The 109597-nt window shown below is 68.2% G+C and carries 110 protein-coding genes, 2 tRNA genes and 2 pseudogenes; 71 read left to right on the forward strand and 43 right to left on the reverse strand.

The genetic code is table 11. From position 1 onward, the window contains the following. Window positions 1-135 precede the first annotated feature (135 nt). The 3 genes from K8940_RS09175 to K8940_RS09185 are packed head-to-tail and all read left to right on the forward strand — an operon-like array spanning window position 136 to window position 2511. Window positions 136-936: a VacJ family lipoprotein gene (locus K8940_RS09175; protein WP_223394916.1), complete on the forward strand. Its 801-nt coding sequence runs from the start codon at window positions 136-138 to the stop codon at window positions 934-936. 7 nt (window positions 937-943) lie between these two features. After that, window positions 944-1405: an ABC transporter substrate-binding protein gene (locus K8940_RS09180; RefSeq protein ID WP_223394918.1), complete on the forward strand. Its 462-nt coding sequence runs from the start codon at window positions 944-946 to the stop codon at window positions 1403-1405. Between the two features lie 5 nt (window positions 1406-1410). Beyond that, a complete protein-coding gene (locus K8940_RS09185; protein ID WP_223394920.1) occupies window positions 1411-2511 on the forward strand; it encodes an ATP-binding protein in 1101 nt (366 codons plus the stop codon). Here K8940_RS09185 and K8940_RS09190 read toward each other — a convergent pair. Both K8940_RS09190 and K8940_RS09195 read right to left on the reverse strand, forming a co-directional pair. After that, on the reverse strand, window positions 2472-3158 hold the full coding sequence (locus K8940_RS09190) for a response regulator transcription factor (RefSeq protein ID WP_223394922.1): 687 nt from the start codon (window positions 3156-3158) through the stop codon (window positions 2472-2474). The two genes, K8940_RS09185 and K8940_RS09190, sit on opposite strands and share 40 nt — an antisense overlap. A 5-nt stretch (window positions 3159-3163) precedes the next feature. Continuing rightward, window positions 3164-3955: a MipA/OmpV family protein gene (locus K8940_RS09195; RefSeq protein ID WP_223394924.1), complete on the reverse strand. Its 792-nt coding sequence runs from the start codon at window positions 3953-3955 to the stop codon at window positions 3164-3166. 446 nt (window positions 3956-4401) lie between these two features. Here K8940_RS09195 and K8940_RS09200 point away from each other — a divergent pair, with 446 nt between their 5' ends. The 3 genes from K8940_RS09200 to K8940_RS09210 all read left to right on the forward strand — a co-directional run bounded on the left by K8940_RS09200 (window position 4402) and on the right by K8940_RS09210 (window position 8143). Next, window positions 4402-5544: an Ig domain-containing protein gene (locus K8940_RS09200; protein ID WP_223394925.1), complete on the forward strand. Its 1143-nt coding sequence runs from the start codon at window positions 4402-4404 to the stop codon at window positions 5542-5544. Next, window positions 5426-6976 carry an Ig domain-containing protein gene (locus K8940_RS09205; RefSeq protein ID WP_223395806.1) on the forward strand — a complete coding sequence of 517 codons (1551 nt, stop codon included), beginning with the start codon at window positions 5426-5428 and terminating at the stop codon, window positions 6974-6976. The genes K8940_RS09200 and K8940_RS09205 overlap by 119 nt, the downstream gene beginning before the upstream one ends. Window positions 6977-7207: 231 nt before the next feature. Beyond that, window positions 7208-8143, forward strand: a complete 936-nt coding sequence (locus K8940_RS09210) for an autotransporter outer membrane beta-barrel domain-containing protein (protein WP_223394927.1) — start codon at window positions 7208-7210, stop codon at window positions 8141-8143. A gap of 123 nt (window positions 8144-8266) precedes the next feature. On the opposite strand, the gene K8940_RS09215 is transcribed toward K8940_RS09210, so the two are convergent. Continuing rightward, on the reverse strand, window positions 8267-9127 hold the full coding sequence (locus K8940_RS09215) for an MBL fold metallo-hydrolase (RefSeq protein WP_223394929.1): 861 nt from the start codon (window positions 9125-9127) through the stop codon (window positions 8267-8269). A gap of 74 nt (window positions 9128-9201) precedes the next feature. On the opposite strand from K8940_RS09215, the gene K8940_RS09220 reads away from it, so the two are divergent. Genes K8940_RS09220 through K8940_RS09230 form a run of 3 tightly spaced genes read left to right on the forward strand, consistent with a single transcriptional unit; the run spans window position 9202 to window position 10844 of the window. Beyond that, window positions 9202-9561 (forward strand): ArsR/SmtB family transcription factor, encoded by a 360-nt coding sequence (locus tag K8940_RS09220; protein ID WP_223394931.1) that lies wholly within the window; start codon window positions 9202-9204, stop codon window positions 9559-9561. After that, a complete protein-coding gene (locus K8940_RS09225; RefSeq protein WP_223394933.1) occupies window positions 9530-10063 on the forward strand; it encodes a rhodanese family protein in 534 nt (177 codons plus the stop codon). The genes K8940_RS09220 and K8940_RS09225 overlap by 32 nt, the downstream gene beginning before the upstream one ends. A gap of 4 nt (window positions 10064-10067) precedes the next feature. Beyond that, on the forward strand, window positions 10068-10844 hold the full coding sequence (locus K8940_RS09230; RefSeq protein ID WP_223394935.1) for a sulfite exporter TauE/SafE family protein: 777 nt from the start codon (window positions 10068-10070) through the stop codon (window positions 10842-10844). 72 nt (window positions 10845-10916) lie between these two features. Here K8940_RS09230 and K8940_RS09235 read toward each other — a convergent pair whose 3' ends face one another. Together K8940_RS09235 and K8940_RS09240 are read right to left on the reverse strand one after the other, a co-directional pair. After that, the gene (locus tag K8940_RS09235) at window positions 10917-11450 is read right to left on the reverse strand and encodes an arsenate reductase ArsC (protein ID WP_223394937.1); all 534 of its coding nucleotides are present in this window, start codon (window positions 11448-11450) and stop codon (window positions 10917-10919) included. Continuing rightward, entirely contained in the window at window positions 11447-11818 is a 372-nt protein-coding gene (locus tag K8940_RS09240; protein WP_223394939.1) for an ArsR/SmtB family transcription factor, read from the reverse strand. The genes K8940_RS09235 and K8940_RS09240 overlap by 4 nt, the downstream gene beginning before the upstream one ends. A 54-nt stretch (window positions 11819-11872) precedes the next feature. On the opposite strand from K8940_RS09240, the gene arsH reads away from it, so the two are divergent. Together arsH and K8940_RS09250 are read left to right on the forward strand one after the other, a co-directional pair. Then, complete coding sequence (gene arsH, locus K8940_RS09245) at window positions 11873-12607, forward strand: arsenical resistance protein ArsH (protein WP_223394941.1); 735 nt, start codon at window positions 11873-11875, stop codon at window positions 12605-12607. Next, entirely contained in the window at window positions 12604-13113 is a 510-nt protein-coding gene (locus K8940_RS09250; RefSeq protein ID WP_223394943.1) for an arsinothricin resistance N-acetyltransferase ArsN1 family A, read from the forward strand. The genes arsH and K8940_RS09250 overlap by 4 nt, the downstream gene beginning before the upstream one ends. Window positions 13114-13129: 16 nt before the next feature. Here the strand turns inward: K8940_RS09250 and K8940_RS09255 are convergent, their stop codons facing one another. Further along, a complete protein-coding gene (locus K8940_RS09255) occupies window positions 13130-14182 on the reverse strand; it encodes a flavin-containing monooxygenase (protein WP_223394945.1) in 1053 nt (350 codons plus the stop codon). A gap of 174 nt (window positions 14183-14356) precedes the next feature. Between K8940_RS09255 and K8940_RS09260 the strand changes: the two genes are divergently transcribed. From K8940_RS09260 to K8940_RS09285, 6 genes are all read left to right on the forward strand, one after another. After that, window positions 14357-15502, forward strand: a complete 1146-nt coding sequence (locus K8940_RS09260; RefSeq protein WP_223394947.1) for an inorganic phosphate transporter — start codon at window positions 14357-14359, stop codon at window positions 15500-15502. 16 nt (window positions 15503-15518) lie between these two features. Continuing rightward, on the forward strand, window positions 15519-16982 hold the full coding sequence (locus tag K8940_RS09265; RefSeq protein ID WP_223394949.1) for an FAD-dependent oxidoreductase: 1464 nt from the start codon (window positions 15519-15521) through the stop codon (window positions 16980-16982). A 175-nt stretch (window positions 16983-17157) separates the two neighbouring features. After that, complete coding sequence (locus tag K8940_RS09270) at window positions 17158-18273, forward strand: GTP-binding protein (protein ID WP_223394951.1); 1116 nt, start codon at window positions 17158-17160, stop codon at window positions 18271-18273. Then, window positions 18270-18683 (forward strand): rhodanese-like domain-containing protein, encoded by a 414-nt coding sequence (locus K8940_RS09275; protein WP_223394953.1) that lies wholly within the window; start codon window positions 18270-18272, stop codon window positions 18681-18683. Before K8940_RS09270 ends, K8940_RS09275 begins: the two co-directional genes overlap by 4 nt. Before the next feature lie 53 nt (window positions 18684-18736). After that, entirely contained in the window at window positions 18737-19006 is a 270-nt protein-coding gene (locus K8940_RS09280) for a hypothetical protein (protein WP_223394955.1), read from the forward strand. Window positions 19007-19074: 68 nt separating this feature from the next. Then, window positions 19075-19773 (forward strand): sterol desaturase family protein, encoded by a 699-nt coding sequence (locus K8940_RS09285; protein ID WP_223394957.1) that lies wholly within the window; start codon window positions 19075-19077, stop codon window positions 19771-19773. A 6-nt stretch (window positions 19774-19779) separates the two neighbouring features. On the opposite strand, the gene K8940_RS09290 is transcribed toward K8940_RS09285, so the two are convergent. The 3 genes from K8940_RS09290 to K8940_RS09300 form a co-directional block, all read right to left on the reverse strand. After that, a complete protein-coding gene (locus K8940_RS09290; RefSeq protein ID WP_223394959.1) occupies window positions 19780-20919 on the reverse strand; it encodes an SDR family oxidoreductase in 1140 nt (379 codons plus the stop codon). Continuing rightward, window positions 20916-21758, reverse strand: coding sequence for a ferritin-like fold-containing protein (locus K8940_RS09295; protein WP_223394962.1), 843 nt, complete (start codon window positions 21756-21758; stop codon window positions 20916-20918). Before K8940_RS09295 ends, K8940_RS09290 begins: the two co-directional genes overlap by 4 nt. A gap of 65 nt (window positions 21759-21823) precedes the next feature. Then, window positions 21824-22642 carry a ferritin-like fold-containing protein gene (locus tag K8940_RS09300; RefSeq protein WP_223394964.1) on the reverse strand — a complete coding sequence of 273 codons (819 nt, stop codon included), beginning with the start codon at window positions 22640-22642 and terminating at the stop codon, window positions 21824-21826. Window positions 22643-22844: 202 nt separating this feature from the next. On the opposite strand from K8940_RS09300, the gene K8940_RS09305 reads away from it, so the two are divergent. Further along, window positions 22845-23120, forward strand: coding sequence for a hypothetical protein (locus K8940_RS09305; protein ID WP_223394966.1), 276 nt, complete (start codon window positions 22845-22847; stop codon window positions 23118-23120). Here the strand turns inward: K8940_RS09305 and K8940_RS09310 are convergent. From K8940_RS09310 to K8940_RS09345, 8 genes are all read right to left on the reverse strand, one after another. Continuing rightward, the gene (locus K8940_RS09310; protein WP_223394968.1) at window positions 23095-24108 is read right to left on the reverse strand and encodes a hypothetical protein; all 1014 of its coding nucleotides are present in this window, start codon (window positions 24106-24108) and stop codon (window positions 23095-23097) included. The two genes, K8940_RS09305 and K8940_RS09310, sit on opposite strands and share 26 nt — an antisense overlap. Next, the gene (locus tag K8940_RS09315) at window positions 24105-25631 is read right to left on the reverse strand and encodes an ABC1 kinase family protein (RefSeq protein WP_223394970.1); all 1527 of its coding nucleotides are present in this window, start codon (window positions 25629-25631) and stop codon (window positions 24105-24107) included. The genes K8940_RS09310 and K8940_RS09315 overlap by 4 nt, the downstream gene beginning before the upstream one ends. Then, a complete protein-coding gene (locus tag K8940_RS09320; RefSeq protein ID WP_223394972.1) occupies window positions 25624-27294 on the reverse strand; it encodes an ABC1 kinase family protein in 1671 nt (556 codons plus the stop codon). Before K8940_RS09320 ends, K8940_RS09315 begins: the two co-directional genes overlap by 8 nt. 90 nt (window positions 27295-27384) lie before the next feature. Next, complete coding sequence (locus tag K8940_RS09325; RefSeq protein WP_223394974.1) at window positions 27385-28116, reverse strand: MIP/aquaporin family protein; 732 nt, start codon at window positions 28114-28116, stop codon at window positions 27385-27387. 76 nt (window positions 28117-28192) lie between these two features. After that, window positions 28193-29086, reverse strand: coding sequence for a fatty acid desaturase (locus K8940_RS09330; protein ID WP_223394976.1), 894 nt, complete (start codon window positions 29084-29086; stop codon window positions 28193-28195). A gap of 590 nt (window positions 29087-29676) precedes the next feature. Further along, the gene (locus K8940_RS09335; RefSeq protein ID WP_223394979.1) at window positions 29677-30345 is read right to left on the reverse strand and encodes an outer membrane protein; all 669 of its coding nucleotides are present in this window, start codon (window positions 30343-30345) and stop codon (window positions 29677-29679) included. 163 nt (window positions 30346-30508) lie between these two features. Continuing rightward, complete coding sequence (locus K8940_RS09340) at window positions 30509-31669, reverse strand: sensor histidine kinase (protein WP_223394981.1); 1161 nt, start codon at window positions 31667-31669, stop codon at window positions 30509-30511. After that, the gene (locus tag K8940_RS09345; RefSeq protein WP_223394983.1) at window positions 31666-32352 is read right to left on the reverse strand and encodes a response regulator; all 687 of its coding nucleotides are present in this window, start codon (window positions 32350-32352) and stop codon (window positions 31666-31668) included. The genes K8940_RS09340 and K8940_RS09345 overlap by 4 nt, the downstream gene beginning before the upstream one ends. 163 nt (window positions 32353-32515) lie before the next feature. Between K8940_RS09345 and K8940_RS09350 the strand changes: the two genes are divergently transcribed. Both K8940_RS09350 and dusA read left to right on the forward strand, forming a co-directional pair. Continuing rightward, entirely contained in the window at window positions 32516-33190 is a 675-nt protein-coding gene (locus K8940_RS09350; RefSeq protein ID WP_223394986.1) for a DUF3313 domain-containing protein, read from the forward strand. Window positions 33191-33444: 254 nt separating this feature from the next. After that, a complete protein-coding gene (dusA, locus tag K8940_RS09355; RefSeq protein WP_263285798.1) occupies window positions 33445-34497 on the forward strand; it encodes a tRNA dihydrouridine(20/20a) synthase DusA in 1053 nt (350 codons plus the stop codon). A gap of 60 nt (window positions 34498-34557) precedes the next feature. Here dusA and K8940_RS09360 read toward each other — a convergent pair whose 3' ends face one another. Beyond that, window positions 34558-35073 (reverse strand): TIGR02281 family clan AA aspartic protease, encoded by a 516-nt coding sequence (locus K8940_RS09360; RefSeq protein ID WP_223394990.1) that lies wholly within the window; start codon window positions 35071-35073, stop codon window positions 34558-34560. Window positions 35074-35353: 280 nt separating this feature from the next. On the opposite strand from K8940_RS09360, the gene K8940_RS09365 reads away from it, so the two are divergent. After that, a complete protein-coding gene (locus tag K8940_RS09365; RefSeq protein ID WP_223394992.1) occupies window positions 35354-35683 on the forward strand; it encodes a hypothetical protein in 330 nt (109 codons plus the stop codon). A gap of 3 nt (window positions 35684-35686) precedes the next feature. On the opposite strand, the gene K8940_RS09370 is transcribed toward K8940_RS09365, so the two are convergent. Then, window positions 35687-35905: a DUF1289 domain-containing protein gene (locus tag K8940_RS09370; RefSeq protein WP_223394994.1), complete on the reverse strand. Its 219-nt coding sequence runs from the start codon at window positions 35903-35905 to the stop codon at window positions 35687-35689. A gap of 93 nt (window positions 35906-35998) precedes the next feature. Here K8940_RS09370 and K8940_RS09375 point away from each other — a divergent pair, with 93 nt between their 5' ends. The 6 genes from K8940_RS09375 to K8940_RS09400 all read left to right on the forward strand — a co-directional run bounded on the left by K8940_RS09375 (window position 35999) and on the right by K8940_RS09400 (window position 40792). Next, on the forward strand, window positions 35999-36361 hold the full coding sequence (locus K8940_RS09375) for a hypothetical protein (RefSeq protein ID WP_223394996.1): 363 nt from the start codon (window positions 35999-36001) through the stop codon (window positions 36359-36361). A gap of 67 nt (window positions 36362-36428) precedes the next feature. Next, window positions 36429-37310: a nicotinate-nucleotide--dimethylbenzimidazole phosphoribosyltransferase gene (locus K8940_RS09380; protein ID WP_223394998.1), complete on the forward strand. Its 882-nt coding sequence runs from the start codon at window positions 36429-36431 to the stop codon at window positions 37308-37310. Between the two features lie 163 nt (window positions 37311-37473). Beyond that, window positions 37474-38688, forward strand: coding sequence for an acyl-CoA dehydrogenase family protein (locus K8940_RS09385; protein ID WP_125158041.1), 1215 nt, complete (start codon window positions 37474-37476; stop codon window positions 38686-38688). Between the two features lie 103 nt (window positions 38689-38791). Continuing rightward, entirely contained in the window at window positions 38792-39931 is a 1140-nt protein-coding gene (locus tag K8940_RS09390; protein ID WP_223395000.1) for an acyl-CoA dehydrogenase family protein, read from the forward strand. Between the two features lie 151 nt (window positions 39932-40082). Continuing rightward, on the forward strand, window positions 40083-40445 hold the full coding sequence (locus K8940_RS09395) for a hypothetical protein (protein WP_223395002.1): 363 nt from the start codon (window positions 40083-40085) through the stop codon (window positions 40443-40445). A 221-nt stretch (window positions 40446-40666) separates the two neighbouring features. Further along, window positions 40667-40792 carry a hypothetical protein gene (locus K8940_RS09400; RefSeq protein WP_411675589.1) on the forward strand — a complete coding sequence of 42 codons (126 nt, stop codon included), beginning with the start codon at window positions 40667-40669 and terminating at the stop codon, window positions 40790-40792. A 202-nt stretch (window positions 40793-40994) separates the two neighbouring features. On the opposite strand, the gene K8940_RS09405 is transcribed toward K8940_RS09400, so the two are convergent. Continuing rightward, complete coding sequence (locus K8940_RS09405) at window positions 40995-41321, reverse strand: CC_3452 family protein (RefSeq protein ID WP_223395004.1); 327 nt, start codon at window positions 41319-41321, stop codon at window positions 40995-40997. A 102-nt stretch (window positions 41322-41423) separates the two neighbouring features. After that, window positions 41424-42032: a TIGR00730 family Rossman fold protein gene (locus K8940_RS09410; protein WP_223395006.1), complete on the reverse strand. Its 609-nt coding sequence runs from the start codon at window positions 42030-42032 to the stop codon at window positions 41424-41426. A gap of 143 nt (window positions 42033-42175) precedes the next feature. On the opposite strand from K8940_RS09410, the gene K8940_RS09415 reads away from it, so the two are divergent. The 3 genes from K8940_RS09415 to K8940_RS09425 all read left to right on the forward strand — a co-directional run bounded on the left by K8940_RS09415 (window position 42176) and on the right by K8940_RS09425 (window position 45305). Next, window positions 42176-42940 (forward strand): hypothetical protein, encoded by a 765-nt coding sequence (locus K8940_RS09415; RefSeq protein WP_223395008.1) that lies wholly within the window; start codon window positions 42176-42178, stop codon window positions 42938-42940. Continuing rightward, a complete protein-coding gene (locus K8940_RS09420; RefSeq protein ID WP_223395809.1) occupies window positions 42868-44802 on the forward strand; it encodes an ABCB family ABC transporter ATP-binding protein/permease in 1935 nt (644 codons plus the stop codon). Before K8940_RS09415 ends, K8940_RS09420 begins: the two co-directional genes overlap by 73 nt. A 65-nt stretch (window positions 44803-44867) precedes the next feature. Next, the gene (locus K8940_RS09425; protein WP_223395010.1) at window positions 44868-45305 is read left to right on the forward strand and encodes a VOC family protein; all 438 of its coding nucleotides are present in this window, start codon (window positions 44868-44870) and stop codon (window positions 45303-45305) included. A gap of 3 nt (window positions 45306-45308) precedes the next feature. On the opposite strand, the gene K8940_RS09430 is transcribed toward K8940_RS09425, so the two are convergent. After that, on the reverse strand, window positions 45309-45725 hold the full coding sequence (locus K8940_RS09430) for a hypothetical protein (protein WP_223395012.1): 417 nt from the start codon (window positions 45723-45725) through the stop codon (window positions 45309-45311). Between the two features lie 162 nt (window positions 45726-45887). Between K8940_RS09430 and K8940_RS09435 the strand changes: the two genes are divergently transcribed. From K8940_RS09435 to K8940_RS09445, 3 genes are all read left to right on the forward strand, one after another. Further along, the gene (locus K8940_RS09435) at window positions 45888-46592 is read left to right on the forward strand and encodes a glutathione S-transferase N-terminal domain-containing protein (RefSeq protein ID WP_223395014.1); all 705 of its coding nucleotides are present in this window, start codon (window positions 45888-45890) and stop codon (window positions 46590-46592) included. 219 nt (window positions 46593-46811) lie between these two features. Beyond that, window positions 46812-46886: transfer RNA gene (locus K8940_RS09440), tRNA-Asn, on the forward strand. Between the two features lie 157 nt (window positions 46887-47043). Next, window positions 47044-47118 (forward strand) — tRNA-Asn (locus K8940_RS09445). Between the two features lie 83 nt (window positions 47119-47201). Here the strand turns inward: K8940_RS09445 and K8940_RS09450 are convergent. From K8940_RS09450 to K8940_RS09460, 3 genes are all read right to left on the reverse strand, one after another. After that, window positions 47202-49364, reverse strand: coding sequence for an amylo-alpha-1,6-glucosidase (locus K8940_RS09450; RefSeq protein WP_223395016.1), 2163 nt, complete (start codon window positions 49362-49364; stop codon window positions 47202-47204). Window positions 49365-49384: 20 nt separating this feature from the next. Continuing rightward, complete coding sequence (locus K8940_RS09455; RefSeq protein ID WP_223395018.1) at window positions 49385-50455, reverse strand: glycosyltransferase family 4 protein; 1071 nt, start codon at window positions 50453-50455, stop codon at window positions 49385-49387. A 97-nt stretch (window positions 50456-50552) separates the two neighbouring features. Next, window positions 50553-50732: a hypothetical protein gene (locus tag K8940_RS09460; RefSeq protein ID WP_223395020.1), complete on the reverse strand. Its 180-nt coding sequence runs from the start codon at window positions 50730-50732 to the stop codon at window positions 50553-50555. A 296-nt stretch (window positions 50733-51028) separates the two neighbouring features. Between K8940_RS09460 and K8940_RS09465 the strand changes: the two genes are divergently transcribed. The 4 genes from K8940_RS09465 (at window position 51029) to K8940_RS09480 (ending at window position 56705) form a co-directional block, all read left to right on the forward strand. Next, window positions 51029-51601: a protein-L-isoaspartate O-methyltransferase family protein gene (locus K8940_RS09465; RefSeq protein WP_223395022.1), complete on the forward strand. Its 573-nt coding sequence runs from the start codon at window positions 51029-51031 to the stop codon at window positions 51599-51601. A 116-nt stretch (window positions 51602-51717) separates the two neighbouring features. Further along, a complete protein-coding gene (locus K8940_RS09470; RefSeq protein ID WP_223395810.1) occupies window positions 51718-53184 on the forward strand; it encodes a TolC family outer membrane protein in 1467 nt (488 codons plus the stop codon). Between the two features lie 131 nt (window positions 53185-53315). After that, window positions 53316-53858 (forward strand): DUF2497 domain-containing protein, encoded by a 543-nt coding sequence (locus K8940_RS09475; protein ID WP_223395024.1) that lies wholly within the window; start codon window positions 53316-53318, stop codon window positions 53856-53858. A 126-nt stretch (window positions 53859-53984) separates the two neighbouring features. Beyond that, the gene (locus tag K8940_RS09480; protein ID WP_223395026.1) at window positions 53985-56705 is read left to right on the forward strand and encodes a valine--tRNA ligase; all 2721 of its coding nucleotides are present in this window, start codon (window positions 53985-53987) and stop codon (window positions 56703-56705) included. Between the two features lie 57 nt (window positions 56706-56762). On the opposite strand, the gene K8940_RS09485 is transcribed toward K8940_RS09480, so the two are convergent. Continuing rightward, the gene (locus tag K8940_RS09485; protein ID WP_223395028.1) at window positions 56763-57998 is read right to left on the reverse strand and encodes a serine hydrolase domain-containing protein; all 1236 of its coding nucleotides are present in this window, start codon (window positions 57996-57998) and stop codon (window positions 56763-56765) included. 138 nt (window positions 57999-58136) lie between these two features. On the opposite strand from K8940_RS09485, the gene K8940_RS09490 reads away from it, so the two are divergent. Both K8940_RS09490 and K8940_RS09495 read left to right on the forward strand, forming a co-directional pair. Then, window positions 58137-59531 carry a serine hydrolase gene (locus K8940_RS09490; protein WP_223395030.1) on the forward strand — a complete coding sequence of 465 codons (1395 nt, stop codon included), beginning with the start codon at window positions 58137-58139 and terminating at the stop codon, window positions 59529-59531. Between the two features lie 131 nt (window positions 59532-59662). Further along, complete coding sequence (locus K8940_RS09495; RefSeq protein WP_223395032.1) at window positions 59663-61414, forward strand: class I adenylate-forming enzyme family protein; 1752 nt, start codon at window positions 59663-59665, stop codon at window positions 61412-61414. A gap of 58 nt (window positions 61415-61472) precedes the next feature. On the opposite strand, the gene K8940_RS09500 is transcribed toward K8940_RS09495, so the two are convergent. Continuing rightward, window positions 61473-62873: an amidase gene (locus K8940_RS09500; RefSeq protein ID WP_317847032.1), complete on the reverse strand. Its 1401-nt coding sequence runs from the start codon at window positions 62871-62873 to the stop codon at window positions 61473-61475. Between the two features lie 118 nt (window positions 62874-62991). On the opposite strand from K8940_RS09500, the gene K8940_RS09505 reads away from it, so the two are divergent. Further along, entirely contained in the window at window positions 62992-63735 is a 744-nt protein-coding gene (locus tag K8940_RS09505; protein ID WP_223395034.1) for a TlyA family RNA methyltransferase, read from the forward strand. 36 nt (window positions 63736-63771) lie between these two features. Here the strand turns inward: K8940_RS09505 and K8940_RS09510 are convergent, their stop codons facing one another. Then, the gene (locus K8940_RS09510) at window positions 63772-64416 is read right to left on the reverse strand and encodes a hypothetical protein (protein ID WP_223395036.1); all 645 of its coding nucleotides are present in this window, start codon (window positions 64414-64416) and stop codon (window positions 63772-63774) included. Between the two features lie 159 nt (window positions 64417-64575). Between K8940_RS09510 and K8940_RS09515 the strand changes: the two genes are divergently transcribed. The 8 genes and pseudogenes from K8940_RS09515 to K8940_RS09550 all read left to right on the forward strand — a co-directional run bounded on the left by K8940_RS09515 (window position 64576) and on the right by K8940_RS09550 (window position 71953). Further along, window positions 64576-65823 (forward strand): class I SAM-dependent RNA methyltransferase, encoded by a 1248-nt coding sequence (locus K8940_RS09515; protein WP_223395038.1) that lies wholly within the window; start codon window positions 64576-64578, stop codon window positions 65821-65823. A 7-nt stretch (window positions 65824-65830) separates the two neighbouring features. Beyond that, window positions 65831-66888, forward strand: a pseudogene (locus K8940_RS09520) (class I SAM-dependent methyltransferase). A 12-nt stretch (window positions 66889-66900) separates the two neighbouring features. After that, window positions 66901-67917, forward strand: coding sequence for an acyltransferase family protein (locus tag K8940_RS09525; protein WP_223395811.1), 1017 nt, complete (start codon window positions 66901-66903; stop codon window positions 67915-67917). 69 nt (window positions 67918-67986) lie between these two features. Further along, entirely contained in the window at window positions 67987-68370 is a 384-nt protein-coding gene (locus K8940_RS09530) for a YciI family protein (RefSeq protein WP_223395040.1), read from the forward strand. Further along, window positions 68367-69626: an RNA polymerase sigma factor gene (locus K8940_RS09535; RefSeq protein WP_223395042.1), complete on the forward strand. Its 1260-nt coding sequence runs from the start codon at window positions 68367-68369 to the stop codon at window positions 69624-69626. The genes K8940_RS09530 and K8940_RS09535 overlap by 4 nt, the downstream gene beginning before the upstream one ends. A gap of 98 nt (window positions 69627-69724) precedes the next feature. Then, a complete protein-coding gene (locus K8940_RS09540; protein ID WP_223395044.1) occupies window positions 69725-70261 on the forward strand; it encodes an SRPBCC family protein in 537 nt (178 codons plus the stop codon). Between the two features lie 79 nt (window positions 70262-70340). Further along, entirely contained in the window at window positions 70341-71426 is a 1086-nt protein-coding gene (locus tag K8940_RS09545; protein WP_223395046.1) for a PA0069 family radical SAM protein, read from the forward strand. 50 nt (window positions 71427-71476) lie between these two features. Next, window positions 71477-71953, forward strand: coding sequence for a cell wall biosynthesis glycosyltransferase (locus K8940_RS09550; RefSeq protein ID WP_223395047.1), 477 nt, complete (start codon window positions 71477-71479; stop codon window positions 71951-71953). A gap of 11 nt (window positions 71954-71964) precedes the next feature. Here K8940_RS09550 and K8940_RS09555 read toward each other — a convergent pair whose 3' ends face one another. Further along, complete coding sequence (locus K8940_RS09555; protein ID WP_223395049.1) at window positions 71965-73611, reverse strand: lytic transglycosylase domain-containing protein; 1647 nt, start codon at window positions 73609-73611, stop codon at window positions 71965-71967. A 20-nt stretch (window positions 73612-73631) separates the two neighbouring features. Continuing rightward, window positions 73632-74447, reverse strand: a complete 816-nt coding sequence (locus K8940_RS09560; RefSeq protein WP_223395051.1) for a uracil-DNA glycosylase — start codon at window positions 74445-74447, stop codon at window positions 73632-73634. A gap of 152 nt (window positions 74448-74599) precedes the next feature. Between K8940_RS09560 and K8940_RS09565 the strand changes: the two genes are divergently transcribed. From K8940_RS09565 to K8940_RS09580, 4 genes are all read left to right on the forward strand, one after another. Next, window positions 74600-76273 carry an electron transfer flavoprotein-ubiquinone oxidoreductase gene (locus tag K8940_RS09565; protein ID WP_223395053.1) on the forward strand — a complete coding sequence of 558 codons (1674 nt, stop codon included), beginning with the start codon at window positions 74600-74602 and terminating at the stop codon, window positions 76271-76273. A gap of 75 nt (window positions 76274-76348) precedes the next feature. Further along, complete coding sequence (locus K8940_RS09570) at window positions 76349-78079, forward strand: tetratricopeptide repeat protein (RefSeq protein ID WP_223395055.1); 1731 nt, start codon at window positions 76349-76351, stop codon at window positions 78077-78079. 41 nt (window positions 78080-78120) lie between these two features. After that, window positions 78121-79008 (forward strand): 4-(cytidine 5'-diphospho)-2-C-methyl-D-erythritol kinase, encoded by an 888-nt coding sequence (locus K8940_RS09575; protein WP_223395057.1) that lies wholly within the window; start codon window positions 78121-78123, stop codon window positions 79006-79008. Between the two features lie 9 nt (window positions 79009-79017). Next, on the forward strand, window positions 79018-79665 hold the full coding sequence (locus K8940_RS09580) for a peptidylprolyl isomerase (protein ID WP_223395059.1): 648 nt from the start codon (window positions 79018-79020) through the stop codon (window positions 79663-79665). Here the strand turns inward: K8940_RS09580 and K8940_RS09585 are convergent. The 3 genes from K8940_RS09585 to K8940_RS09595 all read right to left on the reverse strand — a co-directional run bounded on the left by K8940_RS09585 (window position 79662) and on the right by K8940_RS09595 (window position 82475). Then, entirely contained in the window at window positions 79662-80465 is an 804-nt protein-coding gene (locus K8940_RS09585; protein WP_223395061.1) for a lipid II flippase Amj family protein, read from the reverse strand. The two genes, K8940_RS09580 and K8940_RS09585, sit on opposite strands and share 4 nt — an antisense overlap. Before the next feature lie 112 nt (window positions 80466-80577). Then, window positions 80578-82110, reverse strand: a complete 1533-nt coding sequence (locus K8940_RS09590) for an ammonium transporter (RefSeq protein ID WP_223395063.1) — start codon at window positions 82108-82110, stop codon at window positions 80578-80580. Between the two features lie 26 nt (window positions 82111-82136). Next, complete coding sequence (locus K8940_RS09595) at window positions 82137-82475, reverse strand: P-II family nitrogen regulator (protein WP_004623580.1); 339 nt, start codon at window positions 82473-82475, stop codon at window positions 82137-82139. 326 nt (window positions 82476-82801) lie between these two features. Here K8940_RS09595 and K8940_RS09600 point away from each other — a divergent pair, with 326 nt between their 5' ends. The 4 genes from K8940_RS09600 (at window position 82802) to glyS (ending at window position 87183) form a co-directional block, all read left to right on the forward strand. Further along, entirely contained in the window at window positions 82802-83152 is a 351-nt protein-coding gene (locus tag K8940_RS09600; protein WP_223395065.1) for a DMT family protein, read from the forward strand. A gap of 85 nt (window positions 83153-83237) precedes the next feature. Further along, on the forward strand, window positions 83238-84197 hold the full coding sequence (locus tag K8940_RS09605) for a fasciclin domain-containing protein (protein WP_223395067.1): 960 nt from the start codon (window positions 83238-83240) through the stop codon (window positions 84195-84197). Window positions 84198-84281: 84 nt separating this feature from the next. Continuing rightward, window positions 84282-85181, forward strand: a complete 900-nt coding sequence (locus tag K8940_RS09610; RefSeq protein ID WP_223395069.1) for a glycine--tRNA ligase subunit alpha — start codon at window positions 84282-84284, stop codon at window positions 85179-85181. A gap of 7 nt (window positions 85182-85188) precedes the next feature. Further along, window positions 85189-87183: a glycine--tRNA ligase subunit beta gene (gene glyS / locus K8940_RS09615; protein ID WP_223395071.1), complete on the forward strand. Its 1995-nt coding sequence runs from the start codon at window positions 85189-85191 to the stop codon at window positions 87181-87183. Between the two features lie 45 nt (window positions 87184-87228). Here glyS and K8940_RS09620 read toward each other — a convergent pair whose 3' ends face one another. After that, window positions 87229-88086, reverse strand: coding sequence for a metal-dependent hydrolase (locus K8940_RS09620; protein ID WP_223395073.1), 858 nt, complete (start codon window positions 88084-88086; stop codon window positions 87229-87231). Between the two features lie 73 nt (window positions 88087-88159). On the opposite strand from K8940_RS09620, the gene K8940_RS09625 reads away from it, so the two are divergent. Further along, the gene (locus K8940_RS09625) at window positions 88160-88765 is read left to right on the forward strand and encodes a TetR/AcrR family transcriptional regulator (protein WP_223395075.1); all 606 of its coding nucleotides are present in this window, start codon (window positions 88160-88162) and stop codon (window positions 88763-88765) included. Here K8940_RS09625 and K8940_RS09630 read toward each other — a convergent pair. From K8940_RS09630 to K8940_RS09655, 6 genes are all read right to left on the reverse strand, one after another. Next, on the reverse strand, window positions 88762-89157 hold the full coding sequence (locus tag K8940_RS09630; RefSeq protein ID WP_223395077.1) for an NUDIX hydrolase: 396 nt from the start codon (window positions 89155-89157) through the stop codon (window positions 88762-88764). The genes K8940_RS09625 and K8940_RS09630 overlap by 4 nt on opposite strands. Before the next feature lie 26 nt (window positions 89158-89183). Further along, the gene (locus tag K8940_RS09635; protein ID WP_223395079.1) at window positions 89184-90263 is read right to left on the reverse strand and encodes a serine hydrolase domain-containing protein; all 1080 of its coding nucleotides are present in this window, start codon (window positions 90261-90263) and stop codon (window positions 89184-89186) included. A 28-nt stretch (window positions 90264-90291) separates the two neighbouring features. Beyond that, entirely contained in the window at window positions 90292-91155 is an 864-nt protein-coding gene (locus tag K8940_RS09640; RefSeq protein ID WP_223395081.1) for a helix-turn-helix domain-containing protein, read from the reverse strand. 2 nt (window positions 91156-91157) lie between these two features. Next, on the reverse strand, window positions 91158-92159 hold the full coding sequence (gene hemB, locus K8940_RS09645) for a porphobilinogen synthase (RefSeq protein ID WP_223395083.1): 1002 nt from the start codon (window positions 92157-92159) through the stop codon (window positions 91158-91160). A 58-nt stretch (window positions 92160-92217) separates the two neighbouring features. After that, entirely contained in the window at window positions 92218-93714 is a 1497-nt protein-coding gene (locus K8940_RS09650) for a flavin-containing monooxygenase (RefSeq protein ID WP_223395085.1), read from the reverse strand. A gap of 136 nt (window positions 93715-93850) precedes the next feature. Beyond that, the gene (locus K8940_RS09655; protein WP_223395087.1) at window positions 93851-94315 is read right to left on the reverse strand and encodes a DUF2147 domain-containing protein; all 465 of its coding nucleotides are present in this window, start codon (window positions 94313-94315) and stop codon (window positions 93851-93853) included. 68 nt (window positions 94316-94383) lie between these two features. On the opposite strand from K8940_RS09655, the pseudogene K8940_RS09660 reads away from it, so the two are divergent. The 7 genes and pseudogenes from K8940_RS09660 to hemA form a co-directional block, all read left to right on the forward strand. Beyond that, window positions 94384-94449, forward strand: a pseudogene (locus tag K8940_RS09660) (hypothetical protein); the annotation flags it as partial. A gap of 130 nt (window positions 94450-94579) precedes the next feature. Beyond that, window positions 94580-95725 carry an isobutyryl-CoA dehydrogenase gene (locus K8940_RS09665; RefSeq protein ID WP_223395089.1) on the forward strand — a complete coding sequence of 382 codons (1146 nt, stop codon included), beginning with the start codon at window positions 94580-94582 and terminating at the stop codon, window positions 95723-95725. 7 nt (window positions 95726-95732) lie between these two features. Further along, window positions 95733-96344: a histidine phosphatase family protein gene (locus K8940_RS09670; protein ID WP_223395091.1), complete on the forward strand. Its 612-nt coding sequence runs from the start codon at window positions 95733-95735 to the stop codon at window positions 96342-96344. A 7-nt stretch (window positions 96345-96351) separates the two neighbouring features. Continuing rightward, a complete protein-coding gene (locus K8940_RS09675) occupies window positions 96352-97404 on the forward strand; it encodes an enoyl-CoA hydratase/isomerase family protein (RefSeq protein WP_223395093.1) in 1053 nt (350 codons plus the stop codon). A gap of 57 nt (window positions 97405-97461) precedes the next feature. Next, window positions 97462-98265 carry a class I SAM-dependent methyltransferase gene (locus tag K8940_RS09680; RefSeq protein ID WP_223395095.1) on the forward strand — a complete coding sequence of 268 codons (804 nt, stop codon included), beginning with the start codon at window positions 97462-97464 and terminating at the stop codon, window positions 98263-98265. Next, window positions 98262-99236: a 3-hydroxyisobutyrate dehydrogenase gene (gene mmsB, locus K8940_RS09685; RefSeq protein ID WP_223395812.1), complete on the forward strand. Its 975-nt coding sequence runs from the start codon at window positions 98262-98264 to the stop codon at window positions 99234-99236. The genes K8940_RS09680 and mmsB overlap by 4 nt, the downstream gene beginning before the upstream one ends. Before the next feature lie 178 nt (window positions 99237-99414). Next, window positions 99415-100641 (forward strand): 5-aminolevulinate synthase, encoded by a 1227-nt coding sequence (hemA, locus tag K8940_RS09690; RefSeq protein WP_223395097.1) that lies wholly within the window; start codon window positions 99415-99417, stop codon window positions 100639-100641. Window positions 100642-100831: 190 nt separating this feature from the next. Here the strand turns inward: hemA and K8940_RS09695 are convergent, their stop codons facing one another. Beyond that, window positions 100832-101275, reverse strand: a complete 444-nt coding sequence (locus K8940_RS09695) for a MucR family transcriptional regulator (RefSeq protein WP_223395099.1) — start codon at window positions 101273-101275, stop codon at window positions 100832-100834. Window positions 101276-101439: 164 nt separating this feature from the next. Between K8940_RS09695 and glyA the strand changes: the two genes are divergently transcribed. The 7 genes from glyA (at window position 101440) to K8940_RS09730 (ending at window position 108146) form a co-directional block, all read left to right on the forward strand. Beyond that, complete coding sequence (gene glyA / locus K8940_RS09700) at window positions 101440-102726, forward strand: serine hydroxymethyltransferase (protein WP_223395101.1); 1287 nt, start codon at window positions 101440-101442, stop codon at window positions 102724-102726. 32 nt (window positions 102727-102758) lie between these two features. After that, a complete protein-coding gene (gene nrdR / locus K8940_RS09705; RefSeq protein ID WP_223395103.1) occupies window positions 102759-103232 on the forward strand; it encodes a transcriptional regulator NrdR in 474 nt (157 codons plus the stop codon). A gap of 64 nt (window positions 103233-103296) precedes the next feature. Further along, window positions 103297-103761, forward strand: coding sequence for a 6,7-dimethyl-8-ribityllumazine synthase (gene ribH / locus K8940_RS09710; RefSeq protein ID WP_223395105.1), 465 nt, complete (start codon window positions 103297-103299; stop codon window positions 103759-103761). Next, window positions 103758-104207: a transcription antitermination factor NusB gene (gene nusB, locus K8940_RS09715; RefSeq protein ID WP_223395107.1), complete on the forward strand. Its 450-nt coding sequence runs from the start codon at window positions 103758-103760 to the stop codon at window positions 104205-104207. The genes ribH and nusB overlap by 4 nt, the downstream gene beginning before the upstream one ends. Then, complete coding sequence (gene thiL / locus K8940_RS09720) at window positions 104167-105225, forward strand: thiamine-phosphate kinase (RefSeq protein ID WP_223395109.1); 1059 nt, start codon at window positions 104167-104169, stop codon at window positions 105223-105225. Before nusB ends, thiL begins: the two co-directional genes overlap by 41 nt. A gap of 44 nt (window positions 105226-105269) precedes the next feature. After that, a complete protein-coding gene (locus K8940_RS09725) occupies window positions 105270-105761 on the forward strand; it encodes a hypothetical protein (protein ID WP_223395111.1) in 492 nt (163 codons plus the stop codon). Between the two features lie 246 nt (window positions 105762-106007). Further along, on the forward strand, window positions 106008-108146 hold the full coding sequence (locus K8940_RS09730) for a sodium-translocating pyrophosphatase (RefSeq protein WP_223395113.1): 2139 nt from the start codon (window positions 106008-106010) through the stop codon (window positions 108144-108146). Between the two features lie 90 nt (window positions 108147-108236). Here K8940_RS09730 and K8940_RS09735 read toward each other — a convergent pair whose 3' ends face one another. Both K8940_RS09735 and K8940_RS09740 read right to left on the reverse strand, forming a co-directional pair. Continuing rightward, complete coding sequence (locus tag K8940_RS09735; protein ID WP_223395115.1) at window positions 108237-108779, reverse strand: response regulator; 543 nt, start codon at window positions 108777-108779, stop codon at window positions 108237-108239. Between the two features lie 261 nt (window positions 108780-109040). Beyond that, complete coding sequence (locus K8940_RS09740) at window positions 109041-109526, reverse strand: outer membrane protein assembly factor BamE (RefSeq protein WP_223395117.1); 486 nt, start codon at window positions 109524-109526, stop codon at window positions 109041-109043. Window positions 109527-109597 lie beyond the last annotated feature (71 nt).

Consider the following 109597-nt stretch of genomic DNA (forward strand, 5'->3'; position numbering starts at 1 on the left):
GATTGCTGCTGATCGGCAACCCGATCTACCTGACGCCCGCGCGCTAGAGCGTGAGGCGCCTTCTCGAGCCGGCCGAAAGCTTCGCGCAAGCCGGGCCGCGCATAGGCGATAGGCGTTCTCGTGGAGCCCATCGCAATGCACCCGTCCTCAATCCCCGCCCGTCTCGGGCTGCTCGCCGGTCTGGCCCTCTTCTGCGCCCCGCCTCACGCCGCGCGAGCCCAGACGCTTCCGGATGTCGAAGCCTCCCCGTCGGAGACGCCGTCGCCCGATCTGGCCGCGCCAAACGACCCCTGGGAGGGCTTCAACCGCGGGGCCTTCAAGTTCAATCGCGGTTTCGACCGGTTCCTGATCGGACCGATGGCGCGCGGTTACATGAAGGTGACGCCGCGCGTCGTACGCGGTCGGGTCTCGTCGTTCGTGGCCAACCTCGCCGAGCCGCGCACGGCGATCAACGACCTGGCCCAGGGACGGCCCCGCGCGGCCGGCGTGACGGCGTCGCGCTTCGTGATCAACACCACGGCCGGCGGCCTTGGACTGTTCGACGTCGGCGGCAAGCTGGGCCTGGAAGGTCATAAGGGCGATTTCGGCCAGACCCTGGGCCGCTATGGCGCAAGGCCCGGGCGCTACATCGTGCTGCCGCTGATGGGCCCCGCCACCTTGCGGGACGGCGCCGGCCGGCTGGTGGACATGATGACCGATCCCGTCGCCATGGCGACCGCCGGGGGGGCGACGATGTTCGGCTCGATCCGCTCGACCGCCACGGTCCTGGACGGGCGCGCGAACGCCGACGGCTTCTTTCGCGCCCTCGACGACGCGGCCGATCCCTACGCCATGATGCAGTCGGCCTATCTGCAGAACCGCGCCGATCTGGTCCGCCAGGCCAGGGGCGGGGTCCAGGTCTTGCCCGACTTCGACGCGGCCACGATCGAGCCGTGATCGCGGCATGGCCTATCGCTTCAGTCCCTGGCGCGTCCTGATGGAGTGCGCGACCTCCTCGCCGGGGGCGGTCGTGGCCGGCCATCCTGGCGCCGAGGCGTTCGTCACCGACGCCGTGCGGGAGCTCCTGCGCATCGTGGGAGACGCGACCCTGACCACGTCCCGGCGAGCTGCGGCCTTCGCCTCGGCCGTCGGCCGCCTGACGGACGCGCCCATCGCGCGCGCCTATGACGGGCGCCTGTGGCCCGGACCCGTCGACGGCATGACGCTGCTGGGCTCAACCAGCCGACGCCCCGACGAGGTGATCGTCATGATCTCGATCCGGGACGACCGAGCCTTCGCGCCGATCCAGATGTCCTGGCGCGTCGCGAGATCGGCGGGCGAATGGCGGCTGATCGACGTAGAGTGTTGCGGAGTCTGGCTGTCCGGCGAACGGCGGTCGACGCTGGCGGGACGACGTCGCGAATGAAGGACATGACGAGGATCCGCGCGCTGCTGGCGCGGCTGACGCGCAGACGGGGCGGGCCGTCGCTGATGCGGATGCTGGTCCCCCTGGTGCTGTTCGCCGTGACCACGACCATCGTGTTCGCGGCCGTACACGGCGAGGATCCCGAGGAGCGCGCCGTGCCGATTCTAGTACGCCTGCGTCCGGCGTGGATCGCGGCTCAGTTCAGTGACGCGACGCCGGAGATCTTGCTGCTCCTGGTTCTGATGATGGGGGGCGTCTATGCGACCCTGCACATCGGCCTTCGGCCGCTGCGCCGTCTTTCCCATCTGGCGGGCGATATCGCGCCCGCCACGATCGAGGCCAGGCTGCCGGCCGAGGCCGCGCCGCGCGAGATCGCGCCGCTGGTCGAGGCGTTCAACGCCGCGCTGGATCGCCTGGAGATCGGCCTGCGCGCCCAGCGGGACTTCTCCGCCAACGCCGCCCACGAGCTGCGCACGCCGATCGCGACGCTGCGCGCCCAGGTCGAAAGCCTGCTGGAGCCCAGCGAGCGCCAGGCGGCCAGCGAGGAGTTCGAGCGCCTGGGGCGGCTGATCGCCCAACTGCTGTCCCTGGCCGAGGCCGAGGGCGGCGCCGGGGGCGTCAGCGCGCGCTTCGACCTCGTCGCCCTGTCGCGCGACGTGACCGGCGACATGGCCGGCTTCATCCTCTCCAGTGGGCGCGGCGTCGGCTTCGACAGCACGGTCGAGACGTTCACGGTCGACGGCCAGGCCGGACTGGTGGAGACGGCGCTGCGCAATCTGCTCGAGAACGCCGTCCGCCATACCTCGCCGGGCGCGGAGATCCTGGTCAGTGTCGACGCCGAGGGCGTGGTCCGCGTCAGCGACGATGGTCCCGGCGTCCCGACGACGATCCGGGACCGCGTGTTCGAGCGCTTCAGTCGCGGCGATCCACGCGGCTCGGGCGCGGGCCTGGGCCTGTCGATCGTGCGCCAGATCATGGAGCGGCACGGCGGTGTCGCCCGGCTGGCGCCCGCCGATCGCGGCGCGTGCTTCGAACTCGACTTCCAGCCGTCCGGGGCAAGGCGCGGTCAGTCGGGCGCGCCGCCGCCCAGCCTGACCGCCATGTAGCCCAGCCCGCGAAGCGCGCGGATCGTCACGTCCGCGCCCAACTCGGCCATTTTCCGGCGCACCCGATGGACGTGCACCTGGATGGAGTTGTCGGTGTAGTCCTGGTCCAGGCTGTGCAGGCTGTCGCCCAACTGGGTCTTGGTCACGACCCGGTCGGGATGGCGCAGGAAGCGCTCCAGCACGATGCTCTCGCCGCGCGACAGGGGCAGCCGCGCCTCGCGGACGCTGATCTCGCGCGCGTTTTGATCGTATTCGAGATCGCCGTAGCGCAGGACGTCGGCGGTCAGGGCCGGCCGACGTCCCAGCGCCCGCAGGCGCGCCACCAGTTCCTCGATGGCGAAGGGCTTGATCAGATAGTCGTCGGCGCCGCGCTCCAGGCCCTGCACGCGCTGGTCGACACTGCCCAGCGCGGTCAGCATGAGGACCGGCGTGCGCAGCGCGGCGGCGCGCGCCCGGGCCAGCAGGTCCAGGCCGCTTTCGCCACCCAGCATGATATCGAGGATCACCACGTCATAGGTCACGCTGCGCCAAGCGTGCCATCCGTCCTCGACGGTGTCGAAAAGGTCGACGGTGAAGCCGGCCTTGGCCAGCGACCGGGCGGTCGCCTCGCCAAGCCGCACATTGTCCTCGATCAGCAGGGCGCGCATGGCCGTCAGAAGCTGTAGAACAGGGCGAAGACGACCTGACCTTGGTTCGCGGAGCCTTCGCGCACGACTATGGAACTGTCGGCCGCGCTGTCAACGAGACGGCCGTAGCTCCCGTGCGCCAGGGCGCTCCAGCGATCGCTGATCCGGTAGCGCAGGCTGGCCCCGACCTCGACCTTCTCGATCCCCGCCTTGGCGACATAGGGCGAGAGGCCGCTGGCCAGGGCGCCGGCCCCCGAGACGCCGTAGTAGGTCTGCATGTACTTTCGGTCCGCCCAGGTGGTCGACAGATCGGCGCCCACGCTCCAACGGTCGTTCAGCGTGCGGTCATAGTCGAGGCCGACCGTGGCGAACACGCCCTTGTGGACCTTGCCGGTATCGGTCAGCGCCTCCGCTTGGATCCCCAGAGTCCCGCCGGCGACGCCGAAGCGCTTGCGCGCGAAGACCCCGGCGTTGACGGCGGCGTCGATCTCGCCCAGCCGCCGCACCGCGAGGTTCTTGATGTCATCCTTGCGGCCGCGCTCGTAGGCCAGCACGGGACCAAACTCCATGAAGCCGCCGGGCAGTACGTTGGCCCGCAGCGCGCCGCCCTCCAGGGCCACGTAATAGTCGCCTCGGCCGTAGCGCAGGCCCACGAAGGGCAGGGGTTTGAACTCGTAGTCCTTGGAGCCCTTGAACTCGGGGCGATAGACGCCGGCCGCGCCCAGCGACAAGCGCAGGCCGTCGCCGTCCTGGGCGCGCGCGGCGCCGCCGCCAACCACGGGAACGATCAAGCACAGGGTCAGGAGGGGGAACTTCATTTTACTCGGGTCCGGCAAAACCGCGTCAGCGCGGTGGCCGGCCTATGCGGGGCCAAGCTTGCGCGGACCTTTCGGGGATGTCGCCAAGCCCGCGCCAAAGGCCAGGTTTGCAGCCACGGGGCTGCATCAGCCGAGGTTTCTGAGCGACTGCTTTCCGGAGGCGAGCACGGTCAGCTTCTGGCGTGACATCGAAGGGTGCGACGGTATGCGCCAGTCTGCCCGCGAGCGCCGTAGATGCGTCGCAAACGCTTGGTTCTCGTCGACTTCTAGCTGAGTGCTCAAATCGAGGACTGCCTATGGTGGGGCGTTTGCCGCTCGCCGAACGCGGTTTTGGTAATGCCCAAATTAAAGGTCGAGGCCGATGGCTGCGCGCGCAGAGCGCACAGCCAGGCCCATCCATGACCATTCCGTTTTTCATCTCCCGCGTTTGCCGATCCGTCGCTCCGATGACCTGGCGACCGATCGCGCGCGCATGGGCCATGGTGGCCGTCATCGTCGCGACTTTGGTGGCGGGACCGGCCTTGGCGGTGACCAAGACGGTGAACGGCATCTCGCTGGACATCAACATGCCGCAGGCCCAACGAGGCGTGCAGTACTCTTATCAGCTGTCGCCCAGCGGCAGGACGGCGCCTTACACGTTCACGATCCTGTCCGGCGCGTTGCCCGCAGCCTTCACCATGTCCAGCTCCGGTTTGGTCACCGGGGTCAATTGCGTCAGCACCAACGGCAGCTACAACGTGGCGGTGCGGGTGACGAGCAATGACGGCAACTCCGCCGACTTCACCAGCAACCAGTCGGTTTCGATCAACATGACGGCGGGGCCGGCCAGCGGCTGCGCCTTGACCGGCGGCTCGATCAGCTCGGGCGGCTCGACCCCGCAAGTGGGGCAATACTATTCCGCCACGATCAGCGCTTCGGGCGGTTCAGCGCCCTACACCTATTCCGTGGCCACGGGATCTCTGCCGACCGGCCTCAGCCTGAGCTCGTCGGGCACGCTCAGCGGCACGCCCAGCGCGGCGGGCAGTTTCGACTTCCAGATCCAGTCGGCCGACTCGGCGGGCAACACGGGCTACACGCAGTACACCTTGGCGGTGGCGGCGGCGTCCTCGGTGGTGGTCAGCCCCAGCAGCCTCCCGACCCCGGTCCTCGGCGTCGCCTACAGCCAGACGATCTCCGGCAGCGGCGGGACCTCACCCTACACCTTCGCGGTGAGCGCGGGCTCGCTGCCGACGGGCCTGTCGCTGAACACCTCGACCGGCGCGATCAGCGGCACGCCGACCGCGGCGGGCGCCTGCAGCTTCACGATCCGCGCCACGGACTCCGGCAGCCAAAGCAACACGCGCGGCTACAGCGGCACGATCGCCGCGGCGCTGGCGGTCACGCCCACGACCCTGACGACGCCGGTGTTGAACCCAGGCCTACAGCCAGACGGTGGCGACCTCGGGCGGCGCGGCTCCGGTGACCTTCGCGATCTCGGCGGGCGGCCTGCCGGCAGGGTTGTCGCTGAACGCTTCGACGGGTGCGATCAACGGCACGCCCTCTGCGTCCGGCGCGTACAGCTTCACGATCCGCGCCACCGACGCCAATAGCATCACCGCCACCCAGGCCTATAGCGGCGCGATCGCCAGCGGCCTCTCGATCACGACGGCTGCCTTGCCGACGCCGGTGCTGAACGCCGCCTACAGCCAGACGATCTCGACTTCGGGCGGGGCGGCGCCGGTGAGCTTCGCCGTTTCGGCTGGAAGTCTGCCGACGGGGCTGTTGCTGAACACGTCCACGGGCGCGATCACGGGAACGCCGACGGTGGCCGGGGGCTACGGCTTCACGGTGCGGGCCACGGACAACAACGGCGTCACGGCGACCCAGGCCTACAGCGGTGCGATCGCGGCGGAGCTGGCGGCTGCGGCCGACCTCGGTCCGGCGATCATCGGCCAGTCCTATGCCGGGAGTCTCGGCGTGAACGGCGGCCGGGCGCCGTACAGCTTCTCGGCGAGCGGGCTGCCGCCCGGCCTGACGCTGAACGCCGGCGGCGCGGTGACGGGGACGCCGACGGCGGCAGGTTCGTACAGCGTCACGGTCCAGGTGACGGACGCCAACGGCGTCTCCGCGACCCAGACCCTGACCGTCGTGGTCACGGCGGCCATCACCGCCAGCGACCAGTCGGTCGACGTGCCCTACAATACCGCCACGACGATCACGCTGGCGACCCTGAGCGCGGGCGATGCGCTGGAGCTTCAATCCAGTCCGGCCAACGGCAAGCTCTCGCAGGTCGGACCGATCGTCGAATACACGCCCAACACCGGCTATATCGGCGCGGACGGCTTCGGCTTCGCGATCAAGGGCGCGTGGGGCCAGTCCCGCACGGCCTCGGTCAAGCTGAACGTGCTGCCGCCCCCGCCGCCGACGGCCGAACCCCCGCCGCCCACGACGCTGGACACCACCGGCCCGACCGGCGGCGGGACGGGTGCCGCCGGCGACGCCGCCGTGGTCGTGGACAAGGTCAATTTCAACCTGGCCAGCCTGGTCAAGGGCGTGGTCACCGACGTCCAGATCGCCACCCAGTCCAAGCACGGCAGGGTCGAGCTCATTCGCACCGGCGCCCTCGTCGCCGCGCGCGCGACCGCCGAGCGCCTGTGCGCCGCCGCCGCGCCGGCCGCTCCGGCGGTGACCGCCGTCTACACCGCCGACAAAGGCTATGTGGGCCGTGACAGCTTCACCTTCGTGGCCATCGGCCCCGGCGGCGTCTCCGCGCCCGCCACGGTCAATATCGAGGTGATCAAGTCGACTCCGACCGCGCCCGTCCTGAAGGTCAAGGCTCTGGGCGGCCGCAAGGTCACGGTGGATCTGACCGCTGCGGCCACCGACGGTCCGTTCCTGGGCGCGGCCCTGGTCTCGACGCCGGCGGCCTCGATCGGCGCGGCGCGCCTGATCGAAGCGGCTCGGCGACCGCTCGCACCTATGCGCTGGAGTTCACCTCGAAGGGCGCCTACACCGGCGAGGTCACCTTCACCTACACGCTGACCAACAGTTCGGGCGTCTCGGATCCGCTGACCGTCATCCTCACGATCGAGGCTCGCGAGGACCCGACCACGGACGCCACGGTGCGGGCGATCAACGACGCCCAGACCGAGACGGCCCGACGCTTCGCCGGCTCGCAGCTCGACAACTTCGGACGCCGCCTGGAAAGCCTGCATGGCGGCCGGACGGGGGACGGTTTCGGCCTGAACCTCACCTCCGGCGTTGGCCAGGCCGATGACTGCCGCCTGCGCGCGTACGCCGGAAGAGGAGCGGACCTGCCGCGAACAGACCGCGGCCGTCGCCGCCAAGCCTGGCGCGGCCCTCGCCCAACGTCCGATCGGCAAGGTCGAGCTTTGGACGGGCGGGGCGATCACGGTCGGTCGTCGCGACGCCGACACCCGCCTGGCCAAGCTGACCGTCCAGACCTCGGGCGTCAGCGGCGGCGCCGACGTACGCTTGTCCCAGGCGATCACGGTCGGCGCGGGTGGCGGCTACGCGTCCGACGTCACCAAGTTGGCGGACGGGAAGGGCCGCGTGGACGCCGACGGTTGGACGGCGGCGACCTATGCCAGCGTCCACCCGGCCTCTGGCGTCTTCGTCGACGCCGTGGCGGGCGTGGGCCGGCTGACCTTCGACACGCGTCGCACGACCGCGGCGAGCAGCGAGCTGGTCAGCGGCCAGCGCGACGCCTCACTGCGGTTCGGCTCGCTGACGGCCGGCTACGACGGCGCGGCGCGCCGTGCGACATGGTCTCTCTATCTGCGCGCCAAGGCGCTGGACGCCACGCTGGGCGCCTACGCCGAGCATGGTTCGGACACCTATGCCCTGGCCTACGACAAGCGCCGGCTGAACTCGCTGGTCGGCGTCATCGGCGGCCGCATCCAGTTCGACCGCGAGGCTGGCGAGGTGCGGGTAACGCCGCGCGTGCGGGTCGAGTATTCGCACGAGTTCGCCGCCGTAGACCCCCAGCGGATCCGCTACGCCGACTGGCTTGACGGAGCCTCCTACCAACTGGTGGGCGACGCCTGGGCCACGGATCGGGTGACCTTGGGCGTCGGTGGTGGCTTCGGCTTCCAGAACGGCTGGTCGCTGGATCTCGACCTGGGCGTGGAGCTGGCCAAGCGTCAGTCGTCGGCCACGGCGCGGGTAGGGGCGGCCAAGCGGTTCTGAGGATGCCGGCCCGGGATCGTTCGCGCGGTTCCGGGCCGGTCCTCTCACCGCAAGCCAGTGTCTGGTTCCGCGCAGCCCCCAATGTCGGCGCTTTGGCGCGACCGCGCCGGGTGTTTCCACTCGCTATGCCGCCCTGGACACCGGCAATCGTAGAAATACATGTCCCGCCGCCGTGGGTTCCGGCAAGGCTCCGGCCCGGATGTTCACCTGCAGCGACGGCAGAATCAGGGTCGGAGCGGAAAGGGTCGCGTCCCGCGCCGTCCGCATGGCGACAAAGGCGTCTTCGTCTTGGCCGTCTCGCACATGGATGTTGTGGGCTCGCTCGTCGGCGATGGTCGTCTCCCATCTGTGATCCGACCGGCCTTCGGGCAGGTAGTCGTGTCCGACGAAGACGCGGGTTTCCGGCGGCAGGGACAGCACCTTGCGGATCGAGCGATAGAGGGTCCGCGCGTCGCCGCCGGGAAAGTCGGCGCGGGCGGTGCCGTAGTCGGGCATGAAGATCGTGTCGCCCACGAAGGCCGCGTCGTCGATCCGGTAGGTCAGGCAGGCGGGCGTGTGTCCGGGCGTATGTATCGCGCCGATCGTCAAAGCGCCCAGCGCCAGGACGTCACCTTCGTTCATCAACACGTCGAAGACCGAGCCGTCGTCGGCGACGTCGGCCTCGAACACGGGGATGAAGGTCTTCTGCACCTCGACGATCCGGGCGCCGATAACCACCTTGGCGCCGGTCTCGCGGCGGATGTAGTCGGCGGCCGACAGGTGGTCGGCATGGGCGTGGGTCTCCAGCACATAGGCCAGTTTCAGTCCTCGCGCCCGAACGGCCTCCAGCATGGCGTCGGCGGAACGGGTCGAGAGCTTCCCGGCCTTGGGCTCGAAATCCAGCACCGGATCGATGATCGCGGCCGCGTGGGTGAGCGGATCGGCGACGATATAGCTGGCGGTGAAGGTGGCGGGATCGAAAAACGCTTGAACGTCGGGTCGCATGGCCGGAGCCTCCGATTGGCGAGATCATTTATATTAGATCTTGCTAAATTAGATCAAGCTAATATATGGCGTTCATGTTCGATCTTTCGCGTTTCGACGTCAGCCACTTCGAGGCCAGCGCCGCGCAGGCCGCCAAGCTCCTGCGCGCCCTGGCCAACGAACGCAGGCTGATGATCCTGTGCCAACTCGCCGATGGCGAACGGTCGGTGGGGCAGATCCAGCCCCTGGTCGGCCTTTCGCAATCGGCGCTCTCGCAGCATCTGGCGGTGCTGCGGGAGGAGGGCGTCGTGGCCTCGCGTCGCGAAGCCCAGACGGTCTGGTACCGGATCGCCGATCCCGCCGCCCTCAAGGTGGTCGGCACGCTCGCGGAGATCTTCTGCCCTCCAGTGGAGAACGCCGCCCATGACCACGATCCTGAAGCCTCTGAGGCCTGACGACGCCGCCAAGCGCCTCGCCGACGGCCGCGCCGTCCTGATCGACATCCGCGAGGTCGACGAGTTCGCCCGGCGTCGGGCGAAGGGCGCGCTGTCGCGGCCGCTCTCGACGCTGGACGCCAAGGGGCTGGGCCTTCCCGATGCGCGCGAGGTGATCTTCACCTGCCGGTCGGGCATGCGCACCAGCGCCAACGGCGAGCGGCTCGTGGCCGCCTGCGGGCGCCCGGCGTACGTGCTGGAAGGCGGCCTCGACGCCTGGGACAGCGCTGGCCTGCCGGTCGAGATCAACGACAAGGCGCCGCTGGAAATGATGCGCCAGGTCCAGATCGCCGCCGGATCGCTGGTGCTGGCCGGCGTTATCCTTGGACTGACGGTCTCGCCCTGGTTCCTGGGGCTGGCCGGGTTCGTCGGCGCGGGCCTGATGTTCGCGGGGGCGACCGGCTTCTGCGGCATGGCGCGACTGCTGGCTCTGGCGCCCTGGAACCGGTCGGCGGCGGCCTGACGCCATGGACGCCAGCCTTCTCGCGGCCGTCGTGAGCGGGGCGATCGTGGCGCTGCTGCTGACGCTGTTCGGCGGCGGCGGCTCGGTGCTGGCGACGCCCCTGCTGCTGTATGTCGTCGGGGGCCGGGACCCGCACGTGGCGATCGGGACCTCGGCGGCGGCCGTGGCGGTCAACGCCGCCGCCGGGCTCGTCGCCCAGGCGCGGGCCGGCCGCGTGAAATGGCCCTGCGCCCTGACCTTCGGCGCGCCGGGCCTGCTGGGCTCGCTCGTCGGCGCGCACCTGGCCAAGGCCATGGCCGGAAATCACCTGCTGGCCGGATTCGCCCTGGCCATGGCGGCGGTCGGCCTGTCGATGTTCCGCGCTCCGGGTTCGCCCGGCGACCCGGATGTCCGTATCGACCCGGACAAGGCCTTGCGGCTGGTTCCCGTCGGCGCCGCCACGGGCCTGGCGGCGGGCTTCTTCGGCATCGGCGGCGGTTTCCTGATCGCGCCGGGGCTGATGGCCGTCACGGGCATGACGCTGGCCAACGCGGCGGCCTCGTCCCTGGTGTCGGTCGCGCTGTTCGGCGCGGCGACCAGTGTCAGCTATGCGGCGTCGGGACTGGTGGACGGACCCGTGTTCCTGGCCCTGGTCCTGGGGGGCGGCGTTGGCGTGTTCGCGGGCGCGCGCCTGGCCCCGCGCCTGGCGTCGCGCGCCTTGCTGGCGCGCCGGCTGTTCGCCGCCATGATCGTCGCGACGGCGGCCTACGTGCTCTGGCGGGCGACGCTGAGCCAGGTGTGAAGCGCATCGCGAACACGGCTGTCCGCCCTCTGGTGCCATCTTCATCGCGGCCACCAGATGGCCGGGCTGTGATCAGGCCGCGGTGTCGTCGGCGGTCTCCACCTGGCCGATCTCGTCGAGGCGGCGCTGGAGCGACAGGCGGTCCAACGTGCTCATGGGCAAGGCGCAGAACAGGCTGATGCGGTTGTTGAGCTGGCGATAGGCGTCGGCGAAGGCCAGAGCGATCTCGGCCTCGGAGCCGGTGGCGGCGGACGGGTCGGGAATGCCCCAGTGGGCCGTCATCGGCTGGCCAGGCCAGATCGGACAAACCTCGCCGGCGGCGTTGTCGCAGACCGTGAACACGAAATCGAGGGGCGGGGCGGCGGGATTGTCCGACGCCGAGAACTCCTCCCAGCTCTTCGAGCGCAGGTCGCCGGTGTCGTAGTCCAGGTGCTTCAGCAGATTGATCGCGTGCGGATTGATCCTTCCGCTCGGCATCGAGCCGGCCGAATAGGCCTTGAAGCGCCCCGCGCCGACGCGGTTCATCAGGCATTCGGCCAAAACTGAACGCGCCGAATTATGGGTGCAAAGGAAGAGGACGTTCATCGGGCGATGCTCGGTGCTCATGCGAGTTCCTTCTCCATCAGGCAGGTTCCGTCGCAGGCCTCGGCCTTGGCGACGATCGCGCCCAGCGGGACGCAGATCTGGGGCGCGCCGTCGCAGCAGTCTTCCATCAGGAAACCGAGGAGGCCGCTCATGGCGGCGTAGTCCGCCGAGTAGATGATCGACCGGCCTTCGCGCCGGGACCCGATCAGGCCGGCGTGGGAAAGAACGTTGAGATTGGCCGACAGGCTGTTGGGCAGGACTTCCAGCGTCCGGGCGATGTCGCCGGCGGCCATCCCGACCGGGCCGGCCTTCACCAGCAGGCGGAAGATCGCCAGGCGGCCTTCGTGGCCGAGGGCCGAGAGCATGTTGACAGCGGGCTTCGATTCCATATTTCCAATATGATCGAATTATTCGACAGTTCAATGACGCCGTTGGAGTCGCCCGTGGCCGATCTTCCTGCTCTCGACCCGAAATTCCTCGCCAAGGTCGACCTGGGCCGGCTCGAGGTCGCGGAGCCCGCGCGTCATCCGCCGCGCATCCTGCTGCTCTACGGATCGCTGCGGGAGCGGTCCTTCAGCCGCCTTCTGGTCGAGGAGGCGGCCCGCATTCTCCAGGTCCTGGGGTGCGAGACGCGCATCTTCGATCCTCGAGACCTGCCGCTGCCGGACGCCACCGGCCCGGAGCATCCGAAGGTCCAGGAGTTGCGGGCGCTGTCGCAGTGGTCCGAGGGGCAGGTCTGGTGCAGTCCCGAGCGCCACGGCGCGATCAGCGGGATCATGAAGGCGCAGATCGACTGGATCCCGCTGGAGATCGGCAGCGTCCGCCCGACCCAGGGCAAGACCCTGGCCGTCATGCAGGTCAGCGGCGGATCGCAGTCGTTCAACGCGGTGAACACCTTGCGCCTGCTGGGGCGGTGGATGCGGATGATCACCATCCCGAACCAGTCGTCCGTGGCGATGGCCTACAGGGAATTCGACGAGCACGACCGCATGAAGCCGTCCAGCTACTACGACCGGGTGGTCGACGTGATGGAGGAACTGGTGAAGTTCACCCTGTTGACGCGGGATCGCGCGGACTACCTGGTCGACCGCTACAGCGAGCGGAAGGCCCATGGCCGTATCCCCGAACACGTCGCGCTCGCCGCCGAAGCCATGAAACACGAGGTCGCCCCCGCATGACCAACGCGACGCTCAGGGCTCGACCCGCCACGATCGCCGATGCTCCCGCCATGGCCGCGATCTACAACGAGGGCATGGAGGATCGGGTCGCCACCTTCGAGACGACCCCGCGCACGGCGCGGGATCTGGAGGGCTGGTTCGATGGGCGCCATCCGATCATCGCCGTGATCGACCAGGACGATCAGGTCGTCGGCTACGCGGCGACCTTCTCCTACGCCGATCGCTGCTGCTATGCGGGCATCGCCGAGTTTTCGGTCTATGTCCGGCGCTCCCACCGTGGGCGAGGCGTCGGCGCCGTGGCGATGACCGCGCTGATCGACGCCGCGATCAAGGCGGGCTTCTGGAAACTGCTGTCTCGGGTTTTCATCGAGAACAAGGCCAGTCTGACCCTGTTGCGATCGGTCGGCTTCAGGGAAGTCGGCATTCACGAAAAGCACGGCAAGCTCGACGGCGTCTGGCGTGACGTGGTGGCCGTGGAGAGGGTGCTGGAGGCCAATCTCGCCTAGGTGAGATTAGCCGGCGTCACTCAGCCGCTCGTCGGGCCAGCCACTGATCGACGGCCTGCTGGATGAACTTGGAGTCCCGCGCCGCGCCCCGGATCGTGGCCGAGGAGAGGTCTTTCTGCCAGGGGAGGCCGACGAAGAAGAGACCGGGGCAGGGCAGGGAAACGCCCCGACGGTGTATCGGCCAGCCTCGCGCGTCCAGCGCGCCAGTCCCTTGCAGGAAGTCCAGGGTCGGTGAGAAGCCGGTCGCGAAGATCACCGCGTCGACGGGCTCCTCGACGCCGTCCGTCCAGATGACGCCGCTGGTCGTGAAGCGGCTGAACATCGGCCGCTGGTCAGGCTGGCCCGAGCGCAGGGCGCGCCGGTAGCGGCCATCGTCGACGACCGGCGCGGTCGGGTCGCCAGGAAGGCTGACATTGTCCAGGCCCGTCCACTTCAGCCAGAAGTGGATATCCTTCCCCAGCAACCTTTGCGGGACCAGTTTTACCGGGCCGCGCGTGGCCAGCGACACCTTGGCGACCTTCGCCAGTTCCACGGCGATCTGGACCGCCGAATTGCCGGCCCCGACCACGACGACGCGCTGGCCGGCATAGGGCTCCGGCCGTCGATAGTCGCGCGAGTGCAGGCGCTGGCCTTGGAAGGCGTCCTCGCCGTCGATGCGTGGCGTCTTGGGCGTCCCGAACCCACCGCTGGCGACCAGCACCGCGCGGCCTTCACGCTGGCGCCCGTCCTTCGCCGTGACGGCGTAGCCGGAAGAACGAGCGAGGGCCTCCACCCGTGTCACCTGGAAGTCCACGAGGATCGGCAGGTCGAAATGTCGGGCGTAGTCGCGCATGTAGCCGACCACCTCGTCGCGCTTGGGGTATCGCTCCGGATCGCCGGGAAACTCCAGGTCCGGTAACCGCGAGTACCGGGCCGGGGAGAAGAGCGTGAGACTGTCGTAGTAGCAGGGCCAGGAGCCTCCCGCCTGGCTCGCCGCCTCGACGATTTCGAACTCAAGTCCTTTGGCCTTGGCGCGCCGACCGGCCGCCAGGCCCGCTTGCCCCGCGCCAATGATCACCAGGTCGAGCATCGCGCGTCTCCGAATTTATGCGGGTGGACGGATTTTTCGTCTCCTAGTAGTATCACGTCAAAATGCGACCAAGCGATGAAATCGCGTGGTCGGTGCGCGCCTCGTTCGTCCGCGCCTCAGCCTCGATCCGTTCAGTTCGCGTCCCATCAAGCGTTTCGCTCGGAGGGTCTGTCCATGGTCTTGGTGGCGTTTCTGCTCATTTCGACGCTGTTTCTGGCCTACGCCAACGGCGCCAACGACAACTTCAAGGGCGTGGCCACGCTCTATGGGAGTTACGCCGTCGACTATCGTACGGCGTTGATCCTCGGGACCACGGCCACCTTCCTCGGGGGGCTGGCCTCGCTGGCCTTGGCCTCGGGGCTGGTCAAGATGTTCTCGGGCGCCGGCGTCGTACCGGCCGAGATCGCCGCCACGCCCGGTTTCCTCGCCTCGGTTTCGGCGGCGGCGGCCGTGACGGTGATCCTGGCCACCCGGCTGGGCCTGCCCGTGTCGACCACCCACAGCCTTATCGGCGCGATCATCGGCGCGGGCCTCGTCTTCATCGGTCCGCACCTGAATCTCGCGGTCCTCGGCAAGGCCTTCGCCCTGCCGCTGATCGTCAGCCCCATCGCCGCGGTCTTGCTGACCACCGTCCTGTACGGCGTGCTGCACGCGATCTCGACGCGCTGGGGTCTGAAGCGCGAGACCTGCGTCTGCGTCGATGGCGTGCGCCTGACCGCCGTTGGCAGCCTGCAGCTGGTTCCAGCCGGCGCCGAGGGCTACGCCACGGCGGTCGCCCGCGACACCGGCGCGGTCATCGTCGTGACCTCGGCCCAGCAATGCGTCGAGAAGTACGGAGGCCGGGTGCTGGGCGCCAGCATTCAGCAGGTCGTGGACGCCGCCCACTACGTCAGCGCCGCCTCGGTCAGTTTCGCGCGCGGCCTCAATGACACGCCCAAGATCCTGGCCCTGGTCTTGGCCGCCCAGGCGCTGGACATCCGCTCGGGGGCGCTGGCCGTGGCCTTGGCGATGGCGGTCGGCGGTCTGCTCAGCGCACGCCGGGTGGCTCAGACCATGGGGCGGGGCATCTCGCAAATGAACGACGGCCAGGCCTTGTCGGCCAATCTGGTCACCGCGTTCCTGGTGATCGTCGCCAGTCGTCTGGGCCTGCCGGTCTCCACCACCCAGGTCAGCGTCGGCGCGATCGCCGGGGTGGGCCTGATCAACGGAAGCGTCAATCGCGCCACGCTGTCGGGCATCGTGGCCTCGTGGCTCCTGACCTTGCCAATCGCTGCGATCTGCGGGGCGCTGGCGGCGCTGGTTCTTCGCAATCTCCATTAAGGCGGGGAGATACGCGATGAACAAGGTCACGATCGTTGGTGGTGGTCTGGCCGGCATGATCGCGGCCCTGCGCCTAAGCCAGCGCGGCTGCGCGGTCACCCTGCTGGAGGCGGAGAACCAGCTGGGGGGGCAGGCGAGCGCCCAGACCCACGACGGCCACGCCACCGACCATTCCTATCATATCTTCCCGCCCTGGTACGCGAACGCCTGGGCGCTGATCGCGGAGCTGCGGATCGGCGACAATTTCACGCCAAGTCCCAACTTCTCGCAGTTGCGCAAGGGCCAGTTCCCGCGCTTCACCACCATGCGCAACATGACCTCGCCGTGGAACGCCATCGGCAACATCTTCTCCGGAGGCATGCCGCCGTCGCAGATGGTGCTGTTCTTCTACGCGATCCTTGATCTGATGAGTCAGCCCTATCACCGGCGAGCCGCTCTCGATCAGGTCAGCGTCACAGGCTTTCTGCGCTCGCGCTGGTATCGCACCGAGGCGGCCGCGGCGCAGATGCACGACCTGGTGCTCAAGGGACTCTCGACGCCGCTCTATGGTCTGTCGGCCATGACCATGCAGACGACCATGCGATACTGGGTCTGGCATGGACGTCCCAGCCTGCACCTGACCAGGACCAATCTTCAGGACGCTTGGATCAAGCCGATCGAGCGGGCGCTCCGCGCCAGCGGCTGCGAGATCCGTCTGGAGACGCGCCTGACGGGCGTGACGCCCCTGAACGGTCGGATCGACCGCATCACCCTCCAGGCCGCGTCCGGTCAGACCGTCGAGGAAACGGTCGAAACCTTGATCCTGGCCTTGCCCGTCGGTGTCGTCACCGAGCTGATCGATGATCGCCTGTACGAGGCCGCGCCCGAGCTCGGGCGGCTGCACATGCTCGACACCTTGCCGATGGCCGCGTTCGATCTCGTGCTGGACCGGAAGATCCAGGGCCTGCCGAGCGGCATCGTCTCGCTCTACGATTCCGGCCTCGCCCTGTCCTTCGTCGACCTGTCCCAGACCTGGGGCCTGGAGACGACGGCGCTCAGCTTCGTGGTCGGCGATATCCAGGCCCTGACCGGTCTGAGCGACGACCTGGTGAGCGCGCGGATCCTCGAGGAGCTGACGGCCTATCTTCCCGCCATCGCGGAGGCGCGCATCGTCTATCAGCGGCTCCAGACACATCGGGATCAGCCGCTGTTCATGAACTATGTCGGCGCCTGGGCCTTCCGGCCCGAGGCGGCCACCCAGTTGTCCAACCTGTTCCTGGCCGGCGACTATTGCCGATCCTTCGTGGATCTGGTGACGCAGGAGGCGGCGCTGGTGTCGGGTCTGGAGGCGGCCGAGGCGGTGCGCGCCCACCTGAAGCTGGCCAAGCCGGTGGAAATCCGACGACCGAGCACGCCGCCGCGCTGGGTTTGGACCGTCGTCAAGATCCTGCTGGCGCCGGTCGCGCTGATCGCCCGCGTCGCGGCCTGTTTTCATCGCTAGATCAGACGGGCCGACCGCGAGATTGGTTCTGGGCAAGGCGCGCGACTTGAGCTAAAGTTCGACCATGCGTTGCGTTTTCGACCTTCGCAACTAGCTCTGCCGTGGCGGAGCATGCGCCCTATATCGTCCAGTAGCGTCGTCTCCCTTCTCGGCTGAACCAGAGAGGTGCTCGACTATGGCTAAGGTGCTGATCGCCTGTGTTGGCGGTTTTCTCGGAGCTGGAAAGACCACGACCCTGCAGAGGGCCGCGGCGGAGTTCGCCAATCGCGGCCTGAAGGTCGGGGTGATCACCAATGACCAAGGCGCGGGCCTGGTCGATACGGAGGCCTTGCGCAGCAAGGGTTTCCTGACCGAGGAGATCACCGGTGGCTGCTTCTGCTGCCGGTTCGACGAACTGGTCGAGACCGCCGGCGCCCTGATCCGCCAGGAACGGCCGGACGTGATCCTGGCCGAAGCCGTGGGCAGTTGCACGGACCTGTCGGCCACGGTCTATCAGCCGCTGCGGCAATACTATCCGGAGACTTTCAGCCTCGCGCCCCTGACGATTGTCGTCGAGCCCGAGCGTATCCGCAGCCTGCGCGAAGGCGGCGAGACGACCTTCCCCGACAGCGTCCGCTACCTGTTCCGCAAGCAGCTGGCCGAGGCCGACCTGATCCTGCTCAACAAGCTCGACACGCTCGGGGCTGGCGAGGAGCGCGCCCTGACGCGCTGGCTGGCCGACGAGATCGGCGACGTCCCGATCCTGCCGATCAGCGCCTTGAGCGGCGTGGGCGTGCCCGAGTGGATCGACCGGATGCTGGCGGGCGGCCCGGCCGGCACGCGCTTGCTTGAAATCGACTATCAGACCTATGCCGACGCTGAGGCGGCCCTGGGCTGGCTGAACGCCACGGTCGCGATCTCCTCCGACCAGCCCTTCCAGCCTCGTGACATCGCCGAGACCTTCATGCGGCGGGCCCACGCCCACGCCAACGCGGTAGGCATGGGCGTGGCCCATCTCAAGGCGATGGTCGCCAGCGGCAAGGCCAGCGACCGCATCGCCCTGACCGACGGCGGCGGCGTCCCGCAATGGACCGGCACGGGGATCTTCCCGACCGCCCAGACGGCGTCGCTGATCATCAACGCGCGGATGGGCGCGCAGCCGCAGTCGCTGACCGAACTGGTCGAGACCGCCCTGGCCCAGAGCGCCGACGCGCTCGGCGTGAAGGCCACGGTCAGCCATATCGAGTGCTTCACGCCGTCGCCGCCGACCCCCGTGCATCGGTTCGACGTCCTGGCGGAGGCGGTGGCGTGAAGGTCGCCAGCGTTCTGCGCCTGGCCGGGGAATATGTCAGGCCCGACGACGAGCGCATCGACAGCCTGACCCCCGAGGAGGTCCGGGCGCTGCTGGGCCAGCCCGGCGTTCACATCTTCGACTGCAACCTCGAGCCCGACTGGGCCAAGAGCCATATCCCCGGTGCGGTCAATGTCGGCATCGACGACTATCCGATCGAGCGCCTGCCGGCCGATCGCGAGGCGCGGCTGATCTTCTACTGCTCGGCGACCTATTGCCTGGCTTGCCATATGGGCGCCCGCCGCGCCCTGGCCTTCGGCTATCGCCGCGTCTTCATCATGCCGGAGGGCCGCCGCGGCTGGTCGGCGCGGGGCTATCCGTTCGAGGCCGCGCCGACGGCGGTCGGTAATCTGGGGCGGGCCGCGCCCTGAGCTTTCCAGGCCGGACACGGTTCCGGCGAGACGAACCAAGGATGGAGCAAGACATGGCCAGAGAAGCAAGAGCCCGGACCGTCGAGCGTGCGACGGACGAAGATCGCGACCGCGACGCCCGCAACGTCCGCAACGATGTCCAGGACGTCTGGGAGTCGGGGCGGGACGTCTGGGATGGCGGCTGCCGTTTGTTGAGCAACCTGGTGATCGGGGTCGGCGAGGCCCTCGCGCCGCCGACCTACTATCGTCGTCGCGTCGAGCGCGACTATGACGACGCCGGCGGCGTCAAGACGACCACCACGGTCCGCAAGGACGTCGAATAAGCGCCCTTGGCCAGCGTCGCGCGGCCTCCCCGGGCCGCGCGACGTCCTGGCCGGCAGGATCCCGGCCGATGAGCGCTCCGATCCCCGAGGTGGCCGAAAGGCACGAGGCGTTCCGCGCGCGGGTGCTCTCGCGTTGGGGGCGCTGGTACTCGCCTTGGGCTCATCTGCTGGTGCCCGGCGCGGTCGGACTTGGCCTGATCGCCGCGGCCCTGGCGCTGGTTCACCGGCCCGGCGCGGTGGTGCTGAGCCTGGCGGCCGCGTGGACGTTGGCGCTGAACGGGCTGGAGTGGTTCATCCATCGCAACCTGCTGCATCGGGGGCGATGGGCCTTCTACGATCGCCACACACCCGAGCATCACGGGTTCTTCCAGACCGACACCATGGAGATCCGCTCCACCCGAGAGTTCGCGGTCGTGCTGATCCCGGGCTATGCACTGTTGACCATCTTCGTGGGCCTGGCGCCGATCGCCCTGGGCCTGGGCGTGATCAACCGCAACCTCGGCCTTCTGTTCTACGCGATCAGCATCGCCTACGTGCTGGCCTACGAATGGCTGCACCTGGTCTATCACTTGCGGCCGCCCACGGGCGGCTGGCCAAGCTGGCTGGAGGCCTTGCGACGCCACCATGCGGCCCATCACGATCCCAGCCTGATGAACGACTGGAACTTCAACACCACCGTGCCGCTGTGGGACTGGCTGGCCGGCACGGGGCGTCGGCGTGAGCCGTCGGGCGTCGCGACGCCGGCGGCGCCCGAGGCCAAGACCTAGGCGGGGCTATTGGGCGGCGACCAGCGCGCTGTCGCGCTTGGCGAAGAACTTCTGAATGGCCGCGGAGTTGTCGATCACCCGCTGCTGGCAGATCGCGACGCTCGCCAGGGTGGCTTGCGGGAAGACGAGGCCCGCCGCCTGTAGTTGCTGCAGGGCGCCCGTCTCGAAGCGCCAGCGTCGGCCGATGATCTGCAGGTTCACCGAGGCCAGGCCCAGAAGGGCGCGCTGGGCCGGGGGGATCTCCCGCGTCGGGATCGACTCCATGTCCTCGTAGTAGATCGTCTGGCGAGGCCGATTGCAGGCCGCCAGCCAGATCTCCCAGAGATCACGCACCGACGGCGTCTGGCGGTCGTCGGAGACGATGTTGACGATCGGCTGATCGAGCGGTCCCGCCCAGGCGGCCATGAACGCGGCCTGGAAGGCGTCCTGATGGACGAGGTTGGCCGGCTGCGAGGGGGCGTAGGCGTGGATCGTATCGTGCCACTCGCGGCACAGAAGGCGCTCGATGCCCGACCACAGCTGGTAGAGGCCATAGCGCTTGCCGCTGTAGCGACCATCGCGGCTGTGACCGATGACGATGGACGGGCGCAGGATCAGATAGGGCAGGCCGCTGGCGGCCACCAAGTGCTCGGCCGCCCGCTTGGTCAGGGTGTAGTCGGTGGGGTCGGCCTGAGGCTCGGCGTGCAGGGCCTCGGGGACGTCGCCGTCGACATAGCCGCTGCTGAAGGCCGTCGAGACATGGACGAACCGCTTGACGCCGACGCGCCGCGCCTGGTCCAGCAAGGCGGCGGTCAGGCCGACATTGACCGCCTGCAGCGCTTCACGATCGAAATAGTCGAGGCACGCGGCGCAGTGTACGACCTCGTCGACCTCGAAGGCCAGCAGGGCCGCGTCCAGATCGGCGAGGCTCGCGAGCGGCGGTAGGGCTTCCAATTGGATCCGCTCGACCTGCGCCGCGGCGGCCGGATCGTTGGCCAGGGCCGCCAGTTCCGCGGCGATGGGGTGGAGCACGGCGTCGCGATCGCGGCCCGCTCGCACCGGGGCGAGGATCCGAAGCTCAGGATCGGCCGCGAGCAGGCTGGCGGCGATCAGGCCGCCCAGATAGCCGGACGCGCCGGTGAGTAGGATGCGCCGGCCTGGCCTCATTGGGTCGTCACGGCGCCCGGGCCACAGCAGGCCGCGCCACCCTGGCCACTGAACATCTGCCCGTAGCCCTCATAGGCCGACATGCTGGCGATCAGCGGGTTGGTCACCGCCGGATCGAACAGGCTGTCGAGGGTTTCGACATAGCTCTCCAGCGCCTGCAGCTTCAGCTGCTCGATATCGGTGCGGATGCTGTCGAGGGTCAGGCTGCCGCACTCGATGTTGAGCTCGTCGCAGAGGAAATGGCAGCTGGTGCTGATCATCCCGAAGAGCTCGGGCATCACCCGGTGATGGGCCCAGACCAGGGCGTCATGGACGCCGGCGCGGTCTTCCTCCAGCAGCTGGCGGATACGGTGCTTGCCGATCTCCAGGTGCTCCAGCTCGTCGGCCAGGATGTTGCGGGCCACCGCCGCCGTCTTCGGATCGGTCTCGGCCTCGTTGGCCAGGGTCCGGTAGAGCATGATGGCCATGGTCTCGGTCATCAGGTCCTGGATGATCAGGCAGGCCGCCAGATCGCGCTTCTGCACGGCCGCCTGGAAGTGCTTGCGGACCTGGTTCCACTGCGGCTCGACGATGCGGCGCTGGACGGCGACGTCGAGCGTCTTGCCCAGCTTGGACAGCAGCAGGATGTGCTTGCACTCCTCCTTGGCCTGCTCGACCGTCTCGATCTTGGCCGCGCTGGTCGGCATCAGATGGACCATCTCGGAGTAATTCTCGATGGCCATGATCTCGCCGGCGATGGCGTTCGAGACGATGTAGGCGATCAGGTTGTAGTAGCGCTGGTCAAAGGCCTTGGCCGTGGGGGCCGCGGTCGTCTCGTCGATCGGGGTGACCAAGGTCATGGGCGCACTCCTTGCTCCGGCGGGGCAGGGCCCGCCGGTCGCGCTGTCGGTTCGTGGCGAAACGCTTAGTGCTTACGCAGGAAGTCCAAGCCGACATTGGCTCGGCCGGGCGCCTCGTAGGACGCCATGCCGGCGATCAGCTGGTTGGTGATCTTCGGGTCGAACGCGGCCTTTTCGAGCATGGCCACGTAGTGTTCGAGCGCGGTGATCTTCAGAAGCTCCAGGTCGATCTCGGCGCTGGGCTTCTCGACCATCGTGCAGTCGAGGCTCTTGGTGTCGCACAGGAAGTCGCACGACTGGTGGATCATCTCGAAGAGGGCGGGCATCACGCGGTTGTGGGCCCACAGTAGGGCGTCGTTGACCGCGTCGGGATCCTTCCTCATCTCGGCCTGGATCCGCCGCACGCCGATGTCGAGGTGCTCCAGTTCGTCCTTCAGCAGGGCCGCGGCCGTGCTGGTGGTCTCGTGGTCCTCGTTGGCGGCGCTGGCGAACACCTTGTAGAGGCCGATGGCCAGGCTCTCGACCATCAGGTCCTGGATGATCAGGCAGGCCGGCAGATCCTTCTTGCGCACGGCCTCGTGGAAGCTGGCGCGGATCGACTCCCATTGCGGCTCGACCATGGTGTCGTCCACGTCGAAGTCGAGCCTGGCGGCCAGCTTTTCCAGGAGGAGGATGTGTTTGCACTCCTCCTTGGCCTGGTTGACCGTCTCGATCTTGGCGTCGGTGTCCGGCATCAGATGGACCATCTCGGAATAGTTCTCGATGGCCATGATCTCACCCTTGCGGGCGTTCGAAACGACAAAGGACAGCAGTTTCAGATAGCCGTCGCTACGCTCCATGCGCGGCTTCGGAAGCGTGGTGACCTGACCAAGACCGTCGTGCATGGCTCGCTCCAATGAAAAGGGGATTTTCAAGCGGAACTGGGAGCGCGAAGGCGCTCATGGTGGAGGCTCGACACTGGAGCCTCAGTAAGCACGCAACATTCGGGATAATACCGATAGTTGCATCTATCGCAAAGTGCTATTTTCGACTCTGACGGGTATGGCCGTCATTTTCAACTTGGCGCCAAAAGTTCGGGAGTTGCGCATGACAGCCCACCGATACCGCTCGGAACGGGTCTACGAGGACCGTTGGGGCTTGAGGACGACGCGGGCTTCCAGCGCGCTCGGCCGGTTCTGCACGGCCTGGTTCGACGCTGGGCGAGACTTCGGCTTTGGCGCGGCCCATCTGGTTCTGCGAACGGCCGAGGACCTGACCGACACGGCCTGTGGAGGCGGACGGGCGGCGTCCGAACCCGCCGACCGGGCGCGAACCGTCGAGACCGAAACGGTCGAGGTCAGGCGGCGAGCGCCCCGCGCTTGAGAAAGATGTCGACGGCGGCGTCGACCACCAGGTCGATGATCAGCTCGACCACGGCGGCGAACACCGTGCCGCCCAGGCCGATCTCCTCGACATAGCGGGCCAGGGCGCGCTTGACGAGATCGATGCGCGCCTCGCGGTCCAGATCGACGAACTCGTAGCTCCAGTGAATGACGATCGACAACGCGTCGACGCCGGCCCGCATCTCCTTGCCGTGCTCGCCGATCCAGGTGACGAGATCGAAGGCGTCCTGCAGAACGCGCTGGACGGGAGGCTTGCCGGTCGCGTCCGTCTCGGCGTCCCACTGCTGGACGATGACGTCCACCTTGGCCTGCAGGCGCGGCGGCAGGCGCGGGGGGCGCAGCAGCCAGGCGATCAGGCGCTCCATCAAGGACTGCTTCCGCGCCGAAAACCGCGCGCGTAGTCGTACGACGGTCGGCCCCCGGACCAGCAACGGCCTTGGCGGCGCCTTGTCCAGGCGCGCGTTGCGCCAGAGGGCCCGATCCGGATCGGGCGCATTGACCAGGTCGATGATGAACGAGACGGTGGCCCGGGTGACCAGATCGATCACCACGGGACGGACGAACCGCGGGATATCGGGCAGCGGCGCGTCGTCGAGGAAGCGGCGCGCCAGCTGGAAGGCGACGCCGCGCACCCGTTGAAGCTTCAGGGCGCCCGCGCCATCGCCATAGTCGGCCTCGACCGTCAGGCAGACGTCCTCGATCAGATCGATCCAGGCCACGAGCGCGCGACCGTAGGCGTCGCGATGGCTGTCGAGATGATCGATCAGGGCGGTCAGGTCGCTGCGGACCTCGGGCGTCAGCGCCGCGTCGAGGTCGCGGCTGAGCTTCCAGAAGTCCTCGATCAGTTCGTCGGCCTCGGCCTCGAGGGCCGGGTCGCGGGCACGGGACCGACAGAGGTCGTCAAGCACCCGGCGCAACGAGATCGGGACGCAGCCCGAACCGGGCGGGGACGCGGCGCGGGTCGTCATTTCAACCTCCACCAGGTCAGGGCCATGGCGGCGTAGAGGCCGCCCAGGGCGATCCACAGGACCGTCGACAGGGCGGGCGAGGGGGCGCCGGCCAGCAGGGTCGCGGGACCCAGAGACAGCACCGCCAGGGTCACCAGCCGTGTCCGCCGGTTGGCCAGGCGTCGGTCCTCCGTCGACTGGCGGCTCTGGGTCGACAGGACGAAGCGGCCCTCGGCCAGATCGGCCAACAGTTCCTGGAGTTGTCCGGGAGCGGCCCGCGCCGTATCGGCGAGGCGCAGCAGCCAGGCGATGACCGCGTCCGGCTCCAGGCCGGAGAGCAGTTGCTGCACCGGCGCTCCGGCGAAGAAGCGGCGGCCGACCGTGGCGAGATCGGCCTTGGCGCCCAGCTGTCGGGCGACGGCTTCGACCGTCAGCAGGGCTCGATACATCGACAACAACGCCTTGGGCAGGCGCACCCTGTGTCGACGCGCCAGCTGCATCAGGACGATCATGTAGCCGGAGGTTGGATTGGCCTCCGGTGCGTCGAGACCGCGCGCCAGGAAGTCGTTGGTCTCGGCGATGAAGTCGCGCCGGAAGGCGGCCGGGTCGCCGCCGGCGGAGAAGTCGAGCACGCTGACCAGGGCCCGGTGCATGGCTTCGACGTCATGGGCGTAGAGCGCGGCCAGGTACTGCGCCTGGGCGGCGCGCAGCGCCGGCGTCAGGGTGTCCGTCAGGCCGCAGTCGACCAGGCCGATGCGGTCGTCCGGCAAGGCGATCAGGTTGCCGGGATGGGGGTCGGCATGGAAGCGACCGCCGTCGAAGACCTGGTGGAAGACCGTCGCGATCAGGTTCTCGGCCAGGCGTTCGCGATCGAAGCCGCGACGCTCGATCGTCGTTTCGTCCCCGGCGCGTCGCTGGGCGATCAGCTCGCTGAACGGAACGCCTTGCAGATAGTCGGCGGTCAGGACCCGCCGGGTGCAGAGGCTCGGCAGCGGCTCTGGAATTCGCAGCCACTCGGGCGTCGCGCCGCCTCGCAAGGCCTGCTGGTTTTCCAGCTCGATGCCGAAATCCAGTTCCTGGCGAAGCCAGCGCTCGATCTCGTCGATGACGTCCAGCGGCGACAGCGCGCGGCCCAGGTCCGTGACCATCAGGCCCCGCGCCAACAGGCGGCTCAGGCGTAAGGTGCGGTCGATCTGTCGCTGCAGATCCGGGCGCTGGACCTTGACCGCGACCAGCCGTCCTTCGTGGGTGCGGGCCAGATGGACCTGAGCGATCGAGCCGGCCGCCAGCGGGCGCTTGCGGATCGAGGCGAACACCGTTTCCGGGGGAGCGCCCAGCTCTGCCTCCAGAATGCCCCGGATGGTTTCCCAGGGGACCTCTGGAGCGTGGTCGACCAGCCTCAGCAGTTCATCGCAATAGGCCTGCGGCAGGAGGTCGGGGCGCATGGCCAGGTACTGCCCGACCTTGACGAAGGGCGGGCCAAGGCGCGCCAGTCGGGCGACGAAGCGCTGGGGCGCGGCGGCGGAGGCGCTTCCGTCAGCCATGCCCGCGTCTCCAGCCCTGGAACGCGACGATCAAGGTCGCGCCGCCGAGCGCGACAAGGCCCGCCACGACGCTACTTTCCGTCATCCCCAGTCGTTCGGCCGCGATTGCCGCGCCCAGGGTCGTCAAGGCCAGGATCAGGGCGCCGATCTGCCATTTCGTGGGGGCGTCGCCATGGCTGGTCTCGTGGATCGACAGAGGCCAGGCTTCACGGCCGCCGGCGAGGCGTGGGAGGTGATCTGGTCCGTCCCGGCAAATCGCCAGAGCCGCGCGCCCCGGCCTCGCGTCGCCAAGGAGGGCCAGGACCCGTTCAGCCGCCCCCGGACGGATTTCGATAAAGAACGCCCGCATCACGTCCAGCAGCTCGAAGCTCTCGCGAAAGCGAAGGGCCGTGGCGTCCAGCACGATCAGGGTGCGCCAGAAGAGCAGGGTGTCCAGGCCCATGCGCACCTTGTTGTCACGGATCGCGCCGATGAATTCGCCCACATACTTGCCCAGGTGACGGTCGGCGGGCGGCGTGTCTGGGTTGGCGGACGCCGCTCGCCAGCGCTCGAAGATCGCCTCGATGTCCGTGCGCAGGCGGCGATGGTCGGTCTGGTCGGTCGGGATCAGCAGGCGCATGAAATGCCGATAGGCCGCAGCCAGGTCGCCGATCGCCACGCTCTCGATATAGGCCGAGAAGGTCTCGCGACGCGCGTCGGACAATTGGCCGAAGATCCCGAAATCGACGAAGCAGACGGTCCCGTCGTCGCGGACGAAGATGTTGCCGGGGTGAGGATCGGCATGAAAGAAGCCGGTCACGAACAGCTGGCGCAGACAGGCGCGGGCGAGGTTTCGGGCCACGAGATCAAGGTCCAGCCCCGGCGGGGCGGGGCGATCTCCCCGCCCGATGATGTCGGACAGGCGGTGGCCGACGATCAGCTCCATGGTCAGCACGCGCTGGGTGGAGTGGCTCCAGTAGATGCGGGGGGCGTATTCGTTGGGCCCGGCGTTGGCGCGCAGGCGCTCGGCGGTTCGGCCTTCGGTGCGAAAATCCAGCTCCCGCGCGGTGAAGCGCTCGAACTCGGCTACCGCCGCCCGGATCGACTGGGGACCGACCACGCCCATGCGATCGACCAGATCGGCCAGGCGCGAAAGATTGCGCATGTCGGCGGCGAAGATCGTCGCCACGCCCGGGCGCTGCACCTTCACGGCCACGATCTCGCCGCCGGCCAGCCGTGCGCGATGGACCTGGGCGACGGAGGCGGCCGCCAGCGGCGTCCAGTCGAAGCTCGCGAACACGGACTCCGGCGCGGCGCCGAACTCGGTTTCCAGCACCCGCCGGAACTGGTCCTCGGGGATCGGCGCGACATCGTCGAAGAGCTGGGCCAGTTCCTGGCAAACGGCCTCGGGCAGGATGTCGAAGCGCATGGCCATGAACTGGCCGAGCTTCACATAGGTCAGACCCAGTTCCTGCAGCGCCGCGCGCAGCCGGGCTCCGACCAGCGCCGCGCTGGGGCGGCGTCCGACCAAGGCCAGCAGCGCGAGCGGGAGGAGCCGGCGGGCGAGCGTCAGCAGAAGACGTGTCAGCCGCTTCAGATCGAGACCGAAGCGCGCGCCGCGGCCCCGCGCCGCGCGCCGTTCCGAGACCTCCAGCCTTGCCGCCGCTTCGCCGGTCGTGGCCACATTCGCCCCTTTTAGGTGCTCGGCCGCCAGGATGGACGTCAGCCCGGCCGTGTCAGCTTATACTCGCCGTTGCGAGTTCAGAAGCGCCGCCTAACCGACGGAGGCGGCCTCTCCGACGGGCGTCGCGACCGGGTCCTGGCGCCTGGCGACCTGGACGCCGCCGGCCTGCAGCAACCATCCGAACAGCAGGCTCGCCGCCGCCGCGCCGACCAACTGGGCCAGGATGAAGGACGGCGCCGAGCTTGGCGCGATGCCGGCGAAGGTATTGGACAGGCTGCGCGCCACCGTCACGGCCGGGTTGGCGAACGAGGTCGAGGCCGTGAACCAGTAGGCGGCGGTGATGTAGAGACCCACCGCGACCGGCGTGAAATCGACCTTGAAGCGCACGACCCCGAGAATGGTGGCCAGCAGGCCGAACGTCGCGACGAACTCGGAAAAGGCCTGGGCCGGCCCGTCGCGCAGCTTCGTCGACACCTGGAAGATCGCCTCGCCGAACATGGCGTGCGCCGCCCACACGCCCAGGATGGCGCCGATGACCTGACACGGGAGATAGGCCGCGGCGATCTTCCAGGGCAGTTCTCGCCGCAGCGCCATGACGAGGCTGACGGCCGGATTGAAGTGCGCGCCGGAGATCGGCCCGAACAGGGTGATCAACACGACCAGCGCCGCGCCCGTCGCCACGGTGTTGCCCAGCAGCGCGATGGCCGTGTTACCGGCCGCCAGTTCTTCGCCCATGATCCCCGAGCCGATGACGACGGCGAGGAGCATGGCTGTTCCGAGCGTCTCGGCGACCAGCCGCCGAGCGAGATTGAAGTCCGTCATGGCGATCCTCGAGGTCTGGGCTTCCTGGCCTTCGGGTGGGAAGCTGAGGTTGCGGCGAAGAGATTGGATGAAGAGCTTACGGCCTTCGACCAGCCTGGAGCTGCGCTTGGTGCTCTCGCCAGGCATGGTAGGGCAGCAGCGCGGATGACCAGTTGAAGGTCTTCAAGCGTTCTGCCGGAATTCGATCGGCGATCCTTGCGTGCAAGCTCGGCAGTGTCGTCCAGTGGGCCCGGGGATCGATGTGGTGGGCCGTGTGGTAGCCGAAGTTGTTGATCCGCCAGTTGAAGGAGCGACTGAGGGAGTTGTTGGCGAAGTTGAAGCCTTCGTCCGTGCATCCGTAGTGGTTCAGGTAGTCCACATAGCGGGTCATCGCGAAGATCACGATGTACCACGGCGTCAGGAAGAGCAGCGTCTCCAGCGGCCTGTAGACGAGCAGCGCCGCGTAGAACGCGATGAACAGCACCTGCTCCACGAACGCGGCCCTGAAATTGATCGGCTTGGTCTCGTTTCCGAGAACGCCCTTCTTGTAGGACTCCCGGAGCGGCCGCCAATAGGTGATCCAGATATTGCCGAACGCGTAGGAAAGGGCGGCGCGCACGCTGTAGCGCTCCAGAGTCCAATCGAGGCTCCGCAGCGTATAGGGCTCGTCCTGGCCGCGATGATGGCCAAAGACATGCTGGATGCGCCAGTTGGCGCTTGTCATGCCCGTCACCGAGCCAAGCGCCGCGTCGATCAGGCGGTTGAAGGTCTGGCTGGTCGTGAACGGTCGATGGACATGGATGTGCAGCAGGTAGTTCAGGTCCACGATCCACGCCATGAGAAGCACCACGTAGACAGCGAGCTCCGCGCGGCTCGAGAGGCCATGATAGAACGGATAGAAGAACACGGCGGGCGCCGCGAGCGACAATGCGATGTTGATCCAGTCCTGGCGGTAGGGAACGAGCTTGCCTTTACCCTGAGCGGCGTCCATGGCGATCTCCGTTCGGTGACCCGGCTAACATCTCCACGCTAAAGCTTGAACACACTGATCGACCGCGAAGCCGAGGCCCGAGCGGCTGGGGCTCGCCAGTTGGCGCGAGTGACCCCCAAATTCGTGTATAACGATAGTGTACGGCGAATTGATCGCCGAGGGAATATGGCGTGACGATCGTGATCGAGGGCGCCTTCAATGGCTAAGCGGGCGCGTGGCGCCCGGCGAGCTCACGATCGCCAGTCTCGGAATGTAAGTATCCGACGCAGCGCTCGGGGGAGCATCTCTGTGGTTGCCGCCGCCATCACGCGTGAACGGTCTATTTTCGCGCTCTGCGGCGCCGAGACCCGAATGGAGACTCGTCTATTCGATCTTCGGCGTCCGGATTAATGGTGGCCGAGTAGTTCGCGGCCCAGTCATGATGCGCGTCGCGGCGGTTGATGTGGGGGGATGGGCCGGTACGTTTCCCGATCTTTTTGGGCGGCGGCGCCCTGGATCCTCTACGCCGTTGCTTCGAGAAGAGCTCCAAGTTCGCCCTGCCGCGGCGCCGCGACAGGGCGACATGATCGTCATCCGATGGCGCGTTGGCGCTAGAAAACGTGGCGAACGCCCACCGTGCCCGAGACGCTGGACAGCTTGGGCTCGTAGCTGGTCTTGGGGGCCGCATTGACGCCGTCGTACTTCAGGCGGCTGGTCTGGGCGTAGCGGACGCCGACTTCCAGCGTGGTCTTGGGCGCCATGCGCACCCCGATGCCGGCGTCGGCGTGCCACATCAGGCCCCAGTCCTTGCCTTCGAAGCCGCTCGTCTGGCCGCTGCCGATCCGCGAGCCCGTCAACTCCGTCTGGACCCGCGCCGCGCCGACGCCGCCGCCGACATAGGGAACGATCCGCGCGGTGACCGGGATGTCGACATAGCCGGCCAGCGTCATGCTGAGCGACTTGGTGGAGCCTTCGCCGTTGAAGCCGCTGGATGTCAGATCCTTGGCGTTGAGCTCGTTCTTGCCGTAGCCCAGGGTCTGTTCGATGCGGAAACGACCGAAGTCGTAGCCCGCACCGATCTGGCCGGTGAAGCCGGTCTTGTACTTGGCGTCGTCAGGGAAGGCGGCGGAGAGGTCGTCGACATCGATCTTCTGCTTGGGGGTAATGCTTCCGCCGCCCCGAACGACGCCGTAGATTCCGGTCTCCTGGGCCTTGGTCGCCGTGGCGGCCCCCACCGTCGGGATCGCGGCAAGAAGGACCAGCATCAGGCCATGGGTCATTCGCGTCATCGTCTAGCGCCTCATCGTAAGGTCGCCGGCCCACATCGGTCGGCGTCGAGGCTTGTCATGCGGGACGAAGATGGAGGGGCGAGGCGGAATTGATGGAGGAACGCCCGCGCCGCCTCCACGCGCCCTCCATCGATCGCCCGGGCATACGCGCGCGCTAGGGACGGCCAGCGGATGGCTTCAGCAGGGGGAGCCAGGCGCTGAAATGGGCGCCGGACCGGTCGGTGCGGTTGCGCGCGGTAATGCGACCGCCGTGCGCTTCGGCCAGCTTGGCGGCCAGCGCCAGGCCAAGCCCGCTGCCAGGGCGTCCCTGGCGCTTGTCGGCGCTGCCCCGCCAGAACGGCATGAACAGCTGGCTTTCCTCGTCGGTGGCGAAACCCTCGCCCTCGTCGAGCACGTCGACGACCATGAAGCTTCCCTTGCCCCTCATGGCGATCGTCACCGTGCTGCCGGGTGGCGCGTGCTTGATGGCGTTGGTCAGCAGGTTCATGAAGATCTGGGTCAGGCGGACGGGGTCGCCGGACATCCGCCCGGACGCGAACACGCCGTGCAGGGTGACGTCGGCCTGCCGCGCCGAGGCTTGCAGGTCGGTGATCGTGGCGCGCAGGACTTCGTCGATCTGGATCCTGCGGTGGTCCAGGCCCAGCTCGCCGGCGTCGGCGTGCGAGAGCGTCCGAAGGTCCTCGACCAGCCGCGACAGGTGGCCGACCTGGCGCAGCAGCCGATCCGCCTCGCCCGTCGCCGGGTCGATCACGCCGTCGGTCAGGCCATGCAGCCGGCCCTTGAGAATGGTCAGCGGCGTGCGCAGTTCGTGGGCGATGCCCGCGGTCAGGACGGTGCGCTCCCGCTCGTAGAACTCGATCTCGGCGGCCATCCGGTTGAAGCTGTCGATCAGCGCGCCGACCTCGCCCGATGTCCTGCCCTTCTCGACGCGCACGGAACGGTCGCCCGCCGAGACCTGCGCCGCGGCCTGCGCCACCGCGGTGATCGGCCGGCTTATCCGCCGCGCCAGCACCACGGCCACGCTTCCGCCCGCGCCGATGGAGATCACGGCGATGATGGCCATGAAGCGCAGGTCGCTGATCCCCATGCTGGTCGAGCCATACTTGTCGTAGAGCTCGAAGAACCGGTCGCTGCCGCGCTGGTTGGTGGCCAGCAGATGCTGGATTTCCGTCCGCACCTTGGGCGGCATGCGCCAGGAGGCGTCGTAGACCTGGTAGTAGGTCGCCGCGTAATAGGCCGCCAGGCCCACGGCCATGGTGATCAGCGTGGTCAGCCCGGCGAGCATGAGCAGCTGGCTGACGATGCGTCGGGTCATTCTGACCATAGCCTGTATCCCACGCCCCGCACGGGCTCGATCATTCTGGCGCAGCCTGCCGCGGCGAGCTTCTGGCGAAGCTTGGAAAGGTGACTGTCGACCACGCGGTCATAGGCCTCGCTGTCGGGCGCCACGGCTTGCAGGATCTCGGCCCGGCTGAAGGCGCGACGCGGCTGCCGCGCCATGAAGGCCAGCACCTCGAACTCGGTGGGCGTCAGCGGCAGCCGCTGCTCGCCCTGGTTTCGGCGGCAAGAGGCGATCCGGGCGTCCAGGTCGATATGCAGGTCGCCGACACTGAACGCGCGACGCCCCGTTCCTCCCTGGACGCGACGGAGCACGGCGCGGATGCGCTCGACCACCTCGGACGGGTTGAACGGCTTGACGACATAGTCATCCGCGCCGATCCGCAGGGACGACAGCTTGGTCACCTCGTCATCCAGCGCGGTGACCATAATGACGGGGGTGTCGAAGCGTCGCCGGATCGTGGTGAGAACCTCGACGCCGTCTCCACCGGGCAAGCCGATGTCGAGCAGCACCAGGTCGGGCCGGATCTGGGCGTGATCGCGAAGAGCGTCCTGCACATTGGCGGCGCGGGAGACCTCATAGCCGGCGCGCCTGACATAGGCGGCCAGGAGATCGGCGATCTCCGTCTCGTCTTCGACAATGAGAATACGATTGCTCATGCGGCCGCCTTTCGCCGCCCTTATCGCCGTCCACCATGGAGGAAGGATGGAGGATCGCTTCCGTCGTTCCTCCACGATCCCCCGATCGCCGCTCCATCTCTGGTGCTCATGACCTGCGTGACGCCGGCTCCCCAGAGCGTCGATACGTACGGATGGCCTAGCGATGACCGCACCGACTAACCCCTTCTTGCTGGCCGCCCTGGCCGCCTGCGTCACGCTCGCCGGCTGCGCCGGCGCGCAACCGGTTCGCTATGCCGATATCGCCTCGTCGGCGAAGCTCCAAGCCGATCCTGGCGGCAAGTCCAGCCGCATACCCTACGCCTATTCCCCCGAAGTCGACTGGCGTTCGTACCGCAGTGTCATCATCGATCCGGTGACCATCTACCGTGGTCGCGACAACCAGTTCGAGAAGATCTCCGAGGCGAACAAGCATCGCCTGGCCGACTACATGCGCGAGCAGTTCTCTCAGAGGCTTGGCCAGGACCTCCGCGTCGTCGACCGGCCGGCTCGCGACACGATCCGCGTCAAGCTGACCTTGACGGGCGCCAGGACCACGACGGCCGTGCTGGGTACGGTCCTGCACTTCGACCTCGCGGGCGGTCCCTACAACGCCGTGCAGGGGGCTCGCGGCAAGGAGGGCGTGATGATGGGCTCGGTGATGTACGCGGTGGAGATCGAGGACGCCGCCACCGGCCAGCTGCTCAGCGCCTACGTCACCAAGCAGTATCCCAATGCGATGAACGTCAAGGCCAGCTTCGGCGCCTTGGCCGCCTCCATGGCGGGGATCCGGAAGGGCGCGGATGAACTGGCCGAGAAACTGTCCGCTGGGCGGCTCTAGTTCATCGGGCGATGCTGGGCGAGGTCGATGCCCATGGCGCCATGGGGCAGGGAGGTTCGACTATAGCCCAGGCCTCCGCGTCCTTGCGCTGGGCGACCGTCTCGCCCAGATAGCGACCTTTGTGACGGACTTGAACGCGCCAGCGTCCGGACTTCTGTTTTAAGATGGCGGCCAGTTTCGTGTGCTCTATGTGTGCGCCCGCGATGACATCGCGGTGGGCAAGCGCGAAACGCGGTCCGTGAACTGGCGCGCGCCTGTCGAATGAACCTGTTGATAATGTTGTAGAAGTGCAGAAATTTCAGCCTCATCGATTTTCCATCGCCCCGATGATGGACTGGACCGATCGGCATTGCCGGTCGCTGCATCGCGTCCTGTCGAGCCGCGCGCTGCTCTATACCGAGATGGTGACCAGCGGCGCCGTCGTGCATGGCGATCGCGAGAAGCTGCTGGGCTACGACGCCGGCCAGCATCCGGTGGCGCTGCAGCTGGGCGGATCGGATCCGGCCGAGCTGGCGCGGGCGGCGAAGATCGCCGAGGACTACGGCTATGACGAGGTCAATCTGAACGTCGGCTGCCCGTCGGACCGGGTGCAGAGCGGCCGTTTCGGGGCCTGCCTGATGCGCGAGCCGGATCTGGTGGCCGAGTGCATGGCCGCGATCAGGGACGCGGTGAAGGTTCCAGCCACGGTGAAGTGCCGCATCGGGGTCGACGACCAGGATTCGGAAGAGGCGCTGTTTCGCCTGGTCGACGCTTGCGCGGCGGCGGGGATCGACACCTTCGTGGTCCACGCCCGCAAGGCTTGGCTGCAAGGCCTGTCGCCGAAGGAGAACCGGGACATCCCGCCGCTGGACTACGCGCTGGTCTATCGGCTCAAGCGCGAGCGGCCGAACCTGACGATCGCCATCAACGGCGGCGTGCCCAGCGTCGACGCGGCGCTGGAGCACCTGGCCAACGGCGTCGACGGGGTGATGCTGGGCCGGGCCGCCTATCACGAGGCCGGTCTGCTGGGCGAGGTCGACCGGCGGGTGTTCGGGATGGACGCGGCCGATGTCGACAGCTTCGAGGCGGTCGAGCGCTACCGGCCGTATCTGGCGCGGGAACTCGCGGCGGGGACGCACCTGGCGGCCATGAGCCGGCACATGCTGGGCCTGTTCCACGGCCTGCCGGGCGCGCGGGCGTGGCGGCGCATCCTGACGGTCGAGGGCGTCAAGCCGGGCGCGGGTCTGGAGGTCGTGGATCGGGCGCTGGACGCGGTGCGCGCGGCCCTGGCGGCGCGCGAAGAGCGGGCTGAAGCGCCCGCCGCCTAGCTCTCACTTGGGGCGCGACGGTCGCTAAAGCGGGCGGCTGTTTTTTGGCTGTCGCGCTTGCTACGGGTGCAGGATCAGCGAGTTCGGGGTGGCCTCGAACCGCGACAGGCGGCCCAGATAGCTCATGCCGAGCAGCGAGTTCTCGAGGCCCTTCTCGATGACCAGGGCGTCGACGTCGCGGACCCGGGCTCCGGCGACGGAGACGCTGGCCAGGTGGACCGACGCGGCGCGCGTGCGGCCGTCGGCAGTGATGACGTTGTAGTCGTAGGTCAGCTTGCTGGTGTCGATGCCCAGGCGCTGGGCGTCGGCCATGCTGAGCGAGACGGCCGTGGCGCCGGTGTCGACCAGGAAGCGGACGGCCTTGCCGTCGACGGCGGCCTGAGCCCAGAAGTGGCCGTCGCGATCCTTGGTGATCTGGGCCACGCCGCCTTCGCCGCCCAGGGTGGCCGCGGCGGCGGTCGGGGCGCGCAGCTCGGGGCGACGCAGATCGTCCAGCGAGACGACGGCCTTGGCCGCGCCCACCGCCGACAAGGCGCCCACGAAAGCGATCGCCGCGAACCTCAACATAGAAGACACCCTCGCCGTACCGGCTTTGAGACCGCTTTTGCGGCCGTTGTCTAAATCACTAGCAGGGAGGCGTTTTCAAGGCGTGAATCGAAGAGGCGATTTTCACACCATGGTTACCAAAGCCATAACAAGAATAATATGGTGCTTATCAATGTTCATATTACACCGGTTTAATAAACCAGATTACATTGATGTAATACTTTTCCTGTCCTGGAATTAACTTCGGAAACTTTGGGCGCGGCGTTATTTCTCACGGCGACAATAAAGTGGCTTATCGAGGGAAAACGCCATGAAAACGCTGATGATCACCGCTGTCGCTTTCGCGGCTCTGGCTGGCGCTGCTCAGGCCGCGCCGGGCGTCACGGACCGCGCCTACGTGGAGGCCGCCCGCTGCCGCGGCCTGGCGAATTCGACCGGGCTGGGCAAGCTGGACACCGCGCAGATCGACACGTTCCTGCGCGACCAGGGCGGCAGCCGCGAGCTGGGCGTGCGTACTCAGGCCATCAACAAGATGAAGGGCGCCGAAGCGGAAGGCGACAAGGCCGACGCGGAGAAGAAGGCCAAGCTGCTGGCCGAGCGCGAGAAGGTGTGCGGCGGCTACCTGGCCGGCGGCAACTAAGGGTCAGGATCGGGTGGCCGCCATCAGGGCGGCCATCGGGTCCGGGCGATCGGGGAGGGCGGCCATGATCGCCGCGCGCTCCTCGTCGCTCAGCCTGGCCCAGCCGGCGATCTCCGGCAGGGTTCGGCGACAGCCCAGGCAATAACCCGTCGTTCCGTCGACCGCGCAGACCTTCACGCAGGGCGTGACGATCGGGCGGGGCGGTCTGGCGGGAACGGTCATCACGGCAGTTCTGAGCGTGTGAACGCCCGAGCGCAAGCGTCGGCGGCGAAGGCCCCGTCGTGTCTGGATCACAAGAGAGAGGGAGAGACCTTCATGCATAAGCTCATCGCCATCGCCCTGACGGGCGCGGTCCTGTCCGCGGCGGCCGCTCCGGCCTTCGCCCAGTCCGCCCGCTGGACCGACGCGGAATATCTGAAGGCCGGCCGCTGCCTTGGCCTGGCCCAGTCGGCGGAGCTGGGCGCGGTGGACGTCACCGGCCTGTCGGCGCGGATCAAGGATCAGGCCAAGGGGCGTGAGCCCTATGTGCGCGATCGGGGCGAGACCCTGCGCGACGAAGCCCGCCGCGCCGGCAATACCCGCAACGATGCGGTGAAGGCCAGGCTGCTGGCCGAGCGCGACGGCTCGTGCAAGGCCTTCCTCGGGACCTCGGTCGCCGCGTCGGGCGCGTCTTCCTAAGCGGCGACGTCGCGCTTAAGGGTGTTCTGGGGTTGCTTTGGGCGCGGACGGGTTTAAGTCCGCGCTCATGACCGCTTCCCCGTTCGCCGACATCCGCCAGCTCGCCGTTTCGCCGCCCGCGCCGGGACCGACCCCGACGCTGGAGCAGGGCGGGCGTCTGGCCGAGATCTCGGCCTGGCTGACCGCCTGGAGCGGCAAGACCCCGCCGGCCGTCAATCGCCCGGTCGTGGCGCTCTATGCCGGCGCGCGGCAGGGCGTGGGCCCGCGCGGCTACGCCCGTGACCGCCTGGAGGCCATCGCCTCGGGCGGCGCGACCGTCTCGCGCATCGCCGGCGTCCAGGGTGCGGGCCTGGAGGCCTTCGACCTCGCCATCGACCGCCCGTCGCCCGACTTCGTCGGCCAGGCCTCGATGAGCGAGAAGGAAGCCGCCGCCACCATGGCCTTCGGCATGGAGGCTCTGGCCAAGCAGCCCGACCTGCTGATCCCCGGCGTCATCGTCGCCGAGGGCGCCCGCACCGCCGCCGCCGTCTGCTTGGCGCTGTTCGGCGGCGAGGCCTCGGACTGGTCCGACGACCCCGAGCCCGTGGCCGCCGGCGTGGCGCGCGCGAAGGCCGAGGGCATGGGCGAGGACCCGCTGCAGATTCTGCGCCAGCTGGGCGGCCGCGAGACCGCCGCCGTCGTCGGCGCCATCCTGGCCGCTCGCGTCCAGAAGATCCCGGTGCTGCTGGACGGCTACGCCGCCTGCGCCGCCGCCGCCATCGTCCGCGCCGTCGAGCCGGACGCGATCGATCATTGCCTGGCCGCCCATGTCAGCCCGACCAGGGGGCACGCCCGACTGCTCGAAATCCTCGACAAGCGCCCGCTTCTGGCGCTCGATACGGTCGACGAGGAAGGGGTCGGCGGCGCCTCGGCCCTGGCTCTCGTCAAGCTGGCCTGCGAGGTCCGCTAGCGCGTCGTTCCACGATGCCGGAGCTGGCGTAGGTGAACGCGGATCATATTCGCTTCCGTTGACGCTAACGTCATCTTTCCAAACGTTCGTTCGACACCTATTGTGGCGCCCGAAACTCAAAGAACGGCCTTCCTCAGAAGGGCCGGCTGAACGGGAGCTCGCCATGAATCTCGACTTCTCGCCCGAGGACCTCGCCTTCCGCGACGAGGTCCGCGCCTTCATCGCCGAGAACTATCCGGCGGGCCTGCGGGAGAAGCAGGAGGAGGGCGAGGAGATGGCCAAGGAGGACTTCCTCTCCTGGCACCGCACCCTCGCCAAGAAGGGCTGGGTCGCGCCGGCCTGGCCGGAGAAGTACGGTGGTCCGGGCTGGACCTCGGTGCAGCGCTACATCTGGTCGGAAGAGACCGCCCGCGCCGACTGCGTGCCGATCCTGCCGTTCGGCATCAACATGGTCGGTCCGGTGATCTACACGTTCGGCACGCCCGAGCAGAAGGAACGCTTCCTGCCGCCGACCCTGTCGGGCGACATCTGGTGGTCGCAGGGCTACAGCGAGCCGGGCGCGGGCTCCGACCTGGCCAGCCTGAAGACCAAGGCCGAGCGCTTCACCGGCGACGACGGCAAGGAATACTACCTGGTCAACGGCCAGAAGACCTGGACCACCCTGGCCCAGCACGGCGACTGGATCTTCTGCCTGGTCCGCACCGACCCGAACGCCAAAATCCAGGAAGGCATCTCGTTCCTGCTGATCGACATGAAGTCGCCGGGCGTCACGGTCCGTCCGATCATCACCCTGGGCGGCGAGCACGAGGTCAACGAGGTCTGGCTCGAGAACGTCAAGGTGCCGGTCGAGAACCGCATCTACGAGGAGAACAAGGGCTGGACCTGCGCCAAGTTCCTGCTGGCCCACGAGCGTAGCGGCATCGCCGGCGTGGCCCGCTCCAAGCGCGGCATCGAGCGTATCCGGCAGATCGCCTCGGTCGAGCTGTCGGACGACGGCGACGCCCTGATCAAGGATCCGATGTTCAAGCGCAAGGTCGCCGAGCTGGAGATCGACCTGACCGCCCTGGAATACACTGAGCTGCGCACCCTGGCCGGTGAAGCGGCCGGCAAGGGCCCGGGTCCGGAGTCCAGCGTCCTGAAGATCAAGGGCACCGAGATCCAGCAGCGGATCACCGAACTGGTTCTGGAAGCGGCCGGCCACTACGGCGCGCCGTACTTCCGCGGCTTCCCGAAGGACGGCGACAACGCCCATCCGATCGGCCCCGACTTCGCCCACCGCGCCGCGCCGACCTATTTCAACGTCCGCAAGACGTCGATCTACGGCGGCTCCAACGAGATCCAGCGCAACATCATCGCCAAGATGGTGCTGGGGCTCTAGCGCCCGCGACCCGACCGGGCCGCCTCTCGGCCCGGACTTCGCTCTCTCATGATTTCAACGACCCGGCTCGAAGGCCGGGCGACAGAAGAACGGAAACCCAGGGATGGATTTCAACTTCACCGAAGAGCAGTCGATGGTCCGCGACACGGTCGCGAGCTTCCTGCAGGACAAGTACGACTTCGAGACCCGCCGCAAGATCGTCAATTCCGACAGCGGCTGGCGCGCCGACTACTGGAAGGCCTTCGCCGAGGAGCTGGGCATCCTGGGCGCTTCGTTCAGCGAAGAGCTGGGCGGCCTGGGCGGCGGCGCGGTCGACAACATGATCATCATGGAGGAGTTCGGTAAGGCGCTGGTCATCGAGCCCTATCTGGGCACCGTGGTCATCGGCGGCGGCTTCATGAAGCACTCGGGCTATGGCGGGGCGGCCTCGGTGATCGAGGGCATTGTCGGCGGGACGACCACCGTCGCCTTCGCCTATGCCGAGCCGCAGGCCCGCTACACCTGGCAGGACCTGAAGACGACGGCCAAGAAGGACGGCTCGGGCTGGGTCCTGAACGGCCACAAGGCCGTGGTCGTGGGCGCGCCGTTCGCCACCCACCTGATCGTCACGGCCCGGACCGGCGGCGCCCAGCGTGACGCCGGCGGCGTCGGGGTGTTCCTGATCGACAAGAGCCTGCCGGGCGTCGTCACCCGCGACTATCCGACCGTCGACGGCAACCGCGCCTCGGAAGTCTATTTCGAGAACGTCTCGGTTCCGGCCGACGCCTTGATCTCGGAAGACGGCCTGGCCCTGGTCAACCAGGTGATCGACGAAGCCACCGCCGCCGTCGGCGCCGAGGCCGTGGGCGTGCTGCGCAAGCTGCACGAGGGCACGCTGGACTATGCCAAGCAGCGCAAGCAGTTCGGCACGGCCATCGCCAATTTCCAGGTGCTGCAGCACCGCATGGTCGACATGTTCATCGAGGTCGAGCAGTCGGTGTCGATGACCTACATGGCCACCATCAAGGTCGACGAGAGCGCCGCCGAACGCGCCAAGGCCGTTTCGGCCATGAAGGTCCGCATCGGCCGCGCCTGCAAGTTCGTGGGCCAGAACGCCATCCAGATCCACGGCGGCATGGGCATGACGGACGAGCTGGCCATCGGCCACTACTTCAAGCGCGCCAGCCTTATCGAGGGGCTGTTCGGCTCGGTCGACCACCACCTGAAGCGCTACGAATCCCTGTCTTTCGACGCCGCGGCCTAAACCGCGCACGGACCAACGGGTCTGAAACGGCGAAGCCGCCTGCGTCACGCCGACGCGGGCGGCTTTTTCTTCGCCCTGTCGTCGAAAGTCCGCCCCATCCGCTCCCGGCGCGCCGTTTAACGCTTCGAACACGCGCTCAGGAGGCAGGCGGATGACCGGCGAAGAGATCCACATGACCCAGGAAGCGGTCGCCCTGGTGGAAGCCAACGCCCGGCTGCTGATCGACCAGGCCCGCGAGGCCAAGCTGGCGGCTGCCCGCTTCGAGGCCGCCCTGGCCCTCGTGGTGGGCGTCGTCGCCAACGATCCGGATCTGCAGGGAAGCGTTGCGCTGCAACGGATCGCGGGCCAGATCCGCCTGTGCGCTGACATGCCGGACCTGGCGGCCGAGACCATCGGCTGCGCCGAGGAGCGGGTCTGCCCGAACATCCTGCGCGCCGCCGCCGAGGTGCTGGGCGACCTGGAGGCCGCCAAGACCGCGGCCGCCGCCGACGGCGGGAGCGTCACGCTGCACTAAAGGCAATCGCGCCGTATACGGACGTATTTCTCGTCGACGCCAATGCCGTCCCGAGGTGTTCGTCAGTGGGCTGATATGATCCTTATACGGATTATTTGAACTTGATTGGCGGCGGATCGGGCGCATGCTTGGCCATGACGCGCTGACGACTAGGAGGGTGTGATCCCCTGTAAGCCGCGCGCGTCTCCTGGTCCTAACGGCTATGTCTGGGAGACGCCGCCATGAACGTATCGAAGATGAACCACGCCATGTTCTCGTTCGCCCTGATGGGCGGCATGCTGGTGGGGGACCGGCCTAGCGCCAAGCGGGCCGCCTGGTTGTCCAAGCTGTTTGGACGCAAGTCCTGAACTAAGTCTCGAAGGGTCCCACGCCCCTAAAGAAAGAGGCCTCCGCCGGGGGACCGGCGGAGGCCTTTTATTCGCTTGGAGCCTGTCTGGTTTAGATGGATCATCTAAACCAGATAAGCAGGCTCTATCTTCGAGCATTTAGAGCGCGCCGGGCGGGGTAACCGCGCGCACTTAACCCTGGCGCGCTCTAGTCGAGAAGGTCTCAGCTCTTCGGCTTGGCGGCCGTGTTGCACTCGGCGATGGCCGCGTCCTCAAGCGGCTCGCCGCGGTAGTTGAACGCGCTCAGCTCGCCCAACTGGCCGGCCAGCTTGCGGCAGGCGCGGGCCACGGGCAGGGCCCGGACCTTGGTGGCGGTGCAGACGTCGGCCTTGCAGCGCCAGACCGAACCGTCCTGGATGAAGTGGTCCGTCGAGACGGGGGTCTTCAGCTTCAGCCAGGCGCCTTCGGTTTCGGCGGCGAAGGCGGGGCTGGCGAACGAGCCAGCCGTAAGGGCGCAGGCCAACAGGCCCGCGAAAGCAGCGGTACGCATTTCCTTGGTCTCCTATCCCCGCGCCGGATGGGAGTTCCGGCGCATGAGCATGCGGTCTCGAGCGGCCGCGAAGCTCATGGCATAGTGCGTCTTTTTTGAAAACTAAGTCAACCGCCGAAGCGCGGCCGGAGCGCCTGTCTGGTAGATTTCTTCGTCCCAGGCCAGCAGGGCGGGAGTGACGTCTTGCGCCTTCTCGACCGACCGCCAGGCATCCGCCAGACTGGGCGGGGTCAGGCCCCGCTCGATCGTGTGGTGAATCAGGGCGAAGAAGGGGTCCCAGAAGCCGCCGGGGTTATGGAACACAATCGGCTTCTGGTGAAGATCTAAACGGCGCCAAGATAGCAATTCGACGATCTCTTCCAGCGTGCCGATGCCGCCGGGCAGCACGACGAAGGCGTCCGAGCGTTCGAACATCATCATCTTCCGCTCGTGCATGTTGTCGACGATCACCGTCTCGACGTCGTCGAACGGCTGCTCGCGGCCGCGCAGGAAGGTGGGGATAATGCCCAGCACCGCGCCGCCGGCCGAGTGGGCGCCGCGCGCGGCCGCGCCCATCAGGCCCACGCCGCCGCCGCCGTAGATCAGCTTGAGGCCCGCGCGGGCGAAGCTCTCGCCGATCGCGTAGGCGTCGGTGATGTAGCCGGGGTCGGCGTCATTGGACGATCCGCAATAGACGCAGACGGACGCCTGGCGGCTGGACTCGTCGGGCATCGTCGTCCACTCCACAAAGAAGAAGGCGCGCGGTCTCGCGCGCCTTCGAGATGTTCCTATCTTGAGACCACATGATCAGGATTCGCTTCCGGGCTTTCAAGTCATCGATCTTCCCCCTGGGTTTGGCCCCCTTGGGTCTCGCCATGGGGCTGGCCGCCGGTCTGCTGACCGCGTGCGGCCCCAGCGCGCCTGTCGCGCCCGACAAGGCCGACGCGCCCGACAGCGCCGAGGCGGGCTATGTGGCGCCGCCGACCCTGGAGGGCGCGCGCCGGACGGCGAACGGGATCTCGCTGTCGGGCAAGGGGGCGCCGGACTCCGATCTGCGCCTGGGTTCGCCGACCGGCGAGGTGGTGATGGGCCGGGCCGACGGGTTTGGCCAATGGAACGCCACCGTGCCGACCGAGCCTGGCGTACGCCTGTTCGGCCTGTCGACCATCCATGAAGGCCGGACCGTCCAGGCCGAGGGCTATGTGATGGTGACCGAGGACGGCGAGGTCGCCCTCCTGCGGGCAGGCGCCGGCGCGCGTCGCCTGGCGGCCGAATCCTCGTCGCCCCGCATCCTGGCCGTCGATGTCGACCGCGAGGGCGGGGCGGTGGTCTCGGGCGTGGCCGCGCCGGGCGCCGGTCTCAATGTCCGCGTCGACCGCATCACGCGCGGCGGCGGCCGGGCCGACGACAGCGGGCATTTCTTCATCTCGCTGACCGGCCTGCTGTCGACCGGCAACCACGATATTCAGGTCGCGGGCGAGGGCGGCGAGAACGCCGTTTCGATCGCGACCTCGCCGGCCGCGCCCCTGACCTACGGACCCGTCCGCGCCGATCGCGCGCCGATGGGCTGGCGCATCGACTGGATGACGCCGGGCGGCGGTGTCCAGACCACCCTCCTGATCGGCGGCGCGACGCGATGAGGGGCATGGGCGGACCGCCGCCGGCCGGCCGCGCCGCCGTCTCGGGCGCGATCGCGGGAAGCGATCAGCCGGTGCGGTTCTGGCGGGCCATGAGCGACCTGTTCCAGCTGGTGCTGCGCTCCAAGGCGCCGGGGCTGCGCTGGCGCGTGACTGTGGCCCTGATCCTGACCCTGTCGGGCAAGGCGCTGGGCGTCCTGGCGCCGCTGATGCTGGGCAAGGCGGTCAACCAGCTGTCGGCCGGGCAGGGCGCGGCGGCGGCCGTCACCTGGGCCTTCGCCGGCCTCGCCATCGGCTGGGCGCTGATCCGCTTCATCTCCGCCGCCGCGCCGCAAGCGCGCGACACCATTTTCACGCCCGTGGCCCAGGCGGCCCAGACCCGGGCGGCGGTCGAGACCTTCTCCCACGCCCTGTCCCTGTCGATCGACTACCACCAGTCCAAGCGCACCGGCGCGCTGTCGCGGACGATCGACCGGGGCGCGCGGTCGATGGACTTCCTGCTGCGCAGCCTGGTCTTCAACCTGGCGCCGACCGGCGTCGAGCTGGTCATGGCGGCCGTAGTGCTGGCCAAGGCCTATGACTGGCGGTTCGCGGCCGTGGCCCTGGCGACCGTGGCGATCTACGGCTACCTGACCTTCGCCATCTCGGACTGGCGCATCGGCCATCGGCGCGCCCTGAACGAGGCCGACGCGGAAGCCGCCGGCAGGGCGGTCGACGCCCTCCTGAACTACGAGACCGTCAAGTCGTTCGGCGGCGAGGAACGCGCCGTGGCGGGCTATGGCCACGCCCTGGACCTGTACGGCGAGGCCCAGATCAAGGCGACAAACTCGCTGAACTTCCTGAACCTGGTCCAGTCGGCGGTGATGAGCGTGGGCCTGGGCGCGATGGCCGTCCTGGCGGGCGCGGAGGCGGCGGCTGGGCGGATCGGCCCTGGCGACGTCACCGCCGCCGTGCTGATCCTGATCAACCTCTATGCCCCACTGAACATCCTGGGCTTCGCCTATCGCGAGATCCGCCAATCGCTGATCGACATGGAGTCGATGCTGGAGCTGCGCCGGCAGACCGCCGATGTCGCCGACGCGCCGGACGCCCGCGACCTGCCGCCATGCGCCGACCAGCGCGGCGGGGCGGTGACGTTCGAGGGCGTGTCGTTCCGCCATGGCGCGCGCTCGGAAGGTCTGTCGGACGTCTCGCTGGCTGTCGCGCCGGGAACGACGGTGGCCATTGTCGGCCCCTCGGGCGCGGGCAAGACCACGCTGGTGCGCCTGGCCCTGCGGATGATCGACCCCCAGGCCGGGCGCGTGACGCTGGACGGCCACGACCTGCGCGACCTGAAGCAGGCCTCGCTGCGGCGGGCGGTGGCGCTGGTGCCGCAGGACGTGGCGCTGTTCAATGACACCCTGGCGGCCAACATCGCCTTCGCCCGTCCCGACGCCACCGAGGGCGATGTGTGGGCGGCGGCCGAGGCGGCCGAGCTGGGCGATTTCATCCGCAACCTGCCCGAGGGCATGGCGACCAAGGTCGGCGAGCGGGGCCTGAAGCTCTCCGGCGGCGAGCGCCAGCGGGTCGGCATCGCCCGGGCCCTGCTGGCCGAGCCGCGCGTGCTGATCCTGGACGAGGCGACCAGCGCCCTGGACAGCCGCACCGAGGCGGCGATCCAGGCCACGCTGCGCAAGGCCAGGGCGGGGCGCACGACCCTGGTTGTGGCCCACCGCCTCTCGACCATCGCCGACGCCGACGAGATCGTCGTGCTGCGCCGGGGCAAGATCGTCGAGCGCGGCCGTCATGAGGCCCTGCTGGACGCCGGCGGCGAGTACGCGGCCCTGTGGCGTCGCCAGACGCGGGAGCGCGAGCCCGCCGTTTAGTGGGTTTCGCCGCCCGCGAGGCAGGGTCTATATCCGCCCCTGAACCTGGCCGAAGGAGTTCCGTCTTGCGCTATCTGCACACCATGGTCCGCGTCCGCGATCTGGACGCCTCGCTACGGTTCTACTGCGACGGCCTGGGGCTCCAGGAAGCCTACCGCATGGAGAATGAGAAGGGCCGCTTCACCCTGGTCTTCCTGGCCGCTCCCGAAGACGTCGAGCTGGCCAAGGAGCGCAAGGCGCCGCTGGTCGAGCTGACCTTCAACTGGGACGACGAAGAGTATCAGGGCGGCCGCAACTTCGGCCACCTGGCCTATCGCGTCGACGACATCTACGAGACCTGCCAGCGCCTGATGGACATGGGCGTGACGATCAACCGTCCGCCACGCGACGGTCACATGGCGTTCGTGCGCTCGCCGGACGGCATTTCGGTGGAGCTGTTGCAGGACGGCAGCCTGCCGGCCGCCGAGCCGTGGGCCTCGATGCCCAACACGGGCGCCTGGTAGGTCTTAGACCAGCCTGATGCGGGCCAGTTCCTGCAGGCGTCGCGCCGGGGCGTCGGAGATGGCGGCCCAGATCACCCGCGCCAGTTCGATCCGGTAGGCGGTGGCGTAGCCGGTGACGAACGGCGAGCGGGCGCCGGCCGTCTCCTTGTTCATCGCCTCAACCAGGGCCTGGCGCACATTGCGCGCCTGGGCGTCGTAGGAGCGTCCGGGCGCGGCGATCCTGCGGTCGATCTCCATGCCGGCATGGATGGCGGTCGCGACCAGGGCGGGGAGGGCGGAGAAGTCCGCATTGGCCACCGTGCGCATCAGGAAGCTGGGTTTGGTGGTGTCGGCGCCGATCTTCTCGTCGGTCAGCTCGAACTCCATCGCCGCCACGACGCGCTTCAAGGTTTCGGGCCAGTGATCGTCAGCGGTTGTCATTCCAGTTCCCCCGGGGCGCTCCGATAGCGGGGTTCGACGGGATGGAAAAGGCGATACCGGACACTGTCACCTATTTTGGGGGCAGGCGCGCTCTGGAAAATGCCGCCCCGAGACGCCAAATCCCCACGGCTCCGTTGGTGGAGCTCATGATGAGGCCCCCGCATGTCGGATCTGTCCGCTTTCCCGATCACCCAGCGCTGGCCGGCCCAGCATCCCGACAGGATCCAGCTCTATTCGCTGCCGACGCCCAACGGGGTGAAGGTGTCGATCATGCTGGAGGAGACGGGACTGCCGTACGAGCCGCACACGATCGACATCGGCAAGGACGATACCTGGGGGCCAGAGTTCCTGTCCCTGAACCCCAACGGCAAGATCCCGGCGATCATCGATCCCGACGGCCCGGGCGGCAAGCCGCTGGGCCTGTTCGAGTCGGGCGCGATCCTCGTCTACCTCGCCGAGAAGACGGGCAAGTTCATCCCCGCCGATCCGGCCGCGCGCTACGAGACCCTGCAATGGGTCTTCTTCCAGATGGCCGCCATCGGCCCGATGTTCGGCCAGCTCGGCTTCTTCCATAAGTTCGCGGGTCGGGAATACGAGGACAAGCGGCCGCTGCAGCGCTACGTGACGGAGTCCAAGCGCCTGCTGGGCGTTCTGGAGGGCCGTCTGGCCGATCGTCCGTGGATCATGGGCGAGGACTACACGATCGCCGACATCGCCAGCCTGGGCTGGGTGCGCAATCTCGTCGGCTTCTACGGCGCGGGTGAACTCGTGGACTGGGCCTCGCTCAAGCACGTGCCGCGCTGGCTGGAAGCGGGGCTGGCCCGCCCGGCCGTTCAGCGCGGTCTGGAGATCCCCAAGCGCCCCTGAACCGAGGGGTGCGGCGCCTGCGACCAATTGGCCAGGACGTTAAGAATTAAGGTCTGATTAACCATGATGGCCCGATTTTGCGGGCGTCTTCTTTTGAAGGCACCCCACCATCACTGACTTCCACAGCCCGGCCGCAAGCCGGGCTGTTTTTTTGGAATTAGGCGCTTGCATCGGCGGGGCGAGGCGGCTATCACGCGGCCTCTTCTGAGAGCGACCTGTTCCGCGGTAGCTCAGTGGTAGAGCAGCCGGCTGTTAACCGGCTGGTCGTAGGTTCGAATCCTACCCGCGGAGCCACTCGTTTCTTCTGTTCGCTCAGAAGCTTCATAGCATTTCTGACTCGGCGTTTGGCGGATCACGGCCGCGCGCTTTTGACCCAAGTGTCGACGACGACGCGGCTTGCATCGACTCGCGGCGGCGGCTATCACCCGGCCTCTTCTTGAGAGCGACCTGTTCCGCGGTAGCTCAGTGGTAGAGCAGCCGGCTGTTAACCGGCTGGTCGTAGGTTCGAATCCTACCCGCGGAGCCACTCTTCTTCAGACCCGCGCCAGGCTTTTGCGATCTTCGCAAGTCGAGGCCCGCTCGAAGACTTTTCCAGACCTTGGCTAGACCTTAGTCCCACGAGGGCTTCGCGCGGATGATCAGCGGTACGTCGCCTTCCGCGCGGACCGCGACCCGTTCACCCTGGCGTTCGAAGATCAGGTCCACGGCCGCCGCGCCCACGCGGAGATGTTCGACGCGCAGGCGGTCGATGCCGATCGGCAGGCGCGGATCCACCAGCGCGATCTCGCCGCGATTGGCGTCGATCGTGATGCCCAGGCACGCCTGCAGCATCATGAACACCGAGCCGGCCGCCCAGGCCTGGGGCAGGCAGGCGACCGGATAGGCCACCGGCGGCTCGCCAGGTGAGCGGGGGAAGCCGCAGAACAGCTCAGGCAGGCGCATGCCCATGCGGCTGGCGGTCTCGAAGAGGTCCGCCGTCAGCTTCACCACCCCGTCGCGCTCGCCGTACCTCGACAGGCCCATCACACACAGGGCGGTGTCGTGCGGCCAGACCGAACCGTTGTGGTAGCTGATCGGATTGAACCGCGCCTCGCCGGTGGCCAGGGTGCGCACGCCCCAGCCCGAGTTGAAGTTCGGCGCCAGCAGTTGATCGCTGACCTTGCGAGCCCTTTCGGGCGAGGGCAGGCCGCAGAACAGCAGGTGACCTGGATTGGACGACAGCACCCGGCACAGCTGGCCCTGGCCGTCGATGGCGATGCCGTAGAAGCCTCGCTCTTCCATCCAGAACAGCGTCTCGACCTTCTCGCGCAGCCGCTCGGCCTTCTGGCGCCAGATCGCCGCCTGGCCGATCTCACCCCGGCGCTCGGCCAGGCGCGCCATGCCGCGATAGGCCGCGAAGGCGTAGCCCTGCACCTCAACCAGGGCGATCGGCCCGGAAGGGTAGCGGCCGTCCGCGTGGAAAACGGAGTCCTCGCTGTCCTTCCAGCCCTGGTTCGAAAGGCCGCTGTCCTGGCCCCGGGCGTAGTCGATCAGGCCGTCGCCGTCGCTGTCGCCGTCGTTCTCGATCCAGTGCATGGCCCGCTCCAGCGCCGGCCACAGCTCGTCGATCAGCTTGTCGTCGCCGGTGCGAGCCTGGTAGGCGCCGGCCAGGGCCACGAACAGCGGCGTGGTGTCGACCCCGCCGTAGTAGCGGCCGAACGGCACCTCGCCCATGGCCGGCATCTCGCCCTTGCGGGTCTCGTGCATGATCTTGCCGGGGGCGCTGTCGCGGAAGGTGGAGCGCTCCTCGGCCTGATGGGCGGCCAGGTATCGGAGCACGCCGCGCGCCAGCGAGGGCTCGAACCACAGGATCTGCCAGGCGGTGATGATCGCGTCGCGGCCGAAGGCGGTCGAGAACCACGGGATGCCGGCATAGGGATAGGGGCCGGTCTCCATCCGGGTGGTCAGCAGGGCCAGGTCCGAGCGCGATTTGCCCAGCCACTCGTTGAACAGGCGGCCCGAGCTGTTCAGGCGCGCGCCGTGCCGGCGACGCGAGCGCATGTCCCAGCGCGCCCGGGCGGCGGCGTCGCGAAAGCGTTCGCGGCTGGGCGTGTGGCCGTCGGTGATGCCGATCTCGATATAAAGCTCCGTCTCGCCCTCGGCGTGCAGCGAGAACATGAACTCGGCCTTGTGCGGCGAGAGCCGGAACGGCGCGTCCGAGAACGCGATGAACGAGGCGCGCTCGACCCCGTCCAGGCCGATATAGCTGTAGCCCGCGCGCCGCCCGTCGACATGGGGCGGGCCCTTCACGCCGCGTTTGGCGCGATGGGTGCCGCGCACCTCGAACATGTCGCGGAAGTCGGCGTCGAACTCGATGGCCATCGGCAGCAGCACGGTGTCGCGGCTGTAGTTGACGCAACGAATGCGCTCGTACAGCCGCTCGCCCCACAGGAAGCGCTTGCGCTCGATATGCAGCACGCCCGGCGGCCCCATCGGCCCGCCTGGAAAGGGCAGGGCCTGATTGGTGCTGTTGCAGGTGAAGAAGACGTTGTCGTGCGCGACGGCCGCCGACAGCAGCGACGGCGCCCGGCCGCCCAGGCTCAGGCGATAGAACGACAGGATGCGGGTGTCGTTGTGAAAGAGGCCGTCGCCCTGACCCGCGATGTCGCCGAACTGGTCGGCGACGATGAAGGTGTCCTTGTCCTTGAGGGCGTAGAGATTCTGCGGCGCGCGGACTTCCGCCGTCACGCCGTAGTCGACCGGTGCGTCCAGCGCCGGCGCGAGATTCTCCATGGCCCCTCCTTTGGTGTCGTTCAGGCGCTTGCGGCCAGGTCGACGAGGGATGGGTAGACGGCGGCTCCGTCGCACAGCTTTTCGTAAAGCGCGACGTAGCGCCGAGCCATCGCCTCGGACGAGAACCTTGTGTCGAAACGCCGACGTACGAGGTTTCGATCCAAGGCGGTCGCGCGAATGATGGCTTCGGCGGCCTGATCGTCGTTGTCGACGATGAAGCCGGTGACGCCGTCGTCGATCACCTCGGGCACCGAGCCGCAGCGATAGGCCACCACCGGCGTCCCGCAGGCCATGGCCTCGATCATCACCAGGCCGAAGGGCTCGGGCCAGTCGATCGGGAAAAGCAGGGCCTCGGCCCCGCCCAGGAAGGCCGACTTCTCATGGTCGCCGATCTCACCGACGAACTCGATCAGCGGGTCGGCCAGCAGCGGCTCGATCGTGGTCTCGAAATAGGCGCGGTCGGCGGGGTCGACCTTGGCGGCGAGCCGCAGGCGCTTGCCCAGGCGCTTGGCCAGCATGATCGCCCGGTCCGGCCGCTTTTCGGGCGAGATGCGGCCCAGGAAGGCCAGATAGCCGTCGCTCTTCTCGGAGAACCTGTAGAGGTCCGCGTTCATGCCGTGGTGGACCGTGCCGGCCCAGTTGGCGAAGGGCAGGGGGCGGCGCTGGTCGTCGCTGATCGAGACCAGCGGAAACTGGGGCCAGCGCTTGTAGACGGCGGGCAGGTCCTTCAGGTCCAGGCGGCCGTGCAGAGTGGTCAGGGTCCGCTCGGCCCGATCGGCGAAGAACGGGAACTGCACCATGTCGGTGTGGAAGTGGATGACGTCGAACGCGTCGGCCATCGCCCGCACCTCGGCGATCTGGGCCAGGTGGGCGGCCAGGTCGGACTTCAGGGGTGCGGGATCCAGGCGGATGGCCTGGTCACGGGTGGCGACCAGCCGGGCCTTGGTGTGGGCGTCGGCGCTGGCGAACAGCGTGACCTCATGGCCCAGATCGACGAGGGCGTCGGTCAGATGCGCGACGACGCGCTCGGTTCCGCCATACAGACGTGGCGGAACGGCCTCGTAAAGGGGAGTGACCTGAGCGATCTTCATGGGCGGACCTTGAGCGAGGGAACTGGACGCGGCGCTGGTCCGCCTCAAATCAGTTCCGTCGATCGCGATTGGTTCCGCCGAACGCCTTCTTGCGGCCTTATTGCTGACTGGTGCGCCGTTCCAGGCGCTCTAGTCGCTCGCGTTCCTGCCGCTCGTCGCGCTTGCGTCGTCGATACCGGCTGTAGACCTTGCGGGCCACGGCATCGAGGCGCGGCAGGAAATAGATCACAATGAGGGCGCAGATCGCGGCCGCGATCACAACTGGCGCGCTGAACATGGCAGTTCCCCTGAAGCCTACAGTTAGGGCTTCCCCCCCCTAAACCGGCGGTCGCACCGCCGATAATCAATCATTCACCATAAGGCTCAGCTGATCAATCGATGTTGTGTGACAGTGGGGGTCACTACTTCTGATGATCGCCCTTTGGTCTTTTCACCCATGGGTTCGCAAGTCGATGACGCTTTTTAGGCCTTCGCGAGGCCATTGGCGGGCAAGCGCGGCTTGGGATCGCATTGCGTTTCGGCGACGGGCGGACCTATAAGCCTGCTCGAAAGTCCAGTCCTTCGAGGGATTCCATGAGCACCGACTTCGCCGCCGCGCGGCTGAACATGGTCGAGAGCCAAATTCGCACCGCCGACGTCACCGATCTGCCGCTGCAGGACGCGCTGCGCGTCGTGGCGCGCGAGGCGGTTGTCCCGACTTCGAAGGCCTATCTGGCCTATGCCGACGCCGACATCGAATACGCGCCCGGCCGTTGGCTGCTGCGTCCGCGCGAGGTGGGCAAGCTCCTGCAGGTCCTGAAGGCCCGCGAAGGCGAGAAGGCCCTGGCCATCGCCGCGCCCTACGCGGCCGCCGTCCTGGAAAAGATGGGCCTGGCGGTCACCCGCCTGGAAGGCGACGACCTGAAGGCCGTGCCGGCCGGCTCCTACGACGTGATCATCTGCGAAGGCGCCGTGGCGCTGGCGCCCAAGGCCTGGCAGGACGCCTTGGCCGTCGGCGGCCGCCTGGGCGTGATCGAGCGCACCGGCCCGGTGGGCCGCGCGACCATCTATCTGCGCGCCGAGGACGGCGTGGGCCGCCGCCAGGCCTTCGACGCCTCGCCCCCCGTGCTGGCGGGCTTCGAGGCCGAGGCCGGTTTCAGTTTCTAGACCGCAACGCCGCCGCAACGTCTGCGTGAAAAAAGCTTAACTGGCGGCGTCTGGCGGTCCGCCTTACACGCGATCATATTGTGGCAGGGCGCGAACTTCGCGTGATTGGGGATAGAATCTTGATGTCGAACCGTCGACGGGCCGGATTGCTGGCCGCCGCTTGCAGCGCTGGCCTGATGGTCGGCGTGTTTTCCGCTGCGCCCCTTTCGACGGTAAGGGCCGAGACCCTGGCCGACGCGATCGCCCTGGCTTACCAGACCAACCCGACCCTGCAGCAGCAGCGCGCCAGCGCCCGGATCACGGACGAGGGCGTGGTCCAGGCCAAGACCGGCTTCCGTCCGACCGTCGGCGGCGAGCTGGACGTCACGGGGTCGAACACCAACCCGCCCGGCTCGGGTCCCAACACGAAGATCTCGGGCAGCAGCGCGACGGTCTCGATCAGCCAGCCGCTCTATACGGGCGGTCGCGCCAGCGCCAATCTCAGCGCCGCCGAGGCCGACGTGCTGTCGTCCCGCGAGACGCTGCGTTCGGTCGAGCAGAGCGTGCTGGTCAATGTCGTCCAGGCCTATGTCGACGTCCGCCGCGACCAGGAACGCCTGCGCATCGCCAAGGAGAACGTCGCGGTCCTGCAGCGCCAGCTGGATGAATCCAACGCCCGCTTCGACGTAGGCGAGATCACCCGCACCGACGTGGCCCAATCCCAAGCCCGCCTGGCCGCAGCCAAGGCCGGCCTGTCGGGCGCCCAGGCCCAGCTGGAAGTCAGCCGCGCCGGCTACGCCGCCACCGTCGGCCAGACGCCCAGCGAGCTGGCCCCGGAACCGACCCTGGCCGGCCTGCTGCCGGGTTCGGTCGACCAGGCCTTCGAGGCCGCCCAGACCACCAACCCGGGCGTGACCTCGGCCAAGTACAATGAGCAGGCCGCCGCCGCCCGCGTGGCCGTGGCCAAGGCCGGCTACCGTCCGACCGTCTCGGCGCGCGCCGGCCTTGGCTACGCCGCCGACCGCACCGGCGGCGCCGGCAGCCAGTTCGACGACTACAGCCGCACCGTCTCGGGCGCGATCACGGCTTCGGTGCCGATCTTCACCGGCGGCCTGACGACCTCGCAGGTCCGCGCCGCCAACGAACGCGAGAACGCCGCCCGCAGCGCCACCGAAGGCGCCAAGCGCACGGCGATCCAGCAGGTCTCGAACGCCTGGAGCAATCTCCTGGCCTCGCGCGCCCAACTGGTCTCGAACGAGGAGCAGGTCCGCGCCACCCGCATCGCCTTCGAGGGCGTGCGCCAGGAGAAGCAGGTCGGCCTGCGCACGACCCTGGACGTGCTGAACGCCCAGCTGGAGTTGTCGAACGCCGAGCTGGCCCTGGTTGGCGCCCGCCGCGACGAATATGTGGCCAGCGCCGTCGTGCTGCAGGCCATGGGCCAGCTGGACGTCTCCAAGCTGTCGTCGACCACGACGGCCTACGATCCGAAGACGTCCTACGACCGCGTGACGCACAGCGTGGGCTGGGTGCCGTGGGAGCCGGTCGTCCAGGCGATCGACAAGGTCGGCGCGCCCTCGACCAAGCCGCAGGGCGGATCTAAGTAGGACAAGCGCCCGCGTCGATTTCGCCCAGGCGCGGACTTGCGCTTGCTTAACACGCGTAAGTCTGCACCATCGCGGACGAAGCGCGTCCTAGAGCGCGCAAGGATTCGTACCTCTTTACGACGGCTTCGCACATGTCCGATCAGAGCTCTCAAGAACCGACGATGGAGGAGATCCTCGCCTCCATCCGACGCATCATCTCTGAGGATGATGCGCCGGCGGAGCCGGCTGCCGAGGCCGCGCCCGAGCCGGAACTGGAAGCCGAGCCCGAGCCGGAACCGGAGCCCATCGAGGAAGACGTCCTCGAGCTGACCGATCCGATCGCGCCCGAGCCGGAGCCGGAACCCGAGCTGCCGCCGCTCGAGACGGTCGGCGACATCGACGTCTATTCGCCGCCGCCGCCCGAGCCGGAACCGGCGCCCGCGTCGCCGCCGATCTTCGATCGCGACGAAGTGGCCGACAACCTGGTCGGCGACACCGCCGCCTCGGCCGCCGCCAGCGCCTTCGGCAGCCTGAGCTCGGCCCTGCTGATGCCCAAGGACGGCCGCACTCTGGAAGACGTCGTGCGCGAGCTGCTGCGCCCGCTGCTCAAGGAGTGGCTGGACCAGAACCTGCCGCGCATCGTCGAGACCAAGGTCGAGGAAGAGGTACAGCGCATCGCTCGCGGTCGCGGCTAGGCTCTTCCGAGACCCGGAAAATCGAGGCGGTCGCCGTGGCGGCCGCCTTTTTCGTTGCGAAATACCTCAGAAAACCAAGGCCCGGCGGTTTCGCGCCGGGGCCGCAGATGGCATATCCGCTCCGCCATGCTCGATAAGACCTTCGATCCCAAATCCGTCGAACCTCGCCTGTACGCCGCCTGGGAGGCCTCCGGGGCCTTCAAGCCCAGCGAGGACCCCAGCGCCGAACCGTTCGTCATCGTCATCCCGCCGCCGAACGTGACGGGCTCGCTGCACATCGGCCACGCGCTGAACAACACGCTGCAGGACGTGCTGACCCGCTTCCACCGCATGCGCGGCAAGGCCGCCCTGTGGCTGCCGGGCACCGACCACGCGGGCATCGCGACCCAGATGGTCGTCGAGCGTCAGTTGGCGGCCCAAGGTAACATCGGCCGGCGCGACATGGGCCGCGAGGCCTTCGTCGACAAGGTCTGGGAATGGAAGGCCGAGAGCGGCGGGGCCATCACCAACCAGCTGCGCCGCCTGGGCGCCAGCTGCGACTGGTCGCGCGAGCGCTTCACCCTGGACGAAGGCCTGTCGGCCGCTGTTCGCAAGGTGTTCGTCCAGCTCTACAAGCAGAACCTGCTTTATCGCGACAAGCGCCTGGTCAACTGGGACCCGCAGTTCCAGACCGCCATCTCCGACCTCGAGGTCGAGCAGAAGGAGGTCGACGGCGCCTACTGGCACTTCGCCTATCCGCTGGCCGACGGCGTCACCTACCAGCACCCGATCGCCTTCGATGACGAGGGTAAGCCGACCGAGTTCGAGACCCGCGACTACATCGTCGTGGCGACCACGCGTCCGGAGACGATGCTGGGCGACACCGGCGTGGCGGTTCACCCTGACGACGAGCGCTACAAGGGCCTGGTCGGCAAGTTCGTGAATCTGCCGATCGTCGGCCGCCGCATCCCGATCGTCGCCGACGACTACGCCGACCCGACCAAGGGCTCGGGCGCGGTGAAGATCACGCCCGCGCACGACTTCAACGACTTCGGCGTCGGCAAGCGCGCCGGCCTGGAGGCGATCAACATCCTGACGCCCGAGGCCAAGCTGAATGACTCGGTTCCGGCCGAGTTCGTCGGCCTGGACCGCTTCGTCGCGCGCAAGGCCATCGTCGCCCGCGCCGAGGAAGAGGGCTGGCTGAAGGAGATCGAGAAGACCAAGCACATGGTCCCGCACGGCGACCGTTCGGGCGTGGTCATCGAGCCGTTCCTGACCGACCAGTGGTACGTCGACGCCAAGACCCTGGCTCAACCGGCCCTGAAGGCCGTCGAGAACGGCGACACGGTCTTCGAACCCCGCCACTGGGAGAAGACCTACTTCGAATGGCTGCGCAACATCGAGCCGTGGTGCGTCTCGCGCCAGCTGTGGTGGGGCCACCGCATCCCGGCCTGGTTCGGCCCGGAAGGCGCGATCTTCGTCGAAGAGACGGAAGAGGCCGCCTACGCCGCCGCCAAGGCCCAGTTCGGCGAGAACGTCGTCCTGACCCAGGACGAAGACGTCCTCGACACCTGGTTCAGCTCGGCCCTGTGGCCGTTCTCGACCCTGGGGTGGCCGGAAAAGACCGCCGACCTGGCCCGGTTCTACCCGACCAGCACCCTGGTCACCGGCTTCGACATCATCTTCTTCTGGGTCGCCCGGATGATGATGATGGGCATCCACTTCATGGGCGAAGTCCCGTTCAAGCAGGTGTTCATCAACGCCCTCGTCCGTGACGAGAAGGGCGCCAAGATGAGCAAGTCCAAGGGCAACGTGATGGATCCGTTGATCCTGATCGACGAACTGGGCTGCGACGCGGTGCGCTTCACCATGACGGCGATGTCGGGCCAGGCGCGCGACATCAAGCTCTCCAAGCAGCGCATCGAGGGCTATCGCAACTTCGGCACCAAGCTGTGGAACGCTTCGCGCTTCGCCCAGATGAACGAGTGCGTGCGCGTCGAGGGCTTCGATCCCGCGACCGTGCAGCAGCCGATCAACAAGTGGATCCGCGGCGAGACGGTCAAGACGGTCGCCGAGGTCACCAAGGCCCTGGAAGCCCCGTCGTTCGACGAGGCCGCCGGCGCCCTGTACCGCTTCGTCTGGAACGTCTTCTGCGACTGGTACCTGGAGCTGGCCAAGCCGATCCTGAACGGCGATGACGCGGCGGCCAAGGCCGAGACCCGCGCCACCGCCGCCTGGGCGCTGGACGTGATCCTCAAGCTTCTGCATCCGGTGATGCCGTTCATCACCGAGGAGCTGTGGGAGAAGACCGCCGAGTTCGGCCCGGCCCGCGACAGCATGCTGATCTCGGCCCAGTGGCCGGACCTGCCGGAAGGCTGGATCGACCCCGAGGCCGAGGCCGAGATCGGCTGGCTGGTCGAAACCGTCGGCGAGATCCGCTCGATCCGCGCCGAGATGAACGTGCCGCCGTCGGCCAAGCCGGCGCTCAGCGTCGTCGGCGCCAGCGCCGAGACCAAGGCGCGCCTGGCCCGTCACCGCGACCTGCTGCTGACCCTGGCCCGGCTGGATAGCGTCCGCGAAGCTGAAACCCCTCCGACGGGCTCGGTCCCGATCGTGATGGGCGAAGCGACCGGCGCCCTGGCCATCGCCGACTTCATCGACCTGGCCGCCGAGAAGGCGCGCTTGACCAAGGAAATCGCCGGCCACGTCGGCGAGATCGAGAAGGTCGGCAAGAAGCTCGGCAACCCCGACTTCCTGGCCCGCGCCAAGGAAGAGGTCGTCGAGGAGAACCGCGAGCGCCTCGCCGAAGCCGAAGCCGCCAAGGCCAAGCTCGAAGCGGCGCTGAGCCGTCTGGAGTCGGTGGGCTAGGGGCTCATCGCAGCGAATAGGGAAGGGCGGCGTCTCCTCGAGAGCGCCGCCCTTTTCTTATTTGGCGTAGACCGCGTCGCGCAGTTCGCGGGTCACCTGGCCGTTCATGCCTTCGAAGGCGGTGTTGGACATCAGCACCACGGTGAGTCCGTTCTTCGGATCGACGAACCAGTTGTGGCCGTAGACGCCGCCCCAGGCCAGGGTTCCCGCGCCTTGCGGGGTCTTGGCCAGCGCCGGATCGTCCAGCACCGCCCAGCCATAGCCGAAGCCCCAGCCGGGCCCTTGCGTCGCCGCCTGCGGGCCGACCTGGTCCTTGGTCATCTCGGCGACCGTCGCGCCCTTCAGGATCGGCGCGCCGCCCTTGCGGAGGGCCTCCAGCAGAGCCAGCACGTCGCCGGCCTTGCCGACCATGCCGGCGCCGCCGGACGGGAATTCCTCGGCGTGGGTCGCGCGGCTAGGCGCGAAGCGGACGAAGGTCGGACCGATCGGGACGTCCTGGTTGTCGGTCATCCGCGTCGGCGCCGGCTGGGCGTTGGCGTATGGCGTGGCCAGGCGGGCGGCGTCCTTGGCGACGAAGCCGGCGTCCTTCAGGCCCAACGGGGTCGTGACCGTCTCGGCCACCACCTCGGGCAGGGTCTTGCCCGCGGCTTTCTCGACGACGTCGCCCAGCACGTCGATGGCCACCGAGTAGCGCCACTTCGAGCCCGGCGGAAAGGCCAGCGGGGCCTGGCCGATGCGGCGGACGTTCTCGTCCAGGCTGATCCCCGACAGGTCGATGCCGTCCGAGACGCCCAGCGCGTGGTACGGGTGCGACGGCCCCTCGGCCAGGCCGTAGGTCAGGCCGGCGGTGTGGGTCAGCAACTGGTGGATGGTGATGACGGGCGTCGTCCCGCTGGCCAGCTTCGGCTTGAAGTCCGGCAGGTAGGCGGTCACCGGATCGTCCAGCCGGACCTTGCCCTGCTCGACCAGGCGCATGATGGCGGCGCTGACGAACGGCTTGGTCACCGACGAGAAGCGGAAGACGGCGTCTTCGGTCATCGGCCGGCCCGCCTCGCGGTCGGCCAGGCCGGCGGCGCGGTGATAGACCAGCTTGCCGTCGCGGGCGACCAGCACCACCACGCCCACCAGCCGCTGCTCGGCGATGGCTCGGTCCAGCACGCCGTCGATCCGAGCCTTTAGCGCCGCGTCCGGCGCCGGGGCGAGGGTGTCCGCCCGGGACGCGGCGAGGGCGACGGCGGGCGCCGTCAGGGCCAGGCCCAGCGCGACGGCCAGCGGCTTCATCCAGGTGCGCATCACGACTCCCTTGTCTTGTCGGTCCTGGATTTGAGCAATGCCGCGCGGTTCGCAAGGGGCTTGCGACATGACCAAGGATTAACTGGGCCAGGGCGCGCCCGGCTGGTCTTCTCCCGCCACGTATCAGGGGGCGTGAACGTGAGAGTTTTGGGTCTGGGACTTCTAGCGCTGGGCCTGGCGGTCGCGAGCGCCCGGGCCGCGCCGGATCCGGTCGAGCACGCCGACGCCATCGTCCGCCGCGCCATGGCCGAGCAGCATATCCCGGGCCTGCAGATCGCCGTCGTGAAGGACAGCAAGATCGTCATGTCCCGCGCTTACGGCGTGGCCAATCTCGCCAAACGGACAGCGGTGACGCCGGATACGGTCTTTCCGATCAACTCGATCACCAAGGCCTTCACCGGTGTGGCCGCTATGCGCGAGGTCGAGGCGGGGAGGCTGGATCTCTCCAAACCGATCGGAAGTTACGTCGCCGATCTGCCGGAGAGTTGGTGCGGGATCGAGGTCCGCCGCCTGCTCAGCCATACCTCGGGCCTGCCGGACTTCGACGACAGCGACGGCGACGGGGCGGCCGCCTGGAGCGCCACCCTGGCCAAGCCGATCCGGTTCCCGCCCGGTCAGCGGTTCGACTACAACCAGACCAACTACGCGCTCGTGCAGATGGCCATCAATGGCCTGCGCGGGAGGCCGCGCGACGCGACCCTGGCCGACGAGCAGTTCGCCTTGGCCGGCATGAGCCATAGCGGCCATGGCGACACCCGCGACGCGAGGCCCGGGCGAGTGGTGTCCTACGGCTATCGCCAGGCCACGCCCGACCAGCCTGTCGTTAGGACCGAGATCTTCTCACCGCTGCATCGCGCGGCGGCCGGCATGAACAGCACCGCAGACGACATGGCCAGGTGGTTGATCGCCTTGCAGCGGGGCAAGCTGCTGGGGTCCGCCGCCCGCCAGGCGATGTGGACGCCCGTGGCCTTCACCAGCGGCCAGAACGGCCAATGGGGCATGGGTTGGCTGGTCCTGGATCGTCCGGCGCATCGCGCGGTGGCCATGACGGGCGGCAGCCGCTCGGCGGTCTATCTCTATCCGGACGACAAGGTCGGGGTGGTGATCCTGACCAACCTGGCCGGTTCGACGCCCGAGGACCTGGTCGACGAGATCGCCCAGGGCTTCATTCCCGGCATGACCTTGACCGGCGTTCCCGCCCTGCGCGCGGCTTTGACCGGACAGGAGGGGGCCGATCCGTCGGCGAGCGTCGCCGCCTTCCGCGCCGCCCATCCCGGCTTCGGGGCCGACGAGCACGCGCTGAACGACTGGGGCTATCGCCTGCTGGCCTTCGGCAAGCCGCGCTCGGCCCTGGCGGTGCTGAAACTGACGGCCGACCTCTATCCGGCCAGCGGCAACGCCTTCGACAGCCTGGGCGAGGCCTACGCCACCAACGGCGACAAGGCGTCGGCGATCGACGCCTATCGCAGGTCGCTGGCCCTGGATCCCTCGAACAAGAACGCCGAGGCCTGGTTGAAGCGGCTCGAAAAATGAGCTGGGCGGGGTTGTAACTTATCAATGTTCTCCTAGCGTCAAACGGACGTTTGCATCCAGCTTCGGCCTGTGCTCTGTCTTCACCGAACGCGCTCGCTCAACAAGGCGCGACACCGTACCGGGAGAGTGAAATGACCCAGGCCGCCCCCAAGCTCGCGCCGTGGCCCGCGATGTCCGTCCAGCAAGCCTATGCGCTGATCACCGCGCCCGGCACACCCGGCGAGATGGAGGAGGTGGAGATCCGGGGGGTGAAGACCCGCACCTGGAAGAACGCCCCGCCCACCTTGCGCGACACCGTCGCCTTCGGCCGCGCCCATGGCGACAAGACCTTCCTGGTCCACGAGGACGAGCGGGTCAGCTTCGAGGCCTTCTACCGCGCCGTGACCCATATGGCGGCTGAACTGGAAGCCTTCGGCGTCCAGAAGGGCGACCGGGTCGCCATCGTGATGCGCAACCTGCCGGAATGGCCGGTGGCCTTCTACGGCGCGCTGTCGCTGGGGGCGATCGTCACGCCGCTGAACGCCTGGTGGACCGGGGCGGAGCTGGAATACGGGCTGGTCGATTCCGGGGCCAAGGTCGCCATCGTCGACGTCGAGCGCTACGAGCGCCTGACCGAACATCTCCATAACTGCCCGGACTTGCAGCGGGTCTATGTCAGCCGCTCGCCCGAGGAGATCTCCCATCCGTACGTGATCCATCTGGAGAGCGTGATCGGCGGGGCCAACGACTGGGCCAAGCTGGAGGAGAAGCCGCTGCCGACCGTGGCCATCGCCCCGGACGACGACGCGACGATCTTCTACACGTCGGGCACCACGGGTAAGCCGAAGGGCGCCATCGGCACCCACCGCAACATCAACAGCAACATCTTCGCCGCCGCCGCCGCCGGCGCGCGCAGCTTCCTGCGACGGGGCGAGGCGCCGCCCCAGCCCGATCCCAGCCTGCCGCAGAAGGGCTCGCTGATCTCGGTGCCATTCTTCCACGCCACCGGTTGTTTCGCCGTGTTGAACCCCTCGCTGTTCGCCGGCGCCAAGCTGGCCATGATCCGCAAGTGGGATCCGGACAAGGCGATGCAGCTGATCCAGGACGAGCGCCTGACCCAGATGGGCGGCGTGCCGACCATCGCCTGGCAGATCATCGAGCATCCCAACCGCGAGAAGTACGACCTGTCGTCGATCGAAGCCGTGGCCTATGGCGGCGCGCCGTCGGCGCCGGAGTTGGTCCGCAAGATCAAGGAGGTCTGGCCCAAGTCCTCGCCCGGCAACGGCTGGGGCATGACCGAGACCTCGGCCACGGCCACCTCGAACTCGGCCGAGGACTACGAGAACCGTCCCGACAGCTGCGGTCCCGCCGTGCCGGTCACCGACCTGAAGATCATGACCGTCGAGGCGCCGTACCGCGAACTGCCGATCGGCGACGTTGGCGAGCTGTGGTGCAAGGGCCCGCAGGTCGTGCGCGGCTACTGGAACAAGCCCGAGGCCACCGCCCAGACCTTCATCGACGGCTGGGTGCGTACGGGCGACCTGGCGCGCCTGGACGCCGAGGGCTTCTGCTTCATCATCGACCGCGCCAAGGACATGCTGATCCGGGGCGGTGAGAACATCTACTGCATCGAGGTCGAGAACTGCCTCTACGACCACCCGGCGGTGATGGACGCGGCCCTGGTCGGCATCCCCCACAAGACCCTCGGCGAGGAGCCGGCCGCCGTGGTCACCCTGAAGCCGGGCGCCGAGGCCAGCGAAGCCGAACTGCGCGCCTTCGTCGCCGATCGCCTGGCGGCCTTCAAGGTGCCGGTGAAGGTGGTGTTCTGGCACGAGACCTTGCCGCGCAACGCCAATGGCAAGATCATGAAGAACGAACTGAAGAAGGTGTTCGTCGAGGGCTGACGCCTTCGCGACCGGACAAGAGGCAAGGGCCCGCATCGCGTGATGCGGGCCCTTTTCGCTAGGCGCTGACCGGCGGCTGGCGATGAGCCCACGGCTGGGCCTCTTCCAGCTGGTAGGCCAGCTGGAACAGCAGGGCCTCGCCGCCCGCGCGGCCGGACAGCTGAACGCCTACCGGCAGCCCGTCCGGGGTCCAGTGCAGCGGCACGCTCATGGACGGCGCGCCGGCGACGTTCTGGACCGGTGTGTAGCCGACATAGCTGTTCAGTCGCGCCTGCAGCTCCGGGAACGGCACCCACCCCGCGACATGGCCCAGAGCGACCGGCGGCTGGCCCAGCACCGGCGACAGGATGACGTCGTAGGTCGTCAGCCACGTGTCGTAGGTCTTCATGTCGTCGTTCAAGCGGGCGAGGGCGCCGGGCAGGACGTCCGGCGGCAGCTGACCGACCAGCTCGGCCATGGCCAGGCTGAAGGGCTCCAGCACCTCGGCGTCGGGCTTGCGGCCCAGGGCCTGGCCGATGGCGGCGACCAGCTCGGCCGCGCCGCTGGCCCACAGCACCGTGAAGTCGAAGCCGAAGCGGGCGCCGTCCATCGGCAAGGCCGTCGGTTCGACCGCGTGGCCCAGGCTCTCCAGCAGCCTGGCGGCGTTCTCGACGGCGGCGCGCACCTCCGGATCGGGCGCCTGACCGCCGCCGGTGTTCATGACGAGGCCGATCTTCAAGGACCTGTTCAGCGGCTCGGAGACCATGCCGACCGGCTTGAACGGCGCGTCGGCGTCGGTGCGCTCGGTGGCCGCGAAGATGGCCGCGGAGTCGCGGACGCTGCGCGACACCACGTGCGAGACCGAAAGGTCTATGGCCCAGGTGCTGGGACGGTTCGGCAGCATGCGGCCGCGCGAGGGCTTGAGGCCGAAGAGGCCGCAGTTCGACGACGGGATGCGAATGGAGCCGCCGCCGTCGCTGGCGTGGGCGACCGGGACCATGCCGGACGCCACGGCCGCGGCCGCGCCGCCGGACGAGCCGCCCGAGGAGCGGTCGAGGTTCCAGGGATTGTGGGTCGGCGGGAAGCCCATCGGCTCGGTGGTGGGCAGGAAGCCGTATTCCGGCGTCGCGGACTTGCCGATCGTCACCAGGCCGGCGGCGTCGAAGGCGTCGATATAGGGCGTCTGCTCGGTGTCAGGGGCGGCCCCCAGCATGCCGCGTGAGCCGTAGTAGGTGGGCAGGCCCTTGTAGGGATCCAGGTCCTTGACCAGGAACGGGACGCCGGCGAACGGGCCCGAGAGGCGACCCGTCCTGGCCTTGTCCAGCGCGCGATCATAGTCGGTGGTGACGATCGCGCCGATCCTGGGCTCCAGGGCCTGCGCCTTGCGGATGGCGTCCTCGACGACCTCGACGGCGCTGACCTCCTTGCGACGGATGCGGGCGGCAAGTTCGGTGGCGTCGGGCGTCCAGGGTGTGGTCATTCATCTCTTCCCTTGGGCCGGCGTCTGGCGCGCCGGTGATCGATGTTCAGTTGAACCCGAAGAGACCTGGGCCGCAACCCCATGCTAGAGGGCGGAGCAAGGGTTTCGAGGAGGCCGCGTGGCCAGGAAACGGATCGATCAACTGCTCGTCGAGCGAGGCGTCTTCGACAGCCGCGCCAAGGCCCGCGCGGCCGTGGAGGCGGGGCTTGTCGTGGTCGCCGGCAAGGTGATCGCCAAGCCCGCCGAGGCGGTCGACGTGGACGCCGAGATCGTCGCCCAGGCCGCTCATCCGTGGGTGGGCCGGGGCGCGCTGAAGCTGGTGCATGCCCTCGACCTCTGGCCGGTCGGGGTCGAGGGACGCGTGGCGATCGACGTGGGCGCGTCCACGGGCGGCTTCACCGAGGTGATGCTGTCGCGCGGCGCGGCGAAGGTGTTCGCGGTCGATGTCGGCCGCGATCAGCTGCACGTCCGGCTGAAGACCGATCCGCGCGTGGTCGACCTGTCCGGCGTCGACGCCCGGGCGCTGGACGTGGCCCTGATCCCGACGCGGCCCCAGTTGGTCGTCAGCGACGTCAGCTTCATCTCACTGACCAAGGCCCTGCCGGCGGCGCTGGATTTGGCGGAGTTGGGAGCCGACCTCGTCGCGCTGATCAAGCCGCAGTTCGAGGCTGGCCGCGAGCACATCGGCAAGGGCGGTCTGCTGAAGGATCCCGAGGTCATCGCCCGGGTCGAGCGCGAGATCGTCGACTTCCTGGAAGCGTCCGGCTGGTCGGTGCGGGGCTTGGCCGAAAGCCCGATCACCGGCGGCGAGGGCCAGGTCGAGCGGCTGGTCTGGGCGCAAAAGAAATCGGCCGCCCGCTAGGGACGGCCGATCGTCTACCACAAGGTGCTTCGAAACTTAGTCGACGACCTGGTACTTGCCATTGGCGTCCGGGCAGACGCGCACGAAGCGCTTCTGGACGCGACCGTCCGGCAGGTAGATCGGGCTTTCGGCCAGGGTGCAGCCGTTGACATCGGCCTGGCCGGCGCGATCGGCCACGCGGTAACCTTCGCGACGCTCGTAGGTGTGTTCGTAGTAGCTGTCGCGATCGGCGTCTCGGCGGGCGTCTTCGTACGAGCTGGAGCGATAGTCGCGATCGACGCTGTCGTTGTAGGCCGACGGCGGCGGGGGAGGCGGCGGGGGCGGCGCGCGACCGGGTGTGCAGGCGGCCGAGTTCTTGCCGATGCTCGAGCCGATCACCGCGCCCAGCAGGCCGCCCAGGACCGCACCCTCGGTGCGGGCGCCGTTGGCGGCGACGCCGCTGCCGATCGCCGCGCCGATACCGGCGCCGGCCAGGCCGCCGCCCGTGCCGCGCTGCGTCGTCGAGCGCTGGCAGGGGTCGTAGTAGTAGCCCTGACGATCGTAGGCGCCGCTGTAGCTGGAAGAGCCATAGGCCTGGGCCGAGGCCAGGGTCGGCGACAGCACGCCGCAGACGAGGGCGGCGGTGACGCCCAGCACGGTCTTCATCTTGGTGATCCTGCTCTTGGTGGCGGTCATGGTCATGAGAGAGCTTGTCTTTTTAGGGGCGGCCTTCGCCGCCACGCCCATCCGTGGATCTAGGAATGGCGCAGCCAACATGAATGGCGGCTGACCGAGATATTCAGCTTCGATCGCCCGCATAGAATTTCCTCGGGCGCGCCGTTTTTGGGGTATGGACGGCCGATGCAAGAACTGACGATCAACGCGGTCGGCGCTCAGGGCGACGGTCTCTCCCGCCTCGGCGACGGCAAGCCGGCCTTCGTGCCTCTCACCCTGCCCGGCGAGACGGTGCTGGCGCATATGGATGGCGCGCGCGCCGAGATCGCCGAGATCCTGACCGCCAGTCCCGACCGGGTCGAGCCGGTCTGCAGGCATTTCGGCGCGTGTGGCGGCTGCGCCCTGCAGCACTGGGCCGCCGAGCCCTATCGCGCCTGGAAGGCCGAGCAGATCCGCATCCAGCTGTCGATGGAGGGCCTGGAGACCGAGATTCTACCGACCTTCGCCGCGCCGCCGGCTTCGCGCCGCCGCGTGGCGCTGCACGCTCGCAAGGGCGGCAAGGGGCAGGGCGCGCGCCTGGGCTTCAAGGAGCGTCGCTCCTGGAACCTCGTGCCGATCGAGGAATGTCCCGTCACCGATCCGCGTCTGGTGGCGGCCTTTCCCGCGCTGGCCCGGCTGGCCGAGCCGTTCCTGGAGCATCCGAAGTCGGCGCCGACCCTGCATGTCACCATGACCGGCACGGGCCTGGACATCGACGTCACCGGCGTCGAGCGCAAGAGCGGCGGTCTGTCGGCCGACGCCCGCATGCGCGCCGCCATGGCGGCCAGCGAAGGCGACTTCGCGCGCGTCACCCTGGCCGGTGAGATCGTCTACGGCGCGCGCCAGCCGCTGGTGAAGCTGGGCCCGGCTGTCGTCGCCCTGCCGCCGGGCGCCTTCCTGCAGGCCGTGCCGGCCGCCGAGCGGGCCATGGTCGACTTCGCCGTCGCCGAAGCGCAGGGCGCGAGCCGGATCGCTGATCTCTATTGCGGCGTCGGCACCTTCACCTTCCGCCTGGCCGAGGTCGGTTCGGTCCACGCCGCCGAGATGAACCCCCAGGCCATCGCCGCCCTGAAGGCCGCGATCGGCGCGACGCCCGGCCTCAAGCCGATCACCGCCGAGGCCCGCGACCTGGTCAAGCGTCCGGTGCTGAGCACTGAGCTGGCCAAGACCGACGTCGTGGTCATCGACCCGCCCCGCGCCGGCGCCGCCGAGCAGACGGTCGAAATCGCCAAGTCCAAGGTCGCCAAGGTCGTCGGCGTATCCTGCAACCCCGGCACCTTCGCCAAGGACGCCCGCGCCCTGGTCGACGCCGGCTTCCGGCTGGAGAAGGTGCTGCCCGTGGACCAGTTCGTCTGGTCGCCCCATATTGAACTGGTCGGTGTCTTCACGCGATGAGGCCAGGATGGACGAGCGACGCACGAGGACGGCCTTCGCGCTCGACGCCGTAGGCCAGCGGGCCAGGGCCGCGGTGAAGGCGGCGTGGTGGACGGCCACCGGTTCGCTGGCGCGGTCCCTGACCCAGCCCGCCAAGGGGGAGCAGGCGCGCAGCTTCTCGCCCCGCTCCGCGCCGACGGTGAAGGCCAGCCTGCGCCGCGCCTATCTGGAGGCCTTCGAGAAGGACGCGCGCGACGTGGCGGCGGGACTCTATCCCGCCGTCGAGGAGGGCTTGGTCCGTCCCTCGGCTGCCGTGCGCGAAGCCGCCGACTTCATCGCCGACGCCTTCGAGGTCGACCAGCGCCGTCGGCGGGGCGACGGCGTCGAGGTGCGCGGCGAGGTCAATGGCCAAGCTTATCCAAGCTATTATCGCCAGAACTTCCACTTCCAGTCTGGCGGCTGGTTCACGCCGGAAAGCGCCCGCCGCTACGACGCCCAGGTCGAGGCGCTGTTCTCCGGCACGGCCGGGGCGATGCGCCGCCGCGGCCTGTCGCTGCTGGCGAGGCATTGGCGTGGCCGCGACCATCGCGACGCCAGGATCCTCGACGTGGCCTGTGGTTCGGGCGCGTTCCTCAAGGACCTGAAGGCGGCGTTCCCGCGCGCGGCGATCGCCGGCCTGGACCTCTCCGAGCCCTATCTGGCGCGGGCGCGCAAACAGGCTGGCGCCGGCGGGATCAAGGCCAATGCCGAGGCCTTGCCGTTCGCGGATTCGTCATTGGATGCGGTGACTTGCGTCTATCTCCTCCACGAACTTCCGCCGCGCGTCCGGCCCGTGGTGGCCGCCAGTTTGGCGCGGGTTCTCAAGCCTGGCGGCGTGCTGGTCGTGGTCGACTCGATCCAGCCGACCGACGCGCCGGACCTGGCCCGATTGCTGGAGGCCTTCCCGGTCTATTTCCACGAGCCATATACGGCAGCTACGCCGAGACCGATCTGCCGGCCCTGTTCGCCGGCGCGGGGCTGCGGCTGATCGGCGAGGATCGCGCCTTCCTGACCAAGGCCTTGCTGCTGGAGAAACCCGTCGGCTAAGCAAGGGTGGGGATCGAGGGCGGCGGTTTGCAGGCGTATCAGGCGGGACGACGGTACGAGACGCTGGACGGCCTGCGCGGCGTCGCGGCGATCGGCGTCATGCTCTACCACATCGGCAGCTGGACCGGCCGCGCCTGGCTGATCCCGCACGGCTACCTGGCCGTCGACTTCTTCTTCTGTCTGTCGGGGTTCGTCCTGGCCCACGCCTATGGGCGGCGCGAGATCGACTGGCTGGGCTTCATGCGCCAGCGACTGATCCGGCTGTGGCCGCTGATCGCGCTGACCATGCTGGCCGGCGCGACGGTGATCATCGAGCATCGCGAGCGCGTGCCGGGGTGGCTGGGCTTGGGGCTCCTGATGATCCCGCGCGTCTGGGTCGACGGCAGCGGTTTCTCGCCGCTTTTCCCTTTGAATCCGCCGGCCTGGTCGCTGTTCTTCGAGTTGGTCGTCGGTGCGGCCTGGTTCCCGATCCGGCGGCTGGGCGTGATGGGCCATGTGCTGATGCTCGTGCTGCTGGTCCCGGTCATGGCCTATGTCGCGCATGGCATGGGCGGGGTGCTGACCGGCTGGGATCGCGGGACCTTCGTGATCAGCTTCCTGAGGACGATCTTCGCCTTCCTGCTGGGTTGGGGCTGCTATCGCGTCCAGGCGTTCACCGACCTGACGGTCCCCGCCTGGGTCCTGGCGGCCGTCCTGTTCGCCATCTTGGCTTTCCCGTGGACGTCGTTGAATTGGCTCTATGATTTCATCTGCGTGAGCGTGGTCTTTCCGCTGATGGTGCTGGCCGGGCGGCGCGATCCCGACGGCGTCCAGGGCGTGTTGTGCCGCGTCTCCGGCGCGATCTCGTATCCGCTGTACGCCCTGCACTGGCTGGGCTGGGAGCTGATGCTGAGGCTGTTTCGGGCGATCGGCGGCAAGGGCTATCCGATCGGCTTCGTCCTGGTCGCGATCCCGGTCGTCGTGCTCTTCGCCTGGACGGTGCTGAAGCTCTATGACGAGCCGGTCCGCCGCCGCCTGCGAGCGCTCTAAAAAATCCTCGGCCCGATGTCGGATGCGGGCATAGTTCACCGTCCTTGGAACGGAGAAAGAGGATCGCCCATGCTCTACGCCATACTCTGCTACAACGACGAGGACGTGATCTGCGGCTGGTCCAAGGAGCACGAGGACGGCGTCATGGAGAAGCTGGGCGTCGTCCAGGAGAGGTTGGCCAAGGAGGGGCGCCTGGGCCCGGTCGCCCGCCTGATGCCGACCACGGCCGCCACGACCCTGCGCAAGGATCGCGAGCCGCCGCTGGTGCTGGACGGGCCGTTCGCCGAGACCAAGGAGCAGTTGCTGGGCTTCTACGTCGTCGACTGCGAGTCGCTGGACGGCGCGCTCGACATCGCCAAGGACCTGGGCAAGGCCAATCCTGGCGGCTCGTACGAGATCCGGCCGATCGCGCTGTTCATGCCCGGCGAGCCCAAGGAGGCCGTCGGCGCGTGACCGATCTGGGTTGGATCGAGGGGGCGATCACCGCCGCTCGGCCACAGGCCATGGCGGCGCTGTTGCGCTATTTCCGCGACATGGACGCGGCTGAGGAAGCGTTCCAGGACGCCTGCCTGCGCGCCCTGAAGAGTTGGCCCAAGAACGGTCCGCCCCGCGATCCGACCGCCTGGCTGATCATGGTCGGCCGCAACGCCGCCATCGACGCCGTCCGCAAGACCAGCCGCGAGACCGTCCTACCGCCCGAGGATCTGCTGTCCGACCTGGAGGACGCTGAAGCCGAGGCGGCCGAGCGGCTGGACGGTTCGCACTATCGCGACGACGTCCTGCGCTTGCTGTTCATCTGCTGCCATCCGGACCTGCCGGCGACCCAGCAGATCGCCCTGGCTTTGCGGATCGTCTCCGGGTTGTCGGTCAAGGAGATCGCCCGCGCCTTCGTGGTCGGCGAGGCGGCGATGGAGCAGAGGATCACCCGCGCCAAGGCCCGCATCGGCGCGGGCGACGCGCCGTTCGAGGCGCCGGGACCCATCGAGCGCGCCGAGCGCTTCGCGGCCGTGGCGGCGATGATCTACCTGGTCTTCAACGAGGGCTATTCGGCCAGCGGCAAGGCGCTCGAGGCCAAGGGCGGCCTCTGCGACGAGGCCATCCGCCTGGCGCGGTTGCTGCTGCGCCTGTTCCCGGCCGAGCCGGAGATGATGGGGCTGACGGCGCTACTTCTGCTGCAGCACGCCCGCTCGGAGGCCCGTTTCACCGCTGACGGCCAGGCGATCCTGCTGGAGGATCAGGACAGAAGCCTCTGGAATCGCAAGATGATCGGCGAAGGGCTGGCCTTGATCGACAAGGCGCTGCTGAAGCGCGCGCCAGGGCCCTACCAAGTCCAATCCGCCATCGCGGCCATGCACGCCCGCGCCATCCGGCCAGAGGACACCGACTGGGCCGGCATCGACGCGCTCTACGCGGCGCTTGAGATCATGCAGCCCTCGCCGGTGGTGACCCTGAACCGCGCGGTGGCGACGGCCAAGGTGCGCGGCCCCGAGGCGGCCCTGGCGATGATCGAGCCGCTGGGCGCGCGCCTGGACGGCTACTTCCACTTCCACGGCGCGCGGGGCGCCTTCCTGCTGCAGGCCGGCCACAAGGACCAGGCGCGCCAGGCCTTCGACCGGGCGATCGCGCTCGCCAACACCGCCGCCGAGGCGGCCAGTATCCGCCAGTACCTGGACCGCGTGACCGCCGAGGCGGAAAAATCCGCGAGCTAGTGTCGGACGTCGGGCGTCTCGCGCGTCCTTGCGTGGAAGCCGCGAAGGGCGGTCATTGCGTCGGGCGAAAGCCGGACAAAGGGGCAGGGAGAGAGCTCATGTTGAAGATCATTCTGATCGCCGTCGTCGTCGCCATCGTCGGCGTGCTGGTCTTCGCCGCGACGCGGCCGGACAGTTTCGTGGTCACGCGAACCGCCGTCATCGACGCGCCGCCCGAGACGCTGGAGGGCATGGTTTCCGACTTCCACCAGTGGGCCGCCTGGTCGCCGTGGGAGAAGCTGGATCCCGGCATGACTCGCACCTACGGCGGCCCGGCCAGCGGCGTCGGCGCGACCTATGCCTGGGTCGGCAACGACAAGGTCGGCTCGGGAAGCATGGAGATCGAGACGGTGACGCCGGGGCGCGAGGTCGTCTTCGGACTGCACTTCCTCAAGCCGTTCAAGGCCGACAACACCGGCCGCTTCGTGTTCGAGCCGCAGGGGGCGGGCGCCACGAAGGTCACCTGGTCTATGTCCGGCAAGAACCCCTACATCGCCAAGCTGATGGGGCTGGTCTTCAACATGGATCAGGTGATCGGCAAGGACTTCGAGAAGGGCCTGGCCGACATGAAGGTCGCGGCCGAAAGGCGAGCCTGACCAAGGGGTTGGCGGCGGCGACGCGCTCTCGGTTGAAGTAAGTTCTTGATTTGTTCCATGTGGCGCGCATAATCGCGGCATGGCCGAGGCAGTGAAATCGGCGCCGCCGCCCAGGGGGCGGGGCGCGAAGTCCAATCGAACCGGGCGGTTCGAAGCGCGGGAGCGCGAGGCGTTCGACGACGGCTGGGGCGAGGAGGAAGAACCCAAGCAGTTGAAGACCGAACTGCAGCCGATGAAATCGCGGACGATCATCGCCCGCAACCAGAGCCCGGACGTCGGCTTCGACCGTTCGATCAATCCGTACCGCGGGTGCAGCCACGGCTGCATCTACTGCTACGCCCGGCCCAACCATGCCTATCTCGGCCTGTCGCCGGGCCTGGACTTCGAGAGCAAGATCTTCTTCAAGCCGCACGCGGGCGAACTGCTGGAGAAGGAGTTGGCCAAGGCCAGCTACAAGCCGGCGACGATCCACATCGGCGGCGACACCGATCCCTACCAGCCCGACGAGAAGCAGCTGCGGGCGACGCGTCAGGTGATCGAGGTGCTGGAGCGTTACGGCCACCCGTTCACGATCATCACCAAGTCGGCCCTGATCCTGCGCGATCTCGACATCTACAGCCGTCTGGCGGCGCGCAAGCTGACCCGGGTGGCGATCTCGATCACCACCCTGGACCGGCGGCTGGCGCGCAGCATGGAGCCGCGCGCGGCGACGCCCGGCAGGCGGATCGAGGCGGTGCGACGGCTGACCGAAGCCGGGGTGCCGGTCACGGTGATGTTCGCGCCGGCCATTCCCGGTCTCAACGACCATGAGGTCGAGACGGTGCTGGAAGCCTCGGCCAAGGCGGGCGCGCGAGGGGCGGGCTATGTCGCCCTGCGTCTGCCGCGCGAGATCGCCCAGCTGTTCGAGGAGTGGCTGGAGAGCGACTATCCCGACAGGGCGCGTAAAGTGATGTCGCTGGTCCGTCAGATCCGCAAGGGCGAGACCTATAGCGCCAACTGGGGCGAACGGATGGTGGGCGACGGTCCGGTGGCCGAGGTGCTGCGGCAGAGGTTCCATCTGGCGGTGAAGAAGTTCGGGCTGGACCAGCCCTGGACGCCGCTGGACGTCAGCCAGTTCACGCCGCCTCGTTTGGGCGGCGGCGGGCAAATGGATTTGTTCGGGTGACCAGGACTTAGAGGCCTTGACCCCGCCGCCCGCGCTGGCGAAGCAAGGCCATGATCTCCGTCGTCCTCGTCGCCTCCGAAGACCTGCCGGGCCTGGCCGCCCAGATGACCATGCTGGTGCCCGCCGCCGTGGATGGCCTGGTCAAGGAGGTGGTGCTGGTCGGCGACGACGGTCCGGGCGTCCAGGCCCTGGCCGAGGACAGCGGCGCGCGGCTGGTGACGGCCCGGGGCGATGTCGGCGCTCGGCTCGCGGCGGGCGTCGCCGTCGCGCGAGGCGATTGGGTCCTGACTCTGCGCGCGGCGCCGGCCCTGCGCGAAGGCTGGCGAGAACCGGTCGAGAAGCACCTGGCGGGCGGAGCGGGCGCGCCGGCGGCCCTGGCGATTCCGGGCGGCCTGCTGAGCAAGCTGTCGCCACGCCTGCATGGCGTGCTGGTCCGCCGCCTGGATTGGCCCCAGAACTGGCCGGCGAGCGGCGGCGACGAGAGGGCCTTGGCGAGAAGCCTGAAGGTCCGGACCCTCAGATACTAGGAACGACCCGACTACTGAGACGCCAGCTGGGTCATCAGCTGGTCGATCGAGGTTGGGGCCACGATCTGCGGATCCAGGCGGAAGTCCACCGTCCGCGCGCCGCTGGCCACGGCGTCCAGGGTCTTGTTCTCCGCGCCCATCAGCCGGCGATAGGTCCAGTAGCTGGCCATCACCTTCTCGACGTAGTTGCGGGTTTCCTGGAAGGGCAGGCTCTCGATCAGCAGCAGGGTGTCGCAGTCGCCGCCCAACTGGGCCGCCGTCCGGTTCAGGGTCGCGGGTCCGCCGTTATAGGCCGCCACGGCCCGCAGGAGGTCGGGGCTCTTCACGCCCCGGTCCATCAGCCAGGTGAAGTAGTCCTGGCCGGCCCGCAGGTTGAAGGCGGGATCGAACAGCGGGGAGTTGTCGCCCCGCAGCTTGTCATCGCCGACCACGTCGGCGGCGGACGCAGGGCGCACCTGCATCAGGCCCACCGCGCCGGCGTTGGAGACGGCCAGCGGGTCGAAACGGCTTTCCTGGCGCACGAGGGCGTAGACCATGGCCTTGTCGATGGTGAAGCCGCCGACCGGATCCAGCGGGGGCAGGGGATAGTCCTCGCCGCCGACCCGGCGGACCGGGCGGCCGCCGTTCAGCGGGGCGTTGGCGTTGAGCGCCAGGGCCAGGGCCGTCCAGTCGTCGCGCAGCGCCGGCGTCTCGGCCAGGGAAAGGCCGGCGCGCAGCTCCAGCCCCGCCTCGCGCCAGCGGCCGATCTGAGCCAGGGCGGTGGCGCGGCGGGCGCGCGGGTCGGACGTCACCAGGCGGTCCAGCGACTCGCTGTCGGGGCCGACGTAGCTGGCGCGAGTCAGCAGGCTGGCGATCGGGTCGTAGGTTTCCTCGACGGCCGCCGCCACGCCGGTCAGCGCCAGCTGGCGGACAGCGATCATGCCGTAGAAGGTGTGGGGCGAGCGGGCGGCGTCACGCAGCAGCGCCTGGGCTTCGCGGCCGTGGCCGGCCTGGCTGGCGGCGCGGGCGGCCCAGAAGGCGCCGGCTGCGCGCAGCCACTCGTCCTCGTTCTGGTCGTGGGCCACTTGCTCGAAATAGCCCTGGGCCTGGGGAAGATCGCCCAGCCGATAGGCGGCCAGGCCGGCGATCCAGCGCTCGCCGCCGGCCACGGCCAGGGTCAGGGCCTTCTGGACATCCCCGGAATAGTAGGCCTCGCGCGCGGCGCGGCCCTTGTCGGCGGGCGGCGGACCGTCCTCGTTGGCCACGAACAGCGCGGGCGTCGGCGGGTCCGCCACGCGCTTGCTGGCCGGTTTGCGCTTGACGGCCAGGGCGTAGACGCGGTCGGCGCCGGCCTCCTCGCCATAGCGCTTCAGCCATTCGGTCAGATCGTCATAGGTGGCCGAATAGAGGCTGGGATGCATGACCTTGGCGAAGGCCAGTCGGCCGGCCAGGCTGTGGTCGCGCGCATTGGCGAAGGCGGCCTTGGCGGCGTCGAAGTCGCCGCGGTCGGTGGCGGCGAAGGCGGCGCGATAGGCGCGGACATCTTCCGGAGACAAAGGGTCGAGGGCGCCGGCGCGCGCGACGCCGGTCGCGCACAGGAACAGGGCCGAAAGTACGGCCGGAAGGCGAGCCCAAAGCTTCAAAAGCGATCCGCGCTGCCCCCGCAGGCGCGTCCCCATTCACCTAGTAGGCGAAACTTCTAGTGCGGGCGGTCCGGGCGATCAAGCCGCTCGGTCAGTGTCAAAAGGTCCTGCCACGCCTTCTTCTTCTGCGCGGGCGTGCGCAACAGGAAGGCCGGGTGCAGGGTCGGCATGGCCGGCAGCTCGATCGACCGGTCCTCGGAGGTCCATTCGAACCAGCGGCCGCGCATCGACAGGATGCCTTCCTCACGCTTCAGCACCGACTTGGCCGAGGCCCCGCCGGCCAGCATCAGCATCTTGGGCTTCACCAGGGCGATGGCGCGTTCGACGAACGGCGCGCAGGTCGCCTGTTCCTGCGGGGTCGGCGTGCGGTTGCCGGGCGGACGCCAGAAGACGGTGTTGGTGATGAAGACGCGCCCTTCCAGGCCCGCCGCCTTCAGCATGCGATCCAGCAGCTTGCCGGCCCGGCCGACGAACGGCTGCCCTTGCGCGTCCTCGTCCGCGCCGGGACCTTCGCCGATGATCATCAGGGGCGCGTCGCCGACGCCGCGAGAGAAAACGGCCTGCTTGGCGCCCTGGGTCTTCAGCGGACAGCCGTCGAAGGCGGCGATGGCGGCGGCCAGGCTCTCCAGGTCGTTGCAGGCGGCCGCGGCGGCCCTGGCCATGGCGACGGCCGAGCCGACGTCCGGGCCGCGCGACGCCGCCGGGCGGGCGATCGGGATCGGCGCGGGCGGCGGCTGGCTCTTGGCGCGCAGCATCGCCGCGCCCTCGGCCAGGCGGTCGATCGGGGCGTCCGCGTACGAGGCGTCGACGCCCGCGTCGGCCCAGAAGGCGAGCAGGCTTTCGACGGCGCGTTGATCGACGGCGAGGCTCATGAGACGGTCTTTAGCGCGGTTTGATCGTGTCCTCCACGCTGCGATGCAGCAAAAAAGCGAGAGCAAACGCTTGACCGCCACTACGTCACGTTTGGATAAGCTCTGATTCAAACAGTCATAAGACGGGCGGCCGAGCCCGATCGGGAGACCTTATGAGCGAAGACCTCGAACGCGAGTCGATGGAGTACGACGTCGTCATCGTCGGCGGTGGTCCCGCGGGGCTCTCCGCTGCGATTCGTCTGAAACAACTGGCCGCCAAGGCCGGAACCGAGATTTCGGTGGCCCTGCTGGAAAAGGGCTCGGAAGTCGGCGCCCATATCCTGTCGGGCGCCGTGATCGATCCCAAGGGCCTGGCCGAGCTCTTCCCCAACTGGAAGGAAGAAGGCGCGCCGCTGGAGACGCCGGTCACCAAGGACCGCTTCAAGCTGCTGGGCCCGCAGGGCGAGCTTTCCCTGCCGATGTGGGCCATGCCGCCCTTCATGCACAACCATGGCTGCTACATCGCCTCGCTGGGCAACCTGACCCGCTGGCTGGCGACCAAGGCCGAGGAACTGGGCGTCGAGATCTATCCGGGCTTCGCCGCCTCGGACCTGGTCTGGAACACGGACGGTTCTGTGAAGGGCGTCGTGGTCGGCGTCGTCGGCATCGCCAAGGACGGTCACCACAAGCCGGACTACCAGCCGGGCATGGAGTTGCACGGCAAGTACGTGTTCATCGCCGAGGGCGTGCGCGGCTCGCTGGCCAAGCAGCTGATCGCCAAGTTCAAGCTGGACGAGGGCAAGTCGCCCCAGAAGTACGGCATCGGCATCAAGGAGCTGTGGCAGGTTCCGCCCGAACAGCACCAGCCGGGCCTGGCCGAGCACACCACCGGCTGGCCGCTGGACAACCAGACGGGCGGCGGCAGCTTCATGTATCACTTCGGGGACAACTACGTGGCCATCGGCTACGTCGTGCACCTGAACTACAAGAACCCTTGGATCTCGCCGTTCGACGAGTTCCAGCGCTTCAAGCAGCATCCGGGCGTGAAGCCCTATCTGGAAGGCGGCAAGCGCATCGCCTACGGCGCGCGCGCCATCACCGAGGGCGGCTACCAGTCGGTGCCGAAACTGACCTTCCCGGGCGGCGCGCTGATCGGCTGCTCGGCCGGTTTCGTCAACGTGCCGCGCATCAAGGGCAGCCACAACGCGGTCAAGACCGGCATGCTGGCCGCCGAGGCCGCCTACGAGGCGGTCCAGGCCGGCCGCGCCAGCGACGAACTGACCGCCTATCAGGCCTCCTACGAGACGTCTTGGGTGGCCAAGGAGCTGAAGGTCGTCCGCAACGCCAAGCCGATGCTGGGCAAGTTCGGCACCGCCCTGGGCGGCGCGGTCAGCATGTTCGACATGTGGTGCACGCACCTGTTCGGCGGCTTCTCGTTCTTCGGCACGATGAAGCACGAAAAGACCGACGCGGCCTCGACCGGCCTGGCCAAGGACTACAAGCCGATCGTCTATCCCAAGCCCGACGGCGTGATCAGCTTCGACAAGCTGTCCTCGGTGTTCCTGTCGGCCACCAACCACGAAGAAGACCAGCCGGCGCACCTGAAGCTGAAGGACCCGTCGATCCCGATCGCGGTCAACCTGCCCAAGTACGGCGAGCCGGCGCGCCTCTACTGCCCGGCCGGCGTCTACGAGGTGCTCTACAACGAGCAGGGCGCGGATCCGCGGTTCCAGATCAACGCCCAGAACTGCGTCCACTGCAAAACCTGCGACATCAAGGACCCGTCGCAGAACATCGTCTGGACCACGCCGGAGGGCGGCGGCGGACCGAACTATCCGAACATGTGATGTGGGGCATGCCTCCCGGTCGCCGCCGGGAGGCTTTTTCTTGCGGACCACAAGGAAACCGCCGAGGGTGGCCGGATGACGCGTATCCAAGTCCTCCTCGCCTGCGTTTCCGTTTCAGCCCTGGCCGCCTGCTCGACCGCGCCCAGTGAGATCACGATGCGCGGGCCGGTGACCGCCAGTTCGGCGATGTTCGACACCCGCACCTCGTACGGCCAGTTCCTGGCGGGCCAGGCGGCCCTGCGCGACGGCAAGTCGAAGGAAGCCGCCACCTATTTCGGCACGGCGGCCGTGCTGGGCGAGGATCCGGGCCTGATCCAGGAGCGCTCGTTCACCGCGCTGTTGCTAGCCGGCGAGATCAGCCGCGCCGCCGCAGCAGCCCCGACCAACGCGGACGCAACCGAGGCGGTCAAGCGCCTGGGCGTCCTGACCCGCGTCGTCGAGGCCATCGCGATCGGCAAGGGCAAGGACGCCCAGGCCCTGTTGAAGACCGAGCCGCCGGGCTTCCCCCACCAGCAGGCCGCCGCGCTGCTGGCGCCCTGGGCCGCCGCCGCCGCCGGGGACAGCGAGGGCGCGATCGTCCAGCCGACCCTACGCAACGACAAGCTGGTCCAGTTCTTCGGCCAGCAGGGCCAGGCCCGTCTGTTCGAGCGGGCCAAGCGCTATGACGAGGCCGAGACCGACTACAAGGCCCTGACCGCCAGCGCCGCGACGGCCAGCATCTTCACGCTGGACTACGGCGGCTTCCTGGAGCGCCGCAAGCGTCACGCCGACGCCGTGGCGCTGTACGACACCGCCCTGCGCGCCGCGCCCGCCGACCAGGGCCTGTTGCGCGCCCGCGCCCGGGCCGCCGCCAAGGGCGCGCCGCCGCCGCTTCCGACCGTCCGCCAGGGCGCGGCCGAGGGCCTGGTGGCGTGCGCCGCGACCTTCGCCGGCGAGCGCCAGGCCCAGTTCGCCCTGGCCTATCTGCGCCTGGCCCTGCGTCTGGATCCGGTGCGCGACGAGGCCTGGGTGCTGGTCGGCGACCTGCTGAACCAGAACGAGGACCCGCGCGGCGCCATCGAGGCCTATGCGCACGTCCCGCCGGGCTCGCCGCACTACGCCTCGGCCCAGAGCAAGACGGCCTGGGCGTGGAACGACCTCGGCGACAAGGCCAAGGCGCTGGAGGTGGCGCGCGCCACCGCGACCGCCGTCCCCAGCGACCGCGACGCCGGCGTGGCCCTGGCCGACCTGCTGCGCGCGGGCGGACAATGGGACGAGTCCGTGGCCGTGCTGGACCCGATCATCGCCCGCGAGAGCGCCTCGCCCGATTGGCGCCTGCTGTATCTGCGCGCCGTGGCGCTGGAGCAGGCCAAGCGCTGGCCCGAGGCCGAGCGCGACCTGCAGGCGGCGCTGAAGATCAATCCCGACGAGCCGGAGTTGCTGAACTTCCTCGGCTACACCTGGATCGACCGCAACGAACACCTGGCCGAGGCCCTGGGCATGGTCCAGAAGGCCGTCGCCGCGCGTCCGCAGTCGGGCGCCATGCTCGACTCGCTGGGCTGGGCCTATTTCCGGCTGGGCGACTACAAGACCGCCGTCGAGAAGCTGGAGGCGGCCGTCGAGATGGAGCCGGGCGATCCGGACGTGAACGGCCACCTTGGCGACGCTTACTGGAAGGTGGGGCGCACGACCGAAGCCAGGTTCCAGTGGCAGCGGGTCCTGAGTCTCGAGCCCGACGACAAGCAGAAGGCCGAGGCCGAGGCCAAGCTGAAGGATGGCCTGGGCGTGATGGGGGCGGCGACCAAGTCGACGGTGGCGCACAACTGAGCTATCGGCGGTGATCCGTCGTCCCAGCTGAGTCCGAGATCATGCGGCTGCCCAACTCCGTCTTGGCCGCCTTCGCCCCGGCCAAGGTCAATCTGTTCCTGCACGTGGGCGGGCCGGACGCCGAGGGCTATCACCCGATCTCCAGCCTGATGGTCTTCGCCGACGTCGGTGACCAGATCGCGATCCAGCCCAGTGACGCGCCCGGTTTCGAGACCTCCGGTCCGTTCGGCGGCGCGATCCCGGCCGACGGCGACAACCTGGTGGTCCGCGCCGCCCGGGCCTTCCACGCCAGGCTGGGCGGGCCCGTCCCGCCATACCGCCTGATCCTGGACAAGCGCCTGCCGATCGCGGCGGGCCTGGGCGGTGGCTCCAGCGACGCCGGCGCGGCCCTGAAGCTGCTGCGTGACGTCCTGGCGCCGGGTCTCTCCGACGACGACCTGGAGCCGCTGGCCGCCAGCCTGGGCGCGGACGGCGCGGCCTGCCTGCGGGCCCGGGCCCTGATGGCCGAAGGACGCGGAGAGCTTCTGTCGCCCGCGCCGGCGCTGCCCGAGCTGAACGCCGTGCTGGTCAATCCCGGCGCGCCGTCGCCGACGGGGGCCGTCTATCGCGCCTATGACGCGGCCGTGCATCCGGACGGCGCCGAGCGCCCGTTCCTGCCGTCGAACCTGGAAAGCGCCGAGGAGGTCGCCGCCTGGCTGGCCGTGGCCACGCGCAACGACCTGGAGGCGCCCGCCGTCGCCCTGGAGCCTCGCATCGGCGAGGTGCTGGACCTCCTGCGCGAGGAGCCCGAAAGTCTGCTGGTTCGGATGTCGGGCTCGGGAGCGACCTGTTTCGCGCTCTGCGCCGGCGACATCGAGGCCGAGACCCTGGCCGAGCGTCTGGAGACCATGCGGCCGGACTGGTGGGTGCGGCGCTGCCGCCTGAGCTAGGAGTTGGACATGAAGCGTCGTGACGTCCTGACCGCCCTGGGAGGCCTGATCCCGCTTGGGGCGGCCACGCCCGGCCTCGCCGTCGCCCAGGTGCTGAGCCTGCCGCCGACGCCGATCGTGCCGGGCCCCGGCGACGTCCTGGTCAGCCTGGACACCAGCCTGGGCGCGATCATCATCGCGCTAAAGGCCAGGCAGGCCCCGCTGACCACGGCCAACTTCCTGCGGTATGTCGACGGCAAACTCTATGACGGCGCCAGCTTCTGGCGCTCGGCCAAGGCCAACAGCCCAGTCGACTACGGCCTGATCGAGGGCGGCCTGCAGGGCGATCCCAAGAAGGTGCTCAAGCCCGTGGCCCACGAGCCGACGACCCAGACGGGCCTGCGTCACGTCGACGGCACGGTGTCCCTGGCCCGCAAGGAGCCCGGCACCGGTGACAGCGACTTCTTCATCTGCGTCGGCGAGGCCCCGTACCTGGACGCCAATCCGGCGGCGGAGGGCGACAACCTGGGTTTCGCGGCCTTCGGCCAGGTGATCAAGGGCATGGAGATCGTCCACAAGATCCTGAACCTGCCCACGCCCGGCGAAGCGACAAACCCGGTGATGAAGGGGCAGATGCTGCTGCCCGTGGTGCCGATCGTCACGGCGCGCCGGCTCTAGATCACGCGCGCCAGCATCACGACGCCGCTGGCCGCCGGGACCAGCAGCAGCTGGGCCAGCACGGTGCCCGCCACGCGGCTGCCGGCGAACCAGACGACCGCGCGGCGGAAGGCCGGCTCGCTGACGCGGCCGTCCATGACGTCGTCGGTCATGATCGACAGCGCCGGATCGATCAGCACGAACAGCAGGATGGTGGCGACGCCGTTGATCACCGACGACAGGCTGACCGCCGTCACCCGGAACTGCGGGTCGAGGTAGCCGGCGTAGAGCGAGGCGAAGACCCCGACGGTCAGCAGGGCCTGGGCCAGGACGTTCAGGACGATCACCCGGGCCGGTACGTCGATCTTCTGCTTCAGGGTCTTCAGGTGGCTGGGCGAGGGCAGGGCGACCGCCTCGCGGATATAGCCGACCCCGCCCTTGGCGAAGGCGTGCATCAGGAGCTTGGGCACCGAGCGGTGGACCTGAAAGTGGGCGACGGCCCGCGTGAACAGGCGCTGGGCGGTGGGGATCGCCAGGGCGCCGACCAGGGCCGCCAGGCTGGCGCTGGCCATCAGCCACTGGAAGTCGGCCAGCAGATGGCCGCCCGTGCCCGCCAGCAGGTTCGTCTCGATCCGCTTGGACAGGAACGGGCCCTGGAAGGCGTTCGAGGCGCGCGACAGCAGCACCAGCACGTTGAACAGGGCGAACGACATGGCGATCCGCCGCGTGCGGACGCCGGCGATGCGCACGGCGTAGGCCAGGGCCCCGATCAGGTGGATCACGAAGGTCAGGACGCAGAGCAGGAAGAGTTGGGCGTCCATCGCGATCTCCGAAGCGGGCGCGGAGCTTGGCCGATCGATGGGCAAAGAGAAAGGGCGCGGAGATCGCTCTCCGCGCCCTTCGACGTTTCGGGGTGAACCCCTACCGCCAGCCTTAGCTGTGGTAGGCGCGTTCGCCGTGTTCCGAGATGTCCAGACCTTCTTCCTCGGCTTCCGGCGAAGCCTTCAGGCCGATGATCAGCTTGATCACGAAGAAGACGATGGCCGAGGCCACCAGCGACCAGACGATCGTGACGCCGACGCCCTTCAGCTGGGCCAGGACCTGGGTACCGAGGTTGTAGACGGCGTTGTCGCAGGTCGAGATGTCGCCGTCCTTGGCGCAGGTCGTGTAGTCGACGATGCCGGCGCCGCCCCAGGCGGGGTTGACCAGCAGGCCGGTGCCGATGGCGCCGACGATGCCGCCGATGCCGTGGATGCCGAAGGCGTCCAGGCTGTCGTCGTACTTCAGGGCGTTCTTCACGACCGAGCAGAAGAAGATGCAGATCGGCGAGACGACCAGACCCAGGATCACCGAACCCATCGGACCGGCGAAGCCGGCGGCCGGGGTGACGGCGACGAGGCCGGCGACGATGCCTGAGGCCAGGCCCAGGGCCGACGGCTTACCGCGGGTGATCCACTCGACGATGATCCACGACAGGCCGGCGGCCGCGGTGGCGACGAAGGTGTTGATCATGGCCAGCGAGGCGTAGCCGTTCGATTCCAGGTTCGAGCCGGCGTTGAAGCCGAACCAGCCCACCCACAGCAGGCCGGCGCCGACCAGGGTCAGGGTCAGCGAGTGCGGGGGCATCGGCTCCTTGCCGAAGCCTTGGCGCTTGCCGAGGATCAGGGCGCCGACCAGGGCGGCGACGCCAGCGTTGATGTGGACGACGGTGCCGCCGGCGAAGTCGAGGGCGCCGAAGCCCCAGATCAGGCCCGACTTGATCGCGGCGGTCGGAGCCGTGGCGATCGCGTCAGGACCCGGCCACCACCAGACCATGTGAGCCATCGGATAGTACGACAGCAGCGGCCACAGGACGGCGAAGGCGACGATGGCGGAGAACTTCATGCGCTCGACCAGCGAACCGACCACCAGGGCGGCGGTGATGGCCGCGAAGGTCGACTGGAAGGCGATGAAGGTGAACTCGGGGATCACCACGCCGGTCGAGAACGTCGCGACATTGCTGGCCGGGGTGACATCCTTCAGGAACAGACGGCCCAAGCCGCCCACGAAGGTGTCCAGGCCGCCGCCGTCGGTGAAGGCGAAGCTATAGCCCCACAGCACCCAGGCGACGAAGCCGATCAGGGCGACAGTCGAGACCTGCATCATGACCGACAGCATGTTCTTGGCGCGCACCAGGCCGCCGTAGAACAGGGCCAGACCCGGCAGGATCATCAGCAGGACGAGCAGCGAGGAGGTGAGCATCCACGCGTTGTCGCCCTTGTCGTTCTTGTCGACGATGGCGGGGGCGGGCGCTTCGGCCGGAGCGGGCGTGGCGGCCGGAGCCGGCGCGGCCTCGGCGGGCGCGGCGGTAGCGGCGGCGGCCGGGGCGGGCGCGGCTTCCTGAGCGAAGGCGGTCGCTCCCAGCGGAGCCCCCGCGATGGTCGCGGCGAGCATGAGCCCGGCCAGCGGTTTGAAGGTGAGTTTCATCGTCGGTATCCCCTTTTCCCGATGCGTTACAGAGCGGCCGAACCGGTTTCGCCGGTGCGGATGCGGACGGCTTCCTCGACGTTCAGTACGAAGATCTTGCCGTCACCGATCTTGCCGGTGGCCGCGGCGGCCTTGACCGCCTCGACGGCCTTGGCGGCGGACGCATCGTCCACGACCGCTTCGAGCTTCACTTTGGGCACGAAATTCACCTGGTACTCGGCGCCCCGGTAGATCTCGGTCTGGCCCTTCTGGCGGCCGTAGCCCTTCACTTCCGACACCGTCAGGCCTTCGACGCCGGCGGCGACGAGCGCTTCGCGCACCTCGTCCAGCTTGAAGGGTTTGACGACCGCTATGATCAGTTTCATCCGCCTTGCTCCGACCCGCTACGCGCGGGCTTGCTTTGCTTGGTTGGTCGAAAGGCGAAACCGCCCCCGATGTGATCACCGCCGACGCCGCCATCACGCGCTGCATCGTTTCCCCGGCGCGGCCACGCTATCGGCGACGGTTCCATGACGGGGGGCGGGCACAAGGTTTTGGAAAGGAAATAGGCAAGGCGCCTAAAATCTGTGCGACTGACGCTACTATTGCGTCAGAAAATGGCGATTTCGACCAACGGGACGGCTGTAGCGCCCGGGGCGCCCCTTGTCCTAGGTTGGGGGAATCCCCACCGCACCGCCTTGGAGCCCCGCCAATGCCGCCCCTCGTCATGAAGATTGCGCCCTGGGTGCTGCTGGTGATGTCCAACGTCTTCATGACCTTCGCCTGGTACGGTCACCTGAAGGGAAAGCCCATGGCGTTGCCGGTGGCGATCCTGTCCAGCTGGCTGATCGCGCTTCCCGAGTACATGCTGGCCGTTCCGGCCAATCGCATCGGCCACAACATATATTCGACAGCTGAGCTTAAGGTCGGGCAGGAGATGATCACCTTGCTGGTCTTCACCCTGTTCTCGTATTTCTATCTGGGTGAAGCGATCAAACTGTCGACCATCGCGGGGTTCGCCCTGATCGTCTCGGGCGTGGCGGTGGTGTTCTATTTCAGGTGAAGCTCAATCCTGATCACGAGCCCGTGATCAGGGAACCGAGTCGCCGGTCCGGACGTACACCGCTCGAACCGAGAGGAACTCGACCATGACCACTCAGCGACTCCTGACCGCCGCCGCCGCCATCGCCCTGCTGGCCGGCGCGGCCCATGCTCAGTCTTCCAGCCCGACCGCCGCGCCGGCGCCCGCCGCGCAGGCGCCGGCCGCCGCTTCGCCCGTCGTGGCCAAGGGCGACCTGATCGACACCGCCACGGCCTCAGGCCAGTTCACCACCTTCCTGAAGGCCGTCTCGGCCGTGAACCTGACCAGCGTCCTGAAGACCAATCAGAACCTGACCCTGTTCGCCCCTACCGACGCCGCCTTCGCGGCCCTGCCGGCCGGCGAGCTGGACAAGCTGATGCTGCCCGAGAACGGGCCGATGCTGCAGAAGGTGCTGACCTATCACCTGATCAACGCCAAGGTGGACTCCACCAAGATCAAGGGCGCCAAGGGCGAGGTGAAGAGCGTCGAGGGCTCGCCCCTGCTGCTGGACGGCAGCGGCGACCAGCCGAAGGTCGACGACGCCAACATCCTTCAGACCGACGTGATCGCCAGCAACGGCGTGCTGCACGTCGTCGACAAGGTGCTGCTGCCCAAGGACGTGCCGGGCCTGCAGGCCTCGGCCGCGCCGTCGGCGATCGACTCGGGCGCGACCATGAACGTGGCCGCCAACGAGCAGATGGCGCCGGCCGCGCCGGCCGACCAGACCATGCCGGCCGACCCGGCCGCGCCTTCGGCCCAGACGACCACGGCCGCTCCGACGACCGCGACCGACATGGCCGCCGATCCGGCCGCCTCGCCCTCGGCGACGTCCGCGCCGGCCGCTGGCGTGAACACCTCGGGTGTCGTGCCGGTGTCGTCCAAGTCGCCGGAAGAGCAGGCCGCGCTGAAGGCCGGGGACGCCAATGTCGTCTCCAATCCGCCGGTCGCCGACACCAAGGCCAACCGCGCCAAGTACGGCGCGCCGATGTCGAACGCCGGCAAGCGCACGACGCCGAAGGGCAACTAGGCTTCTAAAGCCCAGGACATCGCTTGAAGCACCGGTCGGCGGGCCCTATGGTCCGCCGACTTTTTTCTAGGCCTGCTTCGATTGATGTCGCGCGAAAAACCCAAGTCCTTCCAAAGCCTGATCCTAACGCTCCATGACTATTGGAGCCGGCAGGGCTGCATCATCCTCCAGCCGCATGACGTGGAAGTGGGGGCGGGGACCCTGCACCCGGCCACGGTGCTGCGCGCGCTGGGCCCCAAGCCGTGGAACGCGGCCTATGTGCAGCCTTCGCGTCGCCCCGGCGACGGCCGCTATGGCGAGAACCCCAACCGCCTGCAGCACTATTACCAGTACCAGGTAATCCTGAAGCCGAACCCCGAGAACATGCAGGACCTGTATCTCGGCTCGCTGGAAGCGATCGGCCTCGATCTGCGCACCCACGACATCCGCTTCGTCGAGGACGACTGGGAAAACCCGACCGTCGGGGCCTGGGGCCTGGGCTGGGAGGTCTGGTGCGACGGCATGGAAGTCAGCCAGTACACCTACTTCCAGCAGGTCGGCGGCCTGGACGTCTCGCCGGTGGCCGGCGAGCTGACCTACGGCCTGGAGCGCCTGGCCATGTACGTGTTCGGCGTCGACAACGTCTACGACCTGCCGTTCAACGATCCGGACTCGCCGCTGGGCGCGACGACCTATGGCGACGTGTTCCTGGAGAACGAACGCCAGCAGTCGGAAGCCAACTTCCATGGCTACGACGTCAGCGTGCTCAAGCAGCAGTTCGAGCAGATGGAGGAGCAGGTCCCGCTGATGCTGGCCCGCTCATACCAGAACAAGGCGCTGGTGCTGCCTGCCTACGACATGGTCCTCAAGGCCAGCCACCTCTTCAACCTGATGAACGCCCGCGGCGCGATCGCCGTCGCCGAGCGCGCCAGCTACATCGGCCGCATCCGCGACCTTTGTAAGATGTGCGCCAGCGCCTGGGTCGATCAGCAGGAAGCCGCGTAAAAGTCCGATGCCCCAACTTCTCCTCGAACTGTTCTCGGAAGAGATCCCCGCCCGTATGCAGGCCCAGGCCGCCAAGGACCTGGAGCGCATGGCGCGCGAGCACCTGGCCGCCGCCGGCTTCCTGCCCGAGGCCCTGAAGACCTTCGCCGGCCCGCGCCGCCTGACCCTGGTGGCCGAAGGCCTGCCGCTGGCCCAGGCCGACCGCAAGGAAGAGCTCAAAGGCCCCCGCGTCGGCGCGCCTCCCCAAGCGATGGAAGGCTTCCTGCGCAAGGCGGGCCTGACCCAGGACCAGCTGGTCGAGCGCGACGGCGTCTACATGGCCTTCATCGAGAAGAAGGGCCGCCCGACGCCGGAGATCGTCGCCGAGATGGTCGAGGCCATCGTCCGCGGCTTCCCCTGGCCCAAGTCGATGATCTGGGGAACCAAGAAGCTGCGCTGGGTGCGTCCGCTGAAGCGGATCCTGTGCGTGCTGGACCGCGAGGTCGTGCCGTTCGCCATCGAGGGCATCCCGAGCGGCGACGTCACCGAAGGCCACCGCTTCATGGGTGACGCCCAGCCGTTCACGGCCAAGGACTTCGACGAGTACGTGGCGGGCCTGGAAGCCCACTACGTCGTCCTCGACGTCGAGGAGCGCAAGGAACGCATCCTCGAAGGCTGCAAGACCCTGTGCTTCGCGCGTCACCTGGAACTGGTCGAGGACCAGGGCCTGCTGGACGAAGTCGCGGGCCTGGCCGAATGGCCGACGCCGGTGCTGGGCGACATGGACCCGGTGTTCCTCAGCCTGCCGCCCGAGGTGATCCGCACCTCGATGCGCACGCACCAGAAGTACTTCGCCGTCCGCAAGGCCGGTGAAGAGGGCCTGGCCCCGCACTTCATCACCATCGCCAACATCCAGGCGGCCGACGGCGGCGCGGTGATCGCGGCCGGCAACGCCAAGGTGCTGTCCTCGCGCCTGTCCGACGCCCGCTTCTTCTGGGACGAGGACGTCAAGGTCGGCTTCGAGCCCTGGCTGGAGAAGCTGAACGGCGTGACCTTCCACGCCAAGCTCGGCACCATGGCCCAGCGCGTCGAGCGCATCGTCGCCATGGCCGGCGAGATCGCCCCGCTGGTCGGCGCCGACGTCGCCAAGACCAAGGAAGCCGCGCGCCTGGCCAAGGCGGACCTGGCCTCGCAGATGGTCGGCGAGTTCCCCGAGCTGCAAGGGATCATGGGCGGCTACTACGCCCGGACCTTCGGCCTGGATGGCGAGATCGCCGACGCCGTGCGTGACCACTACAAGCCGCAGGGCCCCTCTGACGCCGTGCCGACCGCCCCGGTCAGCATCGCCGTGGCCCTGGCCGACAAGCTGGACACCCTGGTCGGCTTCTTCGCGATCGACGAGAAGCCGACGGGCTCGAAGGATCCCTATGCGCTGCGCCGAGCTGCGCTGGGCGTGATCCGGATTATCCTGGAGAACGGCCTGCGCATCTCGCTGACCAAGTTCGGCAAGGACGACTTGATCGCCTTCTTCGCCGACCGCCTGAAGGTCACCCTGCGCGACCAGGGCAAGCGTCACGACCTCGTCGACGCCGTGTTCGCCCTGGGCGACGACGACCTGGCGCGGATCGTCGCGCGGGTCGAGGCCCTGGACGGCTTCCTGAAGACCGACGACGGCAAGAACCTGCTGGCCGGCTACAAGCGCGCCTCCAACATCCTCAAGGCCGAAGAGAAGAAGGGCGCTCTGCCGATCGGGGCTCCCGAGGCGCCGACCGCCGACAGCGACGCCGAGGTCGGCCTCTACAACGCCCTGCGCCTGCTGGACAAACCGCTGAAGGAGGCCCTCGCCAAGGAGGACTTCACCGGCGCCATGACCCAGCTGGCCGAGCTGCGCGGCCCGGTCGACGCCTATCTGGACGGCGTCTTCGTCAACGAGCCCGAGCACCGCGACAATCGCCTCAAGACCCTGGCCGCCGTGCGCGACGCCATGGGCCAGGTGGCCGACTTCGGCCTGATCGCGGGGTAAACCCAATATCCGCTTCCCCGGCTTTCGCCGGGGAAGCGGATAAATCTAGGCCACCGCCGCGTCGAATTCCGCCTTCCAGTCGGCGAACCGTTCGCGGTCGTCCTGGTCCCACGGGTGGAAGCCGGGGCGGTACCAGGCCAGGTACGTCCGCCAGCCCCGGCGGAAGATGCCGGGGTTCCGCCAGACGAACCGCTTCACCGCCTTCAGCGCCGCCTTGGGCGTGTAGCCGTCGGCCTCCAGCAGGCGGGCGGCGTAGCGGCTGATGTTGCGGGTGAACATGAAGGTCACGAAGGCCATGGCCCGGCAGCGGACGCGGTAGCGCTGGAGTGGCGACCAGTCCTTGGTCGCCTCCAGGAAGACGTCGTAGGCCACGGCCTTGTGCTCGGTCTCCTCCATGGCGTGCCAGCGCCACAGCTGCTCGACGCCCGGGGGGCTATTGTCGAACAGGTCGCGATGGCGGGCGTGCATCTCGGCCATCATGGCCGTGAAGTGCTCCAGCGCGATGGTCGAGACCAGCATGGCCATCTTGCCGCGCTCGCGGGCCATCTTCACCCGGGCGCGCACCATCTCCTCCACCTCGGCGACCGGATAGCGCTCGCGGTCGATCAGGCTGTTCAGCTGGTGATGCTCGCGCGAGTGGATAGCCTCCTGGGCGATGAAGCCCTTGGCGTCTTCCAGCAGCTTGCCGCTCAGCAGGTGGCGGTAGTTCCTGACCGCGTCCATGAATAGTCGCTCGCCGTCCGGGAAGGTCAGGGACAGGGCGTTGAACACCGCCGTGCCGACCGGGTCGCCGCCCAGCCAGTGGCCCTGGCGCACCGCGTCCAGGTCGAAGCGGATATCGCGCGGGGCGACCTGGAGATCGTCGGGGGTGGTCTTGGCCTGATGGGGGGAGGTGTGGGTCATGGTGTTCCGCGCTCCGCCGGTTTAGGGCTCTATCGGCCCGTCTTGTGGTGCAGAGTGAGTTGTACTGACAAAAATGTCAATAGAGCAGAGCGCGCCGAAGACCCGCGTCCGCCGCACGCCCGAGGCCGCGCGCGAGAACATCCTGGCCGCCGCCGAGGCGTTGCTGGTCGAGCACGGCCCGCAGGCGATCAAGCTGGCCGACGTGGCCAAGGCCGCCGGGGTGGTCCACGCCAACGTCATCCATCACTTCGGCTCGATTTCGGGGGTCGAGACGGCGCTGATGGAGCGGATGATCCGGCAACTGGCCGACAAGATCATCGCCGGCTTCAACGAAGAGGGCGCCGCCCCCGGCTTCGGCGCCCAGGCCCTGTTCGACGCCTTCCAGGCCAAGGGCGCGGCGCGCCTGGCCGCCTGGCTGGAGCTGACCGGCGAGGGGCGGCGGATGACCCTGGTCCGCGCCGTGGTCGACGAGGTGGTTCAGACGCGGCTGGCGCGCGACGTCGGCGTCGACCGCGACACGATCGTCGACTTCATTCTGGTCAATATCGTCCTGGCGATCGGCGTGGGCCTGTTCGGGCCGACGCTCAGCGAGCTCCTGGGGCGTCCGCCGGAGCGGGCGCGCGAGCTGGCGCTGGAGATGGTCCAGGGGCGGATCACCGCCATGGGCGCGAAGGGTTAGGCGCGGGCCAGCAGGGCCGGCAGCACAGCCTGGGTCAGCAGCGGCGCCAGGCGCAGGTCGCCCGGCGCGGCCGGATCGATCCAGGCCAGTTCCTCGATCTCGGCCCGCGCGGCGATGTCGCCCTCGACCGTGGCCAGATAGGTCGCCGACTGGACGGTGAACCCGGCCTCGTTGGCGGCCGGCGCGGCGTAGTGGCCCAGCAGCTCGGCCTGGACGAGACGGCAGCCCAGCTCCTCGTCCAGCTCGCGAGCCAGGGTGGTCAGGTCGTCCTCGCCGCCATCGCGCTTGCCGCCGGGCTTCATGAAGGTGGAGGTGCCGCGCTTGCGGACCAGCAGCATGCGGCCGTCCGTATCGCGGATCACGGCGGTGACGATGTCGAGGACGCGTGTCATCTCGACAGCGTAGCCGAGTCGCTAGCTCACTTCTCGACCGCCGCCAGGATGTGCTCGGCCAGCAGTTTCTCCGAGATCGCGTGCGGCTGGCGGACGCCGAAATTGGTGGTGGTGATCACCGCCACCAGATCCAGGTCCGGGATGATCGCGACCTTCTGGCCGCCCGAGCCGCTCATCACCCAGGCCTTGTGACCGCTGAAGGACTGCAGCCAGATCAGATAGCCGTAGTCGGTGTCCTGGCGCGCATTGGCGTGCGGTGTGACCGATGTCTTCACGAAATCGGCGGGCAGCACGGCCTTGCCGTCCCACTGGCCGCCATTGGCGTAGAGCTGGCCCAGCTTCAGCAGGTCGCGGCTGCGCAGGCCCAGGCCGCCGCCGCCCATGGCCAGGCCCAGCGGCGACATCTGCCAGCGCGGAGCCTCGATGCCGAGCGGCTTGAACAGGACCTTGTCGGCGAAGGCGGGCAGGGGCTCGCCGACCGCGTTCTGGACGACCTGGCCGAGGGTTACGACCCCGGCGGTGCAGTAGCTGAAGCTGCGGCCGTACGGCGAGGCCTCGGGGCGCGGGCTCCATTCGGGGAAGCCGCGCACGGGCAGGTCAAGGTAGAAACCGACCCAGTCCTCGATCAGGTACATGCGCTCCTCGTTGCCGCGCGAGAACTGGTTGTCGTCGTCGCACTCGGCGATCGAGCTCATGGTCAGCAGGTCCTCCACCGTGACCTTGTCCTTGCGGGGATCGGAATTGGCGGCCGGCGGCCGGTCCTTGAGCCAGGCCTTGATCGGCGCCTGGACGCCGGGCAGGGCGCCGCGCGCGATCGCTGCGCCGGCCAGCATGGCGGTGACGGTCTTGGTCGTGGAGCGGGTGTTGCGGCGCGCCTCGGGACCGTCCTTGTCGTAGTAGGCCTCGAACGCCAGCTTGCCGTGGCGGGCGATCAGGACGCTGGTGATCTGCTGGAACTGGCCGGCCTTGATCGCGGCGGACATGGCCTCGAGCCTGGCGGCCGAGAGACCTTCGGCGGCGGGCGTCGAGACCGGCAGGTCGGACGCGGCGTGGGCCGTGCTGAGCGGGGCGAGGATCAGGACGGCGGCGAATGCGAGGGCTTTCAAGGACGGGCTCCGACTGAACCTCCGCCGTCTAGGCCGCGCCGGCGATCGCGTCTTGGACGCTTGCAACATCCGGCCGGCGGCCGCACAGCCGCGCGAACTCGCCGGGGGTGACGCCATAGGCGCGGACGAACTGGCGATTGAGATGGCTCTGGTCGCAGAAGCCGGAGGCCAGGGCGATCTCGCCGATCGGGGCGCGGCCGCGCATCAGCAGGTCGGCGGCGCGCTCCAGCCGGCGGGCGCGCAGGCGGTCGCCCGGCGTCGCGCCGATCCAACGGCGATAGCCCCGCGCCAGATGGACGGGATGCACGCCGGCCGCGCGGGCCAGGTCGGCGACGCCGATCGGCTGGTCGAAGGCGTCGTTCAGATAGGTTTCGACCCGGTCCAGCCAGGGCGGCCGCCTGTTGCCGTCATGCGTCGGCGACAGGGTCTCGGCGGCCAGCTCCAGGCTCAGCGTCTGCAGCGACAGCGGTTCGGCGTCGCGGGCCAGCAGCGAGCGGGTCAGGCGCAGGGCGGCGCGGCGGGCGGCCGGGCCGGTCAGTCGCAGGGCGTCGATCGCCGCGCCGCGTCCGGCTTCGGCCAGGGTCCGCCAGTCGGCGGCCTCGAAGCTGACGGCCAGGAAGTAGCCGCCGGCCTCGACGAAGCGGTCGCGATGCACGACGCCGGGCGGGTTGAACACCAGCACTGGACCCTCGGTCTCGGGACCGGCGGCGGTGGTCAGGTAGCGGCCGTGGGTGGCCAGGACGAAATGGGCGTCGTCGTGGCTGTGTTCGTGGACGTGCTCGGCGCTCTGGGTGGCCGCCAGGTGCGCGAGACGCACCCCCGGCAGGCGACGCTCCACGGTGGGCGCGCCATAGAACCGACCTTGGCTGAAGGCGGTCCCTGGCGCGGCCATGCCTAGCCCAGCTTCTCGGCGGCCCAGGGGGCGAAGTAGGTGATGATCCCCGCCGCGCCGGCGCGCTTGAAGGCGGTCAGGCTTTCCAGGACGGCGCGGTCGTGGTCGATCCAGCCGTTCTGGGCGGCGGCCATGATCATCGCGTACTCGCCCGAGACCTGGAAGGCGTAGGTCGGCATGCGGAATTCGTCGACCAGGCGGCGGACGATGTCCAGATACGGCATGCCCGGCTTGACCATGACCATGTCGGCGCCCTCGGCGATGTCGAGCGCGACCTCGCGGATGGCCTCCTCGGTGTTGGCCGGGTCCATCTGGTAGGTCTTCTTGTCGCCTTGGCCGCCGGCCAGCTTGGCCGAGCCGATGGCGTCGCGGTACGGGCCGTAGAAGGCCGAGGCGTACTTGGCCGCGTAGGACATGATCATCACGTCCTGGAAGTTCGCGCCTTCCAGCGCCGCGCGCAGCTTGCCGATGCGGCCGTCCATCATGTCGGACGGAGCCAGGATGTCGGCGCCGGCCTCGGCCTGCATCAGGCCCTGTTCGATCAGGCGCTCGATCGTGGGGTCGTTGAGGATCTTGCCGCCCTCGATCACGCCGTCGTGGCCGTGGTCGGTGAAGGGATCCAGCGCCACGTCGCACATGATGCCGACCTCGGGGGCGGCGTCCTTCATGGCCTTGACAGCGCGGGGGATGACACCGTCCGGATCTGCGGCGATCGAGCCGGTCGCGTCCTTCCGCGACCCGTCGATGTGCGGGAAGATGGCGATGGCCGGAATCCCCAGGTCGCGCGCCCGGACGGCGGCCTTGGCGGCCTCCTTGACCGACAGGCGCTCGACGCCCGGCATTGAGGCGACCGGGATCGTGCCTTCGCCCTCGTGCACGACCATCGACCAGATCAGGTCGGACGGTCGGACCTCGCTCTCGCGGACGAGGCGGCGGGTCCAGTCGGCCTGGCGCACGCGGCGCAGGCGGGTGGCGGGATAGGGGGCGAGCGGCGGGACGGTCATCGCGCTGATGTGGACCGCCCCGCCAGCCGAGGCAAGATCGCAGGACCCTTAAGAGGCTTCACGAATACCGGAAAGCCGGGTCGTCCAGGTCGATCCGGGGGAAGGCGTCCTTCTCGTTCCAGTAGTCCTGGGTGTGGCGCCATTCGGGCTTGTCGCCGGCCTGGGGCAGCAGGTGCAGGCCGCGCATCAGGTAGCCGGGGTTGAAGTCCTCCGGATCGATCCAGCCGCCGAGCTTCATGTCCCGGTCCTCGGGGCGCAGCGCGACCTCGACCTGGCGAACGCCCTTTTTCTCCATGTGCGCCAGCAGGCGGCAGACGAAGTCGCCGATCATGTCGGCCCTCAGGGTCCAGCTGGCCCGGAAATAGCCGAACACCCAGACCAGGTTGGGCAGGCCGGTGAACATCATGCCGCGATAGGTGACGGTCCTGGAGAAATCCAATGGCGCGCCGTCGACCTCGAAGGCGATGTCACCCAGGACGCAGAGATCAAAGCCCGTGGCCGTGACGATGATGTCGGCGTCCAGGCGCTGGCCGGACTTGAGCAGCAGTCCGGTCTCGGTGAAGCGCTCGATCTCGTCGGTGACCACCGAGGCCTTGCCGGAGGCGATGCCCTGGAAGAGGTCGCCTTCGGGAACGAAGGCGATCCGCTGGCGCCAGGGGCGATAGCGCGGCGTGAAGTGCTTCTCCACGATTTCCGGGGGCAGGAAGGCCTTCACGCCCTCGAGCAGCTCGGCGGTCGCCGCCTCGGTGTCCTCCAGGCAGCGGCGGGTGAAGTCGTGCTGGTCGAACAGCGCCTTGCGCCGGACGATCTCGTGGATCCAGGTCTCGTCGACCTCCAGTTGGCGCAGGGTGTCGGCCAGATCGTTGGCGTTGCGGCCGGGCACGAAATAGGTCGGCGACCTTTGGAGAAGGGTCACGTGCGCGCAGTCCCCGGCGATGTTGGGGACCAGGGTCGCGGCCGTGGCGCCCGAGCCGATCACCACGACCTGCTTGCCCTTCAGGTCGATATCATCAGGCCAAGTCTGGGGGTGGACGAGCTGGCCCTTGTAGTCGGCCATGCCGGGCCAGTCGGGCGTATGGCCCAGACCGTGCCGGTAGTAGCCCTGGCACATCCAGAGGAAGTTGGTCGTGTAGGTTTCGACGCCGTCGGGTCCGGAGACGTCCAGCGTCCAAAGCTTGTCCCGCGAGGACCAGCGGGCCGCCGTAATCCGGCGGCGATATCGGATGTGGCGGGCGAGATCGTTCTCGGCGATCACCTCGCCCATGTAGTCGAGGATCTCAGCGGCGGTGGCGATCGGCGGGCCGACCCAGGGCTTGAAGCGGTAGCCGAAGGTGTAGAGGTCGCTGTCGGAGCGGATGCCCGGATAGGTGTGCGTCAGCCAGGTGCCGCCGAAGTCCTCCAGGGCCTCCAGGACAACGAAACGCGTCCCTGGCCGCTGGGTCGTCAGATGATACGCCCCGCCGACGCCGGATATGCCGGCGCCCACGATAATGACGTCGAAGTGCTGGGTCGCCGCGCCTGGCGCGGTCTTGGGAAGCGTCGCCGCCTCGCTCATGCCGTTCCTCCCGTGCCGGCCGCTGTGCGGCCATGTCAAACCGGGCGTCTCTGCGGACGCCTAGGTTATCAACGTACACTTAGAGGTTCGCGCGTCGTTTGCGCTGGATCAAGCCAGGATGACGCGCAGGCGCGATTTAGGGCGCGGCGCGCGAGGCCAGCACCGACGGACCCTCGAGACGGGTCCACAGCTGCGACTTGCACAGGAAGTTGCCGAGCACGCAGCCCTTGGCGCGCATGGTCCTGGAGTCGACGATGTCGGCCGAGCCCACCAGGGTGACCTTCAGGGTCGGGACCCACACGCGGCCCTTCAGCGAGCCATTGCTTTGGGCTTCGAAGTCACGCAGCAGCTGCTTGCCGACCAGGGTGTCGGTGCCCGACTTGCGCGCGTCAGCCTCGGCCTTGGCGCTGGCCCACACCACGACGCCGCAGGTGCTGGCGCCGCAGTCCTTGATTTCCAGGTGGACGGAATTCTTCGGATTGCGCCACACGCCGTACGAGCGCGAAATGTCGCCGCCATCAGCCGCGAAGGCCGGCGCGGAGACCGCCGCCATTCCAAGGACCGCCGCGAGCGCGGCCAGAGTGAGTTTCACGAAACGCATAATCGTCGATGCAAATGTTGTGATTGAGAACGCCCAGACTCGTAGATGGCCATTTGGAGTGAAAGACGATGGTTATCAAGGGGGTGAGACGCCTCACCCGAGTCACACCGTGTAACGGAGGATTTCAGGTCACACCCGCCGCGGCCTGATCGATACAGTTATGCTTCGCCGAAAGACCCCCAGGGGCATGATTGACAGCGGGCTTCGGGCGCGGCACGTCAGCCGCCAACAAGGTGAGGGCGGTTCTGCCCCGAACGGGAGGAAGTGCGCATGGATTTCGCGCTGAACGAAGATCAAGTCGCGATCCAGGACGCCGCGCGGGCTTTCGCCGAGGGACAGCTTGCCCCGCATTCGGCGGAGTGGGACGAGAAGAAGCATTTCCCCGTCGACGTGCTGCGCCAGGCCGCCGAGCTGGGCTTCGCCGGCATCTATGTGAACGAGAACGTCGGCGGTTCGGGCCTGTCGCGCCTGGACGCCTCGATCATCTTCGAGGCCCTGAGCTATGGCGACGTGCCGACGGCCGCGTACCTGACCATCCACAACATGGCCTCGTGGATGATCGACCGCTTCGGTTCGGACGACCTGCGCCAGCGCTACCTGCCACGCCTGACGACCATGGAGCTGATCGCCAGCTACTGCCTGACCGAGCCGGGCTCGGGCTCGGACGCGGCCAACATGCGCACGACGGCTAGGCTGGACGGCGACCACTACGTCCTGAACGGCGGCAAGGCCTTCATCTCGGGCGGCGGCGTCTCGGACGTCTATGTGGTCATGGCCCGCACGGGCGGCGACGGCGCCAAGGGCGTCTCGGCCTTCGTGGTCGAGAAGGGCATGGAGGGCCTGAGCTTCGGGGCCAACGAGCGCAAGATGGGCTGGAACGCCCAGCCGACCGCCCAGGTCAATTTCGACAACTGCCGCGTGCCGGTCGCCAATCGCATCGGCCAGGAGGGCGAGGGCTTCCGCTTCGCCATGATGGGCCTGGACGGCGGACGGCTGAACATCGCCTCGTGCTCGCTGGGCGGAGCGCAGTTCGCCCTCGACACGGCCAAGGCCTACATGGAGACCCGCAACCAGTTCGGCAAAGCCCTGAAGGACTTCCAGGCCCTGCAGTTCAAGCTGGCCGACATGGCCACCGAACTGGAGGCCGCGCGCCTGATGGTGCGCCGCGCCGCCCATGCGCTGGACAACCGCCATCCCGAGGCGACCAAGCTGTGCGCCATGGCCAAGCGGTTCGCGACCGACGCCGGCTTCCAGGTGGCCAATGACGCCTTGCAGCTGCATGGCGGCTACGGCTACCTCCAGGACTATCCGCTGGAACGCATCGTGCGCGACCTGCGGGTGCACCAGATCCTGGAAGGGACCAACGAAATCATGCGCGTCATCATCGCCCGCGAGATGTTCCGCCAGTGAGCGTCCGATGATCTATCTCTGCCGCCACGGCCAGACCTTCCACAACCGCGAAGGCCGCATGCAGGGCCAGACCGAGTCGGACCTGACCCCGCTGGGCCGCGCCCAGGCGGCGGCGATGGGCGACCTGCTGTTCGACCTGATCCGCCGGGATCCGCCGGCCAACCCTCCTGTCGAATGGCGCATCGTCGCCAGCCCGCTGCGCCGGGCGCGCGACACGGCCGAGACGATCGGCGCGCGCCTGGGCCTGCCGGTCGCGTTCGAGGACCGGTTGAAGGAGATCAGCGTCGGCGACTGGTCGAACCGCCTGCGTGACGAGGTCAAGCGCGAAGCCCCGGCGCTGCAGGGCGACCCGGAGTGGGCGTTCAAGTCGCCCTGCGGCGAGACCTACGAGGACATCATGGGCCGCGTGTCCGGCTGGTTGGCCGAGCAGGCGCCCGAGCCGGAGCGCCGGCTGATCGTGGTCAGCCACGGCATCGCCGGCTGGATGCTGCGCGGCGCCTATGGCGGCCTGTCGCGTGAGCAGGTGATCGCTCTGGACACGCCGCAGGACGCCATCTTCCGTCTCAGCAACGGCCAGATCGATCGCCTGGCCTGTGCGCCTGTCGCCGAGCCGGCTTAGGACACTCATGACCGAAGATCCCGAAGTCCTGATCCGCGTCGAGAAGAACGTCGGCCGGATCACCCTGAACCGCCCCAAGGCCCTGCACGCCCTGACCCTCTCGATGTGCGAGACGATGATCGGCGCGCTGCTGGACTGGCAGGAAGATCCCGAGATCTACATGGTCCTGATCGACCATGCGGGCGAGCGTGGCTTCTGCGCCGGCGGCGACATCCGCATGCTGGCCGAGAGCGGAGCCAAGGACGGGGTCGAGGCGCGCCGCTTCTTCCACACCGAGTACCAGCTGAACCACCTGCTGTTCACCTACGACACTCCGGTGGTGGCGGTGATGGACGGCGTCGTCATGGGCGGCGGCGTCGGCGTCTCGATGCCCGCCCACGTGCGGATCGCCACCGAGCGCACGACCTTCGCCATGCCCGAGACCGGCATCGGCCTCTTTCCCGACGTCGGCGGCGGCTGGTACCTGCCGCGCCTGCCCGGCAAGGCGGGGCTGTGGCTGGCCCTGACCGGCGCGCGGATCAAGGGCGCGGACTGCATGCGGCTGGGCATCGCCACCCACCATGTGGAGTTCGGCGCGATCGAGGGCCTGAAGAAGGCCATCATCGCCGACCCGCGCCGCATCGACGAGATCCTGAAGAAGTACCGCGCCGACGCCGGCAAGGCCTCGCTGCTGGGCTTCGAGCAGGACCTGAACCGTCTGTTCGTCGGGGAGAGCGTCGAGGAAATCTTCGAGTTCCTGGCTCTCGACTCCAGCGACTGGGGCAAGGCCCAGCTAGAGGTGCTGAAAACCAAGTCGCCTCAAACTCTGAAAGTCGCCTTCGAGCAGTTGAAGCGCGGCGCGGCCATGACCGACTTCGCTGACAACATGGCCATGGAATACCGGATCGGCTCGCGGGTTGTGCGCAAGCACGACTTCATCGAGGGCGTCCGGGCCGTGATCGTCGACAAGGACAACGCGCCGACGTGGGATCCGGCGACGCTGGAGGGCGTCACCGACGCGATGCTGGACGAGATTTTCGCGCCGCTTCCGCCGGGCGAAGAATGGATGCCGCTGACGTAGCCGATCGCGTACGCTAACGTTATCAGAACAAGAAAACGTCGGTTCGGAAGGATTGCCATGCGTAAGCCGCTTCTTAGTCTCGTCGCCGTGCTCGGCCTCGCCGCCTGCGCCACCGAGCCGATGTTGGGGCCGCCCCCGCCGCCGCCGTCCGGCCCGGTCGCCGTCAGCATTCCGGCCAATATCGCCGCCTCCCTGAGCGACCCGTCGCGTCCGGCCGCCGACATGATCCGCGACAAGGATCGCCATCCGGGCGAGGTGCTGGCCTTCGCCGGCGTACGTCCGGGCGCGAAGGTGGCCGACCTGATTCCGGGCGGCGGCTATTTCACCCGTATCCTGTCGAAGGCGGTCGGTCCCAAGGGCCGCGTCTACGCCTACGTGCCGGACGAGCTGACCAAGCTGGCCAAGCGCGAGCCGGCGGTGAACGCCATCGCCCGCGACCCGGCCTATCCGAACGTGACGGTGATCCTGAACACGCTGCCGAACTTCGCCGCCCCGGAGAAGCTGGACCTGGTGTTCACCGCTCAAAACTATCACGACATGCACGACAAGTTCATGGGCCCGGCGGACCTGTCGGTCGTGAACCGCCAGATCTTCAAGGCCCTGAAGCCGGGCGGCGTCTATCTGGTCATCGACCACTCGGCTCCGGCCGGGACGGGCCTGCGACATACCGAGGACCTGCACCGCATCGACTCGGCGGTGGTGAAGTCCGAGGTCACGGCCGCGGGCTTCATCTTCGAGGGCGAGAGCAAGGTCCTGCGCGACCCGGCGGACGCCCGCACCGCCAACGTCTTCGACCCCGCGATCCGGGGGAAGACCGACCAGTTCGTCTACAAGTTCCGCAAGCCGTCGTCGGCGCGCTGACCGGAAACGCCAGAGAATTCAACGATAAGAGCCGCGCCCATGAGGCGCGGTTCGCATTTGCAGGGAGCTCCACAATGACGCGCATCGCCTTTATCGGCCTGGGCAACATGGGCGGCGGCATGGTCGCCAACCAGGCCAAGGCCCAGCATCAGGTTCGCGCCTTCGACCTGTCGGCGGCGGCGGTCGCGCGCGCGGTGGCGGCCGGCTGCCACGCGGCGGCGTCGGTGGCCGAGGCCGTGGCCGACGCCGAGGTGGTGATCACCATGCTGCCGGCCGGCCCGCACGTCCGTTCGGTCTATGGCGAGCAGGTCTTCAAGCATGCGCCCAAGTCGGCCCTGCTGATCGACTGTTCGACGATCGACGTGGAGAGCGCCCGCGACGTGGCCAAGCAGGCGGCCGAGGCCGGCTTCCGATTCGCCGACGCGCCGGTGTCGGGCGGGGTCATGGCCGCCGAGGCCGGAACCCTGGCCTTCATGGTCGGTTGCGACGAGGCCGACTTCGCCGCCGTCGAGGCGGCGCTGGCCCCGATGTCGCGGGTGACGATCCACGCCGGCGACCATGGGGCGGGGCAGGCGGCCAAGATCTGCAACAACATGCTGCTGGGCGTCTCGATGCTGGGGACCTGCGAGGCCTTCGCCCTGGCCGAGAAGCTGGGCCTGGCGGCCGAACGCTTCTTCGAGATCGCCAGCAAGTCGTCGGGCCAGTGCTGGTCGGTGACCTCGTACTGTCCGGTCCCGGGCGTCGGTCCCCAGACGCCGGCCGATCGCGGCTACGAGGGCGGGTTCGCCACGGCGATGATGCTGAAGGACCTGAAGCTGGCCCAGGACGCGGCCGCCAAGGCGGGCGCCGGCACGCCGATGGGCGCCCAGGCCGAGGCGCTGTACGCCCTGTTCGCCGCTAACGGCTTCGGCGGCAAGGACTTCTCGGCGGTGATCCAGTTACTTCGCGGCAAGCTGGCGGAACTGGCCTGAATCGTCCAAGACCCCGCATCTGTCGAGGGCGGCGATTGGCTCCGCCTATGCGTCCAATCGCGCAATTCTATTTGCTAGGTAAACGCCCGTAGATGGACACTCAGAACGCTTGGTGCGAAAAGCCAGGCAAGGAATAAGGGGACCGTCGGACGATCGTTCGGTCGGTTTGAAGATTGCCATGGACTACAAAGCCGCGTTCCGCAGCGCCGTTGACCAGATCCGCGACGAAGGCCGTTACCGGGTCTTCGCCGATCTGAAGCGCCAGCGTGGTTCCTTCCCGCGCGCCACTTGGACCCGCCAGGACGGCTCGGAACGCGAAGTCGTGGTCTGGTGCAGCAACGACTATCTTGGCCAGGGCCAGAACCCGGTCGTGCTCGACGCCATGAAGGCCGCCGTTGACCAGCACGGCTCGGGCTCGGGCGGCACCCGCAACATCTCGGGCACCAATCACGACCACGTCCGGCTCGAACAGGAACTGGCCGACCTGCACGGCAAGGAAGCCGCGCTGCTGTTCACCTCGGGCTATGTCTCGAACGAGGCCAGCCTGTCGGTGGTCCAGAAGATCCTGCCTGGCCTGATCATCTTCTCGGACGAGCTGAACCACGCCTCGATGATCGCCGGCATCCGCAATGGCGGCGGCCCGCGCAAGATCTTCAAGCACAACGACCTGGCTCACCTCGAGGAACTGCTGGCCGCGGCCCCGGCCGACGCGCCCAAGCTGATCGCCTTTGAAAGCGTCTATTCGATGGACGGCGACATCGCCGACCTGGCCGGCACCATCGCCCTGGCCAAGAAGTACGGCGCCATGACCTACCTGGACGAGGTCCACGCGGTCGGCATGTACGGCCCGCGCGGCGGCGGCGTCGCCGAGCGCGAAGGCCTGATGGGCGAGATCGACATCATCGAAGGCACGCTGGGCAAGGCGTTCGGCGTCATGGGCGGCTACATCACCGGCGACGCCGAGGTGATCGACGCCATCCGTCTGATGGCCGCCGGCTTCATCTTCACGACCTCTCTTCCGCCCGCCTTGACGGCGGGGGCTTTGGCCAGCGTCCGCTGGCTGAAGCAGCATCCGGAAGTGCGCGAGATCCACCAGGAGCGCGCCGCGACCCTGAAGGCCATGTTCCGCGCCGCCGGCCTGCCGGTGATGGACAGCGCCAGCCACATCGTTCCGGTGCTGGTCGGCGATCCGGTCCACTGCAAGATGATCAGCGACATGCTGCTGGCCGATCACGGCGTCTATGTGCAGCCGATCAACTATCCGACCGTGCCGCGCGGCACCGAGCGCCTGCGCTTCACGCCCACGCCGTTCCATACCGACGAGATGATGCGCAAGCTGGTTTCGGCCATGGAAAAGCTGTGGGCCCACTGCAACGTCGCCCGCATGGGCGGTCACGCCGCTTAGAGCCTGTCGGTTTCGCTCCGAAACGGATAAACAGGCTCTATCTCGACATTTTTGACCGTGGCGTCCGCCACGTTCAGAGGACAAGCCGCACTTCAGCTTCGATCGAACCGAACATCGTCGAAACGAAAAACGCCGCCGGAGTCCGGCGGCGTTCGCGTGCCCAAAAGGCAAAAGAGCAGGCTGGACGCGGTCAGCTGCCGCGTCGCACGCCCTTGCCCAGGCCGATCTTCTTGGCGAAGTCCGAGCGTCGGGCCGCATAGGCCGGGGCCACCATCGGATAGTCCGGCGGCAGGCTCCATTTGCGGCGGTATTCCTCGGGGCTCATGTCGTAGTGCGAGCGCAGATAGCGCTTGAGCATCTTCAGTTTCTTCCCGTCCTCGAGGCAGACGATGAAGTCGTGCTGCACCGAGCGGCCCACGGGCACCGCCGGCTTGGCCTTCTCGGCCGGGCGAGGCGCCTCGCCACCGTTGTTGAGCGAGGTCAGAGCCTCGTGAACCGTGCGGATAAGCTCCGGAATGGCCGTCTGGGAGACTGTATTCTGGCCGACATAGGCCGCTACGATCTCGGCGCTGAGCCCCAGGATGTCGACGCCATCGTCGTTCGTCGTTTCCGTGCCGCCGCCCTGAGACGCCATGAGATACCCCACTACCGTTGCTGCTGTTGTTATGTCGCAGGGGGTGAGAGCCGCCCTGCGCGACTGCAACGCACAGCTCGACAAGTGGTTCCGAGATTGATCGCCGCGCCTATCCCGTTAAAGAGGGCGCCTCTGCTGACTCCCCGTAACGCCTGGAGAGCGTCATGACCCAAGCCAATACCAGCGCCTTTTTCGGCGCGGACCTCGCCACCGCGGACGCAGACATCTTCGACCGCATCGGTCGGGAGCTGGATCGTCAGCAGAACCAGATCGAGCTGATCGCCTCGGAGAACATCGTCTCCAAGGCCGTCCTGCAAGCCCAGGGCTCGATCCTGACCAACAAGTACGCCGAGGGTTATCCCGGCAAGCGCTATTACGGCGGCTGCGAATATGTCGACGAGATCGAGACGATCGCGATCGAGCGCGCCAAGCAGCTGTTCGGGGCCGGCTTCGCCAACGTTCAGCCGCACTCGGGCTCTCAGGCCAACCAGTCGGTGTTCATGGCCCTGCTGCAGCCGGGCGACACCTTCCTGGGCATGGACCTGGCCGCCGGCGGCCACCTGACCCACGGTTCGCCCGCCAACCAGTCGGGCAAGTGGTTCAAGCCGATCTCGTACACCGTGCGCCAGCAGGACCAGCTGATCGACTATGACGGCGTGGCCGAGATCGCCCAGCGCGAGAAGCCCAAGCTGATCATCGCCGGCGGCAGCGCCTACAGCCGCGAGATCGACTTCGCTCGCTTCCGCGAGATCGCCGACTCGATCGGCGCCTATCTGATGGTCGACATGGCCCACTTCGCGGGCCTGGTGGCCGGCGGCGTGTTCCCGAACCCGGTCCCGCACGCCCACGTCGTCACCACCACCACCCACAAGACCCTGCGCGGTCCGCGTGGCGGCATGGTGCTGACCAACGACGAGGCGATCATCAAGAAGGTCAATTCGGCCGTCTTCCCGGGCCTGCAGGGCGGTCCGCTGGAGCACGTCATCGCCGCCAAGGCCGTGGCCTTCGGTGAGGCGCTGCAGCCGTCGTTCAAGGACTACGCCAAGCAGATCATCGCCAACGCCAAGGCGCTGTCGGAAGCCCTGGCCAAGTCGGGCGTCAACATCGTCTCGGGCGGCACCGACAGCCACCTGATGCTGGTCGACCTGCGTCCCAAGGGCGTGACGGGCCGCGACGCCGAGCACAGCCTCGAGCGCGCCCACATGACCTGCAACAAGAACGGCGTGCCGTTCGACACCGCGCCGTTCACGATCACCTCGGGCATCCGCCTGGGCACGCCGGCCGGCACGACGCGCGGCTTCAAGGAAGCCGAGTTCACCCGCGTGGGCGAGCTGATCGGCGAAGTGGTCAACGGCCTGGCCGCCAACGGCCCCGAAGGCAACGCGGCCGTCGAGGCCAAGGTGCGCGAGGAAGTGCTGGCCTTGACGGCTCGCTTCCCGATCTACAACTAATTGAGTTCAGGCGCCGCGGGAGGGGCCACATCATGCGCTGCCCCTTCTGCGGACACGCCGAAAGCCAGGTCAAGGACAGCCGCCCGTCGGAAGACGGTGCGGCCATTCGTCGCCGCCGGATGTGCCCGGAGTGCGGCGGTCGCTTCACCACCTTCGAACGGGTCCAGTTGCGCGAGCTGATCATCCTGAAGCGGTCGGGCCGGCGTTCGCCGTTCGACCGCGACAAGCTGGTCCGCTCGATCGCCCTGGCCACCCAGAAGCGCCCGGTCGAGGCTGAGCGCGTCGAGCGGATGATCAACGGCATCGTCCGGCAGCTGGAAAGCATGGGCGAAACCGAGCTTCCGTCCTCGACGGTGGGTGAAATGGTCATGAAGGCGTTGAAATCGCTCGATGACGTGGCCTATGTCCGCTACGCCTCGGTCTATCGGGATTTCAAGGAAACGAGCGACTTCGCGAAGTTCCTGGGCGAAGAAGGCCTGAGCGACAGCGGCGAAGACGAGCTATAGTTCGTTAATCCCTGATGTGTGCTTTTGGTTACGCGGCGAGCGTGGCCGTGGAGATTCGAGCTAGATGGTAGACGACAACATCCGCCTGCTGATCGTGGAGGGCCGAAACCATTCGGGCATCTCCGACGAACTGCTGCGCGGAGCCGCCCAGGCGATCGAGGCCCAGGGCGCCGAATACGACGTGATCACGGTCTCCAGCGCGCTGCAGATTCCGACCGCCATCGCCCTGGCCGAGGAGGCCGGCCACAAGCCGGTGGGCGTGCGCTACGACGGCTACGTCGCCCTCGGCGTGGTCATTCGCGGCGAAACCTATCATTTCGAGTTGGTCGCCCACGAGACCGCGCGCGGCCTGCAGGACCTGGGCGTCGGCAAGCGCCTGCCGATCGGCTTCGGCGTGCTGGCCGTCGACGACGAGGCGCAGGCCTGGACCCGCGCCAAGGTCAACGAAGGCGATCGCGGCGGCGCGGCCGCCAAGGCGTGCCTGGAAACCATCGCTCTGAAGCGTCAATTGTTGGGACAGGGCCGATGAGCGGCAACCGCATTCAACCGCGTTCGGTGGCGCGTCTCGCCGCCGTGCAGGCCCTCTACCAGATGGAGGTCTCGGGCGCGGGCGTCGATTCCGTTATCCGCGAGTTCTCCGAGCACCGCTTTGACCGCGACGTCGAAGGCGAGCAGCTGGCGGCGGCCGACGAAACCTTCTTCGCGGAACTGGCCAAGGGCGTGGTGACCAACCAGGCCAAGGTTGACCAGGGCATCGTCAAGCGCCTGGCCTCGGGCTGGCGCCTGGAGCGCCTGGACGCCACGGCCCGCGCCGTGCTGCGCGCTGGGGCCTTCGAGTTGATGTATCGGTCGGACGTTCCGACCGAGGTCGTCATCAACGAATATGTCGAGATCGCTAAATCCTTTTTTGAAGGTCCTGAGTCAGGCTTCATCAATGGCGCCCTCGACGCGATCGCCCGTGATGCACGAGACTGACGAAGACGACTGGTTCGCTGAAGACGACGCTCCGCCGACGGCGGTAGCGCCCGCGACGGAATTCGACCATATCGCGCGCCTTCTGCGCCCGCTGACGCGTGGCGATCCGGCGGCGCTCGACCTGCTGGACGACGCGGCGGTTCTGCCCTCGCGCCCGGGCTACGATCTGGTCGTCACCAAGGACGCCATGGTCGCCGGCGTGCATTTCCTGGCCGACGAGGCGCTGGACGTCGTCGCTCGCAAGCTGCTGCGCACCAATCTCTCGGATCTGGCCGCCAAGGCCGCCGAACCGTACGGCTACTTCCTGGCCGTCGGCTGGCCCTCGGGTTCGGACGTCGCCTCGCGCGAGACGTTCGCGCGCGGCCTGGCCGAGGACGGGGCGGCCTTCGACATTTCCCTGCTGGGCGGCGACACCGTCACCACCTCGGGGCCGCTGGTGGTTTCCGCGACCTTCCTGGGCTGGGTTCCGCAAGGCGGGGCGATCCTGCGTCGCGGCGCCAAGCCTGGCGACCGGCTGATGGTCTCCGGCACGATCGGCGACGGCTGGCTGGGCCTGCTGGCCCAGTGGGGCGAGGTGGCCGACGCCGACGGCTCGATGCTGCGCCGCTATCGCCAGCCCGAGCCGCGCGTGACCCTGCGCGAGGCCATGCGCGTCCACGCCAAGGCCGCCGCCGACGTTTCCGACGGCCTGTTGGCCGACAGCTCCCACATCGCCAAGGCCAGCGGCTGCCGCGTGCGCGTCGACCTGGAGCGCCTGCCGCTGTCGCCCGGCGGTCAGGCCTGGCTGGACCAGCAGCCCGAGCAGGTCGAGGGGCGCATCTCCCTGGCCTCGGGCGGCGACGACTACGAGATCGTCTGCGCCGTCGACCCCAGCGAGGCCTGGAACTTCCGCGTCGCCGCCGCCGCCGCGGGCGTGAAGGTCAGCGAGATCGGCGAGTTCGTGGAAGGCGAGGGGGTCTCAGCCTACTACAAGGGCCGCGACGTTACGCCCTCGCGCCTGGGCTGGCTGCACGGCTGACGGATTAGGCCAATCGCAAGGCCTCTCGGTTATGGAAGGCTTCCATGACCGCTCTTCGCACGCCCTCGCGCCGCTTCCTGCTCGCCGCCGCCCTGACCCTGGCGGCCGGTCCCGCCCTGGCCAACGCCAAGAAGGAGAAGAAGGAAGGCGAGGGGCAGGCGCTGGATCCCACCTACAAGCTGGGCTCCATGACGATCCCGATCATCTACAACGGCCGGATCGTCAACTACGTCTTCGTGGCCATGACCTTGAAGTTGAGCCTGGGCACCGAGGTCGAGTCCTTCAAGGACAAGGAGCCCGAGCTGCGCGACGCGATCGTCCGGGCCGCCTACAAGACTCCCTTCACGCGGAAGGACACCTGGAAGGAAGTCGACGGCCCACGCCTGACCAGTTTCGTCATGGGCCAGTGCGCCGCCCTGTTCGGCAAGGGCAAGGTCGCCTCGGTGGAGATCGTCAAGCAGATCCCTCGCCAGCAGCTGATGCCGCCCAAGCCGAGCGCGGCCGAGCCGGCCGACTCGGGGCCTTTGAACCCCTGATTCCGCCCGGATAGCCAAGCTTTGCCCCGGCAAAGGCTTGCGCCGACACGGGTTGCGCGCCCCCCGGCCATCTGACAGTCTCTTTCGGATGACGCTGTTCAGCGTCATTTCCAGGGAGCATGTCGAGGGGGTACGAGGCCAAAAGGCCCGCCCGTCGATCCGGGCGATGGTTTGACCTGCGTCATTCCGCCGCCGACGGGACCGGCGTCCCCTCGTGATTTGAAGCGCGAAGGGGCGAAGAACCTAATGAGTCTTTGGCTTAATCTGGCCATCGGGGCCGGGCTTCTGGCGGTGCTGTACGGCGCCGTGCAGACGGCCAGTCTGATGCGGGCCTCGGCCGGCAACGCACGGATGCAGGAGATCGCCGCGGCGATCCAGGAAGGGGCCCAGGCCTATCTGAACCGCCAGTACACGACGATTGGCCTCGTCGGCGTGGTGGTGATCGCCATTCTGGCGTTCTTCTTCAAATCTTGGGAACAGCCGGTCGGCTTCGCCCTGGGCGCGATCCTGTCGGGCGCGGCCGGCTTCGCGGGCATGCTGATCTCGGTCCGGGCCAATGTCCGCACCGCTCAGGCGTCGTCGGAGAGCCTGGCCAAGGGCCTGTCGATGGCCTTCACCTCCGGCGCCGTCACCGGCATGCTGGTGGCCGGCTTCGCCCTGATCGGCGTGGCGGGCTACTTCGCGCTGCTGCTGTCGACGGGTCACGCCGGCACCGATCGTGTGGTCGTCGACTCGCTGGTGGCCCTGGGCTTCGGCGCTTCGCTGATCTCGATCTTCGCCCGTCTGGGCGGCGGCATCTTCACCAAGGGCGCCGACGTCGGCGGCGATCTGGTGGGCAAGGTCGAGGCGGGCATCCCCGAGGATGACCCCCGCAACGCCGCCACCATCGCCGACAACGTGGGCGACAATGTCGGCGACTGCGCCGGCATGGCCGCCGACCTGTTCGAGACCTATGCGGTGACAACGGTCGCCACCATGGTCCTGGCGGCGATCTTCTTCCGCGGCACCGAAGCGGTGTCGTCGATGATGCTGCTGCCGCTGGCCATCTGCGCGGTCTGCATCGTCACCTCCATCGTCGGCGCGTTCTTTGTCCGCCTGGGCAAGAACCAGAACATCATGGGCGCCCTGTACCAGGGCCTGATCGTGACCGGCCTCCTGTCGATCCCGGCCGTGTGGTACGTGATCCATCAGCTGGTGCCGGCCGCCGTCACCGTCGGCCCCAAGACCTTCGACGCCAACAGCCTGTTCTATTGCGGCCTGGCCGGTCTGGCCGTCACCGCCCTGATCGTGCTGATCACCGAATACTACACCGGCACCAATTTCCGCCCGGTGAAGTCGGTGGCCCAGGCTTCGGTCTCGGGGCACGGCACCAACGTGATCCAGGGCCTGGCCATGTCGCTGGAGTCCACGGCCCTGCCGGCCCTGACCATCATCGTCGGCATCGTCGTCACCTATAATCTGGCGGGCCTGTTCGGCATCGCCATCGCCACCACGACCATGCTGTCGCTGGCCGGCTTCATCGTCGCTCTCGACGCCTTCGGTCCGGTCACCGACAACGCCGGCGGCATCGCCGAGATGGCGGGCCTGCCGCCGGAAGTCCGCGTCACCACCGACGCCCTGGACGCCGTGGGCAACACCACCAAGGCCGTCACCAAGGGCTACGCCATCGGTTCGGCCGGCCTGGGCGCCCTGGTGCTGTTCGCCGCCTATACCGAGGACCTGAAGTTCTTCTCGGCCAATGCGACGCCGGGCAGCTTCTTCGACGGCATGGGCGCGGTGACCTTCGACCTGTCGAACCCGTACGTCGTGGTCGGCCTGCTGTTCGGCGGCCTGCTGCCGTTCCTGTTCGGCGGTCTTTCCATGACGGCCGTCGGCCGCGCGGCCGAGTCGGTCGTTGCCGAGGTGCGCCGTCAGTTCCGCGAGAACCCGGGCATCATGACCGGCGAGGTTAAGCCCGAGTACGGCAAGGCCGTGGACATCCTGACCAAGGCCGCCATCCGCGAGATGATCGTGCCCAGCCTGCTGCCGGTGGTTTCGCCGGTGGTGCTGTTCTTCGTGATCAACGCCATCGCCGGCAAGGTCGACGCCTTCGCGGCGCTCGGCGCTATGCTGATGGGCGTGATCGTCACCGGCCTGTTCGTCGCCATCTCGATGACCAGCGGCGGCGGCGCCTGGGACAACGCCAAGAAGGTCATCGAGGAAGGCTTCACCGACAAGAACGGCGTCCTGCACAAGAAGGGCGGCGACACCCACAAGGCCGCCGTCACCGGCGACACCGTCGGCGATCCCTACAAGGACACCTCGGGCCCGGCCGTGAACCCGATGATCAAGATCACCAACATCGTGGCCCTGCTGCTGCTGGCGGTGCTGGCCCACGGCGTCTGATCTCGGACGACGCACGCTGAAAAGCGGACGCCCCGGAGGAGACTCCGGGGCGTCTTGCTTGAGGGCGGCTGCCTTCGGAACCCCGAGGTCTCAGTAGACGTCCTCGAGGTCCATTTCGGACAGCGCGTCCTGAATCTCGACCTGCGGCGCGCCCCGGCGCTCGACGCCCTGGAAGTCGTGGTCGATCTTCCGGCGACGGCAGGGCCCGAAATATTCGGTGGCCCGCACGAACGGGCGAGGATTGTTCACCACCTCGTTGATGCGGTGCATGACCCCCCGCGCCGTCAGCGGCTTGGCCAGGAACTCGGTGACGCCGGCCATGCGGGCGTCGTTCAGCGTGCGCTGGGTGGCGTGGCCGGTCATCATGATCACCGGCACATAGGGGTTGGGGCTGGCCGTCGAGGTGCGGATCCAGCGGATGAACGCCAGGCCGTCGACCGGATGCATCATCAGGTCGGTGAAGATCAGGTCGATCTCTTGCGCCTGAAAGATCTTCAGCGCCTCCAGGCCGTCGTTGGCCTCGCGGATCTTGCGCACGCCGGCGGCCTTCAGGATCTGGCTCACGACCTTGCGCATGTTCGCGTTGTCATCGACGAGCAGTATGGCTACGTCGCGAAGATTCATCCCCTCCACAGTGCGCCTCCCGCCGTCATCGTGAATTCGATCATCCGTGACTTGGATGACCAGGGATATGTATTTCACCGAATTTGGGTTTATGAAATGTTTAGGGTGCGACATTCTGTCAGTCGCAAGAAGGTCAATTTGAAATTTACTGTAAATTGCCCGTTTTCTACTGTTGTCGTAGGGCGATGACTGTCGAGGTTTGGCGCACGAAAAAGCCGCCCGCCTTTCGGCGGACGGCTCTTGGGGCGTCGAATTGTCGACGCGGAAAGGCTAGCGGCGGTCGCCTGGACGCTGGCCCGGAGCCTCGTCGTCCTGCGGGAGCATGCCGCCGCGACCAACGTTGCCCAGCAGCTGTTCGAGGATGGTCATCTCGCGGCCGCGCGTCGGGGTCTCACGGCCGTTGTAGGCGATGACCTTGCCGTCCTTCAGCGTGTAGGTGTTCACCGAGGCGACTTTTTCGTCGGCCGGATTGAACTTGATGGCCACGACGTCGCGCTTGATCACGCGCGGCATGTAGAAGGCCACGCGGTCGGTGGTCTGCGAGATGTAGTACCAGGTGTTGTTGTCGAAGGTCGAAACCGCCGACGGCGAACCCAGCTTTTCCATCAGGGTCGACTTGCTGTCCTCGCCGACCTTCATGTCGGCGGGCTTGGCCTCGATGGCCTGGAAGCCGGAATAGCTTGTCAGCGGCGTGCAGGCGGACGTGGCGATCGCCAGGCCAAGGACGGCGGCGGCGAAAACGGCGGGGCGAGACATCGAGGCTCCGAACCGGAAAAATGCAGACTTTGACCTATCGCCCGCGGGAGCTTAGTTCAATGCCCGCGTGA

This window comes from Caulobacter segnis (genome assembly GCF_019931575.1).
Taxonomy (GTDB): domain Bacteria; phylum Pseudomonadota; class Alphaproteobacteria; order Caulobacterales; family Caulobacteraceae; genus Caulobacter; species Caulobacter segnis_C.

Bases quoted from the DNA above. Each gene is read 5' to 3' on its own strand.
- K8940_RS09255 (WP_223394945.1), bottom strand. From the start codon at position 14,182: ATGCTCGACCTGGTGATCATTGGCGCGGGGCAAGCGGGCCTGGCGGCC.
- K8940_RS09280 (WP_223394955.1), top strand. From the start codon at position 18,737: ATGGCCAGAGAAGCAAGAGCCCGGACCGTCGAGCGTGCGACGGACGAA.
- K8940_RS09365 (WP_223394992.1), top strand. From the start codon at position 35,354: ATGAAAACGCTGATGATCACCGCTGTCGCTTTCGCGGCTCTGGCTGGC.
- K8940_RS09560 (WP_223395051.1), bottom strand. From the start codon at position 74,447: ATGAGCCTCGCCGTCGATCAACGCGCCGTCGAAAGCCTGCTCGCCTTC.
- thiL (WP_223395109.1), top strand. From the start codon at position 104,167: ATGGCGCCCTCGACGCGATCGCCCGTGATGCACGAGACTGACGAAGAC.
- K8940_RS09335 (WP_223394979.1), bottom strand. From the start codon at position 30,345: ATGACCCATGGCCTGATGCTGGTCCTTCTTGCCGCGATCCCGACGGTG.
- K8940_RS09380 (WP_223394998.1), top strand. From the start codon at position 36,429: ATGACCGCTTCCCCGTTCGCCGACATCCGCCAGCTCGCCGTTTCGCCG.
- K8940_RS09315 (WP_223394970.1), bottom strand. From the start codon at position 25,631: ATGGCTGACGGAAGCGCCTCCGCCGCCGCGCCCCAGCGCTTCGTCGCC.
- K8940_RS09740 (WP_223395117.1), bottom strand. From the start codon at position 109,526: ATGTCTCGCCCCGCCGTTTTCGCCGCCGCCGTCCTTGGCCTGGCGATC.
- K8940_RS09235 (WP_223394937.1), bottom strand. From the start codon at position 11,450: ATGAGCACCGAGCATCGCCCGATGAACGTCCTCTTCCTTTGCACCCAT.
- hemA (WP_223395097.1), top strand. From the start codon at position 99,415: ATGGACTACAAAGCCGCGTTCCGCAGCGCCGTTGACCAGATCCGCGAC.
- K8940_RS09435 (WP_223395014.1), top strand. From the start codon at position 45,888: ATGTCGGATCTGTCCGCTTTCCCGATCACCCAGCGCTGGCCGGCCCAG.
- K8940_RS09545 (WP_223395046.1), top strand. From the start codon at position 70,341: ATGGCCGAGGCAGTGAAATCGGCGCCGCCGCCCAGGGGGCGGGGCGCG.
- K8940_RS09465 (WP_223395022.1), top strand. From the start codon at position 51,029: ATGAGCACCGACTTCGCCGCCGCGCGGCTGAACATGGTCGAGAGCCAA.
- K8940_RS09345 (WP_223394983.1), bottom strand. From the start codon at position 32,352: ATGAGCAATCGTATTCTCATTGTCGAAGACGAGACGGAGATCGCCGAT.
- K8940_RS09300 (WP_223394964.1), bottom strand. From the start codon at position 22,642: ATGCACGACGGTCTTGGTCAGGTCACCACGCTTCCGAAGCCGCGCATG.
- K8940_RS09550 (WP_223395047.1), top strand. From the start codon at position 71,477: ATGATCTCCGTCGTCCTCGTCGCCTCCGAAGACCTGCCGGGCCTGGCC.
- K8940_RS09185 (WP_223394920.1), top strand. From the start codon at position 1,411: ATGACGAGGATCCGCGCGCTGCTGGCGCGGCTGACGCGCAGACGGGGC.
- K8940_RS09695 (WP_223395099.1), bottom strand. From the start codon at position 101,275: ATGGCGTCTCAGGGCGGCGGCACGGAAACGACGAACGACGATGGCGTC.
- K8940_RS09590 (WP_223395063.1), bottom strand. From the start codon at position 82,110: ATGAAACTCACCTTCAAACCGCTGGCCGGGCTCATGCTCGCCGCGACC.
- K8940_RS09630 (WP_223395077.1), bottom strand. From the start codon at position 89,157: ATGACACGCGTCCTCGACATCGTCACCGCCGTGATCCGCGATACGGAC.
- K8940_RS09310 (WP_223394968.1), bottom strand. From the start codon at position 24,108: ATGACGACCCGCGCCGCGTCCCCGCCCGGTTCGGGCTGCGTCCCGATC.
- K8940_RS09450 (WP_223395016.1), bottom strand. From the start codon at position 49,364: ATGGAGAATCTCGCGCCGGCGCTGGACGCACCGGTCGACTACGGCGTG.
- K8940_RS09330 (WP_223394976.1), bottom strand. From the start codon at position 29,086: ATGGACGCCGCTCAGGGTAAAGGCAAGCTCGTTCCCTACCGCCAGGAC.
- K8940_RS09650 (WP_223395085.1), bottom strand. From the start codon at position 93,714: ATGAGCGAGGCGGCGACGCTTCCCAAGACCGCGCCAGGCGCGGCGACC.
- K8940_RS09565 (WP_223395053.1), top strand. From the start codon at position 74,600: ATGAGCGAAGACCTCGAACGCGAGTCGATGGAGTACGACGTCGTCATC.
- K8940_RS09405 (WP_223395004.1), bottom strand. From the start codon at position 41,321: ATGCGTACCGCTGCTTTCGCGGGCCTGTTGGCCTGCGCCCTTACGGCT.
- K8940_RS09475 (WP_223395024.1), top strand. From the start codon at position 53,316: ATGTCCGATCAGAGCTCTCAAGAACCGACGATGGAGGAGATCCTCGCC.
- K8940_RS09175 (WP_223394916.1), top strand. From the start codon at position 136: ATGCACCCGTCCTCAATCCCCGCCCGTCTCGGGCTGCTCGCCGGTCTG.
- K8940_RS09385 (WP_125158041.1), top strand. From the start codon at position 37,474: ATGAATCTCGACTTCTCGCCCGAGGACCTCGCCTTCCGCGACGAGGTC.
- K8940_RS09655 (WP_223395087.1), bottom strand. From the start codon at position 94,315: ATGCGTTTCGTGAAACTCACTCTGGCCGCGCTCGCGGCGGTCCTTGGA.
- K8940_RS09605 (WP_223395067.1), top strand. From the start codon at position 83,238: ATGACCACTCAGCGACTCCTGACCGCCGCCGCCGCCATCGCCCTGCTG.
- K8940_RS09485 (WP_223395028.1), bottom strand. From the start codon at position 57,998: ATGCGCACCTGGATGAAGCCGCTGGCCGTCGCGCTGGGCCTGGCCCTG.
- K8940_RS09250 (WP_223394943.1), top strand. From the start codon at position 12,604: ATGACCAACGCGACGCTCAGGGCTCGACCCGCCACGATCGCCGATGCT.
- K8940_RS09410 (WP_223395006.1), bottom strand. From the start codon at position 42,032: ATGCCCGACGAGTCCAGCCGCCAGGCGTCCGTCTGCGTCTATTGCGGA.
- K8940_RS09730 (WP_223395113.1), top strand. From the start codon at position 106,008: ATGAGTCTTTGGCTTAATCTGGCCATCGGGGCCGGGCTTCTGGCGGTG.
- glyA (WP_223395101.1), top strand. From the start codon at position 101,440: ATGACCCAAGCCAATACCAGCGCCTTTTTCGGCGCGGACCTCGCCACC.
- K8940_RS09215 (WP_223394929.1), bottom strand. From the start codon at position 9,127: ATGCGACCCGACGTTCAAGCGTTTTTCGATCCCGCCACCTTCACCGCC.
- K8940_RS09625 (WP_223395075.1), top strand. From the start codon at position 88,160: ATGTCAATAGAGCAGAGCGCGCCGAAGACCCGCGTCCGCCGCACGCCC.
- K8940_RS09305 (WP_223394966.1), top strand. From the start codon at position 22,845: ATGACAGCCCACCGATACCGCTCGGAACGGGTCTACGAGGACCGTTGG.
- K8940_RS09180 (WP_223394918.1), top strand. From the start codon at position 944: ATGGCCTATCGCTTCAGTCCCTGGCGCGTCCTGATGGAGTGCGCGACC.
- K8940_RS09400 (WP_411675589.1), top strand. From the start codon at position 40,667: ATGAACGTATCGAAGATGAACCACGCCATGTTCTCGTTCGCCCTGATG.
- K8940_RS09725 (WP_223395111.1), top strand. From the start codon at position 105,270: ATGACCGCTCTTCGCACGCCCTCGCGCCGCTTCCTGCTCGCCGCCGCC.
- K8940_RS09530 (WP_223395040.1), top strand. From the start codon at position 67,987: ATGCTCTACGCCATACTCTGCTACAACGACGAGGACGTGATCTGCGGC.
- K8940_RS09610 (WP_223395069.1), top strand. From the start codon at position 84,282: ATGTCGCGCGAAAAACCCAAGTCCTTCCAAAGCCTGATCCTAACGCTC.
- K8940_RS09395 (WP_223395002.1), top strand. From the start codon at position 40,083: ATGACCGGCGAAGAGATCCACATGACCCAGGAAGCGGTCGCCCTGGTG.
- K8940_RS09510 (WP_223395036.1), bottom strand. From the start codon at position 64,416: ATGACCATGACCGCCACCAAGAGCAGGATCACCAAGATGAAGACCGTG.
- K8940_RS09210 (WP_223394927.1), top strand. From the start codon at position 7,208: ATGACTGCCGCCTGCGCGCGTACGCCGGAAGAGGAGCGGACCTGCCGC.
- K8940_RS09480 (WP_223395026.1), top strand. From the start codon at position 53,985: ATGCTCGATAAGACCTTCGATCCCAAATCCGTCGAACCTCGCCTGTAC.
- K8940_RS09680 (WP_223395095.1), top strand. From the start codon at position 97,462: ATGCGTAAGCCGCTTCTTAGTCTCGTCGCCGTGCTCGGCCTCGCCGCC.
- K8940_RS09540 (WP_223395044.1), top strand. From the start codon at position 69,725: ATGTTGAAGATCATTCTGATCGCCGTCGTCGTCGCCATCGTCGGCGTG.
- nrdR (WP_223395103.1), top strand. From the start codon at position 102,759: ATGCGCTGCCCCTTCTGCGGACACGCCGAAAGCCAGGTCAAGGACAGC.
- hemB (WP_223395083.1), bottom strand. From the start codon at position 92,159: ATGACCGTCCCGCCGCTCGCCCCCTATCCCGCCACCCGCCTGCGCCGC.
- K8940_RS09195 (WP_223394924.1), bottom strand. From the start codon at position 3,955: ATGAAGTTCCCCCTCCTGACCCTGTGCTTGATCGTTCCCGTGGTTGGC.
- K8940_RS09295 (WP_223394962.1), bottom strand. From the start codon at position 21,758: ATGACCTTGGTCACCCCGATCGACGAGACGACCGCGGCCCCCACGGCC.
- K8940_RS09265 (WP_223394949.1), top strand. From the start codon at position 15,519: ATGAACAAGGTCACGATCGTTGGTGGTGGTCTGGCCGGCATGATCGCG.
- K8940_RS09430 (WP_223395012.1), bottom strand. From the start codon at position 45,725: ATGACAACCGCTGACGATCACTGGCCCGAAACCTTGAAGCGCGTCGTG.
- K8940_RS09190 (WP_223394922.1), bottom strand. From the start codon at position 3,158: ATGCGCGCCCTGCTGATCGAGGACAATGTGCGGCTTGGCGAGGCGACC.
- K8940_RS09270 (WP_223394951.1), top strand. From the start codon at position 17,158: ATGGCTAAGGTGCTGATCGCCTGTGTTGGCGGTTTTCTCGGAGCTGGA.
- K8940_RS09495 (WP_223395032.1), top strand. From the start codon at position 59,663: ATGACCCAGGCCGCCCCCAAGCTCGCGCCGTGGCCCGCGATGTCCGTC.
- K8940_RS09340 (WP_223394981.1), bottom strand. From the start codon at position 31,669: ATGACCCGACGCATCGTCAGCCAGCTGCTCATGCTCGCCGGGCTGACC.
- K8940_RS09595 (WP_004623580.1), bottom strand. From the start codon at position 82,475: ATGAAACTGATCATAGCGGTCGTCAAACCCTTCAAGCTGGACGAGGTG.
- K8940_RS09415 (WP_223395008.1), top strand. From the start codon at position 42,176: ATGGGGCTGGCCGCCGGTCTGCTGACCGCGTGCGGCCCCAGCGCGCCT.
- K8940_RS09220 (WP_223394931.1), top strand. From the start codon at position 9,202: ATGTTCGATCTTTCGCGTTTCGACGTCAGCCACTTCGAGGCCAGCGCC.
- K8940_RS09230 (WP_223394935.1), top strand. From the start codon at position 10,068: ATGGACGCCAGCCTTCTCGCGGCCGTCGTGAGCGGGGCGATCGTGGCG.
- K8940_RS09580 (WP_223395059.1), top strand. From the start codon at position 79,018: ATGAAGCGTCGTGACGTCCTGACCGCCCTGGGAGGCCTGATCCCGCTT.
- K8940_RS09555 (WP_223395049.1), bottom strand. From the start codon at position 73,611: ATGGGGACGCGCCTGCGGGGGCAGCGCGGATCGCTTTTGAAGCTTTGG.
- glyS (WP_223395071.1), top strand. From the start codon at position 85,189: ATGCCCCAACTTCTCCTCGAACTGTTCTCGGAAGAGATCCCCGCCCGT.
- K8940_RS09575 (WP_223395057.1), top strand. From the start codon at position 78,121: ATGCGGCTGCCCAACTCCGTCTTGGCCGCCTTCGCCCCGGCCAAGGTC.
- K8940_RS09390 (WP_223395000.1), top strand. From the start codon at position 38,792: ATGGATTTCAACTTCACCGAAGAGCAGTCGATGGTCCGCGACACGGTC.
- ribH (WP_223395105.1), top strand. From the start codon at position 103,297: ATGGTAGACGACAACATCCGCCTGCTGATCGTGGAGGGCCGAAACCAT.
- K8940_RS09370 (WP_223394994.1), bottom strand. From the start codon at position 35,905: ATGACCGTTCCCGCCAGACCGCCCCGCCCGATCGTCACGCCCTGCGTG.
- K8940_RS09640 (WP_223395081.1), bottom strand. From the start codon at position 91,155: ATGGCCGCGCCAGGGACCGCCTTCAGCCAAGGTCGGTTCTATGGCGCG.
- K8940_RS09200 (WP_223394925.1), top strand. From the start codon at position 4,402: ATGACCTGGCGACCGATCGCGCGCGCATGGGCCATGGTGGCCGTCATC.
- K8940_RS09325 (WP_223394974.1), bottom strand. From the start codon at position 28,116: ATGACGGACTTCAATCTCGCTCGGCGGCTGGTCGCCGAGACGCTCGGA.
- K8940_RS09260 (WP_223394947.1), top strand. From the start codon at position 14,357: ATGGTCTTGGTGGCGTTTCTGCTCATTTCGACGCTGTTTCTGGCCTAC.
- K8940_RS09585 (WP_223395061.1), bottom strand. From the start codon at position 80,465: ATGGACGCCCAACTCTTCCTGCTCTGCGTCCTGACCTTCGTGATCCAC.
- K8940_RS09375 (WP_223394996.1), top strand. From the start codon at position 35,999: ATGCATAAGCTCATCGCCATCGCCCTGACGGGCGCGGTCCTGTCCGCG.
- K8940_RS09455 (WP_223395018.1), bottom strand. From the start codon at position 50,455: ATGAAGATCGCTCAGGTCACTCCCCTTTACGAGGCCGTTCCGCCACGT.
- K8940_RS09620 (WP_223395073.1), bottom strand. From the start codon at position 88,086: ATGACCCACACCTCCCCCCATCAGGCCAAGACCACCCCCGACGATCTC.
- K8940_RS09290 (WP_223394959.1), bottom strand. From the start codon at position 20,919: ATGAGGCCAGGCCGGCGCATCCTACTCACCGGCGCGTCCGGCTATCTG.
- K8940_RS09285 (WP_223394957.1), top strand. From the start codon at position 19,075: ATGAGCGCTCCGATCCCCGAGGTGGCCGAAAGGCACGAGGCGTTCCGC.
- K8940_RS09500 (WP_317847032.1), bottom strand. From the start codon at position 62,873: ATGACCACACCCTGGACGCCCGACGCCACCGAACTTGCCGCCCGCATC.
- K8940_RS09350 (WP_223394986.1), top strand. From the start codon at position 32,516: ATGACCGCACCGACTAACCCCTTCTTGCTGGCCGCCCTGGCCGCCTGC.
- K8940_RS09225 (WP_223394933.1), top strand. From the start codon at position 9,530: ATGACCACGATCCTGAAGCCTCTGAGGCCTGACGACGCCGCCAAGCGC.
- K8940_RS09675 (WP_223395093.1), top strand. From the start codon at position 96,352: ATGACCGAAGATCCCGAAGTCCTGATCCGCGTCGAGAAGAACGTCGGC.
- nusB (WP_223395107.1), top strand. From the start codon at position 103,758: ATGAGCGGCAACCGCATTCAACCGCGTTCGGTGGCGCGTCTCGCCGCC.
- K8940_RS09460 (WP_223395020.1), bottom strand. From the start codon at position 50,732: ATGTTCAGCGCGCCAGTTGTGATCGCGGCCGCGATCTGCGCCCTCATT.
- K8940_RS09570 (WP_223395055.1), top strand. From the start codon at position 76,349: ATGACGCGTATCCAAGTCCTCCTCGCCTGCGTTTCCGTTTCAGCCCTG.
- K8940_RS09240 (WP_223394939.1), bottom strand. From the start codon at position 11,818: ATGGAATCGAAGCCCGCTGTCAACATGCTCTCGGCCCTCGGCCACGAA.
- K8940_RS09600 (WP_223395065.1), top strand. From the start codon at position 82,802: ATGCCGCCCCTCGTCATGAAGATTGCGCCCTGGGTGCTGCTGGTGATG.
- K8940_RS09515 (WP_223395038.1), top strand. From the start codon at position 64,576: ATGCAAGAACTGACGATCAACGCGGTCGGCGCTCAGGGCGACGGTCTC.
- K8940_RS09670 (WP_223395091.1), top strand. From the start codon at position 95,733: ATGATCTATCTCTGCCGCCACGGCCAGACCTTCCACAACCGCGAAGGC.